Annotated in this window: 96 protein-coding genes and 2 pseudogenes (1 of these 98 running past the window's edge); 34 read left to right on the forward strand and 64 right to left on the reverse strand. The window is 34.4% G+C overall.

Annotated elements, in window-relative coordinates; genetic code table 11:
• Positions 1–490 precede the first annotated feature (490 nt).
• Positions 491–2107: an alkaline phosphatase PafA gene (gene pafA / locus ACNQGJ_RS13610; protein WP_417974100.1), complete on the forward strand. Its 1617-nt coding sequence runs from the start codon at positions 491–493 to the stop codon at positions 2105–2107.
• Positions 2108–2176: 69 nt separating this feature from the next.
• Here pafA and lysA read toward each other — a convergent pair whose 3' ends face one another.
• The 3 genes from lysA to gltB form a co-directional block, all read right to left on the reverse strand.
• A complete protein-coding gene (lysA, locus tag ACNQGJ_RS13615; protein ID WP_417974098.1) occupies positions 2177–3397 on the reverse strand; it encodes a diaminopimelate decarboxylase in 1221 nt (406 codons plus the stop codon).
• A 168-nt stretch (positions 3398–3565) separates the two neighbouring features.
• Positions 3566–5020, reverse strand: coding sequence for a glutamate synthase subunit beta (locus tag ACNQGJ_RS13620; RefSeq protein ID WP_417974096.1), 1455 nt, complete (start codon positions 5018–5020; stop codon positions 3566–3568).
• 2 nt (positions 5021–5022) lie between these two features.
• On the reverse strand, positions 5023–9540 hold the full coding sequence (gltB, locus tag ACNQGJ_RS13625; RefSeq protein ID WP_417974094.1) for a glutamate synthase large subunit: 4518 nt from the start codon (positions 9538–9540) through the stop codon (positions 5023–5025).
• A 406-nt stretch (positions 9541–9946) separates the two neighbouring features.
• Here gltB and sucC point away from each other — a divergent pair, with 406 nt between their 5' ends.
• The gene (gene sucC / locus ACNQGJ_RS13630) at positions 9947–11140 is read left to right on the forward strand and encodes an ADP-forming succinate--CoA ligase subunit beta (RefSeq protein WP_417974092.1); all 1194 of its coding nucleotides are present in this window, start codon (positions 9947–9949) and stop codon (positions 11138–11140) included.
• Between the two features lie 162 nt (positions 11141–11302).
• Positions 11303–12871 carry a protein adenylyltransferase SelO gene (locus ACNQGJ_RS13635; RefSeq protein WP_417974112.1) on the forward strand — a complete coding sequence of 523 codons (1569 nt, stop codon included), beginning with the start codon at positions 11303–11305 and terminating at the stop codon, positions 12869–12871.
• A gap of 30 nt (positions 12872–12901) precedes the next feature.
• On the opposite strand, the gene ACNQGJ_RS13640 is transcribed toward ACNQGJ_RS13635, so the two are convergent.
• The 7 genes from ACNQGJ_RS13640 to ACNQGJ_RS13670 form a co-directional block, all read right to left on the reverse strand.
• Positions 12902–13423, reverse strand: coding sequence for a hypothetical protein (locus ACNQGJ_RS13640; RefSeq protein ID WP_417974090.1), 522 nt, complete (start codon positions 13421–13423; stop codon positions 12902–12904).
• A gap of 2 nt (positions 13424–13425) precedes the next feature.
• A complete protein-coding gene (locus ACNQGJ_RS13645; RefSeq protein WP_417974088.1) occupies positions 13426–13797 on the reverse strand; it encodes a helix-turn-helix domain-containing protein in 372 nt (123 codons plus the stop codon).
• Between the two features lie 12 nt (positions 13798–13809).
• Positions 13810–14106 (reverse strand): type II toxin-antitoxin system HigB family toxin, encoded by a 297-nt coding sequence (locus ACNQGJ_RS13650; protein ID WP_417974086.1) that lies wholly within the window; start codon positions 14104–14106, stop codon positions 13810–13812.
• Between the two features lie 138 nt (positions 14107–14244).
• Positions 14245–14712, reverse strand: a complete 468-nt coding sequence (locus tag ACNQGJ_RS13655) for a DUF1456 family protein (protein ID WP_417974110.1) — start codon at positions 14710–14712, stop codon at positions 14245–14247.
• 58 nt (positions 14713–14770) lie between these two features.
• Positions 14771–15805, reverse strand: coding sequence for an aminotransferase class I/II-fold pyridoxal phosphate-dependent enzyme (locus ACNQGJ_RS13660; RefSeq protein ID WP_417974084.1), 1035 nt, complete (start codon positions 15803–15805; stop codon positions 14771–14773).
• Between the two features lie 6 nt (positions 15806–15811).
• Complete coding sequence (locus ACNQGJ_RS13665; protein WP_417974082.1) at positions 15812–16822, reverse strand: dipeptide epimerase; 1011 nt, start codon at positions 16820–16822, stop codon at positions 15812–15814.
• Between the two features lie 52 nt (positions 16823–16874).
• Positions 16875–17678 (reverse strand): alpha/beta hydrolase, encoded by an 804-nt coding sequence (locus tag ACNQGJ_RS13670; protein ID WP_417974080.1) that lies wholly within the window; start codon positions 17676–17678, stop codon positions 16875–16877.
• A gap of 51 nt (positions 17679–17729) precedes the next feature.
• On the opposite strand from ACNQGJ_RS13670, the gene ACNQGJ_RS13675 reads away from it, so the two are divergent.
• Positions 17730–18131: an excinuclease ABC subunit B gene (locus tag ACNQGJ_RS13675; protein ID WP_417974078.1), complete on the forward strand. Its 402-nt coding sequence runs from the start codon at positions 17730–17732 to the stop codon at positions 18129–18131.
• Here the strand turns inward: ACNQGJ_RS13675 and uvrB are convergent.
• The 4 genes from uvrB to rlmF form a co-directional block, all read right to left on the reverse strand.
• A complete protein-coding gene (uvrB, locus tag ACNQGJ_RS13680; RefSeq protein WP_417974076.1) occupies positions 18128–20119 on the reverse strand; it encodes an excinuclease ABC subunit UvrB in 1992 nt (663 codons plus the stop codon). The two genes, ACNQGJ_RS13675 and uvrB, sit on opposite strands and share 4 nt — an antisense overlap.
• A gap of 14 nt (positions 20120–20133) precedes the next feature.
• Positions 20134–20433 carry a type II toxin-antitoxin system RelE/ParE family toxin gene (locus ACNQGJ_RS13685; protein ID WP_417974074.1) on the reverse strand — a complete coding sequence of 100 codons (300 nt, stop codon included), beginning with the start codon at positions 20431–20433 and terminating at the stop codon, positions 20134–20136.
• Positions 20415–20648: a hypothetical protein gene (locus ACNQGJ_RS13690; protein WP_417974072.1), complete on the reverse strand. Its 234-nt coding sequence runs from the start codon at positions 20646–20648 to the stop codon at positions 20415–20417. The genes ACNQGJ_RS13685 and ACNQGJ_RS13690 overlap by 19 nt, the downstream gene beginning before the upstream one ends.
• A gap of 464 nt (positions 20649–21112) precedes the next feature.
• Positions 21113–22090: a 23S rRNA (adenine(1618)-N(6))-methyltransferase RlmF gene (gene rlmF, locus ACNQGJ_RS13695; RefSeq protein WP_417974070.1), complete on the reverse strand. Its 978-nt coding sequence runs from the start codon at positions 22088–22090 to the stop codon at positions 21113–21115.
• Between the two features lie 345 nt (positions 22091–22435).
• On the opposite strand from rlmF, the gene ACNQGJ_RS13700 reads away from it, so the two are divergent.
• Positions 22436–23302, forward strand: a complete 867-nt coding sequence (locus tag ACNQGJ_RS13700) for an alpha/beta fold hydrolase (protein WP_417974068.1) — start codon at positions 22436–22438, stop codon at positions 23300–23302.
• A gap of 3 nt (positions 23303–23305) precedes the next feature.
• On the opposite strand, the gene ACNQGJ_RS13705 is transcribed toward ACNQGJ_RS13700, so the two are convergent.
• The 7 genes from ACNQGJ_RS13705 to trmD all read right to left on the reverse strand — a co-directional run bounded on the left by ACNQGJ_RS13705 (position 23306) and on the right by trmD (position 31866).
• Positions 23306–23968 (reverse strand): thiamine diphosphokinase, encoded by a 663-nt coding sequence (locus ACNQGJ_RS13705; RefSeq protein WP_417974066.1) that lies wholly within the window; start codon positions 23966–23968, stop codon positions 23306–23308.
• Positions 23969–24181: 213 nt separating this feature from the next.
• Positions 24182–25003 (reverse strand): DUF4249 domain-containing protein, encoded by an 822-nt coding sequence (locus ACNQGJ_RS13710; RefSeq protein WP_417974064.1) that lies wholly within the window; start codon positions 25001–25003, stop codon positions 24182–24184.
• Positions 25004–25042: 39 nt separating this feature from the next.
• Positions 25043–27424, reverse strand: coding sequence for a TonB-dependent receptor (locus tag ACNQGJ_RS13715; protein ID WP_417974062.1), 2382 nt, complete (start codon positions 27422–27424; stop codon positions 25043–25045).
• Between the two features lie 142 nt (positions 27425–27566).
• Positions 27567–29789: an NADP-dependent isocitrate dehydrogenase gene (locus ACNQGJ_RS13720; protein ID WP_417974060.1), complete on the reverse strand. Its 2223-nt coding sequence runs from the start codon at positions 29787–29789 to the stop codon at positions 27567–27569.
• Between the two features lie 264 nt (positions 29790–30053).
• Positions 30054–30404, reverse strand: coding sequence for a 50S ribosomal protein L19 (gene rplS / locus ACNQGJ_RS13725; protein WP_073354306.1), 351 nt, complete (start codon positions 30402–30404; stop codon positions 30054–30056).
• A gap of 172 nt (positions 30405–30576) precedes the next feature.
• Positions 30577–30945 (reverse strand): four helix bundle protein, encoded by a 369-nt coding sequence (locus ACNQGJ_RS13730; protein WP_417974058.1) that lies wholly within the window; start codon positions 30943–30945, stop codon positions 30577–30579.
• A gap of 243 nt (positions 30946–31188) precedes the next feature.
• Positions 31189–31866 (reverse strand): tRNA (guanosine(37)-N1)-methyltransferase TrmD, encoded by a 678-nt coding sequence (gene trmD, locus ACNQGJ_RS13735; protein WP_417974108.1) that lies wholly within the window; start codon positions 31864–31866, stop codon positions 31189–31191.
• A 218-nt stretch (positions 31867–32084) separates the two neighbouring features.
• Between trmD and ACNQGJ_RS13740 the strand changes: the two genes are divergently transcribed.
• Positions 32085–34211 (forward strand): M3 family metallopeptidase, encoded by a 2127-nt coding sequence (locus ACNQGJ_RS13740; RefSeq protein WP_417974055.1) that lies wholly within the window; start codon positions 32085–32087, stop codon positions 34209–34211.
• A gap of 274 nt (positions 34212–34485) precedes the next feature.
• Positions 34486–35418, forward strand: a complete 933-nt coding sequence (locus ACNQGJ_RS13745; protein ID WP_417974053.1) for a peptidylprolyl isomerase — start codon at positions 34486–34488, stop codon at positions 35416–35418.
• Positions 35419–35523: 105 nt separating this feature from the next.
• Here the strand turns inward: ACNQGJ_RS13745 and ACNQGJ_RS13750 are convergent, their stop codons facing one another.
• Positions 35524–36402 carry an alpha/beta fold hydrolase gene (locus ACNQGJ_RS13750; protein ID WP_417974051.1) on the reverse strand — a complete coding sequence of 293 codons (879 nt, stop codon included), beginning with the start codon at positions 36400–36402 and terminating at the stop codon, positions 35524–35526.
• Positions 36403–36545: 143 nt separating this feature from the next.
• Here ACNQGJ_RS13750 and ACNQGJ_RS13755 point away from each other — a divergent pair, with 143 nt between their 5' ends.
• The gene (locus ACNQGJ_RS13755; RefSeq protein WP_417974049.1) at positions 36546–36884 is read left to right on the forward strand and encodes a tRNA-binding protein; all 339 of its coding nucleotides are present in this window, start codon (positions 36546–36548) and stop codon (positions 36882–36884) included.
• A gap of 4 nt (positions 36885–36888) precedes the next feature.
• Here the strand turns inward: ACNQGJ_RS13755 and ACNQGJ_RS13760 are convergent, their stop codons facing one another.
• From ACNQGJ_RS13760 to ACNQGJ_RS13780, 5 genes are all read right to left on the reverse strand, one after another.
• A complete protein-coding gene (locus tag ACNQGJ_RS13760; protein ID WP_417974047.1) occupies positions 36889–37437 on the reverse strand; it encodes an RBBP9/YdeN family alpha/beta hydrolase in 549 nt (182 codons plus the stop codon).
• 14 nt (positions 37438–37451) lie between these two features.
• Positions 37452–38276: a sulfurtransferase gene (locus ACNQGJ_RS13765; RefSeq protein ID WP_417974044.1), complete on the reverse strand. Its 825-nt coding sequence runs from the start codon at positions 38274–38276 to the stop codon at positions 37452–37454.
• Between the two features lie 5 nt (positions 38277–38281).
• Positions 38282–39106 (reverse strand): alpha/beta hydrolase, encoded by an 825-nt coding sequence (locus ACNQGJ_RS13770; RefSeq protein WP_417974042.1) that lies wholly within the window; start codon positions 39104–39106, stop codon positions 38282–38284.
• 90 nt (positions 39107–39196) lie between these two features.
• Positions 39197–39577, reverse strand: a complete 381-nt coding sequence (locus ACNQGJ_RS13775) for a PUR family DNA/RNA-binding protein (protein ID WP_131996108.1) — start codon at positions 39575–39577, stop codon at positions 39197–39199.
• Positions 39578–39648: 71 nt separating this feature from the next.
• Positions 39649–41409, reverse strand: coding sequence for an ABC transporter ATP-binding protein (locus tag ACNQGJ_RS13780; RefSeq protein WP_417974039.1), 1761 nt, complete (start codon positions 41407–41409; stop codon positions 39649–39651).
• A gap of 199 nt (positions 41410–41608) precedes the next feature.
• Here ACNQGJ_RS13780 and ACNQGJ_RS13785 point away from each other — a divergent pair, with 199 nt between their 5' ends.
• From ACNQGJ_RS13785 to yajC, 3 genes are all read left to right on the forward strand, one after another.
• The gene (locus tag ACNQGJ_RS13785; RefSeq protein ID WP_417974037.1) at positions 41609–42715 is read left to right on the forward strand and encodes a Glu/Leu/Phe/Val family dehydrogenase; all 1107 of its coding nucleotides are present in this window, start codon (positions 41609–41611) and stop codon (positions 42713–42715) included.
• Positions 42716–42900: 185 nt separating this feature from the next.
• Positions 42901–43812: a transcription antitermination factor NusB gene (gene nusB, locus ACNQGJ_RS13790; protein ID WP_417974106.1), complete on the forward strand. Its 912-nt coding sequence runs from the start codon at positions 42901–42903 to the stop codon at positions 43810–43812.
• Between the two features lie 28 nt (positions 43813–43840).
• Positions 43841–44113: a preprotein translocase subunit YajC gene (gene yajC, locus ACNQGJ_RS13795; RefSeq protein WP_099715973.1), complete on the forward strand. Its 273-nt coding sequence runs from the start codon at positions 43841–43843 to the stop codon at positions 44111–44113.
• Between the two features lie 75 nt (positions 44114–44188).
• On the opposite strand, the gene ACNQGJ_RS13800 is transcribed toward yajC, so the two are convergent.
• Together ACNQGJ_RS13800 and pepT are read right to left on the reverse strand one after the other, a co-directional pair.
• Positions 44189–44632: a hypothetical protein gene (locus ACNQGJ_RS13800; protein WP_417974035.1), complete on the reverse strand. Its 444-nt coding sequence runs from the start codon at positions 44630–44632 to the stop codon at positions 44189–44191.
• Positions 44633–45122: 490 nt separating this feature from the next.
• A complete protein-coding gene (gene pepT / locus ACNQGJ_RS13805) occupies positions 45123–46376 on the reverse strand; it encodes a peptidase T (RefSeq protein ID WP_417974033.1) in 1254 nt (417 codons plus the stop codon).
• A 495-nt stretch (positions 46377–46871) separates the two neighbouring features.
• Here pepT and ACNQGJ_RS13810 point away from each other — a divergent pair, with 495 nt between their 5' ends.
• Both ACNQGJ_RS13810 and ACNQGJ_RS13815 read left to right on the forward strand, forming a co-directional pair.
• Positions 46872–47426, forward strand: coding sequence for a DUF6799 domain-containing protein (locus ACNQGJ_RS13810; RefSeq protein WP_417974031.1), 555 nt, complete (start codon positions 46872–46874; stop codon positions 47424–47426).
• Between the two features lie 272 nt (positions 47427–47698).
• Entirely contained in the window at positions 47699–47866 is a 168-nt protein-coding gene (locus ACNQGJ_RS13815; RefSeq protein WP_417974104.1) for a glycoside hydrolase family 125 protein, read from the forward strand.
• A 255-nt stretch (positions 47867–48121) separates the two neighbouring features.
• On the opposite strand, the gene ACNQGJ_RS13820 is transcribed toward ACNQGJ_RS13815, so the two are convergent.
• From ACNQGJ_RS13820 to ACNQGJ_RS13835, 4 genes are all read right to left on the reverse strand, one after another.
• Positions 48122–50599: a TonB-dependent receptor domain-containing protein gene (locus tag ACNQGJ_RS13820; RefSeq protein WP_417974029.1), complete on the reverse strand. Its 2478-nt coding sequence runs from the start codon at positions 50597–50599 to the stop codon at positions 48122–48124.
• Positions 50538–51905 (reverse strand): HTTM domain-containing protein, encoded by a 1368-nt coding sequence (locus ACNQGJ_RS13825; protein ID WP_417974027.1) that lies wholly within the window; start codon positions 51903–51905, stop codon positions 50538–50540. The genes ACNQGJ_RS13820 and ACNQGJ_RS13825 overlap by 62 nt, the downstream gene beginning before the upstream one ends.
• A gap of 2 nt (positions 51906–51907) precedes the next feature.
• The gene (locus ACNQGJ_RS13830; RefSeq protein WP_417974025.1) at positions 51908–53023 is read right to left on the reverse strand and encodes an imelysin family protein; all 1116 of its coding nucleotides are present in this window, start codon (positions 53021–53023) and stop codon (positions 51908–51910) included.
• A gap of 68 nt (positions 53024–53091) precedes the next feature.
• On the reverse strand, positions 53092–54324 hold the full coding sequence (locus ACNQGJ_RS13835; protein WP_417974023.1) for a DUF4856 domain-containing protein: 1233 nt from the start codon (positions 54322–54324) through the stop codon (positions 53092–53094).
• A gap of 497 nt (positions 54325–54821) precedes the next feature.
• On the opposite strand from ACNQGJ_RS13835, the gene ACNQGJ_RS13840 reads away from it, so the two are divergent.
• The 6 genes from ACNQGJ_RS13840 to ACNQGJ_RS13865 all read left to right on the forward strand — a co-directional run bounded on the left by ACNQGJ_RS13840 (position 54822) and on the right by ACNQGJ_RS13865 (position 64936).
• Positions 54822–55790: a FecR family protein gene (locus tag ACNQGJ_RS13840; protein WP_417974021.1), complete on the forward strand. Its 969-nt coding sequence runs from the start codon at positions 54822–54824 to the stop codon at positions 55788–55790.
• The gene (locus ACNQGJ_RS13845; RefSeq protein WP_417974019.1) at positions 55780–56388 is read left to right on the forward strand and encodes an RNA polymerase sigma factor; all 609 of its coding nucleotides are present in this window, start codon (positions 55780–55782) and stop codon (positions 56386–56388) included. Before ACNQGJ_RS13840 ends, ACNQGJ_RS13845 begins: the two co-directional genes overlap by 11 nt.
• Before the next feature lie 75 nt (positions 56389–56463).
• The gene (locus ACNQGJ_RS13850; RefSeq protein WP_417974017.1) at positions 56464–59865 is read left to right on the forward strand and encodes a SusC/RagA family TonB-linked outer membrane protein; all 3402 of its coding nucleotides are present in this window, start codon (positions 56464–56466) and stop codon (positions 59863–59865) included.
• An 11-nt stretch (positions 59866–59876) separates the two neighbouring features.
• The gene (locus ACNQGJ_RS13855; protein ID WP_417974102.1) at positions 59877–61541 is read left to right on the forward strand and encodes a RagB/SusD family nutrient uptake outer membrane protein; all 1665 of its coding nucleotides are present in this window, start codon (positions 59877–59879) and stop codon (positions 61539–61541) included.
• 56 nt (positions 61542–61597) lie between these two features.
• A complete protein-coding gene (locus tag ACNQGJ_RS13860; RefSeq protein ID WP_417974015.1) occupies positions 61598–62860 on the forward strand; it encodes a YdcF family protein in 1263 nt (420 codons plus the stop codon).
• Positions 62861–62869: 9 nt separating this feature from the next.
• The gene (locus ACNQGJ_RS13865; RefSeq protein WP_417974014.1) at positions 62870–64936 is read left to right on the forward strand and encodes a glycoside hydrolase domain-containing protein; all 2067 of its coding nucleotides are present in this window, start codon (positions 62870–62872) and stop codon (positions 64934–64936) included.
• A gap of 69 nt (positions 64937–65005) precedes the next feature.
• Here the strand turns inward: ACNQGJ_RS13865 and ACNQGJ_RS13870 are convergent, their stop codons facing one another.
• From ACNQGJ_RS13870 to ACNQGJ_RS13960, 19 genes and pseudogenes are all read right to left on the reverse strand, one after another.
• Positions 65006–66133, reverse strand: a complete 1128-nt coding sequence (locus ACNQGJ_RS13870) for an efflux RND transporter periplasmic adaptor subunit (protein WP_417974012.1) — start codon at positions 66131–66133, stop codon at positions 65006–65008.
• A gap of 203 nt (positions 66134–66336) precedes the next feature.
• Positions 66337–70677 (reverse strand): CusA/CzcA family heavy metal efflux RND transporter, encoded by a 4341-nt coding sequence (locus ACNQGJ_RS13875; RefSeq protein WP_417974010.1) that lies wholly within the window; start codon positions 70675–70677, stop codon positions 66337–66339.
• 841 nt (positions 70678–71518) lie between these two features.
• A pseudogene (locus ACNQGJ_RS13880) lies at positions 71519–71608 on the reverse strand (heavy metal-binding domain-containing protein); the annotation flags it as partial.
• 293 nt (positions 71609–71901) lie between these two features.
• On the reverse strand, positions 71902–72237 hold the full coding sequence (locus tag ACNQGJ_RS13885) for a four-helix bundle copper-binding protein (protein ID WP_417974008.1): 336 nt from the start codon (positions 72235–72237) through the stop codon (positions 71902–71904).
• A gap of 356 nt (positions 72238–72593) precedes the next feature.
• A complete protein-coding gene (locus ACNQGJ_RS13890) occupies positions 72594–73808 on the reverse strand; it encodes an efflux RND transporter periplasmic adaptor subunit (RefSeq protein ID WP_417974006.1) in 1215 nt (404 codons plus the stop codon).
• Complete coding sequence (locus ACNQGJ_RS13895; RefSeq protein WP_417974004.1) at positions 73805–75058, reverse strand: heavy metal-binding domain-containing protein; 1254 nt, start codon at positions 75056–75058, stop codon at positions 73805–73807. The genes ACNQGJ_RS13890 and ACNQGJ_RS13895 overlap by 4 nt, the downstream gene beginning before the upstream one ends.
• 2 nt (positions 75059–75060) lie before the next feature.
• A complete protein-coding gene (locus ACNQGJ_RS13900) occupies positions 75061–76314 on the reverse strand; it encodes a TolC family protein (RefSeq protein WP_417974002.1) in 1254 nt (417 codons plus the stop codon).
• Positions 76301–78238: an efflux RND transporter permease subunit gene (locus ACNQGJ_RS13905; protein WP_417974000.1), complete on the reverse strand. Its 1938-nt coding sequence runs from the start codon at positions 78236–78238 to the stop codon at positions 76301–76303. The genes ACNQGJ_RS13900 and ACNQGJ_RS13905 overlap by 14 nt, the downstream gene beginning before the upstream one ends.
• A complete protein-coding gene (locus tag ACNQGJ_RS13910) occupies positions 78235–79533 on the reverse strand; it encodes an efflux RND transporter permease subunit (RefSeq protein WP_417973998.1) in 1299 nt (432 codons plus the stop codon). Before ACNQGJ_RS13910 ends, ACNQGJ_RS13905 begins: the two co-directional genes overlap by 4 nt.
• Positions 79534–79541: 8 nt before the next feature.
• Complete coding sequence (locus ACNQGJ_RS13915; RefSeq protein ID WP_417973996.1) at positions 79542–80012, reverse strand: heme-binding domain-containing protein; 471 nt, start codon at positions 80010–80012, stop codon at positions 79542–79544.
• A gap of 1 nt (position 80013) precedes the next feature.
• Positions 80014–80748, reverse strand: coding sequence for a DUF3347 domain-containing protein (locus ACNQGJ_RS13920; protein WP_417973994.1), 735 nt, complete (start codon positions 80746–80748; stop codon positions 80014–80016).
• Positions 80749–80936: 188 nt separating this feature from the next.
• Positions 80937–81146: pseudogene (locus ACNQGJ_RS13925) on the reverse strand (DUF3347 domain-containing protein); the annotation flags it as partial.
• A 153-nt stretch (positions 81147–81299) separates the two neighbouring features.
• Positions 81300–81668 (reverse strand): hypothetical protein, encoded by a 369-nt coding sequence (locus ACNQGJ_RS13930; protein WP_417973992.1) that lies wholly within the window; start codon positions 81666–81668, stop codon positions 81300–81302.
• A gap of 231 nt (positions 81669–81899) precedes the next feature.
• Complete coding sequence (gene trxA, locus ACNQGJ_RS13935; protein WP_417973990.1) at positions 81900–82202, reverse strand: thioredoxin; 303 nt, start codon at positions 82200–82202, stop codon at positions 81900–81902.
• Complete coding sequence (locus ACNQGJ_RS13940) at positions 82195–82401, reverse strand: hypothetical protein (protein WP_417973988.1); 207 nt, start codon at positions 82399–82401, stop codon at positions 82195–82197. The genes trxA and ACNQGJ_RS13940 overlap by 8 nt, the downstream gene beginning before the upstream one ends.
• Before the next feature lie 26 nt (positions 82402–82427).
• Entirely contained in the window at positions 82428–83264 is an 837-nt protein-coding gene (locus ACNQGJ_RS13945) for a methyltransferase (RefSeq protein WP_417973986.1), read from the reverse strand.
• A gap of 48 nt (positions 83265–83312) precedes the next feature.
• On the reverse strand, positions 83313–84728 hold the full coding sequence (locus ACNQGJ_RS13950) for an MBL fold metallo-hydrolase (protein ID WP_417973984.1): 1416 nt from the start codon (positions 84726–84728) through the stop codon (positions 83313–83315).
• 79 nt (positions 84729–84807) lie between these two features.
• Entirely contained in the window at positions 84808–85596 is a 789-nt protein-coding gene (locus tag ACNQGJ_RS13955; RefSeq protein ID WP_417973982.1) for a sulfite exporter TauE/SafE family protein, read from the reverse strand.
• Positions 85597–85663: 67 nt separating this feature from the next.
• Positions 85664–86290 (reverse strand): Crp/Fnr family transcriptional regulator, encoded by a 627-nt coding sequence (locus tag ACNQGJ_RS13960; RefSeq protein WP_417973980.1) that lies wholly within the window; start codon positions 86288–86290, stop codon positions 85664–85666.
• Between the two features lie 284 nt (positions 86291–86574).
• Here ACNQGJ_RS13960 and ACNQGJ_RS13965 point away from each other — a divergent pair, with 284 nt between their 5' ends.
• Together ACNQGJ_RS13965 and ACNQGJ_RS13970 are read left to right on the forward strand one after the other, a co-directional pair.
• Complete coding sequence (locus ACNQGJ_RS13965) at positions 86575–86886, forward strand: rhodanese-like domain-containing protein (RefSeq protein WP_417973978.1); 312 nt, start codon at positions 86575–86577, stop codon at positions 86884–86886.
• A gap of 66 nt (positions 86887–86952) precedes the next feature.
• Entirely contained in the window at positions 86953–88533 is a 1581-nt protein-coding gene (locus ACNQGJ_RS13970; protein WP_417973976.1) for an NADP-dependent glyceraldehyde-3-phosphate dehydrogenase, read from the forward strand.
• A gap of 636 nt (positions 88534–89169) precedes the next feature.
• Here the strand turns inward: ACNQGJ_RS13970 and katG are convergent.
• On the reverse strand, positions 89170–91422 hold the full coding sequence (gene katG / locus ACNQGJ_RS13975; protein ID WP_417973974.1) for a catalase/peroxidase HPI: 2253 nt from the start codon (positions 91420–91422) through the stop codon (positions 89170–89172).
• 367 nt (positions 91423–91789) lie between these two features.
• Between katG and ACNQGJ_RS13980 the strand changes: the two genes are divergently transcribed.
• The gene (locus tag ACNQGJ_RS13980) at positions 91790–92236 is read left to right on the forward strand and encodes a tellurite resistance TerB family protein (RefSeq protein ID WP_417973972.1); all 447 of its coding nucleotides are present in this window, start codon (positions 91790–91792) and stop codon (positions 92234–92236) included.
• Positions 92237–92781: 545 nt separating this feature from the next.
• Here the strand turns inward: ACNQGJ_RS13980 and ACNQGJ_RS13985 are convergent.
• The 7 genes from ACNQGJ_RS13985 to ACNQGJ_RS14015 all read right to left on the reverse strand — a co-directional run bounded on the left by ACNQGJ_RS13985 (position 92782) and on the right by ACNQGJ_RS14015 (position 99060).
• Positions 92782–93351 carry a TlpA family protein disulfide reductase gene (locus ACNQGJ_RS13985; protein ID WP_417973970.1) on the reverse strand — a complete coding sequence of 190 codons (570 nt, stop codon included), beginning with the start codon at positions 93349–93351 and terminating at the stop codon, positions 92782–92784.
• Positions 93352–93489: 138 nt separating this feature from the next.
• Positions 93490–93819, reverse strand: coding sequence for a DUF202 domain-containing protein (locus ACNQGJ_RS13990; protein WP_417973969.1), 330 nt, complete (start codon positions 93817–93819; stop codon positions 93490–93492).
• 92 nt (positions 93820–93911) lie between these two features.
• Positions 93912–94763 (reverse strand): EamA family transporter, encoded by an 852-nt coding sequence (locus ACNQGJ_RS13995; protein WP_417973967.1) that lies wholly within the window; start codon positions 94761–94763, stop codon positions 93912–93914.
• Between the two features lie 257 nt (positions 94764–95020).
• Positions 95021–96082: an NAD(P)-dependent alcohol dehydrogenase gene (locus tag ACNQGJ_RS14000; protein WP_417973965.1), complete on the reverse strand. Its 1062-nt coding sequence runs from the start codon at positions 96080–96082 to the stop codon at positions 95021–95023.
• Between the two features lie 490 nt (positions 96083–96572).
• A complete protein-coding gene (locus ACNQGJ_RS14005) occupies positions 96573–97472 on the reverse strand; it encodes a helix-turn-helix domain-containing protein (RefSeq protein WP_417973963.1) in 900 nt (299 codons plus the stop codon).
• Between the two features lie 175 nt (positions 97473–97647).
• Entirely contained in the window at positions 97648–98754 is a 1107-nt protein-coding gene (locus ACNQGJ_RS14010) for an NADH:flavin oxidoreductase (RefSeq protein WP_417973962.1), read from the reverse strand.
• A 6-nt stretch (positions 98755–98760) separates the two neighbouring features.
• Complete coding sequence (locus ACNQGJ_RS14015) at positions 98761–99060, reverse strand: ArsR/SmtB family transcription factor (RefSeq protein WP_417973960.1); 300 nt, start codon at positions 99058–99060, stop codon at positions 98761–98763.
• Between the two features lie 317 nt (positions 99061–99377).
• On the opposite strand from ACNQGJ_RS14015, the gene ACNQGJ_RS14020 reads away from it, so the two are divergent.
• Complete coding sequence (locus tag ACNQGJ_RS14020; protein ID WP_417973958.1) at positions 99378–100640, forward strand: YeiH family protein; 1263 nt, start codon at positions 99378–99380, stop codon at positions 100638–100640.
• A gap of 767 nt (positions 100641–101407) precedes the next feature.
• Here ACNQGJ_RS14020 and ACNQGJ_RS14025 read toward each other — a convergent pair.
• Positions 101408–101860, reverse strand: a complete 453-nt coding sequence (locus ACNQGJ_RS14025) for a PA2169 family four-helix-bundle protein (protein WP_417973956.1) — start codon at positions 101858–101860, stop codon at positions 101408–101410.
• A 210-nt stretch (positions 101861–102070) separates the two neighbouring features.
• Positions 102071–103672, reverse strand: a complete 1602-nt coding sequence (locus ACNQGJ_RS14030) for an FAD-dependent oxidoreductase (RefSeq protein ID WP_417973954.1) — start codon at positions 103670–103672, stop codon at positions 102071–102073.
• A 795-nt stretch (positions 103673–104467) separates the two neighbouring features.
• Here ACNQGJ_RS14030 and ACNQGJ_RS14035 point away from each other — a divergent pair.
• Positions 104468–104635: a hypothetical protein gene (locus tag ACNQGJ_RS14035; RefSeq protein WP_417973952.1), complete on the forward strand. Its 168-nt coding sequence runs from the start codon at positions 104468–104470 to the stop codon at positions 104633–104635.
• A 271-nt stretch (positions 104636–104906) separates the two neighbouring features.
• Here ACNQGJ_RS14035 and ACNQGJ_RS14040 read toward each other — a convergent pair whose 3' ends face one another.
• Together ACNQGJ_RS14040 and ACNQGJ_RS14045 are read right to left on the reverse strand one after the other, a co-directional pair.
• Positions 104907–105215, reverse strand: a complete 309-nt coding sequence (locus ACNQGJ_RS14040; protein WP_417973950.1) for a transposase — start codon at positions 105213–105215, stop codon at positions 104907–104909.
• 320 nt (positions 105216–105535) lie between these two features.
• Positions 105536–105670, reverse strand: coding sequence for a hypothetical protein (locus tag ACNQGJ_RS14045; RefSeq protein WP_417973949.1), 135 nt, complete (start codon positions 105668–105670; stop codon positions 105536–105538).
• A 442-nt stretch (positions 105671–106112) separates the two neighbouring features.
• Here ACNQGJ_RS14045 and ACNQGJ_RS14050 point away from each other — a divergent pair, with 442 nt between their 5' ends.
• The 10 genes from ACNQGJ_RS14050 to ACNQGJ_RS14095 form a co-directional block, all read left to right on the forward strand.
• Positions 106113–107558: an MFS transporter gene (locus ACNQGJ_RS14050; protein WP_417973947.1), complete on the forward strand. Its 1446-nt coding sequence runs from the start codon at positions 106113–106115 to the stop codon at positions 107556–107558.
• 108 nt (positions 107559–107666) lie between these two features.
• Positions 107667–108503, forward strand: a complete 837-nt coding sequence (gene kduI, locus ACNQGJ_RS14055) for a 5-dehydro-4-deoxy-D-glucuronate isomerase (RefSeq protein ID WP_417973945.1) — start codon at positions 107667–107669, stop codon at positions 108501–108503.
• Between the two features lie 6 nt (positions 108504–108509).
• Entirely contained in the window at positions 108510–109295 is a 786-nt protein-coding gene (locus ACNQGJ_RS14060; protein ID WP_417973943.1) for a gluconate 5-dehydrogenase, read from the forward strand.
• 17 nt (positions 109296–109312) lie between these two features.
• The gene (gene uxaC / locus ACNQGJ_RS14065) at positions 109313–110713 is read left to right on the forward strand and encodes a glucuronate isomerase (RefSeq protein WP_417973941.1); all 1401 of its coding nucleotides are present in this window, start codon (positions 109313–109315) and stop codon (positions 110711–110713) included.
• Between the two features lie 18 nt (positions 110714–110731).
• A complete protein-coding gene (locus ACNQGJ_RS14070; protein ID WP_417973939.1) occupies positions 110732–111079 on the forward strand; it encodes a cupin domain-containing protein in 348 nt (115 codons plus the stop codon).
• A 23-nt stretch (positions 111080–111102) separates the two neighbouring features.
• Positions 111103–112125 carry a PfkB family carbohydrate kinase gene (locus tag ACNQGJ_RS14075; RefSeq protein ID WP_417973937.1) on the forward strand — a complete coding sequence of 341 codons (1023 nt, stop codon included), beginning with the start codon at positions 111103–111105 and terminating at the stop codon, positions 112123–112125.
• A gap of 10 nt (positions 112126–112135) precedes the next feature.
• A complete protein-coding gene (locus ACNQGJ_RS14080) occupies positions 112136–112804 on the forward strand; it encodes a bifunctional 4-hydroxy-2-oxoglutarate aldolase/2-dehydro-3-deoxy-phosphogluconate aldolase (RefSeq protein ID WP_417973935.1) in 669 nt (222 codons plus the stop codon).
• Between the two features lie 13 nt (positions 112805–112817).
• Positions 112818–113633: an SDR family oxidoreductase gene (locus ACNQGJ_RS14085; protein ID WP_417973933.1), complete on the forward strand. Its 816-nt coding sequence runs from the start codon at positions 112818–112820 to the stop codon at positions 113631–113633.
• 217 nt (positions 113634–113850) lie between these two features.
• Entirely contained in the window at positions 113851–115314 is a 1464-nt protein-coding gene (locus ACNQGJ_RS14090) for a tagaturonate reductase (RefSeq protein WP_417973931.1), read from the forward strand.
• 8 nt (positions 115315–115322) lie between these two features.
• Positions 115323–115343, forward strand: the 5' portion of a protein-coding gene (locus ACNQGJ_RS14095) for a UxaA family hydrolase (protein ID WP_417973929.1). The gene runs 1596 nt beyond the window's last position; only the first 21 of its 1617 coding nucleotides appear in the window; the start codon lies at positions 115323–115325; the stop codon falls past the right edge of the window.

Genomic DNA, 115343 nt, shown 5'->3' on the forward strand with positions numbered 1-115343 from the left:
ACTCAATTGAACGGCTTTCTCTTTAAAAGCTCGGTCATAAATTTTACGCACTTGTTTCATAAGTTAAAATTAAGGTTTTATTCTTAACTTTTTATGCAGGTAAAGTTAGCAAGTCCATTGTCAATATTTGATTTCTAATTTCTAGGTATAAGATGCTAACATGACTTCTTTATTAAAGTATATTTCTGCAATTATTTTCTTTGGGTCTATAAATTTCACCCATTGATTTTGAAGTAAGTGTTGTGATAAAAAATTTTTATAAGTGGTTTTTTATTGTTTCATATTTCCATAATTATCGTAATTATAAAGTGTTCAAAAATATTTTTTTCGGTATTAAATAGGTTTAAAACATCTACAAAGAAATTATTATTTAAGTTTTAAGTAAATATTTTAATAGAGTTAAGAATAGATTAATTTATTACCCTTCAGGATTTGTTCAGAGGCTGATTAAACTTTATGTTGTATTTTTGCTGTAAATATAAATTATATTATGAAAAGAATTATTTTGTTTTTAGCCTTTATTATCTCTTTAAACTCACAAGCTCAGCAACGACCTAAATTAGTAGTTGGTATAGTGGTAGACCAAATGAAAATGGAATATTTATATCGTTTTTCAGGTGATTTTTCTGAGGATGGTTTCAAAAGATTAATGAATAAGGGTTACACATTTCATAATATGCATTACAATTATGTGCCCACTTATACTGCTCCGGGTCATGCAAGTATCTATACTGGAACTACGCCGTCTACACATGGTATAGTTGGGAACGAGTGGTTTAATAAAGCAATAGGAAAAGATATGTATTGTACGGATGATGCATCTGTTTCAATATTAGGTAACGGTACAGAAAAGGAGGGGGCAATGTCTCCCAAAAACTTGCTCAGTACTACCATTACTGATGAGTTGCGCATGGCTACAAATTTTAAAGGAAAGGTAATTGGGATGAGTATTAAAGACCGTGGAGCTATTTTACCGGCGGGTCATTTTGCTAATTGGGCATTTTGGTACAGTAAAACGGGTGCTTTTATCTCAAGTACTTTTTATGGTTCGAAATTGCCTAACTGGGTAACGGAATTCAACGATGAAAAACGATACATGAATTACATTAATCAAGGTTGGGATTTATTAAAGCCTATTGCTACTTATAATGAAAGTCTACCTGATGATAATCCGTATGAAGGGAAATTAGACAAAGCGAGAGCACCAATTTTCCCATATGATTTAAATAAGATATTTAAAGAAAAAGGAGCTGATGTTTTGCGATCAACTCCTTTTGGTAATGATCTTTTGGCCGAATTAGCGATGAAAGCTATAGAAAAAGAAGAATTAGGTAAAGATGATATTACGGATTTTTTGGCAGTTAGTTTTTCATCAACGGATTATGTAGGGCATACTTTTGGACCGCGTTCTATGGAGTTACAAGATACTTATTTGCGTTTAGACAGAACAATGGCCCAGTTATTAAACTATTTAGACAAAACTGTCGGGAAAGATAATTATTTACTTTTTTTAACGGCGGATCACGCCGGAGCTGAAAATCCAAATTATTTAAAAGATAATAAATACAATGTTAAAAATATTCCTTCGCAAGATATTGTAGAGGCATTAAAAAAACATTCTAATGAAACTTTTGGCGCAGATTTAATATTGGATTATTCTAATTCAAATCTTTTTTTTAATAAAGAAATTATTAAACAAAAAGGTTTAGAACTGATGAAAGTTAAGCAAAGTTTTAAAAACTTTTTGATGTCGCAAGAACAAGTGAAAAGAGTGTATACCGAAGAAGAAGTTTTAGCTTCAACCGGGGACGATTATTTTTTAAGTTTTATTTCGAAGGGGTATGATCCTAAGCAAAACGGGGAAATTGTTATACTTGACAAAACAGGTTATATGCAGTATCAAGCCACAGGGACTACACATGGTTCACCTAACAGTTATGATACACATGTGCCTTTACTTTTTTATGGATGGCAAGTTCCAAAAGGAGAATTGCACACTAAAAAAGTCATAACTCAAATTGCACCCACGCTTTCGCAAATGTTAAAAATCCCATTTACTAATGGTACAGAGTCTGAAGTGCTGGAAACTCTTTTTGATAAAAAGTAACGATTGCTTCTTATTTATTTTTGATCAAAAAAAATCCCGTTTCATTAAAATTGAGACGGGATTTGTATTTTAAACTGTTGCCATTGCTACGGGTAACGGAATTTGATTTTTAAGTAAATCTTCAAAGGTTTCATGTGCTCTGATTAGATGTCCTTCACCGTTCATCCATAATACTTCGGCTGGTTTGTATCTGGAGTTGTAGTTTGAAGCCATAGAGAAACAATACGCTCCTGCATTTCTAAATGATAAAATATCACCTTCTTTTATTTCTGCAATTTTTCTGTTATTGGCAAAAGTATCTGTCTCACAAATATATCCGACTACGGAGTAGAAACGTTCTTTTCCTTTTGGGTGTGAAATATTTTCAATATGATGTTGTGAACCATAAAACATTGGTCTTATTAGGTGATTAAATCCACTGTCTATTCCAGCAAAAACAGTTGAAGTAGTTTGTTTTACGACATTGACTTTTGCCAAAAAGAATCCAGCTTCACTCACTAAAAATTTCCCTGGTTCAAATATCAAAGTTAATTCTTTACCATATTCGACACAAAAAGCATTGAATCTTTTTGAAAGTTTTTTACCTAATTCTTCAATGTCAGTTTCAATATCATCTTTTTTATAAGGTACTTTAAATCCACTTCCAAAGTCTAAAAATTCTAGATTTTTAAAGTTTTTTGCTGCGTCGAACAATATTTCTGCGGCATATAAAAACACTTCAATGTCAAGAATATCAGATCCTGTATGCATATGAATTCCCACAATATTCATTTTTGTATTTTCTACAATTCGAACTAAATGAGGTAATTGGTGAACAGAAATACCAAATTTACTATCAATATGACCTACAGATATATTTGCATTCCCGCCAGCCATCACGTGCGGATTTATTCTGATACATACAGGAACGTTTGGATATTTTGTTCCGAACTGCTCTAATATGGATAAGTTGTCAATATTTATTTGAACTCCCATGGCTGAAACTTCTTCAATTTCTTCAAGAGAGACACCATTTGGGGTATAAAATATTTTTTCTGGATCATACCCGGCATGAAGTCCTAATAATACTTCTTGAATGGAAACGGTATCTAATCCTGAGCCCATTTCTTTTAATAACTGAAGTATAGCAACATTAGACAAAGCCTTCATAGCATAATTGATACGCAAATTATCTACCTTTGAAAAAGCTTTCGTTAATCTATTATATTGAGATTGTATTTTTTCGGCATCGTAAACGTATAATGGACTGCCAAATTGTTCTGCTAATTGTACTAAGTCTTTTGATTGCATGATTATTAATTTTGAGCAAATTTATTACTCTTTATTTAGTCCCACAAGCTAATATTTGAATTCTAACAAATTATAACAATAAGTTATAAATTAAACATTTGTTTGAAATTTTAAAAAAAATAACCCTTGACAATTTTTTTATCAAGGGTTATTAGATATCGTTCATAACTATAAGCTGGGTAAATCTCCATTTCCTTTGGTTGGTAGATTGGTATAACCCATCAAGTATTTATCGACTTCTCTGGCAGCTTCACGCCCTTCAGATATTGCCCAAACAATTAATGATTGTCCTCTTCGCATATCACCCGCAGTAAATATATGAGGAACATTCGTTTGATAATTGGTCGCTTTATAATTGCTTCTCATATCAATTGCTAATCCTAATTGATCACTTAATGTTTTTTCAGGACCAGTAAATCCAAGAGCTAATAAAGCTAAATCACAAGGCCATATTTTTTCGGATCCTTCTTTTTCAACCAGTTCAGGTCTTTGTCCAGCTGTCATTTTCCAGGCTACTTCAACCGTTTTTAATCCTGTTAATTCCCCTTTTTCATTTGAAATGAATTCTTTGGTGTTAATCAACCAATTTCTATTACAACCTTCCTCATGAGAGGAGGAAGTTTTTAATTGTAATGGCCAAAAAGGCCAAGGTGTGGTTTCGCTTCTTCCGACTGGTGGTTTTGGTAAAATCTCAAAATTAGTTACCGATTTTGCACCGTGTCTGTTTGAGGTCCCAACACAATCAGAACCAGTATCACCACCACCAATAACGATAACATCTTTACCAGTTGCTTTGATTTGATCAGCAATTAGCTCACCATATAGCGTTTTAGTTTGTTGTGTCAAGAAAGTCATTGCTTGAACAACTCCTTTGCTTTCTATTCCTTTGGTGGGTAAACTTCTTTTTTCGGTGGCACCACCACATAATACGATAGTATCAAAAGATTTTAATTCTTTAACATTATAGTTTACGCCAACATTTACATTCGTTTTAAAAGTAATTCCTTCAGCTTCTAAAACAGCAACTCGTCTGTCAATAATTCCTTTTTCTAATTTAAAATTTGGAATTCCATAACGTAATAACCCACCAATGGCATTGTCTCTTTCAAAAACAGTTACTGTATGACCAGCACGATTTAATTGTTGTGCAGCGGCTAATCCAGCAGGACCGGAACCTATTACAGCAACAGTTTTCCCTGTTCTAATTTCTGGGGGTTGTGGTTTTATCCATCCTTCTGCGAAACCTCTTTCAATGATGTTTTTTTCAATATTTTCGATTGCTACGGGCTCACTTATAATTCCTAATACACATGACTTTTCACATGGAGCAGGGCACAAACGACCTGTAAATTCAGGAAAATTATTTGTTGATTGTAAAATCTCCAATGCACTTTCCCATTCTTCTTGATGCACCATGTCATTAAAATCAGGTATCAAATTTCCTAAGGGACAGGCACTGTGACAAAATGGAATACCACAATCCATACATCTTGACCCTTGTTCTTTGATTTTATCTTTGGCTAACGGAATTGTAAACTCCTTATAATTCGATACTCTTTCTGGAACTGCAACATTACTTTCGTCGGTTCTACTATATTCTTTAAATCCACCTATCTTTCCCATGACTACACTGCTATTAGTTCTTCAATTTTTTTTTCTTCTGCTATTCTCTGTAATGCTTTTTTGTAATCAGTAGGCATTACTTTGACAAAAAGGTTGCGTTGGTTTTCCCAATCTTCTAAAATCCTTTTTGCCAAAGGGCTATTGGTATACATAGAATGATTTTTTATCAGGCGTCTCAGTTTAACAAAGTCATCCTCTTCGAATGTTTCAAAAGCGACCATTTCCATATTACATAAGGTAGCGTCGAATTTTTTATTTGGATCAAAAACATAAGCAATACCGCCGCTCATACCTGCCGCAAAATTCCTTCCTGTTTTTCCTAGAACTACCACAGTTCCACCTGTCATATATTCGCATCCGTGATCTCCAATTCCTTCTACAACTGCTATCGCTCCAGAATTTCTAACACAAAAACGTTCTCCAGCCATACCATTAATATACGCTTCACCTGTGATTGCTCCATAAAGTGCAACGTTACCAATGATAATATTTTCTTCTGGCTTGAAAGTGGCAGTTGGTGGGACTTTAATAATTAATTTAGCTCCGGAAAGTCCTTTTCCTAAATAATCATTACAGTTCCCATGTATTTTAAAGGATAAACCATTGGTTGCAAAAGCACCAAAACTTTGTCCAGCTGAGCCTTCAAAATCAACTAATATTGTGTCGTCAGGCAAGCCTTGTGCGCCATATATTTTAGAAATCTCATTACTCAATATAGCTCCAACGGAACGATCCGTATTTTTAATTTTAAAAGTAACTCTGGTTCTTTCTTTTCGATAAATAGAAGGAATCGCCGCTTTTATAATGTCAAAGTCAAGTACATGTTCTAATGCGTGATCTTGCGTAGTTGTATTATGGTTTGGAACTGTTTTTGCTTTTTCTGGTTTGTATAAAATGGTAGATAAATCTAATCCACTCGCTTTATAATGCTTAATGGCTTTATTGACATTCAATTTTTGCGATTGTCCCACCATTTCTTTTAATGTTCTGAATCCTAATTGTGCCATGATTTCTCTCAACTCCTCAGCAATAAAATACATGAAGTTAATGATGTGTTCTGGCGTTCCTTTGAAGTTTTTTCTCAGTTCCGGATCTTGTGTAGCAATACCAACTGGACAGGTGTTCAAGTGACACGCTCTCATCATAATACAACCCGATGCAACTAAAGGAGCAGTTGCAAAACCAAATTCTTCCGCACCAAGTAATGCAGCGATCGCGACATCACGTCCAGTTTTTAATTGTCCGTCACATTCTAAAACTACGCGACTTCTTAAATCATTTAAGATTAAGGTTTGTTGTGCTTCGGCAAGTCCAAGTTCCCAAGGAATACCGGTGTGTTGTAATGAAGTTAATGGTGCGGCTCCTGTTCCTCCATCGTATCCTGAAATTAAAATCACATCGGCTTTTGCTTTAGCAACACCGGCAGCAATTGTTCCAACACCGACTTCCGAAACTAATTTCACATTAATTCTAGCTTCACGATTGGCATTTTTTAAATCAAAAATCAACTGTGATAAATCTTCAATAGAATAAATATCGTGATGTGGCGGCGGAGAAATTAATCCAACATAAGGCGTTGAATTTCTAACTTCAGCAATCCAAGGCACTACTTTTTCACCTGGTAACTGTCCACCTTCTCCCGGTTTTGCACCTTGCGCCATTTTTATCTGAATCTCTTTGGCATTTGTCAAATAATTGATAGAAACCCCAAATCTGCCAGATGCTACTTGCTTGATAGCACTATTTCTAGAATCTCCATTTAAGTCTTTTTGGAAACGTTTTGAATCTTCTCCACCTTCTCCCGAATTGCTTTTCCCGCCAATTCTATTCATGGCAATCGCTAAATTTTCATGCGCCTCCTGACTGATTGATCCATAAGACATGGCGCCAGTTTTGAATTTTTTTACAATTTCGGTCCAAGGTTCCACTTCGTCAATTGAAATAGGATCTAAGTTGTTGAATTCAAATAAACCTCTAATAGTCATTAAGTTTTTACTTTGGTCATTAACCATATTGGCGTATTCCTTATAGCTTTCAGGACTGTTTAAACGAACTGCTTGTTGCAATTTAGAAATCGTCGTTGGATTAAACATGTGTTTCTCTCCTGACCTTCTCCATCTGTAAATACCTCCAATTTCAAGAGGTAATAGATTGGCTACTTTCGAATTTGGAAAAGCTTTCTGATATCTTTTTTTGATTTCTTTTTCGACTTCCATTAGACCAATTCCTTCAATCCTGGAAGGAGTATAGGGGAAATATTTAGAAGTAAATGTTTTATTTAATCCTAAAATTTCAAAAATCTGTGCAGCTCTGTACGAATGTAAAGTAGAGATACCGATCTTATTCATGATTTTCAGAATCCCTTTTGCAATGGCTTTATTATAATTTTTAATGGCATAATCCGCTTTTATACCACTAATAAAACCTTGGTTAACTTGGTTATGAATGATTTCATTTACCATGTAAGGGTTTATTGCGCTGGCACCATAACCAAATAATAAGGCAAAATGATGCGGTTCGCGAGGTTCAGCAGATTCGATTATAATTCCAAATTTTGAACGTACTTTTAGAATATTTAACGAGTGGTGAATATAAGAACAAGCCAATAGCATTGGTATTGGAGCCATTTTTTCGCTTACGCCTCTATCAGAAATGATTACGATATTACATCCTTCTGAAACCGCTTTAAAAGTAGCTTGCACCGCTCTTTCGAGAGCACGTTCCAGTCCATTTACTCCTTTTTCGATGTCATATAACGTGGAAATAGTCACCGATTTGAAATCGACATGATCTATATTTCGTACTTTATCCAAATCCTCATTTGAAATAACCGGATTTTGAATTTTTAGTTTTTTGCAATGTTTTGGAACAATATCGAAGATGTTATAATCGCCACCAATCGCTAAACTGATATCCGTAATAATTTCTTCACGAATACCGTCCAACGGAGGATTAGTAACTTGAGCAAATAACTGTTTAAAATAGTTGTATAAAAGTTGTGGATGATCAGATAAAACCGCTAGTGGCGTATCATTGCCCATAGAACTTAATGCTTCTGCACCTTGCGTTCCCATTGGGTTTATGATTGTTTTTAAATCCTCTATGGTGTAACCAAACAAACGTTGTCTCGTTTCAAAATCAACATTTTCGGTAGGGATTGGATTGTCAGTGTACGGAATTTGTGCTAATTGCAATAAATTTTCATCCAACCATTGCTTGTAAGGACGTTTGGTAGCAATTGCATTTTTGATCTCATCATCTTCAATGATCCGGCCTTCGTTCATGTCAACCAAAAACATTTTTCCGGGTTCTAAACGTCCGTGCTGAATCACATCTTCCGGTTTGATGTCAAGAACACCAATCTCTGAAGACATAATGACAAAGCCACTTTTAGTCAATGTATAACGAGATGGACGTAATCCATTTCTATCTAATAAAGCACCAATAACGTCACCATCTGTAAACGGAATAGAAGCTGGACCATCCCAAGGTTCCATAATACAAGCGTTGTACTCGTAAAATGCTTTTTTGTCTGCTGACATCGTCTGGTGTTTTTCCCAAGCTTCTGGAACAACCATCATCATGGCTTCTGGCAAAGAACGACCTGTCATCAATAACAGTTCGATTACCATATCCATTGATGCGGAATCAGATTTTCCTTCTAAAATAATTGGGAATAATTTTTTGATATCTTCGCCAAAAACATCACTTTTCATCAATTCTTCTCGAGCACGCATCCGGCTAATATTACCACGAAGTGTATTGATTTCGCCATTGTGACACATGTAACGGAAAGGTTGTGCTAATTCCCAAGATGGAAAAGTATTGGTAGAAAAACGTTGGTGAACCAAGGCTAATCGGGTTACCAAATCATCGTCTAACAAATCAGTATAGTATCTGCTGATATCTTCTGGCATCAACAACCCTTTATATATAATAGTTGTCGTGGAGAAACTTGAAAAATAGAACATATGGCTTTCTGAAATCCTTGAATTTCGGATTGTATGTTCAGCAATTTTTCTAGCAGCAAACATTTTGGCGTTAAATTGTTGTTCGGTAAGATCCAATCCGTTTTTATCAACAAATACTTGTTTTACAGTTGGTTCTTTTTCGGCTGCAATTTGGCCTAGATTTGAAACATCTACAGGAACATCTCTCCAACCTACTATTTTTAAATTTTGATCTTTTACAGCAGACTCAAAAGTCGTTTTGCAAAAAAGTACTTGATTTGGACTTTTAGGCATAAAAACCATTCCCACAGCATATTGTCGAGCATCTGGAATTTCAAAATTACATACTTTCTTAAAAAAATCATGAGGAATATCAAATAGGATCCCTGCTCCATCTCCAGTTCTTCCATCAGCACTTACGGCACCACGATGTTCTAATTTTATTAAGATATCGAGTGCTTTATGGATAATATCGTTAGACTTAATTCCATTCAAATTACAAATAAATCCTGCGCCACAGTTGTCGTGTTCAAATTCGGGCAAATAAAGGCCTTGTTCTTTAACTTTCATGCTTAATATTTTTTTACAAAATTAAAGATTTAGTAACATATATCAGGCTTAAAAGTTAAAAACACCTTGTTTTTACAGTTCTAATAGAAAAAGGGTAATTAAATCACAATAATACCATTTAAGGACTTCCGATTTGACTTTTCGACAAAAACAAAATGAAATTTGACCCGTAAAGTATGAAATTTTGCCAGAAATGTTTTACTGATGGTTTTCGTTCACTATTTATAACAAATTAGTAACTAATTTTTATATTTTTTATATTTTGTTGCTATTGATCTCCGGGTTTAAAATATCCGTCTTTAGTCACCATTTAAATTGAAAAAAAAATAACAGTTACGTTTAATTTTGCTATTTTTGTGGCACTTTTATTCTGAAATAAATTCAGAATCCAGACAAATTCTATATTATGAACATACACGAATATCAAGGAAAAGAGATTTTAGCTAGCTACGGCGTTCGCATTCAGCGCGGAATCGTGGCTAATAGCCCAGTAGAAGCGGTTGCTGCTGCAAAACAATTAACTGCCGAAACGGGTACAAGTTGGTATGTTGTAAAAGCCCAAGTTCATGCCGGTGGACGTGGTAAAGGTGGTGGAGTAAAACTTGCCAAAAATTTACAACAAGTTGAAGAGATTTCTGAGCAAATCATCGGAATGCAATTGATTACACCTCAAACTTCTGCTGAAGGTAAGAAAGTACACAAAGTTTTAATTGCTGAAGATGTTTATTATCCTGGTGAAAGTGAAACTTCTGAATTTTATGTTTCTGTTTTATTAAATAGAGCTACAGGTCGTAACATGATTATGTACTCTACTGAAGGTGGAATGGATATTGAAGAAGTTGCGGAACACACTCCACATTTGATTTTTACGGAGGAAATTGATCCTTCTGTTGGATTGCAAGGTTTTCAAGCAAGAAGAATTGCTTTTAACTTAGGTCTTTCAGGAAATGCTTTCAAAGAAATGGTGAAATTCATCGATTCTTTATACAATGCTTATATTGGATCTGACGCTTCGATGTTTGAAATCAACCCAGTTTTGAAAACATCTGACAATAAAATTATGGCTGTAGATGCTAAAGTAAATATCGATGATAATGCTTTATACAGACAAAAGAAATATGCTGATATGCGTGACGTTCGAGAGGAAAACCCAATCGAAGTTGAAGCAAAAGAAGTAGGATTAAATTATGTAGATCTTGACGGTACAGTAGGATGCATGGTAAACGGAGCTGGTTTAGCGATGGCAACTATGGATTTAATCAAGTATGCTGGTTTTGAGCCTGCTAACTTCCTTGACGTAGGTGGAACTGCTGATGCAAAACGTGTTGAAACTGCTTTCCGTATTATCTTAAAAGATCAAAACGTAAAAGCAATTTTAATTAATATTTTTGGAGGTATCGTTCGTTGTGACCGTGTGGCGCAAGGAGTTGTTGATGCTTACAAAAATATGGGTGATGCAATTAAAGTACCAATCATTGTTCGTTTACAAGGAACGAATGCAGCTATTGCAAAAGAATTAATTGATAATTCAGGAATGCCAATTTTATCTGCTGTAGAATTTCAAGAAGCAGCGGATCAAGTAAAAGCAGCACTTTCTTAATTAGAAAATAGTTATATATTGAAAATCCTGTTTGCCGCGGCGAACAGGATTTTTTTGTTTTTTGGCAACTGCGTTTTTAGATAAAACAAATCATAATATTAATTGAAAGTGCAAAGTTTTCTGGCTTACAACAATTATCTTTGTTTTTAATATTTTTTAGTTATTATGAAACTCCATATAAAAAATAATTTCACTGCCGAATTGCCTGCTGATCCCAATCAAATTAATGTGCCCAGACAGGTTCAGCAAGCTTGTTACTCATACGTATTTCCCGAAAAACCTTCAAATCCTTCGCTAATTCATGCTTCAAATGAAGTGGCAAATACGATCGGTCTTTCTAGTGAAGATGTACTTTCCGCTGATTTTTTAAATACTTTTTCAGGAAGTACGCTTTATCCAGAAACAAAACCTTTTGCATTGTGTTATGCCGGACATCAATTTGGAAACTGGGCTGGGCAATTAGGGGATGGTCGTGCCATTAATCTTACTGAGGTTGTTCGTGACAATAATACATACACTTTACAACTGAAAGGAGCAGGCCCTACGCCATATTCCAGAACTGCTGATGGTTTTGCCGTTTTGCGTTCTTCGATACGAGAACATTTGTGTGCCGAAGCAATGCATTATTTGGGTGTTCCCTCAACACGGTCGCTTTCGCTAATGCTTTCTGGCGATCAAGTATTGCGTGATGTTTTATATAATGGAAATCCTGCTTACGAAAAGGGTGCTATCGTTTGCAGAGTGGCTCCATCATTTATTCGTTTTGGTAGTTTTGAATTATTTGCTTCTAGAGAAGACCACGTTAATCTCAAATTATTAGCCGATTTCACTATCAGACATCATTTTCCTAATATTAAAGGAGAAGGGATAGAAAAATATCTGGCCTTTTTTCAAGAAGTTACCCAGACTACGCTAAACATGATTGTACACTGGCAACGCGTAGGTTTTGTTCACGGAGTTATGAATACCGATAATATGTCTATTCATGGAATTACCATTGATTACGGACCTTATGGTTGGTTGGAAGATTACAATTCCGGTTGGACACCTAATACAACCGATAATCAGCATAAACGATACCGCTTTGGCAATCAACCTGAAATTGCCTTATGGAATTTGTATCAATTAGCGAATGCTTTGTATCCTTTAATTCAGGATGCAAAAGCGCTTGAGACTATTTTGGACGCTTTTAGTACTGATTACGAAAAGGAGTATTTGAATATGATGCGAAATAAGCTCGGTTTCCAAATCAAAAAAAAACAAGATGTAGTTTTGATTCAACATTTGACCCAATTGTTGGAAAAGGTAGAAACTGATATGACTATTTTCTTTAGAAATCTAAGTACTGTTACCAAAGAGGATAGTACAGTAACTGCTTTTAATACTATAATAGAGGCTTTTTATAATGAAAAGGACTTAGAGGAAACAATCATGAAAGAATGGCACGATTGGTTTGAGAAGTACAGCATTCGCATCAATGAAGAAACACTGTCAGATTCTGAAAGGAAAGAGCAAATGAATACAGTGAATCCAAAATATGTACTGCGAAATTATATGGCACAATTGTGTATTGATGACGCAGACAAGGGTGATTATGCTTTGCTAAACGAATTATTTGAAATGCTTAAAAATCCATACGATGAACAACCAAATTTTCAAAAATGGTTTGCCAAAAGACCGGATTGGGCTAGAGATAAAGTGGGATGTTCTATGCTAAGCTGTAGCTCCTAAATTAGATTTAAACAGTATTAAAAACAGAATCTATTTAATACCAATAACTTCATGACCTCTTAGTAGCGTCTTATTTTTAGCATCTAAATTTTCTTTGGTTTTACCTAAAATGTTTATGATGTCAAATTTGGTATCACTTTTTCTTAAATTGTAAAAGGCTTCTGAGTTAGTGACTTCAACTTCTAAAATATAGTTTCGGTCTAATTTGAAAGTAGCAATATTGTCTTTTATAAATGCTCCATTTACCATATATATGACATCGTTACTTTTGATTTTGGTAAATTCAGATTTAATTTGTTCCAAACTTATGAAATCATATTTTTTAGGGTCTTTGGAAGTAATGTAAATTTGACCACGATATATAACCCCATTTATTGTGGTGTCCTTTTTGATAACATTTAAAGATTCAAATGCATTTGGGTCGATATGTCGCATCGTTGTTGAAGCAACTAAAGTTGAATCCAAAAACATTGCGGGTTCTTCCGTTTTATTGGTTTGTCCAAAAAATAAGGTATTGAAAAATAATATCGAAAAGGTTAAAATATATTTCATAATTATTTTAAATTTAACTGATAGTCTGAAATCAATACATTTGGAGAAAGGTTTAAGCGGATTGTTAAATTGCGAATCATTTCAATAGTAAGTTTTCGCTTGCGATTCAAGATTTCTGAAACTCTACTTTTTCCACCAATAGCATCAACTAAATCAATCTGCTTCAATTGCATTTCTTCCATTCTTATTTTTATGGCTTCTATTGGGTCGGGGGCTTCTATTGGATACTGTTTTTTTTCATATTCGTCAATCAATACCGCAAGAATTTCAGCTTCATCACCTTCAGGAGTTCCGCTTTTAGCGTCAAAAAGAAGTTCGAATCTTTTTAATGCAATTCGATAATCAGATTCGGTTTTTATTGGAGTAATGTTCATTTTTTTTGTTTTTTAAATTGTATCGGCATCTATTTTATCATACTCGGAATGAGTTCCTATGAATCGTATAAATATCCATTGATTTTCAAAATTAAATTTTGCCACCAATCGATATGAATTGCCTTTTATGTTGAAAACAATTCTACCATCTTTAAGAATACTTGCATTGGCATAATTTTGTTTTACATCATTTGGAGTCTTCCAATTGGCATGTAAAGCGGTATCGTACCAAGTTTTTAAGTATTGTTCGGTATCAGGATGTATTTTCCAATAATCTCTCAAAGCTCCTTTTACAAATATTCTTGTCATATTCAATTGAAATTCTTAGGCAAAGATATAAATAAATTCTCGATTTGGGAACTTTGTTGCTGAACAAAAAAAATCCTGAACTCTCATTCAGGATTTTTTGGTTTAATTTATTCCAAGTGCAGAAATCTGCTTCTTAACTTATGATTTTTTATTCTTTCCAAAATTAAATTTTACTTTCTCCACTACTTGCACCTTTGGAGCTCCTTTTGAAAATTGTTTTTTGAACGGTTTCTTAGCAGCAGGCTTCGATTTTGAAGGACTTTCGTCACCTCTTGATTTCTCCTCGTCTCTTGGCTTTGCTTTAAATTCAGCTCTTTCAGAAGTTCCTTCCTTTACAGGAATTTGTGCTTTATGTTTGGCTAAAACATCATTTGGATTCTTTGGATTTTCCTTCGTTCCACGCAAGTGTATTACCAATGCGTTCAGGAAGTTGCGCAACACTTGGTCGCCACATTCCATATAATTTTCGTGTTTTTCATCACGAAAAAAAGCACCTAATTCTGATTTAGTGATTCTAAAATCTACTAATTCTAATATTTCAACTATTTGATCGTCACGCAGCATTAAAGCTACACGAAGTTTTTTAAAGATATCGTTATTTGTCATCATATTCTAATTTTTTACAAAGGTACGTTTAAAAAGCAATTGCATCACAATTTTAGATTTAGAATTGAATTTGGTTCAAAATGTGAATTAGTTTATCCAAATCTTCTCTTTTGTGATTGGCAGTAACGACAATTCGGTTTAAATCCTTGAAGTCTAAGGTTGGATATTTAAAATTAGTTACTATGATTTTATTGGCAATAAAAATTTTATTTATTCCTTCAATTTCTGGATAGATTAGCGGATAATTGGGATCAAAATGAACAGCTTTATTTTTATTTAAATGTGCATCAAGGTAGTTCAAATTATTTTTTAATTTTTGATGTTGGTGGATGTAGAGTGCTGATGCGTCAGCCATTGTTTGTACAAACGCGGCATTCATTCCGGCACTGGAAACAAGTGTATCATGAATTGCCATCTGATTTATAAATTCAGAATCGCTGGCAATTACACCTCCAGTCAATCCAAAGGCTTTCCCTAAGGACGCCATCATAATTTTTCGTTTAATATCAGGAAGATTGATTGTCGAAAAAATTCCGCAGCCATTTGTACCCAAAATTCCTAACGAATGCGATTCATCAATAACCAAAGTGATTTCTTTATTGGACGGAATCGACTTCAGAACAGAAAGATCGATTGGTCGTACATGAAAAGAGGGAACCGAATCCGTTAAAACTGTAATTTTTTCAATTGTGTCATCCAATAAACGGGGATTTAATTTTTCTCCAATAAAAAAAGGAAGACTGTTTGGCACTTTTATCGCAGGATGCGTATTCGGAAAATGAAAAAAGCAATCGGTTTGCGATATCAGTGCTTCAACAACTAATTTCCCTGCCAGCATACCGGAAGAAATCGTAAGTGCAGCTTCTGCTTTAATGAAATCGGCTAAAAATTGTTCTCCGTTTTCGTAAGCGGTAAGTTGAACATTGGCACTTCTGGAGCTCCCGTAAGCCGTTCCCCACTGTAAAATATTCTTGATAATCAGTTTTTGAAAATCAGGATGCGTGGGCAAACCCAAATAGGCCGTTCCTCCAAAATACAAATAGTCTTCATTGTTTATTTCAATTATTCGATCCGGAAATTGGCTGACTTTCATTTAAAATTACATTAAAGTTACACCGGTTCCATTAATATCAGAATAGCTTATTTTTCCAAAATCAATTGTTACGCCGGTTGCTATGTCTTCAGCCAAAAGCAATGCACCGTCCATATCTACATAATCCAATTGCGGCAATAAATGCGCAATAGCAGAAATTCCTACAGTGGATTCGGTCATGCAGCCTACCATTGTTTTCAATCCTAATTTTTTGGCATCCTCAATCATTCGTCTTCCTGGAGTCAGTCCGCCACATTTTACTAATTTGACATTGACACCATGAAAATGCTGGTGACATTTGGCCACGTCTTCCTCAATGATACAACTTTCGTCAGCTATTATTGGTAAAACAGAATGTTTGAAAACTTCTTTATGTCCTTCCCAATTGTCCGCTTTCATGGGCTGTTCCAGAAATTCTACCCCTAGCTTTTTTAACTCGATTGCATTATTAATGGTCTCTTCGACGCCCCAACCACAGTTGGCATCAATTCTAAAAATGGCATTGGTATGTTTCCGAAGTTCGGTGACAATGGCAATATCTTCTTTCGTACCCAATTTTATTTTATAAATGGGCCAAGGCAATTCCTTCATTTTAGCAACCATTTTTTCGATGGAAGCAATTCCAATCGTGTAATCTGTCAATGGATTTGTATCGCTAGTATAATTCCATAATTCGTATAATTTCTTTCCTTTTCTACGTGCGTACAAATCATTGTATGCCATGTCCAAAGCGCATAACGCAAACATGTCGTGTTTTAGAAAAGGATGAATCTTTGCCCAAAATTCTTCGGGAGTTTCATTTGCAGTAGCTTCAATTACTGTGCGAATTTTTTCTAAATCCTGCATCATTACCGGAACTGTAGTCTTATAATAGGGATTAGAAGTTGCTTCTCCAAAACCGGAAAATCCTTCACACTGCAGTTCCACGATCAAAGAAGGTTGAAAGTCAATCGATTCTCTTGAAATCGTAAAGGTATGTTTTAATTTGAGGTTGTATTCTCTTAAAATTAATTCCATTTGAATCTGATTTTATACACTAAAAATTAATGAGTTTCTTTAAAGATGCCATTTAATAGCCAAGCCATAAAATGGCTTTTACAAAACCATCTCGCCATAACTTTTCATTGTGTTGTCCGGCTTTTACGATTTTCTTTTCATTCAAGTTAAGACAGTAACATCGATTTGAATTTAATAAAAATTCCATTTTGTTTACATTTGAAACCATATCGTCACTTTCATTATCGCCACATAAGAAATAAATTTTAGATTTTATTTTTTTAGATTTTTCAGTTAAATTATAAATGTCTTTACTGAACCAAAACGAAGGAGAAAATACACCTGCTTTTCCAAAAATTTTTGGATATTTTAAAACAGCATAATAAGAAGTGAGTCCGCCAAGGGAACTTCCCATGATAATAGTATTTTTACTTTTAGTTTTAGTTCGATACGTTTTGTCAATTTGTGGTTTGAGTGTTTTCACAATAAATTCTAAATATCTATCCGCTTTTCCGCCACCATATTTCTCGTTTTTAAAAGGCGTCAGTTCATCGATTCTTTTGTCATTTCCATGTTCGATCCCTACAACAATAACTTGTGCTTTTAGGCTGTCCAGTTTTTCGTCCACATTCCATTCACCGTTGTACGATGTTTTGGTATCGAATAGATTCTGTGCATCGTGCATGTAGATTACAGAATATTTCTTTTTTGAAGCAGAATAATTTATAGGTAAATAGACCCAGATTTTCTTTGTTGTTTGAAGTTGTGGCGCCTCAACAAAATAAGTAGAAACTTGCTTTGAAGCGGTACTTTCCTGAGCGATTACTGCTGTCGTTATTAAAAAGAAGAGGGATAATAATGTAAGTATTCGAATCATTAAGTTGTGATTTAATTTAAATGCAATATTTTAGCTAAAAATAATAATTTCATGGATACATACGAGGAAAAAAGGAGCTTACTTTTAGAGATGATTGCTTTTTCTGCTGTTGATGGACAATTGCATAAGAGAGAATACGATTTTTTGTTTATTGTTGCCAATGAATTAAATATAGAAAAAGGAGGATTCAATGATTTGTTTCATCAGGAATTACCGAAATTACCAATCAAATCCGAGTTTCAGCGGATTCAACAATTTTATAGATTGGCTTTGTTAATGCATAGTGATGGTGTGCTGCACAAAAAAGAAGCTGTTGCTATCCAACAAATTGCAATTGACATGGGACTCAATCCAGAGGCCACGAAACGCATTTTAAAGCTAATGAAGGAAGCACCAAATGCGATTATTGATGCCGAAGTTTTGCTGACTGTTTTTAAGGAGCAACAGAATTAAGTTAATTGTCCTTGTAATGCTTTAATTTCATCTCGTAATTTTGCAGCTTGCATAAAGTCCAAATCTTTGGCTGCTTTTTCCATTGATTTCCGTTTTTCGCGTATACGTTTTTCAATCTCAGCTTTGGAGAGATATAAGTTTTCGGGTTCGGCAGCGGTATTTACTGCGTAGCCTAATTCATAATCAGCTAAAGGGTTTTTAGTAAATGCGCTCTCAATTTTTTTATTTAAAGCTTGCGGTACGATATTATTTAAAGTATTGTGATTGATTTGTTTGGTTCTGCGATAATTAGTCTCGTCAATGGTTTTTTGCATGCTGTTGGTGATTTTATCAGCATACATAATTGCTTTTCCATTCAAGTTTCTCGCCGCACGACCAATTGTTTGCGTAAGCGAACGATGACTTCGTAAAAAACCTTCTTTGTCTGCATCTAAAATTGCCACCAAAGAAACTTCAGGTAAATCCAAACCTTCACGAAGTAAATTCACACCAATTAATACATCAAAAATTCCTTTTCGCAAATCTTGCATGATTTCTATTCGTTCCAAAGTGTCTACTTCGGAGTGAATATAACGGCAACGAATATTGACTTTAGTTAAGTATTTAGCTAATTCTTCCGCCATTCTTTTGGTTAAAGTCGTCACCAAAACACGTTCGTCAATTTCGGCACGAAGCTGAATTTCTTCAATTAAATCATCAATTTGGTTTAAACTCGGTCGGATTTCGATAACTGGATCTAATAGTCCTGTAGGACGAATTACTTGTTCTACAACGACGCCTTCTGTTTTTTGCAATTCATAATCAGCCGGCGTTGCCGAAACGTAAATTACTTGATTTTGCATCGCTTCAAACTCTTCAAATTTTAAAGGGCGATTGTCCATTGCTGCGGGAAGTCTAAAACCATATTCCACTAAATTTTCTTTTCGGCTTCTGTCTCCGCCATACATTGCGCTGACCTGTGAAAGTGTGACATGGCTTTCGTCCACCACCATTAAGTAATCTTTTGGAAAATAATCCAATAAACAAAAAGGTCTGGTTCCTGGTAAACGTCCATCAAGGTACCGGGAATAATTTTCAATTCCGGAGCAATAACCGAGTTCCCGAATCATTTCTAAATCAAAATTGGTGCGTTCTTCTAATCGTTTTGCTTCGAGATGTTTGCCAATTTCCTTGAAATAATCAACCTGTTTTACTAAATCCTGTTGAATTTCCCAAATTGCATTTTGCAAAACATCTGGAGACGTCACAAACATGTTAGCGGGATAAATCGTCAGTTTTTCAAATTTCTCGATTACTTGAGAATTCTTAGTATCGAAACTTTCAATTTCCTCGATTTCATCACCAAAGAAATGAATGCGATAGGCGTCATCCGCATAACTAGGATAAACATCGACGGTATCTCCTTTTATTCTGAAACTTCCCGGATTAAAATCGGCTTCTGTTCTGGAATATAAACTTTGCACCAGTTGATGCAATAATTTGGTTCTAGAAATAATTTGTCCTTTCTCAATTGGAATCAAGTTTTTTTGAAATTCGATGGGATTTCCAATACCGTATAAACACGAAACCGATGCGACGACCAAAATATCTCTTCGTCCGGAAAGCAACGAAGCCGTGGTTGACATTCGCATTTTTTCTAGTTCTTCATTGATAGATAAGTCCTTCTCAATAAAAACGCCCGTTACAGGCATAAAAGCTTCTGGCTGGTAATAATCGTAGTAAGAAACGAAATATTCTACAGCGTTATTCGGGAAAAATTGCTTGAATTCCGAATATAATTGTGCTGCTAAAGTTTTGTTGTGTGCTAAAACTAATGTCGGTCTTTGTACTTCCTGAATGACATTGGCAACGGTAAATGTTTTTCCGGATCCGGTAACTCCTAAAAGTGTTTGGAATTTATCACCTTCAATAATCCCTTGAGTCAATTTTTCAATCGCTTGAGGTTGGTCGCCCTTAGGCTGGTAATCAGATACTACTTGGAAATTCATTCGGGATTTTAGATTCAAATAATTTTTAAATTTTCGGGATCTTGACGACTATCCCAAACAGTAATTACATTGATTTGTGTTAATTCAATTTCATAAAATAACACATAATCGCCCACAATTAACCCGTGGACATTTTCAAAATTGGTTTTGACTCCTATGTAAGGTTGCTTTTTTAAAGTCGAGAGTTCGTGTCTAAAACTTTTATATAGTTTTTTAGAATAAATAGTATTTCGATTTCTGTGATTGAAAAACTCTAAGATTTGATATAATCTTTCTTTTGACTTAGGAGACCAAATTATTCTTCTTGAAGCCATTTTGTAATTTCTAAATCTAAATCATCATTATCAATTCCTAATCCATTTTTAATTTCAATTCTCGAAATTAAAATATCATCAATTTGATTTTGAGTTAAAGCTATTATTCTTTCCGATTTACTATCTAAAACAGCATTTATTTCTAACAAAAATACTTCGTCATCAATTTCCGCAATTTTAGAAATCAGTAATTTTTTTAATTCGATTGCGCTCATAAGAAAAGAGTTTATACAAAATTAATCAAAAGAGTGTTACCAATGGTAAAACTTCTGGTTTTTCTGTTTGGCTGTTGATTGGAAAGGCCGAACCGAGATGGGCAGCGGTGTTTTTGGTTTCCTAGTGGAATGGTCATCGAAATAATTTCTGAGCTATCCAAACAGATATTTATTGTATAGCCGAAATGTCTGGGTCCGTTCAATACGAGTTTCATTTCCATGTTGTGTACGCAACGAAACTCTAATGCTTTTTACATCTCCGCCCCATTCGACACATTTGTCATCAAGGGCAAGAAATTCAAGTTTCTTCACATGATTTACATAAAGTAAAGGATTTTGCTTCGATTGCGTTTGACACGAAATGAATAAAACAAATGTTCCGATTGTAAAAATCCGGTTTTTCAGGGCTAATTGCTGCTGTCTTGCATATTGTAGGCAAAAGGAACTAAAAAAAGGAGTCGTTTTTAGTCAAATTTCCACGCTTTTTGTTGTGCCTCACTCAAAAATGTCCAAGCAACAATTCGGCTAGTTTTTTGGCCTTGAGCCATGTCAATTGTTTTAATTTGAACCGCACTTACCTTGTTTAATGCTTTGTAAAGACTGGAAAGATTCTCTTTTTTAGAGACTAAAGTCGTAAACCATAAACATTGCATGGGATATTTCGCACTTTCGTAAATCATTTGAGTAGTAAAGCCTAATTCACCGCCTTCACACCATAATTCAGCATTATGGCCACCAAAATTTAAAACAGGTTTAGCTTCGCTCCGTTCGGCGGCGCCTCGGGTTGTAGTTTTGGTATTTTCTAAATTATTGATTTTTCGAACCGTACTTTTTGTGGCTTCATCTTGCGAAGCATGGAAAGGAGGATTGCAAATGGTAAATGTAAATTTATCTTCGGGAGTAATTATATTTTTAAAAATGAAGCGTGATTCTGTTTGTTGCTGTAAACTTATGGCATCAATTAGTTTTGGATTTTCTTCAATGATGGCACTGCAATTTTCAATTGCTTTTAAGTCAATATCAGTTCCTACAAAACTCCAGCCGTAAGCGGAATTACCTATTATAGGATAGATGCAATTCGCCCCCACACCAATATCTAAACCTTGAACAGTTTCTCCTTCTGGAATAATTCCGTTGTTGGTTGAAGCTAATAAATCAGCGAGGTAATGTATATAATCTGCTCTTCCGGGAATCGGAGGGCAAAGATAATTTTTAGGGATATCCCAGTTTTGAATGTCGTAATGTGATACTAGCAACGCTTTGTTAAGTGCCTTTACGGCATCAGGATTGCTAAAATCAATGGTCTCAATTTTATGCTCATTGACAGAAACAAAAGTCTTTAATTCAGGAGATTTCGCTATTAATTGCTCAAAATTATATCCAAATCTGTCAAGATTTCTAGGATGTAAATTAATCTTTTCGGTACTTGTTTTCGCTTTCATTTTCTATTTTTCGATGCAAAGATAGGTATAACTATTTTGGTAATAACTACTAAGGGCTGCGTAAATGTAGGAATTATTTTGCTACATCGTAGCGGATAACAGTACCTATATCTTTTTAAAACCGAAAATTTTGAGCAGACTTGTTCGGCATAATTTTCTCTAAATTTGCAAAAAGAATAAAATTTCCAGTAGTACATCTGCGAATCTTTGATTATTTTGAAGTATGCTTTTGCCTTGACACAGCCGTTGTAAATAGATAAAAAAAGAAATTATTAAATTAGATTGGGCAAGTATTTTTGAAACCTAAAAACGGTTACTTTTATAAAAAATACAAATACAAATACAATGACCTATACGCGCACCTCCTTCCATTTCAAAAAGAGATACATAATTTACAGTTTAATTTTTTTGTATATCGTAATGTGTCAGTCTTGTATGACGATGCGATTTTCGAATAAGGAAACAACAAAATTTTTTGGTGCCTCCCAGACAAGATTTCAGGATAAAACAATAGTTTTTGACGGTTATAAAATTCATTATGTAGAAACTGGTATGATGCAAAATCCAACTTTGTTTTTTATACACGGTTCACCCGGAAGTTGGAATGCCTTTAAAGAATATCTTGCAGACACTTTATTACTAAAAAAATACCGAATGATTGCTATTGACCGACCCGGTTTTGGTTACAGTGATTTTGGAGATGCTCAAAACTTAGGTGTACAATCGAAGAGAATAGCAGCCTTTATACGTAAAATTGATAATAAGAAGCCGATAATTTTGGTCGGACATTCCTATGGTGGGCCCGTCGTAGCTCAGTTAGCAGTGGATAATCCAGCTTGGTATAAACGATTGGTGATATTGTCAGGCTCATTGGACCCAAAAGCTGAAAACTCAGAGAAATGGAGAACTGTTGTCAAAGCTTTGCCTTTACGGTATTTGATTCCCGGAGCATTACGGCCTGCTAATGATGAGTTGTGGTGGCTGAAACAGGATTTGATAGCTTTAAAACCAGAGTTGAAAAAGATTACTTGCGATGTTACCATTATTCATGGAACAAAAGATGCTTTGGTACCGTATAGTAATGTTGCCTTTATGAAAAAAATGTTGGTCAATGCAAAATCAATTGATACAATAACGATCGAAAAAGCGAATCATTTTATACCCTGGAGCCATTATGATATTGTGAGAAATGAATTGTTGAATTTACACTAAAAACTAATCTAAACATTCCATCATCAATAAATCGCCTTGGTCATGAATTATTGTAACAATGCCGTCTTTAATGACATGATTACTGCTTCCGGTTTTATAACCAATGGTCAAACTATCATCTTTCAATGGGTAAAATAAATTATCCGAATGAATTCCAGTCACATGACCGATGGGAATTAATGAAATAGGAGTACTGGCCGTGTACCATTTTTCGAATTTTTTAGGCAACAGAAACACTTTTGAATGATCGTCGAGAATAACAATTTTTAATAAATTTCTATAACGCGTGATGTTGGTAAGATTGGTAATGGTATGATCTGCTCTTCTTCCGGTGGCCCAGACAACGTTTACTGCAGGAATTTTTCGTTCGATTAAATAGTCAAAAGCTTTTTCTAAATCGGTTTTATTCTGGTCCGGCGTGTGAACGATTTCGATGGGGTACTGCGAGGTTTTATATATTTCAGGATCGAATCCTCTGTCGAAATCCCCTAAAAGCACATCGACTTTGATGTCTAATTCCATGACACGAACCATGGCCGAATCTAGTACAATCACAAGCGGCGACCATTCCAGTAACTGACCCAATAATTCGGGATTACAGGAAGCCCCATTTGCAATGATTAAAGCAGGTTCTTGGTCGTCGCGAACGATATGGTGTGAAGACATACTTAATTATGAATTATAAATTATGATGTAAAAGTAAATAAAAGTTCTCGTTTTATCTCTCACGTACTAGCCCGGATGGCAATGAAAACCAAAACTGGTTGTAAACTTTAGTTTTCCGGCAGTAGAAGAGCGACCAAAGGAAGCTCCTTATACGGACTGGAAAACTGTTTAGAACCTTTTTTGGTTGTAATGAACAGCTGGATTAGCTCCTAATTATTCAATAGTGTAATTTCTAATAGTGACTTCGCTAAGGGAGAAATAGCCCAAGGGATAATTAGTCGTATCAGTGGTGTTAATAATGTTTCCTCTCACAGTTGCAGGAGGAGATTGAAACGGTCCGCCGCCATTATTTCCTGCGATACTCACCAAAACACTCATGTAATTGTAATAGGCTTTAGAAATTCCGAAGTGGCTTATTTCAATTTTATCCTCTTTTTTTAAATCATCATTTTGCGAAATACTGAAGAATTCGTTTCCGTTAAAAAACTCATCTTGGTCTACATAAAAGTTTGATTTTACTTGGTTCGAATACACATATTTGTAGAGGTAATAATTGCTTTCACCCATTGGATCTTGATAAAAGGTTTTAATTTCTATATCAGTTCCAGTAAATCCACCTTGGTTATTTTGCACAATTTTAGTGATTGGCGTAACGGGTTTCAACGTTTCTACAGCAGTGTAGGTATTGCCGTTACTGATAATATGGAGCGTGTAAGTTTCGTTGATTACAGGAACAAAAGTAGTACACGTGTACTCGCCTGTATTTGCAATTTCTGAAAAACTAAAAACGATATTAGTACTGTTTTTTATAAAAACGGTTGCGCCGGAAACTTTGGGAATTTCAGTGCTATAAAAACCGGTTGTAGTGCTTAGTTTTATTTTCTGTTGATTTCCGGTCGTTCCTTTTTTCCAATAGATTGCAGCCTCGATAACCAATCTTGGTGACGCATTGTCTAAATCTACTTCGACAACATCTTCACAACTTACTGATAAAACCCCGATGATCAGTATCAAATAAAGTGTTATTTTTTTCATGATTTTATTTTTATTTTGTTGTCATATTCAAGTCTAAGCTTAAAATTTGAAATTATAACTCACTGCAGGAACAACACCAAAGATTGAAGTTTTTACCGCTTCATTGGTTCCAGTATCTGAGTTTTGTTTGAAATTAATTGACGCGGCATTTTTTCGATTGTATAAATTGTAAATGCTAAAAACCCATTCTCCTTTCCACTGGCGATCTTTATTACTTTTTGGAGTCAAAGTAGCAGCAATGTCAAGATGATGGTATGCCGGAAGTCGATTATCGTTTCTCAGTCCATAACTAGGGACGTTTATATCTAAGTAATCATATTGTCCAATGGGATAGGTTACCGGTTGCCCTGTTTGCAGGGCAAAATTAGCTCCAAAAGACCATTTTTCATTCCAATTATAGGAAGTGGTTATTGCAATATTATGCAATTTATCATATACTGAATTGTACCATTGGCCGTTGTTGATTCCAGTTTCTTTTGGCGTTCTGCCCGGAGTTTGTTGCTCTGATTTGGATAAGGTATACGAAATCCAACCAGTAAATTTCCCTTCATTTTTCCGAAACATGATTTCTAAACCATACGATCTTAATTGACCGTTCAGGATAATTTGTTCAATGGCTTTATTAGCAATCAAATTAGCGCCGTCAATGTAATCCAATCGGTTTTGAACTTCTTTATAATACGTTTCTATTTCAAGGGAATAGAGGTCTTCATTGAAATTTTTAAAATAACCCAAAGCCACCTGATCGGTAATTTGAGGTTTAATGAAACTGTCGCTTGGCGTCCATACATCAAGTGGAGTAGGCGATGTGGTGTTCGAAATCAATTGTAAATACTGCACCATTCTGTTGTAGCTTGCTTTGACAGCTTGGTCATCGTTGAGTTGATATGCTAGTGAAAAACGTGGTTCCAAATAATTATATCTTTTAATGACTTTGTTTTTGTCATAGAATTGGGCGCTAATTGGAGTTGCTTTTTCATAAATCTGTAAATCTGAATTGAAAATCACCGGATTGTCATTTTCATAAATATTTACGGTAGATTGTCCTAAACGGTAAAACATACTATAACGAAGCCCATAGGAAAGTGCTATTTTATTGGTTATTTTGTGATCAGCATTGATATAAAGTGCGGGCTCAAAAGCATATTTTTTATCCAATTGATCAAAATTAATTCCGGAGTTAGCATCAGATGGTTTGATAGTTCCCGGATTAAACTCGTAATAAATTCCGTTTACACCGTAATTCAATTTGAATTTATCCGAAATATAATTCTTGAAATCGTATTTAATATTATAATTCTTGATGCCGGAATCCCATTTGAAACCTACAAAATCCAAATCCAAACCGTAATAGTAATCGCTGTAAATGAGCGATAAATTAGAAAATAATTTTTCAGAAAACAAATGGTTCCAGCGAAGGTTTACGGTTGTATTTCCGTAAATGTTAGTAAAACTTTTATTCAGACTAAAAACATCCCGGCCAAAATAACCCGATAGATAAAGGCTGTTGTTTGAATCTAATTTGTAGCTTAACTTAGTGTTCAAATCATAAAAATAAGCCGAGTTGTTTTTTTGTTCTTTGGATAGTTTCAGGAATAAATGTGCATAGGAGCTTCGGCCGCCAATAAGAAAGGAACCTTTGTCTTTAACCAATGGTCCTTCGGCCAAAATCCTGCTGGAAATTAATCCGATTCCTCCATTGACATGAAATCCTTTGCTGTTGCCGTCTTTTTGATAAATATCCAAAACAGAAGAAGCTCTTCCTCCAAAACGTGCTGGAATTCCACCTTTGTACAGCTTTAAATCTTTGATAGCATCCGGATTAAAAACAGAGAAGAAACCAAAAACATGGGATGAATTAAATATGGTTGCTTCATCCAAGAGAATTAAATTTTGGTCGGCACCACCGCCGCGAACATTAAAGCCGGATGCGCCTTCGCCAGCATTAGTAACTCCGGGCAGCAATAAAATAGATTTTAAAACATCGACTTCACCTAGAACAACTGGCATTTTTTTAATAGCTGATATTGAGAGCTTGTTGACGCTCATTTCCGGTTTTTGGATGTCTGTTTTGGTTTTGTTATCGGTAATTATAACTTCTTGTAGCGCGGTTTCAGTACTATATAAATTAAAATTATTTTTTATGTTTTGGTTCAGATGTATTGATTGTTCAAGGGTCTGATAGCCCAAATAACGTATTTGTACGCTGTATGTCCCTTGTGGTAAAGTGATGGAATAAAAACCATATTCATTAGTTGTTACTCCGGTTTTAAGTTGTGGAATTACAACATTGACACCTATTAAAGTTTCGTTACTGTTCGCGTCAATAATAGTTCCGCTTAGCGTAAATTTCTCTTGAGCGAAAGAGGACAATGAGGATAATAATACAACTAAAAAGGTAATAATTTTCTTTGGAGTCATTGGTCAGATTTTATCGAAATGAAAAATACAAATTACATAAAATAGAATTTTAATAGCATTATAACAGATGTTAAGGTATTGCTAATATAAAAAAAGGACGACTGTCTCCAGCCGTCCTTTTTTACTATATGAAATGACTTCATTAAGCGATTTTTGCCAATATTGTATTGAAAGTTTCACTTGGACGCATTGCTTTTTCTGTTAATTCAGGATTTGGTTGGTAATGACCACCAATGTCTTGGGGTTTTCCTTGCGCTGCAATTAACTCGGCATTGATTTTAGTTTCATTTTCTGCAAATTCTACTGCAATAGGAGAGAAGATAGCTTTCAAAGCAGGTTCTTTATCCTGCGCTGCCAAGGCTTCTGCCCAATACATAGCCAAGTAAAAATGAGAACCACGGTTGTCAATTTCGCCTAATCTACGTGCTGGTGATTTATCAGTTGCTAAGAATTTTTCGGTAGCGACATCAAGAGTTTCCGCTAAAACAATAGCTTTAGAATTATTCACTGTCTGTCCTAAATGTTCCAGTGAAGCACCTAAGGCCAAGAATTCACCAAGAGAATCCCAACGTAAATATCCTTCGGACGTAAATTGCGTTACGTGTTTTGGAGCTGATCCACCGGCACCAGTTTCAAACAATCCACCACCATTCATTAATGGAACAATTGATAGCATTTTTGCTGATGTTCCCACTTCTAAAATGGGGAATAAATCTGTTAAATAATCTCGTAATACGTTTCCAGTTACAGAAATAGTATCTAATCCTTTGATGATTCTTTCCAATGTAAAGTTTGTTGCTTCAATAGGATTCAGGATTTGAATATCTAAACCGGTAGTGTCGTGATCTTTTAAATATTTGGTAACTTTTTCAATTAGTGCTCTATCGTGTGCTCTATTATTATCCAACCAGAAAATGGCCGGGGTGTTAGATAAACGTGCTCTGTTTACAGCTAATTTGACCCAGTCTTGAATCGGGGCATCTTTTGCCTGACACATTCTGAAAATATCTTTATCTTCAACGACTTGTTCCATTAAAACATTTCCGTTCACATCTACAACACGGACAACTCCGTCAGCTGTCACTTGAAATGTTTTGTCATGAGAACCATATTCTTCTGCTTTTTGTGCCATCAGACCTACGTTTGGTACACTTCCCATTGTAGTTGGGTCAAATGCACCATTTTTTTTACAAAAAGCAATAGTTGCTGTATAAACACCGGCGTAACACCTGTCAGGAATAATGGCTACGATATCTTGTTGCTTACCGTCCTTATTAAACATCTGTCCTGAAGTACGAATCATAGCTGGCATCGAAGCATCGACAATCACGTCCGACGGAACGTGAAGATTGGTAATTCCTTTATCAGAATTTACCATGGCCAATGCTGGTCCTGTAGCTATTGCTTGGTTCAGTGCCGCTTCTACTTCAGCCTGCATCGGTTGTCCTGCAATTTTTGCGTATACATCACCCAAACCGTTTCTAGTATCAATATTCAATTCAGTAAACAAAGCGGCATATTTTTCGAAAACAGCTGCAAAATATACTTCTACAATAGCGCCAAAAATAATTGGATCAGAAACTTTCATCATTGTAGCTTTCAGGTGAACCGAAAGTAAAACGTTTAATTTTTTTGCCTCTACAATTGTTTTGGCAACAAAAGTTTTTAAAGCGTTCAGGTTCATTACTGAACTGTCGATTATTTCACCTGCTTTTAGTGGAGTACTTGCTTTCAGGACAGTAGTTGCACCATCTTTAGCAACGAATTCGATTTTTACATCAGTAGCATCAGCAAGAGTGACTGATTTTTCACTTCCGTAAAAATCACCGCTTTCCATAGAAGCTACGTGCGTTTTTGAATCGGCAGACCACGCGCCCATAGAATGCGGGTTTGCTTTAGCGTAGTTTTTAACTGCTTTTGGTGCTCTGCGGTCAGAATTTCCTTCACGTAAAATGGGGTTTACAGCCGAACCTAATATTTTAGAATATTTTGCTTTAACGGTTGTCTCCGCTTCATTTTGAGGTTCTTCGGGGAAGTTTGGCAAATTATAACCATGAGATTGTAATTCAGTTATAGCCGCTTTTAACTGCGGAACAGAAGCTGAAACATTTGGTAATTTTATAATGTTAGCTTCTGGAGTTGTAGCTAATTGTCCAAGTTCTATTAATGCATCTCCTGTTTTTTGATCTTCTTTCAAAAACTCCGGGAAGTTTGCTAAAATTCTTGCGGCTAAAGAAATGTCTCTAGTTTCAATTTCAATGTCAGAAGTTGATGTAAATGCTTGTACAATAGGTAAAAATGAATACGTTGCCAATAAAGGCGCTTCATCAGTAAGGGTGTAAAAAATTTTTGATTTCTGTGTCATTTTTTTATTTTTATAATCATCACGTTAAATGTAGCTTAGATAAGTGTATTTTACTTAAAATAAGGCGAACAAATATATGAAAATCAGACGTAATAGAACGTGGATTTTATGTAGAAAAACATGAATTTTTTGATTATGAACTTGTTATTCTTATATTGTTAGTTTTATGGGCTCATAACTCCTAAATTAGGAATTTATAAGGGAAATAGTAAACAAAAAAAAGTCCCAACACTGTTGAGACTTTTATAATAAAGAGATAGTAAACTATCTTCTTTTATCTTTAATTTTAGCTTTTTTACCAGTAAGTTCTCTGAAGTAGAAAATTCTAGCTCTACGTACAGCACCTTTCTTATTGATTTCAATTTTTTGTAATGCAGGTAGATTTACCGGGAAGATACGCTCTACTCCAATTGCACCTGACATTTTACGAATAGTAAAAGTTTCGGTATTAGCAGAACCTCTTCTTTGGATTACAACTCCTTTGAAAAACTGAGTTCTAGTTTTTTCACCCTCTCTAATTTCGTAGTAAACGGTAATAGTGTCTCCAGCTGCAAAAACTGGGAATTCTTTTCTTGTTACGAATTCGTCTTGAACGAATTTCATTAAATCTGCCATGATAATTTTTTTAATTATGGATTGTATTAAATCAACATTCACGGATCTCGCCAGAGGTTGAACTAATGTGGGCGCAAAAGTACAATTTTTGTTTTAATTTACAACTTTTATTTTAAGTGTTCAGTCTCAGTCTCAGTTTTCAGTCATAATATACTTTGATTGGATTAAAAACCTAAATTTTACATCCAAATTTATCAGGATTATTGATCATGAAATTTATTAATCGACCAATTTCAATAGTTTTGTTATTCAAATCATTATAAGTTTCAATATCTATATATTCACATTTCAGAGAAAATTCTAACCAGACATTTGTTTCTGAATTTTCAGCATCACTATCTGTTAATTTACTGATGAAATGATTAATGTAGCGTCTTTTTCTGTATGCTTCCGCGATGTTAGCAGAAACGCTTCTCGAAGAACGTCTGATTTGATCTGTGAGAGAATACTTTTCTTCTTTTGGAAATGATTTCGACAACTTAAAGATATCCATTGCTAACTGAAACGACTTCTGAAATGCTAATAATTCTTTGAAATCCATCGTTGATTTTATTTGGGTTTTTTAGTTTTCCGTCCCGGTTTCAGTCTCAGTCTCAGTCTCAGTTTTCAGTCTCAGTTTTCAGTCTTAGTTAATGGGGAATGCAAACTACAATTTTTTATTCAATTTCAAACTGAAAACTGCGACTGGAAACTATTTTATTAAATTCCGCACTGAAAACTGCGACTGGGACTGAAAACTTTTTTATTGAATTCCGCACTGAAAACTGCGACTGAAAACTGAAAACTATTCCTCCAATAAATCGGGTCTTCTGTTCTTGGTGTGCTCATAGGCCATATCTTCGCGCCATTTATCTATTTTGGCAAAATTTCCGCTGGTCAAAACTTCCGGAACTTTCCAGCCGTTATAATCTGCCGGACGAGTATATATTGGTCCTGATAATAAACCATCCTGAAAACTGTCTGTCAATGCTGAGGTTTCGTCACTCAAAACGCCAGGAATCAATCGGATTAATGCATCCGATAATACCAAAGCTCCTAATTCTCCTCCGCTCAATACATAATCGCCAATTGATATTTCTTTGGTAATGAAATGATCACGCACCCGTTGATCCACACCTTTATAATGCCCGCAAAGGATAATAATGTTTTCGTACATCGACATGGTATTCGCCATTTTCTGGTTTAAGGTTTCCCCGTCAGGCGACATATAAATGATTTCATCGTAGGACCTTTCGCTTTTCAAATGTGTAATGCATGCATCAATAGGCTGTACCGTCATTACCATTCCAGCACCACCGCCATAGGGATAATCATCAACACTTTTCTGTCTGTTGGTGGTGTAATCCCGTAAATTGTGAAAATAAACTTCCACCAATCCTTTGTCAATAGCACGTTTCATGATCGAAGCCTCAAACGGACTTCGCAATAATTCTGGGAGAACGGTAACAATATCGATGCGCATAATTTCTTTTATAAGTTTCAATCCTGAGGATTTGGGAGCAAAGGTACAAAGTTGCAGAGGTTTTTATATAACCATACCAACGATTAAAATTCTTTTAAGAATTGTGTTAGCTTTTAATGTAATACTGGCGATTTTAGTAGGAATTAATTCTTCACTGCAGTATTTCATACTATACTTTTTTCAACTACTTTTAGATCTTAAAAATAAACTACATATTTATGCAAATTTTTTCGAAAATAATCGTTGCAAGTTCCCTGTTTTTAGTAGCTTCTTTCCAAACTGAAACACTCTATGCACAAAACAAATCAGTTAAGATGACCAATCCTCTTTTACAAAAAAGTACGTTGCAGTATCAAGCACCGACTTTTGATTTAATTAAAAACGATCATTTTAAACCTGCTTTTGAATACGGTTTAAAAATTCATGATCAAGAAATCGAAAAGATTGCAAACAATCCAGCGAAGTCAACGTTTCAAAATACTGTACTGGCTTTAGAAACAAGCGGCGTGGACTTGAGCAGGGCAGCAGGTATTTTCTATAATTTAACGGGCTCTAATACCAACCCGACATTGCAAGCGATTGATGAGGAGTACGCTCCAATTTTTTCAGCTCATAATGATAAAATCTATTTGAATAGTAAATTATACAGTCGTTTTAAGGCATTGAATATTGCTGCTTTAAAAGGAGAAGATAAAAAATTGACACAATATTATTTACAACAATTTGAATTAGCGGGAGCAAATTTGTCTCTTGCCGATAAAGATAAAATGAAAAAAATTAATGAAGAGTTGGCCACTTTGAGCACACTCTTTGGAAATAAATTATTGATTGCCCGAAAAAACGGAGCCGTTTTGTTTGACAATGTAAATGATTTAGCGGGATTAAGCGCTAATGAAATTGCCGCTGCAAAGGTTAAAGCTACTGAAGCAGGTCAAGATGGGAAGTATTTAATAGGATTGTTAAACACCACTCAGCAACCATTGTTGCAAAGTCTTACTAATCGAGCTACGAGAGAAAAAATATTCAAAGCATCATGGAATCGTGCCGAAAAAAATGATGATGGCGATACCCGTGAAGTAATAGAACGAATGGTACGATTGCGTTTGCAAAAAGCAAATTTAATGGGTAAGAAAAGTTTCGCCGAATGGAAACTACAAGATCAAATGGCGCAATCACCTGCACCTGCGATGGATTTATTAGCAAAAATTGCAGGTCCGGCAGTAACTAAAGCGAAAGTAGAAACCAAAGAAATTCAAGACCTGATCGATTCACAAAACGGAGGATTTAAATTAGAACCTTGGGATTGGAACTTTTATTCAGAGCAAGTGCGTAAAGCAAAATATGATTTAGATGAAAATCAAATAAAACCGTATTTCGAAATTGGTACTGTTTTAGAAAAAGGCGTGTTTTTTGCTGCACAACAAATGTATGGCATCACATTCAAAGAAAGGAATGATTTGCCGGTTTATCATCCAGATGTAAAAGTGTATGAAGTATATGATAATGACGGAAAGTCAATTGCGATATACTACTTAGACTTTTATACTCGAGACAATAAAAATGGCGGTGCCTGGATGAGTAATTTTGTGAATCAGTCGCATTATTTAAAGCAAAAACCAGTTATTGTCAATGTTTATAATTTTTCAAAACCAGCTGGTGGAAATCCATCTTTAATCAGCTTTGATGATGTTACCACGATGTTTCATGAATTCGGACATACCTTGCACGGATTGTTTGCTAATCAGCAATACACAACGCTCTCCGGGACATCTGTCCCGCGTGATTATGTGGAGTTTCCTTCCCAAATCAATGAACATGCAGCATTGGATCCTTTAGTGCTGAAAAATTATGCAATACATTATCAAACCAAACAAGCCATTCCTCAGGAATTAATAGATAAAATTAAAAAAGCGGATACCTTTAATAAAGGATACGTAGTTACAGAGCTTTTAGCAGCGGCAACGCTAGATATGGCTTGGCATAGTGTAGAAAAGGAATCCGATTTCAAACCCACTTTAGTTTTCGAAGAAGAGGCGCTAGAAAAATACGGATTGTTGGTTAATGAAGTACCAACAAGATACCACACGCCTTATTTTGCCCACATTTGGGGTGGGGGGTATTCCGCAGGATATTATGCGTACACGTGGTCAAAAACATTGGACTATAATGCATTCGACTGGATGCAGGCCAATGGTGGTATGACAAGAGCCAACTGTGAACGTTTCAGGAAATACATTTTATCAGTAGGGAATAGTGTTGATTTAAACAAAGCCTTTAAAGATTTTATTGGACATGACATGCAAATAGAACCGTACTTGAGAAATGCTGGTTTATTAGTGAAATGATAAAATTTTGATGTTCGTACTTAAAATGACATTCGTAAGGATGTCATTTTTTTTGGAGCTCTTTCCAGCTTTACACGCTATCTTTTCTTGCCTAAAGAAAGCAAGAAAAGGATGTTGTTTCAATCTGGGCTAGGGTGTAATGGAAGTACAATGTATTTTAATGATCTAAATATCCATATTATCCCCAAACTTTCAAATTCCCAAATCAACGAATCTCCCAATTCCTTTTTAAAATTAATTTCGTAAATTTGCCTTTCAATAAAAATTAAAAAAAATGGAAAACGGAATATATGCTAAATTCAACACTACCAAAGGTGCTATTTTAGTGAAACTAGCACACGATTTAACTCCAGGCACAGTGGGGAATTTCGTAGGATTGGCGGAAGGAAACTTAGAAAATAAAGTAAAACCACAAGGGGTTAAATTTTATGACGGATTAAAATTCCACAGAGTAATTCCTGATTTCATGATTCAAGGTGGTTGTCCACAAGGAACAGGAACTGGAGATCCAGGGTATAAATTTGATGATGAATTTCACCCAAGTTTGAAACACGATCGTCCGGGAGTTTTGGCAATGGCTAATTCAGGACCTGGAACAAACGGCTCGCAATTCTATATTACCCATATCCCTACAGATTGGTTGGATAACAAACATACCGTTTTTGGTCATGTTGTAGAAGGTCAAGATATTGTTGATGCTGTGGAGCAAGGTGATGTGTTAGAATCTTTAGAAATTATCAGAGAAGGTGAAGAAGCTAAAAATTGGAATGCAATTGAAGCTTTTATCACATTCAAGGGGTCTCGCAACAAGCGTGATGCAACTCTAAAAGCAGAAGTTGAAGCAGCTATGGAAAAGCTAGCGGCTGGTTTTGAAAAAACTGAAAGCGGTTTGCGTTACCAGTTCATCCAAAGAGGTGACGGTAAAAAAGCAGAAAGTGGAAAAACAGTTGCGGTTCATTATGAAGGTTCATTAGAGAATGGAAAAGTTTTTGATTCTTCGTATCCAAGAAAAAAACCAATCGAATTTAAATTGGGTCAAGGTCAAGTTATTGAAGGTTGGGATGAAGGAATTGCGTTGTTGCGTGTAGGTGACAAAGCCCGTTTCGTTATTCCATCGGACTTAGGATATGGATCTCGTGGTGCTGGAGGAGCAATTCCGCCAAATGCTACTTTGATTTTTGACGTGGAATTAATGGAAGTGAAATAGTTTAAACTATTTATTTTAAATATGAAATGTAAAAATCCCAAAGTAAATTTTGGGATTTTTTTTGTACTAAATAATGATAAATTTTCAATTCTATTGAATTTTAATTTATGAGTTTAAAAATTCAATTAAATCTTTATTTAATTTATCTTTTTCGATATAAAATAAACCGTGTGGCGCTCCTTCATAAACAATAAATTTATTGTCGGGTATTAATTTTGATGCAATCTCAGAAGTAATTTCAATAGGAACTGTTTTGTCTTCATCGCCATGAATGATTAAGGTAGGAACATTTACAGAAGCCATTTCCAAGCGAAAATCGGTCGACGAAAATGATTTGGCACATTGTAAAGTAGCACGTGGTGAAGCAAAAGCACATAGCATTCTATAATAATCCAATAACGGAGTGCTGATAGGTTTGCTGATAAAGCTCACGCCAAAAAACGTTTTCCCAAAATTATCCAGAAAACCAATTCGGTCTTCTTTCATTTGTGCTCCCATCGCGTCATACTTCTCTTGCGGAACGCCGTTTGGATTCGAATCTGTTTGCAATAGAAACGGTGTAACTGATGAGATGAATACAGCTTTTGAAACTCCTTTTCCGCCATGACGACTAAAATACCGAACTACTTCTCCGCCACCCATTGAAAATCCCACCAGAGTGACTTCCTTTAAATCCAATTGCTCAATGATAGCCTTCAAATCGTCAGCCAAAGTATCATAATCGTACCCATCCCAGGGTTGTGAAGATTTACCAAAACCACGACGGTCATAGGCAATAACTCGAAAATTATTTTGAATTAAGGCATCAATTTGGTATTCCCACATTTCATTAGATAATGGCCAACCATGAATAAGAATTACGGGTTTTCCTTGTCCGTAATCTTTTACATATAATTTTACATTGGTAGCAGTTTCAATGTACATGTCTAATCCGGGATCATTTTCTTTTCTCAGTTCGCTTTTGTTTACTTGACTCATTTCCATAATGTTACTATTTAAAAATTGAATTTAATTTTCCTCTATTGTAAAATTAGTTGCATAAACTGAAAATAGTATTATAGAATTAGTGTAAATACTTGTAAAATTTATAGGTTTGTTATTCAATACTTTATATAATAAAACTAACTATGGAAAATCTTACTTGGCCAGAATTTGAAAGAGTAGAAATGCGTGTAGGAACTATTCTGGAAGTTAATAATTTTCCTGAAGCCCGAAAACCAGCGTATCAATTGACGATTGATTTTGGTTCTGAAATCGGAATTCTAAAAACTTCCGCACAAATAACGAAACGATACCAAAAAGAAGATTTGCGCAGCCGACAAATTCTTGCCGTAGTTAATTTTCCTAAAAAACAAATTGGAAAATTCATGAGTGAGTGCTTGGTACTGGGTGCGGTAGGAGAGGAAGGCGATGTGATTTTACTGGCTCCCGATTTTAAAATAGCAAACGGATTGCGAATTGGCTAAATAATCACCGATGACTTTTATTTATTAATTGTTGCAAAATTAACTGTCCTTCTTCCCAATATTTTAAATTGGACTCCGAATTAATGTGTCCTTTTTGGCCTATATTGATAAAATCACTGCCCCATTTTTGGGCTAAATACTCGGCTCTTTCAATTGTAATGTAAGGATCGTTTTCGCTGCTTATAACTATAGAAGGAAAGTTCAATTTTGCTTTTGGCATAGGGGAAAAGTTCCAAGTTAATTCAGGTGTGTGTTCAACCGAATCAACGTCGGCAGGAGCTACTAGAAAAGCGCCAATGATATTTTGATTACTATGGGCGGAAGCCCAATGCACAACCAATGAAACCGCTAGACTATGCGCTACTAAAATAGTTGGCGTGTCTAATTTTAGGATTGTTTCATTAAGAGTAGCAAGCCAGTTCTTAAGTTGAGGTTCGTCCCAATTGTCTTGTATAAGCTTGGTTGAATTTTTAAATTTTTGTAGCCAATAACTTTGCCAATGATTCTCTCCCGAATCTCCAAGTCCTGTTAGAATTAATAATTTTGGTTCCATTTTAAAAAATTTGGTTATTTCTCTATTGGAAGGTTTTCCAGCTGTCCCCATTCTGTCCAAGAACCATCGTAGATTGATTTTACATTTTTAGCAATCAATTCGTAAGCAATTAAGTCAATACAGGCGGTAACTCCGGAACCGCATGTGAATATTAGTGGTTTGTCATCATTTTTTAAGATGTTGACTAATGCTTCTTTTGGTAAAAATTTTCCGTTTTGCAAAACGTGTGTGTAAGGAATGTTTATGGATCCCGGAATATGACCGCTTCTTAATCCGGTTCTGGGTTCATTGCCAATTCCTTGAAATCGGCTTTCTGCACGAGCATCAACCAAAACGGCATCTTCGGTGTGAATGTTTTCTAAAATTTGTTCTTTACTTTTTACTAATTCTGAGTTAAATTTGGCTTCAAAATTACCTACAGCATAGATTGGATTTTCTGGTGTTTCTTCAACATAATAGTTTTTAATAATCCATTCCGGTAGTCCACCATCCAAAACAGCTACATTTTGATGCCCCATGATTTTAAACAACCACCATGCTCTTGGACTGGAATAAATACCCAAGTTATCATAGACTACAATTATACTATTTTTGTTTATGCCTAGTTTTTTGGCTTCGAATTCAAACTGTTGAGGACTGGGCATGGAGTTGGGTAAAGGATTCGTCGTATCGCTAAAGGTATTTTTTATGTCAAAAAACCGAGTGCCTTTAATTTGAAGGCTTTCTAGGTCAGTTTTTATATTGGATTGATTCTCTTTGAAACTGGCATCGAGAATTATTAAATTTGGATCTTTTAGATTGGTTTGAAGCCAAGCTACACTTACAATTGGTTCTTTCATTTGTTTTAGTGTTTCTTTTCCTTAGTAATTCTGCGGATTTCATTGAGCATTAACGGAAAAGCGGGTTCAGTCATGTTGTGTCCAAATCCATCTAATTCATATAGTGTCGTGTTTTTGTGTCCTGCAATTTTCATCATACGCATTAGATACGCGTTTTCCTCATATCGCCCTAACATTTCTAATTCTCGGTCTCCTGTTATTAATAATAGAGGAGGGGCATCTGCGCGAACGTGAAATAGTGGTGCTAATTCATCTATTACGGGCTGTGTATCTGCAATACCGCGTTCTTTTCGAACAAGAAAATGGGTGATCGCCTGTCCGCTAAGAGGGATTAGACCCGCAATTTTATTGGCATCGATTCCGTGAGTGTTCAGCCATTTTTTATCTAAACCCACCATGCTTGCCAGATAGCCGCCTGCGGAATGACCGGATACAAAAATTAAAGATTTATCTCCGCCAAATGCTACGATGTTTTCAAAAACCCAAGCTACAGCAGCAGCTGCATCTTCAATATATTTTGGAGAAATAACTTTTGGACCCAAGCGATAATTGACTGAAATAACTGCAATTCCCTGGTTTTTTAGTCCTTCAGGAAGCTCCTTGTTACCGTTGGTTAATCCACCGCCATGAAACCAAATCACGGTTGCAAACGTGGGATTGTTTTTTGGGTAATAGACATCAAGTACGCAGCGTTCTTTTATATATGCATCTGATTTTCTGATTGATTCAGAGTAGTAAGGAATGTTGGTTTGTGTTGCATATTCTAATTTTTGAGCTGAAACAGTGACCCCAAAAAAGAATAGGAAAACTAAAAGGGAAATGTTTTTCATTTGAAATATTTTATTTTTTAAATGTACAAAAAAAGTCCAAAAATCAATTGATTTTTGGACTTTTTACTTTTGTAAGCAGGTATTTATAATTTAAATATCATCAAATTCAATATCAGTAAAAGTTGATGTTTGTGGTATGATTTCATCATCTGATTTCTCAGACGGATATTCTTTTTTGAAATCTTTCTGGTGTCTTTCTGAGATAACTTCCTCGCCTTTGTGGTTCAAAACATAAGAAGTCATTTCTCCTAAAATTTCTGCAAAAGCAGCAAAATCTTCTTTGTATAAATAGATTTTATGTTTTTTGAAATGGAAAGACCCATCTTCTTCCGTAAATTTTTTGCTTTCGGTAATAGTAATGTAATAATCATCAGCTTTTGTCGCTCTCACATCAAAGAAATAGGTTCTTCTTCCGGCTCTTAAAACTTTCGAAAATATCTCTTCTTTTTCTAACATGTCATGTTCTCTCATAATCCTTTCTATCAATTTATGGTTGTTAAGTAGTATCCAAAAATCTACAAAATATATGTATTATCCAACAATTATAGCATTTCTTTTTCTGAAAGTTGTTTTGTATACAAAGCGGCGTAATAACCTTCTTGATTTATCAATTGATTATGAGAGCCTTGTTGTATAATTTGACCCTTTTCTATGATGATAATTCTATCCGCATTTTTAGCAGATGAGACACGATGGCTTACAATTATAGTGGTTTTATCTTTACAAATTTCATACAAGTTGTTTAAAATGGTTTCTTCGGTTTCTGTATCCACTGCGGATAAACAATCGTCAAAAAGTAAAATTGGGGGATTCTTAATAATTGCTCTGGCAATAGAAACCCTTTGTTTTTGACCACCGGAAAGTGTAATTCCTCTTTCGCCAAGAATGGTTTCATATTGTTTATTAAAGCCCATGATGTTATCATGAACAACGGCACTTTTAGCCGCTGATTTCACTTCTTGAGTGGTTGCATTCTCTTTGCCAAACATAATATTATTCTTGATACTATCAGAAAATAAGAACGCATCTTGAGGAACGATACCAATGCTGTTTCGCAGGTCAAAAAGATTGACAGTACTTATTTCGCTTCCGTCAATGGTGATTTTTCCTTCTGTAACATCGTACATTCTGGAAATCAAGGATAATATAGTTGATTTTCCAGATCCTGTTTTTCCTAAAATAGCTAACGTTTCTCCTTTTTTTACTGTGAAAGAGATGTTTTGTAAAGCTCTGATATTAGTATCTTCGTACGTGTAGCTAACATTTTCGAAAGAAATAGAACCTTCAATCACTGATTTATTCAAATTTTTATTTTTTATTTCCGGCTCAATTTTAAGGAATTCATTGAGTCGTTTTTGAGAGGCTTCGGCCTCTTGAACCATAGATGAAACCCAGCCTAAAGAAGCAACCGGCCAAGTAAGCATATTCACATACAAAATAAATTCGGCTATAGTTCCAATGCTTTTTATAGATCCGTTGATATACATTAGTCCACCAAAATAAATTACCACTAAATTGCTGATTCCGATCAGCGCAAGCATTAATGGGCCAAATAAAGATTGCACTTTGGCTAAGTTCAAGCTTTTGCTTTTGCTTTCATTGGCTAAATCAATCATGTTATGTTGATGTTGGTTTTCCAATGAATAGGCTTTGATCACTCGAATTCCTGAAAATATTTCTTGTGAAAAACTGGAAACTTTGGATAAATATTGTTGAAAAATTGTACTTCTCACATTGATTTCAGAGCTCAGTTTGAAAATAGCAAACGATAAAATTGGTAAAGGCAGCAATGTGTATAAAGTTAATTTTGGCGATACATTATACATGTAGACAATTACTATTGCGAAACGAATGGCGGTATTGATGGTGTACATCACCGCTGGTCCTACATACATTCTTACTTTTGAAACATCCTCGCTAATTCGATTCATTAGATCTCCAGTACGATTTTGTTTGTAGAAATTCTGTGAAAGGTGTTCGTATTGACGGAACACTTCATTTTTTAAATCAAATTCTATGTGTCGTGACATCACAATTAATGTTTGTCGCATCAAGAAAGTAAGGAACCCGGCAATAATTGTAGTGGCAATAATCAACAGGATATTCGAAATTAATTCCTCGTGAATAAGTGATTTGGCTACGGTTTTATCTTTGGCGAAAGCCTCAATGACCTTGAATGATTTGCTAATCAATTTAGGTGTGAAAAGCATGAATATTTGCGCAATAATGGTGAAAATAATTCCCAGTAAGAAACTGTATTTATATTTGACGAAATATTTATTTAAATAAAGTAATTCTTTCATTTTTTATGATATTCTATGTTGAATTGATTTAATATTTTAAAATTATTTGATTTTTTAAAATAAAGTGGTAAAATTAGTAGTGAGTTAAATTATTGATTTGATAATTTTTATACAAATAATCAATACATATTTATTTTTTGTTTAAATTTGGATTGTCTTTTTGACAAATTCGTAATTTATCACTATAAAAATTTACACTATGAATGCAGCCTTCACAACTGGAAAGGAACTTCAAAAAATGGATCCTGTTTTTGGTCAATTATCATTTGATGATCACGAACAAATTGTATTTTGCAACGACAAAGATACAGGTTTAAAAGCAATTATTGGTATTCATAATTCAGTTATGGGACCTGCTTTGGGTGGTACAAGAATGTATAATTACGCAAATGAGTGGGAAGCATTAAATGATGTATTGCGTCTTTCTCGCGGTATGACTTATAAGGCAGCGATTACGGGATTGAATATTGGTGGCGGAAAAGCAGTTATTATTGGTGATGCTAAAACGCAAAAAACTCCCGAGCTGATGCGCAAGTTTGGTGAATTTGTACATTCGTTAAGCGGAAGATATATCACTGCTGAAGATGTGGGAATGGAAACTAAAGACATGGATATTGTAAGAGATGTTACTCCTTACGTAACAGGAATTTCTGAAGAGCGTGGTGGTGCTGGAAATCCTTCACCTGTCACGGCTTATGGTGTTTATTTAGGTATGAAAGCGGCGGCAAAACAACAATTTGGTTCTGATGTTTTGAGTGGTAAAAAAGTTATGGTTCAAGGAATTGGTCACGTTGGTGAAACTTTAGTTGATTATTTGACAAAAGAAGGAGCGATTGTAACAATTTCTGACATCAATGAAGATAAATTGTATGAAGTGGGAGCGAAGTACAATGCAGAAATTTTTAGAGGAGACGATTTGTATAGTGCAGATGTTGATATTTATGCACCTTGTGCGATGGGAGCGACATTAAATGACAATACGGTTTATAAAATTAAAGCTAAAGTAATTGCTGGTGCAGCCAATAATCAATTAGCCGATGAGAATGTTCACGGCGCAATTTTACAAGAAAGAGGAATTCTTTATGCTCCGGATTTTTTGATCAATGCGGGTGGAATTATTAATGTTTATGCTGAATTAGCACATTATGACAAAGCTGAAATTATGCGTAAAACCGAAAATATTTATAACACTACATTAGAAATATTTGATTTTGCCATTGCAAACAAGATGACAACACATCATGCTGCTTTGACAATTGCTCAAAATCGCATCAATCAAAGGAAAATAGAAAACAGTAAAAAATAATAAATAGTTCTCAGTTATCAGTATTCAGTGAACAATTTATTACCATTCACTGAATGCTGCTGATTGAAAACTTTAAAATAAGCAATTATATATTTTATTTTAAAAAATGAAATACTTATTTTTGCAGACTAATTAATAAAAGTTCTTACAAGGTGGTAAATAGAAGACACATTCGCGTTAAGGTAATGCAATCCATTTATGCGATGCATCAAAGCGGCTCAGATAATCTGGAAAAAGAAGAAAAATTCCTTTTTTACAGTATCGACAATATTCAAGATTTATACCTTATAATGCTTTCTTCGCTGATTGAAATTTGTAAAACGGAGACTGTCTTTTTGCATAAATCAAGTTTGAAACATCTTGCAACTCCTGAGGAACGTAAACCGAACGAAAAGTTCGTCAAAAACAAAATTTTTCAAATTCTTGCCGAAAATAATTCACTAAGTATTGCGTTAGAAAATCGTAAAATCAATAATTGGTCTTTAAATGACGATTATATTTTACTGCTTCTTAATGACATAAAAGCAAGTAAATTGTATGCGGATTACATGAGTAATGCAGTGGATACTTTTGAGGAAGACAGACAATTTATTGTTGATTTATTCATGGATGTTATTGTTCCAAACGAAAAATTATATGAATATTTAGAGGATGATAAGTTAACGTGGGTTGATGATATTCCATTAGTGAATACGCATATTATCAAGCAACTGAAAACTATTAAATCTGGTGAAGACGATAATTTTAGAGTTCCAAAATTGTACAAAGACAATGAGGATAAAGATTTTGTTAAGGATTTGTTCCGAAAAACAGTTTTAAACGAAACGGAATTAGCCAAAGAATATCTTGATAAAACCCCAAACTGGGATACCGAAAGAATTGCCGAGATTGATACCATTATTCTTAAAATGGCAATCTGTGAATTTTTGAAATTTCCATCTATTCCGGTAAAAGTGACTCTTAACGAATATTTAGAAGTTGCCAAAGAATATTCTACGCCAAAAAGTAGTATTTTTATCAACGGAATTTTAGACAATTTAGTAAAAGAACTAGATGCCAGTAAAAGAATTATCAAGGCTGGTCGTGGTTTAATGTAATAATTAATTAAAAAAAAGAATTTAAATTATGGAACAATTAACTCAATTTGCACCGTTTCTATTAATGTTTGTGGTGATCTATTTCTTCATGATCAGACCACAACAAAAAAGAGCGAAAAATGAAAAAGAATTTGAGAGCAGCTTAAAAGTGGGTGATAAAATCATCACAAAAAGTGGTCTTCACGGAAAAGTTTCGGAATTAGCGGATACAACTGTTGTTGTTGAAACAATGTCAGGAAAATTAAAAATGGAGCGTTCTGCTATTTCTATGGAAATGAGTGCAGTATTGAACAAAAAATAATTTCATTATAATAAACTAAAAAAGTCCCAACTGATTATTCAGATTGGGACTTTTTTTTTATAAAAAATAATATGCTTATTTTTTATTCTTTTTATTCTTCTTTGCTTTTTTTGATTTTGCTTTGGCCTTTTTAGCTTTTATCTTGGCTTTAACTTTTTCTTTCTTAGCTTTGTCCTTTTTGGCTTTTTTTGCCTTTTTAACTTTTGCTTTCGCCTTTTGCTTTGCTTTCTCTTTCGCGTCGGCTTTTTTAGCCTTTTTCTTGTCTTTATCTTTCATTTTTACTTTATTTTTAATCTCGTTTTTACTTTTTTTAGTATTTGAAACGTCGCTATTCTCGTCTAGACTAAAAGTCGAAATCTCAATGGTTTCGGTTATGATTTCTTTAAATGCCGGCGCTGTAATTTCAACGGGTTCTGCTGTATGATTAACGGCTTTTGTTCTGCTAGCTCGTATTGGTTTATCAATTTCAGGTTTTACTTGTGGTACTGAATCAGTTTCGATTTCTTTCTTTGGTATCATAATTTAGAGTATTAGTTTTTATGTAATTAAATCAGTAGTTGTTTCAATGTTAATAAATCATTAAGGTATTGTAAGTAAATGTAGTGATTTAATGGACTAGTCAATGTTAAGTTTTTCAAAACGATTCAGGTATTTTATTTTGATCACAATAAAATGCAAGCAAGGCGGGAAGTACTTTTTCTTTTTTAAGAAAGTGATTGTGTGAATGATTAGTAAAGTCTAATCTATTGTTATAGAGTAATTTATGATAAATAAGTCCCAACTCTTAAGATCAGAATTGGGACTTATTATTAACTGTATTTATCATTTAAACCAATTTTTTGTCGACCATCAGTTTAATTTTTTCAATCCGAGAACGTTTAGATTTTCTTCTTTTACAGTTTCACTATATGCTACGAATTCATCTTGCTTGCAAGAAGAGAATTGTAGAAAAATAGGTCATCTGTTATATTTATCTCAAACAGGAGTCGATTTTGATGACTTCAATAGATTATTTTTTAGGTAAATCTTCTGTTGCGGTCAGTTCCGCTATTTTTACAATTACTTCAACGGCTTTTTGCATACTCTCGACAGGAACATATTCATATTTTCCATGAAAATTGTGTCCACCGGCAAAAATGTTTGGGCACGGCAATCCTTTATATGATAATTGAGAACCATCAGTTCCACCACGAATAGGTTTAATGAGTGGTTTGATACCTATTTCTTTCATGGCTTTTTCGGCAATATCCACAATATGTTTCACAGGCACCACCTTTTCTTTCATATTGTAATATTGATCTTTAATCTCCGTAATGACTATATCTTCGCCAAATTGTTTTGCGAATTTTTTATTGATTTTTCTAGCAATTTTCTCGATTAATTCTTTGCGTTTTTCAAACTTTTTCTTGTTATGATCGCGGATAATTAATTCCAAAACCGTTTCTTCAATACTACCATTCAAATGATGTACGTGAAAAAAACCTTCATATCCTTTAGTTTCTTCTGGAGTTTCTCCCAAGGGTAGTTTGTTAATAAATGTATTGGCAATCAGCATCGAATTGATCATTTTCCCTTTGGCATAGCCAGGATGCACACTTTTTCCTTTAAAGGTGATTTTGGCGCCAGCAGCATTAAAATTTTCATATTCCAATTCGCCTATTTGACTACCATCCATTGTGTACGCCCATTCGGCACCAAATTTTTCTACATCAAAATGATGTGCTCCACGGCCTATTTCTTCATCAGGGGTAAAACCAACTCTTATTTTTCCGTGTTTAATTTCAGGATTGTTAATAAGGAATTCCATTGCTGTGACAATCTCGGTAATTCCGGCTTTGTCATCGGCACCTAGGAGTGTTGTTCCGTCAGTAGTTATCAAGGTTTGTCCCTTGTACAGCAACAGATCTTTAAAATAGCTGGGAGATAATATAATATTTTTATCTGCATTTAGTACTATGTCTTTCCCATCATAGTTCGTTATAATCTGAGGTTTTACATTGGCTCCGGAAAAATCAGGGGAAGTATCAAAGTGAGAAATAAATCCAATCACAGGGACTTCATGCGTTACATTACTTGGTAAAGTAGCCATGATATATGCTTTTTTATCAATGGTCACCTCCTGCATTCCGATAGCTTTTAGTTCTTCAACCAGCTTATTGGCTAAATCCCATTGTTTTGTTGTACTTGGCGTGGATTCTGAGCTGTTGTCTGACTCAGTATCAATAGTTACGTAACTAATAAAACGATCTATAATATGTTGCATTTTTTTGTTTGTTTTATGCAAATATAATCATTTTTTCAGGAGCGTATTTAAGAAGTTCTGTAACTGAATTTTGTTCTTTTAATATTGTTTTAAAGTGTGTTAGTGAAGTAATTTTAATTGAAGCATTCCTTTTTAATTTATAAAAAAATCTGAATAAGGTGGTGATGCTGCGATGCAAATTTTATTTTTATTTTGCAATTTTCTTTTTAGTTTAGTAAGTACGCTTGTTTTTGCTACGAACTATTGGAACAACTAATTTAAAATGCCTGCTTAGAATATTTTTATAAATCGCAATATTAGTTTGATACTTTATAGCATAATTTTTAAGAATTAATAAATAGGATTTTATTTCTTTTATTTTGAGTGCCTCTTCTTTGTTTTACTGCAATTTTATATATTTTTTTAATTTTTGTTGGATAAACAAAATAAATAATCATCCTAGTAATTATATTTTTTGTAATTTTAGAGATGTAAAAATCTAAAAATCAAAAAGTTATGAAAAATTTATTTATTTTATTAGCAATGGTTACTTGCTCTTTAGGAGCTATGGCGACGAATACTAAAATGTATAACGTCAAAACACATAATCATGAAATGGTCCAAATGGAAGATCATATCATGATGAAAAATGGTAAAATGATGGTGATGAGAGACGATAAAATGATGATACTTTCAAAAGAAATGACCATGTCAAATGGTTCAATTGTGTATCCAAACGGCATGGTGAAAATGAAAGATAGCAAAACTATGATGATGAAAAACGGAGACATGATAGATATGGGCGGCATGATGACAATGAAGAATAATATGAAGAAAAACATGAACAATAACATGAAAGAGTATGTTAAGATGAAAGATGGAAAAATGATGATGATGAAAGATGGTAAGATGATGCGGATGGAAAAAGAAATGATGATGGCTAATGGCGCAATGATATCTCCTAACGGAACGATAAAAATGAACAATGGCAAAACCATGATGATGAAAAATGGAGATAAAATGGATATGAATGGAATGATGATGAAAAAAACGAAAATGAAAATGGAATAATAGAATTTTGATATTCAAAATATGTATTTTTGTTACATCTTTTTTAAAATTTAAGAAACCGAAATTATATCGTTATAATTTCGGTTTTTGTATATTAATTAATTAAGTGTCAAATGTCATTTTGTATGATCAAAATAAAATATATTCTTTTTTTAAATAAACTGCTGCTGGAAGAATTGGATGTCCATAAGGAGATGCCGATATGGTTTTGGCCAATTTTGTTTAGTATAAAAGCTTTAAAAAACTAAAAATCTGCAAGAGATAAAAAAGTTATCAAAATGGTTACTATAATTCATAGAGGTACTAATTTTATTACTGGATATTTTCATAACAACAATCGTAAAAATTGCTCAAGATCTTGGTTTGCGTGGCTTAATACATTATTTGGAGAATTGCCATGGGAAACCTATAATAAATATCCTGAAGCACTGAAAATGTAAATAGTAGTTTGATAAAAATATAAAACCCGTAAGCAGTTCATAGCTTACGGGTTTTGTGTTTTACAATAATAGTACTTTTATCTAAAACTTTTTAATCATTTTTACATGAGGCAAATGTGCAGTGCCTCTAACGATATTGTTGAAAGCCCAGCTTCTAATCTGTTCATAAAGTGTTGTTTGTTAAAAAAGAAACTGCAGTAAAACAAGAAATACTATTGAAAAGATTTTGTTTTATATAGACTTGCTTCAAAAATGCTAAAAAACAAACTCAAGAGTAGTATAAAACGTTCTAGCGTCAGAAGGTATTATTCCTGGTCCAGGATAGCCGGTTGCTCTTCTGGTGAAATAACTATTATTTGTAAAATTGGTAATTCCAGCTTCTAACTTCCATTTTCCCCATTTGTAAGAAGTTGAAAAATCAGCTACATAATAGGATGGAATTTGACCAAAAATCCCATAGGTATTGTCATTTAGATCTGTTTTACTGTTGTTTGCTTCTGTAAATTGAGAGGAAACATAGGTGAATTGTACACTTGAAATAAAATTTTTATATCCAATTCCCGTTCCTGTTTTTATGTTGTAAAGTGGAACAAATTCGACCTTATTGCCCTCAATATTTGGAGCATCCGATTTTAAATATTCTGAATTTGTAATCGCAATATTAGAAAATACATTCCAAACAAAGTTATCGTTTTCTTTAAAGTATGTCTTGCTTAAACTCCAGTCGAACATGGTTTCAAAACCATAGGTTACAGCTGTTCCTATATTATCTCGCAATCTGACAATTGCCGCAGAACCATTAGGATTTCGGGTTTCGTATTCTCCTATTTTATCACTGTAATACAAGCCATAAATACTTGCGTCAAAGGTTAGGTTATCTCCTAATTGTCCTCTAATTCCAATGTCAGAAGTGTAGCCCTTTTCATCTGTAATATCTTCAGCAATCACTTGACTTGGTGAAACTGTACGAATATCATTGAAAGTTACCGAGCGATAATTTTGGGAAATATTTCCATACAACTCAATTTTATTTTGTGGTTTATAACTTAATCCAACACCTACTAAAATGAAGTTTCGGTCTTTTGTATTTTTCTCAAACGTATTTTCATCTAAAATCACATTTCCTGCTAAATCCAGATTTATTTTTCGGTATGAACCTTCGGCTTGTGTTTTTATTTTTTCAAATCTAAATCCTGGAGTTATCGAAAAATTAGGGGTTATTTTAAAAATATTCTCCCCAAAAACAGAGATATTCAAGTTGGGAAAAGTATAGTTGGATTGGTTGGCATAAAAAGGGAATTCCGCCTCAGCAACATTAAAATTGGCATCACTACCCGAGCTTCCCGGACCTTGAATTCCTGAATTTTTGGATTGATAATATTTAGCACCAATCAAAAAAGCGCTAGTGTTCTCGTTAATTGTATAACGCTGCAAATAGCGTGCTTCGGCACCCCAATTGACAAATTTACCAATAATTAAATCTCTTTCAGTACCTAGCACATCCGGAGCAGAAACTCTATTAGAACGAAATCCAAGTGCTTTACGACTCGCATCCAGACCAAATAATTGCAGCGAAAAATCAGCATTGTCATTAAATTTATGCTTTAAACGAAGTGCAAATAGATTCCAATTTACAGCAAACCAGTTTCGTGTTCTATTGCTTTGCGTTGGATCCTCTTCAAACATCACGTCAGTTAATCCTCCGGCTTGTTGCGCTAAATAATTGAAATAGGTGTAATCAAAATGCAAGGAAGTTTTATCCGAAAATTGATAATTTAGATTTCCAAAATAGTTTTTACTCTCAAAGTCAGAATTAGGTCTAAAGCCTTTTCCTTGCTTGTAATTGTAAAAAGTGTAGTAACTGAACTTATCTTTTGTACCACTTAATGAAGTGAAATTAGTGAATAATCCATAAGAGCCAACTGTAGTTCTTGTTACAAACTCGAATGGTCTTTTACTTGGTGATTTTAATTTAAAATTGACTAATCCACCAAATTGTGTTCCGTATTGTAAGGATGCCGCGCCCCGTACTACTTGAATTTCTTCTAATGCTTCCGTAGGTGTGGCATAATAACTTTCAGGATATCCCAAAACATCAGCACTTATGTCATAACCGTTTTGACGAGTATTAAAATTTGCTGTTCGATTTGGATCCAATCCCCGACCTCCAATACTTAATTGCAAACCACCATCAGAACTTTCATTTATAGTTAGTCCGACCACCTGCGCAAATATTTGACGGGCATTATTGGTTGCCTTGTTTGCTGTTATTTTATTTAATGAAATAACTTCGGTTTTCTTGCCGGCATAAATGGCCGTTTCTTCAATATCTTTTAATTTATTAAGAGCAAATATTTTCTCTTTCTGTTTATTGATTACCACTTCGGAAAGTTGTGTAACGCTTTCTAAAACAACCACTATGTTTTGATCTGATGCTGACACTGTTTTCTCTAAAACGCCATAGTTTTCTTTGTAAAATACAAGTTGATAATCACCGGATTGGTTGAATTCAATTGAAAATTCTCCTTTAGAATTGGAAAGATATTTAGTCCCGGAACTTTTGTTATAAACTTCGACTAACGCTAATTTATTACCGTTTTCAGCCGTAATTATTCCCGAAACTTTATATTGGGAAAAACTATTTATTGTAACGAACAAAAGTAGAATGCAACTAAAATCCTTTAATTTCAACGTTAAAAGGTAATATCCAAGTTTTGTGTTTGAAAGATTCATTTTCTTTGGCTAGATTTATTTTTGGGTCAATATATAATTTGCTCAATCTTCCGTTGAGAGCGACGTAACTTTCTACTCTAATTACAGGGTTTTGAACACCTTGTTTTTGGTAATAATCGTGTAAAAAATGTGCGTATTCCAAAATAAAATCTGGTTGAAACGACATTTGTTTTTCCTGAAAAGAGGTTAAAAAACGACTATTGTCCACCATTATATTTTCTTTCGTTTTGGCATCGGTAACACTAAATTGGGCATAACCGGCTTTTTCCATAAGCATCACGCGCCACGAAAACCGAAAGCCCTCTTCAGTCCAAAATAATTCATCAGGACACAATAAATATCGAAATGGAAATAGTAATTGGAAAACTATAAAACAACTCACCAAAGCGAGTTTAGCTCTGTAAAGGCTATTGAAATTTTGAATTTTTTCTTTTCCGTTCTCAAAAATAGCGATACTAAAATTAAATAATTTGGAAACAAATTGTAAGCCTTTTTTATGAAAATCACCATTAAAAAATAGTAATGAACTGACAATCATTATATATGGAAAAACGCCAATTGGGAAAAGTATTTTTGTCAGAACATGAAATACCACGACTAAAACAAAAGCGAATAGTCGGGTTCTTTTATATAAAAGTAAAAAAGGGATACTTAAATCATAGATCATTCCTGTCCAGCTAAAGGTGTAATGTACCCAATTCTCGTTCAGTAAGGAGCCAATTAGAGGTAAATTTAAATTACCAGGTAACCAGATTTTGAGTGGCATAGCTTCAAAAAGCCAGTCCGAATTGAGCTTAGCCAACCCTGCATAAAAATATACAATCCCGATAAGCACTTTTAAAACATCAATTGTCCAGCTGGGTATTTTTTGAAAGGCAATTTTAGGATTTCTATACGCATCAATAGAAAAGTAAGCATTTGCAGGTAAAAAAATCAGTATAAAACTCACTACCGTAATAAAGTAATAATGGTTTAGGTAGGTCGTTTTATCCATAAATTCTATGTAAGTAAAACTCAGGAAAAAAATAATAATCGATAGTTTGTATTTGTATCCAATGGCAACAAATAAAGCGGCTAATCCAGAGATGAAAAATAATAAATACGTATAATTACCCAGTGATTTTACCCATTCAAAACCGTAATACGTAAAGTGAAATTGGGGTTGAATGTAAAACGTATCAATCCAGCCATAGCTCACAAATCGCACTAAACTTAAAACCATCATAAAACCAAACGCTAGCCTAAAAAAAGCTAGCGTTGATGCCTCTGTATATTTATTGATATATTTTTTTATACTAAAATTCATAATTAGTCGCCATCGCTATCTACATAATCAATAGTAATGTTTAATGCTTGCATCATATCTAGTTTTGTGTAAATTACGTTTTGCTGTAAAGCATCATACGCAGCAATCATCTTTGAATTATCAGTGTTTATTTGTTGAGAGAAACTGTTGTTAAGGGTATTATTTACGGTATAAATTGTCGTAAATTGATTGTTTATAATATCGCTTAATTTTTGATTATTTCTAATCGCATTTAAAAAATCTAAATATGTTTTTAGACTTTCACCAGTTGTCGCATTATTGAAATGCTTACCATTAAAAAAATCTTGTTGTGCTTTTAGCGAAACATTTAGCAACTCTTTAGAAATATCATTTTTATAATAACCCTCCACTTTTTCGGGAAATTTTACACCACTTGAAAAAACGCCTGACGGAATTCCTAATTTACCGGACCGAATATCTTTTTCAAGATTTTTTACAAATAAATTTGTCGTTTTGTTTACTGAACTGCTTACCGAAGTTCCGTTATTAGCCACATAACTATTTCTAAAACTGGAATTCCAGTCGGTTACAACTGCGTCAATATTCGTTTTTAGTCTGCTCACAACCGCGGTTAAGAACTGTTTATAATTGGTGGCATTTGTATTTGTAGCATAAAAAGCAACAATTGATGCGTCACTTGTACTCAAACCATTTATCAAATAATCCAATGCTGGAAAACCTTGTTTGTCAAGTTGAGATAACAATGCCAGATTGTAAGTTCCGGATGAAATATTTGATTCGATACCGATGGTATTTGTTGGATAAGTATTGGAAGCCATATTAAAATTGATTTCCTCAGCTTTACCTAAATTATACATCGATGTATATTGATACGCTTTATAAGCGTCCAACCAGGAAGTTCTAACCGCTTGAAGATTTGCTTCAGTTGGCGTTGCAACAAAAGTATTTGAGTTCGTTACTAATATTTGAACCTTTGCTTGGTAATTTACATAACTTGGAATAATGATATTATCAGCCCAGTTGGTTAAAAGTACTGTTCGATCGTAATTATTTTCGTCCGTAGTGCCGTCTCCCTCATTTGATGAGCAAGCCGCAATTAAAGCAATAAGACTTAAAATTAATAGGGTCTTTTTCATTTTTAAAAATTTTTACAAAAATACAAAAAGCAAGAGAACTTAAATTCTTGTGCTTTGTTTTTATTTAATTAATTTACTGTTGCAGCTTGAACTACTGTAAAATTGAATTTTGTTGCAATTTGTGATGAGATAGCATCGAGTTTTGCTCCTAAGGCATCGATCGCCCACAAACCATTTGTTCCGCTCACCATAGAAGTCAACATTGCATCTACTTCTGCTTTTGTAAAATAGGGGCTATTTGTTCCTGGTTTATTTGTATAACGCAATGCTATAATAAATCCATAACCTTCAGACAAAGCGTGAAAAGCTTTTGCACCATTATCAGTTGCTAATTTACCTTTTCCTTCCTGCAAATAAAATACAGCTCTAACTGCTGAAACCATTGCTAGTTTTGCTTTAATGATATCAATTTGAGCATCACGAACAGCATAATCATTAGCAACAATTGCTGCTCTACCTTTACGGAAAGCCATATCAATATCAGCTTTTAAAGTATTAAAATCAGTATCGGCATTAACTTGATTGATGTAGCTACTCCAATGTTTGAATACGTTTGGCGTAACCGTTAAATTATCCGAGCCATAAATGTAGCCATAAGCTTCATCCCATGTGTGTTCCATTGTTGTGTAAGACTTTCCTGCAACTAAAATTTTAGCTGTATTGTCTGCTTTATTGGTGCTCTCATCTAATTTATTTAAACTTAAATAATTATTCGCTATTTGATCCATAAAGCAAGCGCCCATCATTCCTTTTAATAACACTTGTTGAGGCTCTAATCCATTTGCGGCAAATAATCGTTTGCTTGTTCCATCGAGATAAACACCTGCAACGCCCGCCGAAGCTGATTTCCCCTGACTGGCAGCATCAGCATTATCGAATTGGGTTTCAAATAAATCACGAACACTTACTTGTTCCGCTATTGAACCGCCACCAAGATATAATGAAAAATAATCTTTTGAAGCAGCCGTTTTATCTTTTAATTGTTTTCCTGAAGTGTTTAAACCTGCACCAGTATAGCGATTGTTTGTATTTAAATACATTTCAGACAAAACAGCATCATCAGCTACTGTTCCGTTTGTTGCGGCTGTACTAAAATATTTCCCCATTTCATCAAGCATCAATAATCGACTTGACTGCCCTGAATAATCTACAGTAGTTACCGCATTTCTTTCAAATGTGTACGTTGTTGGAACTGTGTAGTTAAAAGATTCTTCAGGAGCTGCATTGTCATCGTTTGAACACGAACCAAGTGTTAATACTAAAATTGGTAATGCAGAAAAAGATATTTTTTTAAAGTTCATTTCAGTTAATTTAGATTGAATTAAAATAATTTACTGCAAATATAAAACCTAAAATGAAACAAACAAATTTTTATTTAAATTTATTCTAAATAAAGTTTAGTGCTGTTATAAATAGGAGATATCTTAATTAGTGATCAATACGTTAACTGGTTAATTTCACTCGGTATTACAGCACTTGTGGATGTGCAAACAAATAGGCAGATCTAGTTCAGCTTTATTTTTATAATTAATGTGATTATTGAGCTTCTATCGCACTATAATAATCGAATGTTTTCTTGATAACCGTTTTATATTTATCGGGTCAAGGTTTAAGCTCCCAGTCCCCTTTTAAAAGCAATAACCTTATAAAAAGCACCTTTCAAACGAGTATTTATTTCAGCTAAAATTAGCCGATTAACAATTTATTAACAATTTAGTGTTGATTTGATGGTATTGAAAACTAGGGGTCTTTCTCTTATTTTGACTCCTATAAGCAAAGGGAAATATTTATGTTGAATGTGAGTCAGAAGGAAAAAAAATGTGTGCGGTATCTTGCCTGTGAAATGTCAAAAGCTGAGCGATCTGTATTTGAAATCGAATTGTCTTTAGATGATGATCTTAGTGCTGTTTTTGAAAATTTTAAAACCATTTGGATTAATTATCCCAATAGTGAATTGCCAAAACAAACGATTTCTTTTGAAGAAATACTGAACCAATATAATAAACTAGAAAAACATAAATCTGTAAAAGGTTCCATAAAAAAAAAGGCAGTTCTTTCTATGGCTTTCCTTTTGGTTTTTTGTTTGGGCCTTTATTTCATTGGAATGACAAAATCTGAATATACTAATCATAGAATCGCACCGAAAGGTCAGCGGCTTACTTTTATTTTACCGGATAGCAGTACTGTTATTTTAAATTCGGGCAGTGAAGTTAAATATTCCAACGATTTTAGGGAACAAAGAGCTATTTGGTTAAAAGGAGAAGCATTTTTTAAGGTAACAAAAAATAATGATTTCCCTTTTATTGTCCATACTAATGATTTTAATGTGAAAGTTTTAGGAACGGAGTTTAATATTAATAGCAATACCAGTGATCAAACGGTTTCTTTAGCAAAAGGTAAGGTAAACGTAGTTCTCAAAGAAAGTAGGGATGAAATTAACCTGTTACCAAATGAAGAATTGGTTTGGAATGCCAAAACCAAAGCCGTTATCAAAAGGAACTTTGATGTTAATAAGGTTGCTGCATGGAAAGACAATATACTCTTTCTGGCCGATGAGAAACTTGAAGACGCACTCCCAAAAATTAATCAATTTTATGGAGTAAATTTTATTATAAAGGACACTTTCATTGCAAATCAAAGTATAAAAGGGGCTTTTAAAAACCAAACAGTTGATGAATTTATAACTTCTCTAGAGTTTATTTCAGATGTGAGTATAAAAAAAACCATTCAAAATAATATTGAGATAACTCGGCGTCATGAAAATTAATAAAACAAAAATGGGTAATAGTGATTGTTTTTCAGATGATTATTTATTTCAGCAAATTCAGAATGGACAATATGAGGCGATGCAACTTTTCTTTAATAGGTATTATACTCCTTTGTGTCGTTTTGGATCTAATTATGAATCGAACCATTGTCTTGTCGAAGAAAAAGTCGCTGATATTTTTATTCAATTGTGGACCAACAGAAATATTCTTAATAAAATTAAAAACCCTAAATCTTATATTTATGTAATAGTGAAAAACAGTTTAAAAACAGTTCGGAAATCAGAACAGTTTTACCAACAAATTGATGAAGAAAAAACTATAAATTTTATGTTTTCGCCTAGCAGGGAACAGGAGATTATTGAAAATGAACAAAAAGAAATGAACACCACATTGATACATGAAATATTAGAGATTATTCCTAAAAAATCACGTCAGGCTTTTGAACTCAGCAGAATTGATGGTTTAAAATACAAAGAAATTGCGGAAGTTTTAAACGTCACTCCTAAAACGGTTGAAAATCATATAGCCATTGCACTTAAGCATATTAGTAGGGCTTTAGAATCCTATAGAAAAAAAGGCTTGCTAAAATCCATCTAATAATTAGTTAAAAAAACCGGTTTTTTAAGATCAGTTGTAGTTTGTTAAAAACAATAATAAATAATTATACATAAAATGAAACAAAAAATTATACTAACCTTATCCTTATTACTACTATTTGGTGTTGGGGTCACTTATTCCAAAACTTCGAAAACAAGTATTGTCGAAGAAAATAGAGCTAAAAAAGAAAAAATCAATTTAAACTTAAAAGACGCTTCTGTAAAGCAAATTTTTACTCTTATCGAACAGCAGATAAACAATAAGTTTATTTATATGTCAGACCAGAATTTTCTTCAAAAGAAAATTTCTATCACCATATATAACCAAGATTTAAATCAAGTATTAGCAGTTTTAAAAACCAAAGTAAGTCTAGATTTTAAGATCACTAAAACCGGTGTTTTAGTAAAAGAATTGATTGGGATTACTCCAAAAAGCATTCCAAAAAAAAATCAAGAAAACCGAAAAATTACAGGCGTGGTTTTAGATGAATCTAATTTGCCTATTCCTGGAGCTTCTGTTTTTGTAGCAGGAACTACTATCGCAACAAGTACTGATTTTGACGGAAAATTTACGATTAATGTTCCTGCAAATACAACGATTTTGTCAATTAGTTATATCGGATTTGAGACTAAGGAAATCAATATTGAAAACCAGACAGAAATAAAGGTCATGCTTTTTGAATCAGCTTCTCAATTAGACGAAGTTGTAGTCATGGGTTACGGTACAGAACAACGAAGAAATGTTACCGGTTCAGTTTCTTCGGTAAAAATGAAAGAGATTGTATCACAGCCTAAAGCGAATGTAACTGAAATGCTGGAAGGTCGTTTGCCGGGTGTTCAAATTATGAGTGATAACAGCCCTGGAGGAGGTTCGTCTATACGGGTGCGCGGGTTTAGCACCATTAACAATAATGATCCGTTAGTGATTATCGATGGGGTTCCTGCTTCCAATGGTTTAAATGGGATCAATCCATCCGACATAGAAACGCTTCAAGTATTAAAGGATGCTGCGTCGTCATCGATTTATGGTTCTCGCGCGGCAAATGGAGTTGTCGTTATAACCACAAAAAAAGGAGGGAAAAATGGTGAAACTGAACTGCAATTTGATGGGTATTCCGGTGTTCAATCGGCCTTTAATTTACCTACTATGTTGAATGCACAACAATATGGAGATCTACTTTGGCAAGCCACTAAAAATGATGGTAAAGTTCCAGCTAGCGGTGTTTATGGTAGTAATCCCAGTTCACCAACAATTCCAGCCTTTCTTAACGCTGCCAATACGATTCCTAGTGGTGATGTAAAATGGATTAATGAAATCATGCGACCTGCAGCGGTTCATTCCTATAATTTATCACTGTCAAAAGGAGATGAAAAAAGTCAACATGCTTTTACACTTGGTTATTTTAATCAGGAAGGAATTATAAAGCATACTGGATTTGAGCGTTTTTCGGCACGATTTAATTCTAGTTATAAAGTAAAAGATTTTCTGACTATTGGCGAAAACTTTACGGCTTCGTATTCCGAGCAAGTTGCAACAGGAACTAATAGCTCTTTGGGAAGTATTGTTTACAATGCTCTACAATTTCCTTCAATTGTTCCGGTATATGATATAAACGGAAATTTTGCGGGTAACCCAATTAATGACATTTCGAATCCATTAGGAAGTTTAACGCGGGCCAAAGACAATAACCAAAAGCGAATTCAAGCTTTAGGAAATGTATTTGCCAGCGTAAAAATTAGTGATTTTACTTTTAAAACTTCTTTGGGGCTGGACTTTCAAAGCTTTAATTACAGAGATTTTTCACCTGTTTTTAATGAGATTCTTTCGCAAAATGTCAAAAATGCGTTAACGACGAGTAACAGTTATAATTATCAACTTACGATATCCAATACCTTAAATTACCAAAAACAATTTGGTCAACACAACCTGGATGTTCTTTTAGGACAAGAAGCGATAAAATATTATTATGAAGGTTTTGGTGCTTCCCGCCAAAATTTCCTTTATGAAAATCCAAATTTCAGATATTTAAGTTACGGAACTGAAAATCAATTAAACACGGGAACTGCGAATGAATGGGCTTTGAACTCCTATTTTGGTAGAGTAAATTACAATTTCAATCAAAAATATATTCTAAGTGCAACCGTTAGAAGGGATGGAACTTCAAGATTAGCCAATAACAACTGGGGCACTTTTCCGGCAATTTCTGGGGGATGGAGATTAGACAAAGAAGAATTTTTTGATTTCGGAGATACGTTTACTTCATTTTTACTTCGTGCCAGTTGGGGACAAACCGGGAATCAACAATTACCTTCTTATTCAACGGTTGATAGTTATTCCAACAACAATAATTATTCTGATTATGCCATTGGAGGTCAAAATGTAATTTCAACAGGATTAACACAAACGCGAGTTTCGAATGCGAATTTATCTTGGGAAACTACTACTCAAAAAACAATTGGATTGGATCTTGGTTTTTTTAATAATAAGTTAAATGTTACGGCAGAATATTACAACAAAGAGACCAATGATATTCTGGTTTATAATGTAATCCCTTTAACTTACGGAGGGACTAATGACGGACAATGGATTAATGATGGGCAAATGAAAAATCGCGGTTTTGAATTGGATTTAAACTATGCCGATAAAATTAGTGATTTCTCCTATGATCTTGCTGTGAATTTGACAGGATACAAAAATGAATTGACCACTTTGAATAGTGTTGCCTATTTAGGAATTCCTAGTTCTTCCTTGCATACAGTGAATTTTGGTCAGGAAATATCCAGAAGTGCCGTTGGACAACCTATTGGATCTTTTTATGGATTTGTTTCCGAAGGCTTATTTCGCAGTCAACAAGAAGTTGCCGATTATGGGATGCAACCCAATGCACAAGCTGGAGATCTTAAATTTAAAGATGTTAACGGTGATGGAGTAATTAACAATAATGACAGAGCTTTTATAGGTTCTCCTCATCCGGACATCATGTTAGGTTTTAATATCAATTTAAAATACAAACAGTTTGATTTAGGAATGTTTTTTAACGGAAGTTTTGGAAACGATATTTATAATCTGACAAAATACAAAACTAATTTCTTTAATCAGGCTGCTTACAATAAAGATAGTGCATTATTAGGCGCCTGGACGATTGACAATCCTAACTCTTCTATTCCAAGATTGTCCTTAGATGACAGGAATAACAACATTCGACCTTCTTCGTATTATATAGAAGATGGTTCGTATTTTAAATTAAACAATTTACAAATGGGTTATACTTTTGCTCCAGAAGTTCTAGCCGGAATGAAATTACGTTTGTATGGACAGGTGAGTAATGTATTTACGATTACCAAATATAGTGGTTTGACACCACAAATTGGACTGCAAAGTTATTCTTCAAGCAACCGAAATCTAGATATAGGTATCGACAGAGGAATTTATCCTACTTCACGAACATTTACTTTTGGCTGTAATTTAAACTTTTAAATTTAAAAATGATGCGAATAAAAAACACAATAAAAATAGTAGCTTTTCTAGCTTTAGGACTTCAAATGAGTTCTTGTTCTGATACATTTTTAGAAGAAGTTACCTATGGTGAAGTTGATCCTTCCGAAATGACGAAGCCGGCTAATGTAGAACGCGCCATTATATCTGCGTACAGCGTTTTAAACGGACAAATTGACGGAGCCTCAAACGCACTTAATTCACCAAGTTCGAATTGGAGTTTTGGAGATGTCACTTCGGATGACAGTTACAAAGGCGGCGGCGGAACTGGCGATCAGAATAATATTCACCAAATGGAGATTTACAACGAAAATTCAACTACGCTGGATATAGAACGCAAATGGGTGGCCCTTTACGAAGGGGTGAAACGAGCAAATGAAGCCATGCGTTTATTAAATGCATCGTCTGATTTTGAAGCCAGTTTAAAAGTCAAACGAATGGCAGAATTACGATTCTTAAGAGGTCATTTTTATTTTGAGTTAAAAAAAATATACAATCATATTCCGTATATCGATGAAACGGCAGCTACAGTGGCTGATTACGCCAAATCCAATACGACTTTCAGCTCAGATGAATTGTGGACTAAAATCGAGAATGATTTTCAGTTGGCCTATGCCGATCTGCCCGTTACACAAGCGGAGTATGGTCGACCAACCAAAATTGCGGCCAAAGCTTATTTGGCTAAATGTTATGTTTTCCAAAACAAATGGCAATTGGCTTACGATGCTACTACTGAAATAATGACTAGTAATTATGGCTTACTAGATGATTTTCAGAAAATATTTTTACCTGAAAATGATAATAATAAGGAAGTTATTTTTGCGATACAACTTTCTGTAAAAGATGGACAACCTAGTTCTTATAACGGAAGTATAGGAGATCGTTTATCAGCGCCAGGAGGTCCATTTTATTCTCAATATGGTTTTCACCGTCCTACGCAGAATCTGGTGAATGCTTTTAAAACCGATGCTTCCGGTTTGCCATTAGAGAACAACATTAATGTAGTTTCTACTGATAATGTAGATCCACGTATCGATGTCACAATAGGACGTCCGGGAATTCCTTATAAGGATTTAGGTATTCTATATCAAGACAGCTGGGCAAGAGATTTGGCAACATACGGTGCCTTTGCCCCTAAAAAGCGAATTGTTTCTGCTAAATCTGCTTTTCATGTTACTGTTTGGCCTTATGTAAATGCATTAAATTATTATATTATTCGATATGCGGAGGTTGTTTTATGGAGAGCAGAGGCGGCTGTAGAAATAGGAAAAATTGACGAAGCTCGAATTTTAGTGAATCAAATTCGGAATCGTGCCGCTAACTCTACTTTTGTAAAAACTTTAGATGGAAGTGCAAATGCCGCGAATTACAATATTAAACCGTATGGCACTATCTGGACAGATAAAAGTACAGCTAGAACAGCGGTACATTTAGAAACCCGTTTAGAATTGGCTATGGAAGGCCACCGTTTCTTTAATTTGGTTCGATGGGGAAAAGCGGATACTGTTCTCAATACGTATCTAACCGTAGAGAAAACGAGAAGAACGCATTTGACAAATGCCGTATTTACCAAAGGGAAAAATGAATATTTTCCAATACCACAGCGGTATATTGATGCATTGCCAATAGGTACAGTAACCCAAAATAGTGGCTTTTAAAAAATTAAAATAAATTGGGCAATCAAAAAGGTTGCCCAATTTTTTATTAGAAAAAGATGAAAAAAATAATTTACCTGTTACTTGCGCTTATTTATATTTCAGGCTACAGCCAAAAAGAAAAAGGATTTGAACTGGATCATCCCGCTTCTAAATCGGGTTCGGTGATTCAGGACAAGAATTTTTATTTGTTGACTGCTATTCAAAACGATAAAGCCGTTAGTCAACTGCTAGAAAAGAATAGTTTTTTCAAAACAATTTTTAAGAATAAGCAGCAAGAGATTAGTTCCAAACTAACGTCCTGCAAAGACAGTATTTCCTGCTTGATTAGTGGGTATCAATTTAAAGAAAAAGAACTCAAAAATATTAATGAGGAACTTCAAATTTTGATGAAAAACGAAAAGGTACTTCAAGATTTTGTAAAAAATAATTTGCGTACTTCTGGGAAATACGAGAATTTTAAAAACAGTACCGATACCGAATTATTACTAAAAGCGTGGCAACTTTGTGCTCAGGGGATGAATCGTATCATGAAGGTATATGGTCTTGGGGAAGCCCCGCAATATGCTAAAATGGATTCGGTTTCTTATGACGTACGGTCTGAATTTTACAAAGGATCTGTTTTTATGTGGTCTGATTTTCTTCGCAATAAGAAACCGAAAGGAAATACGTTGTTTTTTCAGGAAAGTCTGGAATTCAGTTTATCGCTTTTGTATATGAACCATCGAGATGAAGTGGCTCGCTATGAACCTTTGGAGGAAAAAGAGAATAAGAAGACAATTGCCCATATAAAAAAAATTGATTTTGATGCTTTTGATTATGCGTCTGTTTTAATTTTGGGTAACGGGCCGGAAAATTATCAAGACCGATTGTCCGCCATTGGAAAACTAAATCTGCAATTGGGTGTGCTGGAATATGAAGCCAAGCAAGCCCCTTTAATTATTGTTTCCGGAGGTCATGCCCATCCATTTAGAGCTACTTTTTGTGAAGCGATCGAAATGAAAAAAGAATTGATGAATGTGCATCACATTCCTGAAGAAAATATTCTTATTGATCCTTTTGCCCGGCATACCACAACTAATTTGCGTAATGCAACCAGGTTGATGATTGCGTATCAAATGCCGCTTGACAAAAAAAGCATCGTCGTTACAAATAGTAGCCATAGCAATTATGTAGGAAACGCAAATTTTAATGCGCGTTGTATGGAAGAACTGGGTTATTTGCCTGCAATTATTTTAAAAAGACTAAATTCGACTGCTTTAGAATTCCTACCCAATGTGGAATCCTTGCATCAAAATCCTATTGATCCATTGGATCCATAAATATATACCATGAAAAAAATACTCGTTTTAGGATTAGCAATCGTTACAGTAGCTTGCCAGTCTTTAAAAAATAGTGCTGAATCAACATCATCGCCAGTAGAAAAAGTAAATGTCTTTTTAGGTAGTTCAGGAGATCATGGACAAATGTCTCCATCTGCTTCTTCTCCCTTCAATATGATGAGTATTGGCCCGCAAACTTATCCACATATTCATTCGGGTTACGAACATCTGGCGAAAGAATTTTTGGGATTTACCCACAGTCGTATGGAAGGAGTGGGTTGTTTAGGAAGTGGAGGGAATTTATTAATCAAACCCATTTTGGATAATGATTCCAATACTTTATTGCTAAAAAAACAAGAATCAGCTTCACCGGGTTTTTATCAGGTAGCATTCGAAAATGGAATTCAGGCTCAAATAAGTGTGAAACATAATTTTGGAATGCATCATTATCAATTTCCGCGGAAGGAAGCGGGGCTGCATATTGATTTATCGCACGCTTTTGTAAATCGATTTGTTGCCGAAGAACATGAAATTGGAACAAAAAACATCAGTGGCTGGATCGATACTCAAACCACTTGTGATAAGGGAATATATCGCATTTATTATGTGCTGGAATTCTCTAATTTGGGAACAATAACAAAAACTGCCGATCATCAGTATCGTGTTGAAGCTAATGCAGATAACAAGGAAATGGTCGTTCGTGTCGGTTTTTCCTCTGTGAGTACGGCTTTCGCCAAAGCAAAAATAGAAACGATGCCCATACAGGATTTAGCTGTGCAAACAACTGCAGAGTGGAACCATCATTTAAACAGAATAGAAATTGATGGCGAAAAAGATCGGGAAGAATTGTTTTATTCACTTTTGTACCGAGGATTACAAGCGCCGTTTTTAGTTTCAGAAACGGACGGTACTTATAAGGCCATTGACGGTTCCATTCAAAAATTCAACAGCCCTACATACAATGGCTGGGCTATTTGGGATAATTATCGCGAGCAATTGCCCATGCTTTCGCTGGCTTATCCTGAACGTTTTGGACCCATAGTAAAATCTATTGCTAATTTGTATCCGTATGGGAAAAATAATTGGGCAACAAAGCACGAATCCTCACCCACAGTGCGCACAGAACATGCGATTGTGGTTTTATTAGACGGGTATAAAAAAGGATATCCGGTAGATTTTAACACCATAAAAGATTCCCTGATCGCAGAAGTGGATCGATTGGAATACAATACACCGGACAAGGCTTTGGAATCCTCTTACGACAGTTGGGCGCTTTCGGAAATCCTGAAAATTACCAAAGATTCCTTATTGAGCGTCAAGTATTTGAATAAATCGTTAGGCTATAAACGCTATTGGGAAAAAGATTTCGCTGATTTGTCCCTAAAAGATATCGATAAAATGCCTGCGCGCGGCATGTATCAAGGTACGGTATGGCAGTATCGCTGGTTTGTTCCTTTTGATGTGTCAGGTCTCAAAAAATTAACAGGCGGAGAAGTTTCTTTTTTAAAGCAATTGGACCAGTTTTTTGCCGAGGACAATTACAACCATGCGAATCAGCCTGATTTACAAGTTCCGGGACTATATAATGCGAGTTCTCAACCTTGGAAATCACAAAAACTGTTTCGGAATATTATGTTGGATACGGTCGTTCAGGCTTATTTTAACGAAAACAGTAAAGGCGTTGATTCTTATATTGGAAGGATCTATAAGAACGAACCTCAAGCCTATGTACGCACTATGGATGATGATGCCGGTACGATGTCCTCCTGGTTTGTTATGCGAAGTATAGGTTTGTCTCCGGCAAATATTGGAAGCCCCATTTACTATTTGACTGCTCCGATTTTTGAGACCGTAAAATTAAATTGGGAAAACGGAAAATCATTTCATATTAAGGTTCATAGTTACAATAAAGATCACTTTTATATTCAATCGGTTCGTTTAAATGGTCAGCCATTATTTAGGAATTGGTTGACTCAGGAAGAGATCACTAATGGAGGAAGCCTAATTATCGAAACAGGAGCATTACCTAATAAAAACTGGGGAATTGAGGATCAGTGGATTTCAAAAACAGAGTAATAGAATTAAATAATAAATTAGGTGTAAAGGATTTTATACTTAAAATTCTTTACACCTTAAGTTTATGTTTTATTCTTCTACATTTTTCATTTTCATCAAAAGTGAATAAGAACCTTTAATCACAATAGTTGCCTCATTCAAATCTTCTGAAATAATTTCAGTAAATTCATTTTCTGTAGTTCCTATTGTAACTTCTTTCATTTCAAATTGTTTGTTTTGTTTGGCAATAAAAATATAATTCTTATTTTCATAATTTACAATAGCATCAGATGGCAGTGCATTTGATTGCAGACTTTTTAATTCTATTTCGGCATTCATATACATTCCCGGTAAAAGTGTTTTATCATAATTTATAAAATGGCAGTGTATTTCAGTGCTTCGGTTTTCTGTAAAATCTTTACCTATCAAAATAATTTTGCAAGGATATTTTTTCTGGGGATTGCTGTTAGTATATGCCAATACCGATTGACCAATAGCCAATTTATTGATGTCTTTTTCAAATACGGTTAATGCCAAATGAATATCAGATGGATTTACAATCTCGAATAAAATATCGCTCGGGTTTACATACTTACCAATATTTACGTTTACCTTAGCTACATAACCACTTATTGGCGAATATATATTGATGCTTTTTGAAATCTTCTTTGTTGAAACATTATTTGGATTTATCCCTGCGAATTTTAATTTCTCGCCGTACGATTGCACCATTACAATTAGTGAGTTGTATTCTGATTGTGCTTGTTGATACACTTTATCACTGCTGGCTTTGCTTCGGTTGAGTTCTTTTTGTCTTTCAAATTCGGCTTTTGCGTACCCTATTTTTGCTTTCGCCAAAAGGTAATCTTCCTGCAGTTGAATGTATTGTTGGTCTTCTACAATGCACAAAACCTGACCTTTGGTCACATACATTCCTTCTAACAATTTGGTGTATTTTAAATAACCGCCCATAGGGACACTAATGGACACTAAGCTTTGAGGCGGCACATCTATTTTACCATTTAATTTTAAGGTAGATGAAATTTGCTTTTGCTCGATTTTTCCAGTTTCAATACCTGCATTTTTTATTTGTGCATCGGTAAGAGTTGTTGTGTTTTCTATAGTTGGATTAGCTTCTGTTTCGCTTTCCGTTTTCTTATCTCCACAGGAAGAAAGGAATACTAGTGCCAGCAGGGTAAGGATTGTGTTTTTACTCATGATTGTATTTTTATTTTGGTATTTGTGACTCTGCGATTTCATTTTATTTATTTTGAATAGTAAGATAGTGGTTGTTCTTTAAAATTTCATTGCCATTGCGATATGTTCTGCAATGAGAATAAATCGGTCATATGTAATTTGCATATCATCATTTGTGCTTGCGACCCCAATTACGGTCATGCTCATTTCATAATTAAACTATTTTAATTAGTTAAAGCATTGATTTCAATAACAGCAGTGTTTAATTTTCTAACTGCTTCGATGTATTTGCTTTGAATTTCGGTACCCTGATTAATAAGCATTACCCATTCCAGATAATTAATGTCACCATTGATAAATTTATCATTAGCCGCTTTAGTTACCAAATCCACATTTTTTAAGGCTTGATTCTCGTAATAGGCGATAGTTTCTTTATCTTTTTTATATTCTTGGACTAATTCCTGAAACTTGCTTTCCAGTTTTAGTTTTTCATTATTTAAATTATTTTCAGCGATTTGCGTATTTATCTCTAAAGCCTTTTTCCTGTTATTTAATGCTGTATTGAATATTGGAAGTGCCACTCCAAATTGTCCATAAACACCATTATTACTGTCTTGAATCTCCGCATTTGTTTTGAAAGTCTGGTAATAAACACCACCGATTAATTCTGGTAATTTTTTAGATTTTTCAAGAGCAATTTCCGCTTTGCTGCTATTTACTTCTTGCTCAAATAATTTTATACTGGGTTGATTGCCGATAGTATTTTTATCTAAATTTTCGGTAAAATCCATTTTGAATTTATCTAAAACTGGGATAAAGTCGTTATCCGAATTAAGTAAATACTTGAATTGTGATTGTATTATTTTGTAATCACTTTGTAATTCCAGCAGTTGAATTTTTATTTGCCCGGATTGGTTTTCTGCGGTTGCTTTTTCTAATATATTACTTTCACCTTTATCAAAACGAAGTACTGATTTCCGTAAAAATTCAGAATATATACTATCGCTTTTTAGCAACAGCTTTTCCTTTTCTTTTAGATACATCATTTCATAAAACACGATTGTTACCTGTCTGGTCAATTCCTTTCTTTGCAAAGCTTCGTTCCATTGCCCTTTTTTGGCTTCTTCTATTAAAAGCTGTTGCTGTCTTTTGTAAACTGTTGGGAATTTTATGCTTTGTGAAATACCAATTTTCACATCATTTACGGTGCTGTTAAACTGACCATATTCGCCAATAATTCCCGTGTTGGAAATATCATAACCTGTTTTGGTCATTTGTTGCAAGTACTCTGAATTTAGTTTTTCGTTTTTAATTTTGATATTATTTGAAAGAGCCGTTTCAATCGCTTTTTCTATTGAAATTTTTTCTTGCGCAGCTGCATTTTGAAAAGACAAAAATAATCCCAATACTAGGATTGTTGTAATTGATTTTATCTTTTTTGGTTTTAATTTAATTCCTTTTTCAAACATGATATATAAAATTGGTAAAACAAATAAGGTTAAGAATGTAGCAATTAATAAACCACCAATTACCACAGTTGCCAATGGTTTTTGAACTTCTGCTCCTGAACCATTGCTTAATGCCATAGGTAAAAAGCCTAATGATGCCACAAATGCAGTCATTAAAACAGGACGTAAACGTATTTTAGTTCCTTGTAAAACAATCGCTTTTAAATCAGTTTCTCCCGATTTTCGAATGCTGTTGAATTCTGCAATTAACACCAATCCATTCAGAACCGCTACGCCAAATAAGGCTATAAAACCAACTCCGGCACTGATGCTAAAGGGCATTCCCCGCAACGCTAAAAAGAAAATACCTCCAATTGCCGAAAGTGGAATTGCGGAATAAATCAATAGCCCTTGTCTTACGGAATTGAATGCAAAATAGAGCAAAATAAATATTAATAGTAATGAAACTGGAACGGCAATCATCAAACGATTTTTGGCCTCGTTTAAGTTTTCAAAAGCACCGCCATACGTTGCATAGTAACCAGCAGGAAATTTTATTTGAGTTTCAACTTTGCTTTGTAATTCTTTTACAATACTTTGCACATCACGTCCCCGAACATTAAAACCAACTACAATTCTTCGTTTGGCGTCTTCTCTTTGTATCTGATTTGGACCTTCAGTAATTTCAACTTTTGCTAATTGAGATAAAGGAATTTGCAAACCAGTTGAGGTTGGGATTAATAAATTTTGAACATCTGCCAAATCCTGACGTTTTTCGCCTTCTAAGCGAACTACTAAATCAAATCGTTTTTCACCTTCGTAAACAACGCCTGTGCTTTGTCCTGCAAATGCGGTGTTTACAATTCGATTAATATCTTCAATATTTAAACCATATTGCGCGATGGAACCTCTGTTGTAATCAATTACTACTTGAGGCATTCCAGTAACGCTTTCTACATAAAGATCGGAAGTTCCTTCTACGGTAGTTACAATTTTACCTAATTTATGGGCGTACAAAGCCAATGTATCTAAGTTTTCTCCAAATATTTTACAGACCACATCTTGCCTAGCACCAGTCATCAATTCATTAAAACGCATTTGTACCGGATATTGGAAACCAAAGGAAACCCCAGGAACAGCTTCCAATTCCTTTGCCATTTTTTCTGATAATTCGTCAAAAGTTGTGGCAGAAGTCCAATCGCTTTTGTTCTTTAAAATGATCATCATATCGCTTGCATCAATTGGCATTGGATCGGTAGGCACTTCGCTACTTCCTGTTTTGCCTACAATTTTCTCCACTTCGGGAAATTTTTCTATTAATATTTTTGCACCCTGTGTAATGGCAGTCATTGAAGTTTGCAAATTACTTCCTGGCAAAACCCTAGTTTCTACTGCAAAATCTCCTTCTTCTAATGAGGGCATAAATTCGCCACCCATAAACGAAAGTGTAATCAGCGCTAAAACAAACAATCCTAATGTTATAGCAATAATTGTTCTTGGAATTCCCAATGCTTTGTTCAAAAGGGGTTGATAGAAATTTTCTAATTTCTCCATCATTCTATCGGAAAAAGTTTTTTTATGCGATATTTTTTTATTTAAAAATAAAGCGGTCATCATCGGGACATAAGTCAACGACAATATAAAAGCACCAAACAGAGCAAATGCAATGGTTTGTGCCATTGGTAAAAACATTTTCCCTTCAATACCGCGCAACGTAAAAATGGGAATGTACACAATCAATATAATTAATTCCCCAAAAACGGAAACATTACGCATTTTTATTGACGTTTTTAGTACGGTGTTGTCCATTTCTTGTTGTGAAATTTGAGCAGTTTTCCTGCTGTGCAAACTAAACAAACACGCTTCAACAATAATAACAGCACCATCCACAATCAATCCAAAATCTAATGCTCCTAAACTCATTAAATTACCGCTTACCCCAAATATGTTCATCAATATGACTGCTATCAACATTGCCAAAGGGATAACTGACGCCACAATTAATCCTGCTCGTATGTTTCCTAAAAAGAAAATAAGAACAAAGAGAACGATTAATGCACCTTCTAATAAATTTTTTTCGACCGTTGAAATCGAATTATTCACCATTTTGGTACGGTCTAGAAAAGGTTCCAGTATAACGCCTTCGGGTAATGTTTTTTCAATTTGGGCAATACGATCCTTAATGTTTTTAATAACCACATTACTATTGGCTCCTTTTAACATCATTACCACTGCGCCCGAAACTTCACCGGATTGCACTCCTTTTTTATTGAAAGTCATTGCTCCGTAACGGATGGCACTACCAATACGAACATCAGCTACATCACGAATGAATAAGGGGCTTCCATTACTGGTGTTTTTAATGGAAATCTCTTTTATGTTTTCGATAGTATTAATTAATCCTTCACTTCGAATGTATAGAACTTTAGGCCCTTTTTCAATATAAGCGCCGCCTGTATTTTGATTGTTTTTTTCTAAAGCAGTAAAAACATCTGTAATCGTGATATTATAGGATTGCAATTTATTTGGGTCAACGGCTATTTCAAATTGTTTCAATTTTCCACCAAAACTGCTCACTTCCGCCACACCTTCAACACTCAATAACTGCCGGCGAACAATCCAATCCTGAATGGTTCTTAACTCAGTTATATCGTATTTTTTTTCGTAACCGGGTTTGGTTCGTACCGCATATTGATAAATTTCGCCTAATCCTGTTGTTACCGGTGCAAGAACTGGATTTCCAATACCGGTGGGAATTTGGTCTTTAACAGCACTTAATCGTTCGGTTACTTGTTGTCTTGCCCAGTACACATCGGTTGCATCATTAAAAACAATGGTAACCACTGATAAACCAAAACGAGAAAAACTACGAATTTCTTTCAGTCCAGGAATATTACTGTTGGCTTGTTCAATTGGAAAAGTAATTAGTCGTTCAATATCGGTCGCACCTAAAGATGGCGCTGAGGTAATGACCTGAACTTGATTATCTGTAATATCAGGAACGGCATCAATCGGTAATTTGGTAAATTGATAACTCCCATATCCGATGAGAGCCACAATAAAAAGACCAATGATAAGCTTATTTTTGATTGAAAATTCTATGATTTTATTCAGCATAATTAATTAGATTAATGAAATTATAACCAAAAGCAGTTTGCAAAAAGCAAATACTATTAGTAAATGATAATGTAGTAATTAGTAAAATTTATAAATTTCTAATTACTGATACTACATTAAAGAATCATTAAAATAATTTGGGCGGTTGCCAGATATTGGCAAAAGCAAAAGAAGAATAAAATTGTTGACAAAAGGGAATTTTAATTTTTGAAGTAATTAAAATTATTTTTCTAAGCGAAAAATAAGTCTGATTTTCAAAAGCAATAATGGTGTTAACCGAATGGCAACAAACTGTTTTAAACGGTAAGTTTTGGTGGTCGTGTTTATTTTTGCCCGAATGATTTGTATTTTTATTGTAATGTATATTCAAAAAATCGACAAAAGAAATACTGTTATTGCTCTCTTCGTGTTCAATATAGTGTTGAATTAAGTTGGGTAATTTCAATAATTGTCCCATCTCTGTGTTAGCACACAAAAAAGCAAAAAGAAATGATATGGCAATTATTTTTTTCAAGATTGTAAAAGTAATAAATTTTGTTGATTACCAATAATGTAAAATAGTAAGTCAACCTTTATTTATTAAAATTTCTTAACTAATTTGTATGACGAACGCATTAATTTTGTTTTCTTTTAGATTGTAATGTTTTATTGTCATCAAATCAACGCATATATTTGATGCGGTATTAAAAACGTAGACGAAATGATGGAACACGAGGAGCAACATCAAATCAGCTTTAAATTTTTCGACTTCGTGAAGTATTACGTTTTTTGGTGAACCTGCAACTACTTTTGGGGTTACTACTATATTTTGAATCGTCGGTTGCTCCTATAAATTTCATTCTTTTTTCTCCACTAAATTCATTCCGCATTTGGGGCATTTTCCGGGTTTATCCGAAATAACTTCTGGATGCATTGGGCAGGTGTACGTTTTTTGAGTTTCCATTTTTTTTATATTTTAATGTTGTTTTTATTTGTATTATTTGGACATATCCATATTTTTATTCATTCCATTCATTTTGTGCGATTGCATTTTTTTTACCTTCGATCATATCCAGAATAAAAGAGTTTGATTTACAGTAGTTTTGGATCGGAAAGAAGTAAATAAAGCAATCGATAAACAATTAATATCCTTTTTTATACTGTTTTTGTAGTACGTAATTTTTATTATTTAAAATCTCTTAGATGATTCCTCTAAACGAAACTTAATTTAAGAGATTTGAATACTTACATTTTACTCATATTACTGCATTCAGCAGCACATTTTCGACAGGCTTCCGCACAATTTTTGCAATGCTCCATGTGTGCATGTTTTTCACATTCTTCGGCGCAGGCAGTACAAATTTCGGCGCATAATTTGCAGATTTTATCCGTAAATTCACTACCGCTAGCCATCGCCTGCATAGCAAATAAACAAATTGCTGCACAATCATGGTCTAATTTTATGCAACGCGCTAACATCTTTACGTCTTGCTCATTCAGGCATTCACTTTCGCAATGCGAACATTCTACTGCACATTCTGAACATGCATCGATACACTCTTTAAATTTTTGATGACTCATCTTTTTTACCTTTAAATTGCAAAATAATTTTCGCAGTTTAAAGGTAGCTTTTTAGCTTGTAAAAACATTGCTAAATTTTAATAAAAGTTGTTTAATTCACACATTATCAAACCTATATATTTTTAATTGTAATCACAATAAAAGATGCTTGTCTTTTAAAACAAGCATCTTTTTTACAAATTTTAGCTGAGTTTTTGATGATGCAAAGTAGCATCAAAACCAATTCCCATCATAATGCATACTTATGCCATTGGGTCTTCCGCCTGCCGCAATTGGATTACTTACTTTTTGAGTCGCTACCTTTATTATTGAAACAGTTGTTAAGTTATTTCTTGGGTTATGGCATTCACCTAATGTTACATTTCCATTCCTGCCATAGGATCATTTCCTTTACGAAATTTGTATTCACTGTTTATGGCGTATGCCCCGGTAATCACCACTTTTTTGGTTGGATCGATTTCCGATTTAATTTCAATCATCCCATTAATTTCTGCTCCTGTTTCCACCATTAGGCTTTCAAATACTCCCGGTCTTTTTTCAATCCAAATGTACGAAGCCTTTTCTTCTCTTATGACCGCATCACTGGGTATAAATACGCCTTTTATATTGGATTGTGTCAATCTGGCAATAGCTTGCATTCCTGGTTTTAACAGCAAATTTTGATTAGGTATTTCCATTCGAATTAAAAGCAGTCTGGTATCTGGATTTATTTCAGGATTGACGAAGGAGATTTTTGCACTAAAAGATTTATCAGGAAAATCAGTAAATGAAACTGTGGCGTTTTGTCCAATTTGCATGCTTTTTGCATAATTTATATTTACCTGTGTTTCGAGCCAAAGACTATTTAAATTTGCCAATTTAATTATACCAGCACCCTCCATTGCATAACTGCCTTCTGTTGCTATTATCTCAGAGATAGTTCCACTGCTATTACTATAAAAGATAGTGTACGGAGAAATTTCTTTACTCGATTTTATAGTTTCAATTTGCGCATTGGATAAACCAAAGAATACTAATTTTTGTTTGGCAGCAATAAGCATCGTACGTGCATTTTTTCCAAAATCACCCGGCATGGTGAGTTGTTTGTATGCTGTGAAGTAATCTTGTTTAGCAATAGCAATATCTTCGCTGTACAATTGATATACTGGTTCGTTTTTAGCAACGTAATCTCCCACTGTTTTGAAGTATAATTTTTCAATTCGCCCCATTGCTCTGGCAGAAATGGTATTAATTTTCTCTTGATTAATTGTTAAAACTCCGGTATAGTTTTGCTCTAAACTGCTTTGAGTTGTTGCAATAGTTTGCATGGTGATGTTCCCCAATTGCAGCTGCTGTTTACTCAAGCTTATCTCATTTGCAGCTGTGGCGTCACTTTTCATAGGCGTTAAATCCATATGACAAATGGGACATTTCCCTGGTTTATCTTCCTTTACTTGAGGATCCATAGAACACGTGTAAAAAATTGTTTCTTTATTTTTATGGGCACTATGGTCTTCTTTATTTTTGTTATTGCAAGCTATAAATACGGTAAGTAGCAGTGATAGCATGCCTATTATTTTTATCGTTTTCATAATTTTTCGGTTTTAATAAAGCTTTCGCTATCAATTAAATATTGTGCATTTTTAGCAAGGGTATCTTCAACGGAAATTCCACTGATAATTTGAATAAAATCATCTATTTCAATTCCTGCTTTTATGGCAGTCGCTTTAAAGCCGTTATCCATTTTTAAAAAAACTATTTTCTTGCTGCCAATACTTACCAATGCTTGTTTTTCTAACCATATGGCTTTCGTCGGATTTGTTTTTATAATACCCTGCAATCGCAGACCTATGGGAAATTTTAGTTTATTGTTGTTGAGGTATACCCTAATTCTATTGGATTTATCTGCTGGATTAAATTGAGTTTCAATAAAATTTATTTGTGCATCGATGAATTCGTTTTTGTCTAATTCTGTCGTAATTTTAATAGATTGATTGGTTTTAATTAGACTATTGTATCCCTGGCTAACATTAAAAATACCCCATACTTTATCGGTATTTACTAATTTAAAAATGACTTCTCCCTTTTTTATGTAGTTACCTTCCTTTATGTTCAATATTTCGGTATTGTTACTTGCACTTTGCATTGTCGAATTGCTTGTATTATCCATTTTTTCTGTTCCTTGAACAATTCCAGAAGCTGGACTGTAAATTGAAACTTGAGGATTTACTTTTTTGGAAGAAGACAATGTGTTTATTTGCTTATTTGTCATTCCATAAAGCAATAATTTTTGCTTTGAGGCTTTAATTATTGCGGTGTTTTCGGAATCATTGGAAACTAAATAAATAAAATTTTGCTGTTCTGTCAATAATTCAGGACTGTATAAATCAAATAACTTCTGGCCTTTAGTTACTTTTTGGTACTTATAATTGACATACATTTTTTCTATTCTTCCACTTATTCGAGCAGCAATATTTACGGAGGAATTTGGATCATATGACACTATTCCGGGTAAGTTTATCTCACTGCTTAATGTCGTGTCTTTGGCCTTTGTAGTTTGATAATCCCCGACGATAAAATTATCAGTAGGTTTCAAAAAATTGTCAATAGAATTGTCTTCCTCAGCCTGGCTTTCTGTTATTTTTTTTACCAAAGTCATTCCGCAAATAGGGCAGTTTCCTGGTTTATCTCTAATGATTTGGGGATGCATCGAACAAGTATAAACCTCGTTTTGATGTTCCATTTCCGAATGACTGTCTGATTTTATTGTAAAGAAATAGACAGCAAATCCTATACTAGAAATTACGATTAAAATTAAACTATATTTTAAATATTTATTCATAATTATTTGATTTCTAGTTGTTTTTCGATTTCTACTTGTGTGCTTAAAATATTTTGTAATTTATCCAGAAGATCAATTTGGGCCATATTTAATGCTTCCCAAGCATCCAAAACTACAAACAAATCTCCCGTATTATTCTGCCACGCCAATATTGCCGTATCATAATTTCGTTTTAAGGCAGGAATGATATTTTTTTCAGCAATATCATATTGTTTTTTTAGGTTTATCAGTTCGGTATTCATACCCGAAATCATACCTGCCGCTTCATTCAAAATCATTTGCTTTTGCCAGTTGAGACCTTCATTTTTGATTTTAAAACTGTTGATATTGGCTTTATTCATTTTTGTTGACCAAGGCATTGGAATGGTAATCATTCCCATTAAAGAAAATTGTTTTGGCTGTTCTCCAAAGGCAAACATATGGTCATATTTGACGCCAAATTCCGGTAATAATTTAGCTTTTTCGGTTTCAATTTTTAATTGATTTAATACCATTGTTTTTTCAATAGCTTTTACATCACTTCGGTTTTGAGAAAGGGAAGTTGTATCTGATTTTATGACGTCAAAATCATTTAATTTATAGGTTTCATCTATTTTAAACAACGTGTTTTTATCTCTAGCCATCAAAGTATTCAGCATAATTCGTTTCTGGGAAATATCGTTTTGTAACATGACCACCATACTTTCTAAAGCGCTGTATTGCGATTTTGCTTTGTAATAGGTTGGCAATTTATCCATATTGTACTGGTAGCGTATTTCCATACTTTTTATCATATAGCCTAAGAGCAATAAATTATCATCCGCTATTTTTATTTTTTTATTTAAAACCAACCACTGGTAATAATTTGCTTTTGCCAGTGCCTTTAATTGATTAATTGTATACTCTTTATTTTCTTTTTCAACTGATGACATTGCGTTCATGTAATTGAAATCAGACTTAAGTTTTCTGGCATTCGGTATCATTTGTGTAACGCCCACCATGTAAGATCCCATACCTGGAGACATTTCACTTGCTTTCCACATTTTAGTATTGTAAGGCGCCATAAAAAAACCCGTTTCCACTTGTGGTGCCATCCAGCTTTTGGCGCCTTTTGCAGCAGCATCCATACTTTGAATATCAGCATCATACATTTTTAGTTGTGGATTATTTGTTTCAATATTCGTCAAAACAGCATCCAACGAAAGTGTTTGCGCCACCATATTAGCAGTACTTAAAATCAAACAGCTTATTGCGATATAATAGTTATTCTTTAACATCTATAAGTTCTATTTTGCCTTTTGTTTTTAATTCTCGGAGTTTCACCATCTCAAAAACTATAGGGGTTACTAATAATACATAAATTGTTGAGGTAATTGTACCCCCAATGAGTGGAACCGTAATTGGCAGCATCACATCGGCACCGGTTCCTGTTGCCCAAAGAATAGGGATTAATCCAAATAAGGAAACGGAAATGGTCATTAATTTTGGTCGCAACCTTTTAGCAGAACCGTCAATAATGTACTGTTTCAAAATTGCTTCTGTAATTGTTGCGGCACTGTTCCCGTGTTTTTCTACCATTTTATTCATTGCTTCATTTAAATAAATAGTCATTAACATAGCGGTTTCGATTGCCATTCCAAACAATGCTATAAAACCAACTGCAACGGCTACAGATAAATTTATTCCATAAAAATAGACCATAAAAATCCCACCAATCAAAGCAAACGGTACGGTTATCATTGTAATCAGTGCTTCTTTCATGGAACGATAGGTGAAGTAAAGAATAAGGAAAATAATGATGACAACTACAGGTAAAATCAGGCGTAATGTTTTATTGGCTCTGATTTGGTTTTCCCACTGTCCGCTCCACTCCACATAATAGCCTTTTGGCATTTTTGTGATCATTGCATTCAATTTTTCTTGCGCTTCTTTTACTGTACTTCCTAGATCACGATCTCGCACATTAAACAGTACACTACCTCGTAGCATTGCATTTTCGCTATTTATCATGGGAGGACCATCGCTTATTTTTACATCGGCGACGGCTTCTAATGGAATAGGACCAAACTCCATTGTTTGCACTTGGAGTTTTTTTAATGCCTCAATACTATTTCTGTATTCTTGAGCATATCTTGCATTTACAGAAAATCGTTGTCTTCCCTCGATGGTTGTAGTAAGTTTCATGCCACCAATAGAAGCTTCTACTACGTTATTTATATCATCTATTGTAAGTCCGTATCTGCCGATAGCCTCTCTTTTCGCCTCAATATCGATGTATTTTCCGCCAGTAATTGGTTCCGCATATAAATCTTTTACGCCAGAAGTACCTTCAAGGGCTTTTTTTATTTTTTGAGATAAAACATTAATAGTGTCTAAACTTGCTCCGTAAATCTTTATTCCTACATCGGTTCTAATACCAGTAGCTAGCATATTAATCCGGTTAATGATGGGCTGTGTAAAACCATTCGTAACTCCTGGAATTTGAAGTTTATTATTTATTTCATTAACAATATCGGATTTCGTTTTGTCTTCTCTCCATTCGTGTTGGGGTTTTAGTAAAACAATCGTTTCAATCATGCTTATGGGACTGTTATCGGTTGCTGTGTTAGCGCGTCCGGCTTTACCTAAAACATGAGCCACTTCGGGTATCGATTTTATCAATTTGTCCTGCACTTGTAAAATTCTTTTTACCTCAGAATTGGATACATCTGGTAATGTTACAGGCATAAAAAGCACGGAACCTTCATCTAAAGGGGGCATAAATTCGGTCCCTAAACGGGTAAACATCAAAACGCCAATCAAGAGTGCAATTATATTAATACCCAATACTGTTTTCCTCCATTTTAAACAAAAAATTAAAATAGGAGTATAAATGCTTTCCAGTTTTTTGTTAATTGGATTTTTGTTTTCTGGACGAAGTTTGCCTTTAAGAAGAAAACTAATTAGAACAGGAGTAAGGGTAATCGCTAAAAAAGCATCGACTATTAGTATAAATGATTTTGTCCAAGCCAATGGGCTGAACAATTTACCTTCCATACCCGTGAGAAGAAATACTGGTAAAAAGGAAGCGATCACAATTAGTGTTGAATAAAAGACACCTGGACCAACTAATTTTGAAGATTTTTCTATAAGTTGTAACTTTTCTTCAGAAGATAAGGGGTCGTGTTCTTTCTTGAATATATTTTTTATTTTATCTATCATTTTATTTCCGAATTATTCTGATTGCTCTCCATTTCTTCCTGTTTCTCCGAAATTGTTCGATACGCATTTTCCACCATAACAATTCCGTCATCGACGACAACACCAATAGCTAATGCAATCCCAGTTAATGACATAATATTAGAGGATATCCCAAAGGCTTCAAGCAAAATAAAGCCAATAGCCACCGATATAGGCAATTGTATTAAGATAATTAAGGCACTTCGCCAATGAAAAAGAAAAAGGAGTATAACAATTGAAACAACAATCATTTCTTCTATTAAAGTTCCTTTAACCGATGCGATAGCTTTTTCAATCAATTCACTTCGGTCATAAGACGTTTTAAAAGAAACGCCTTCAGGTAATCCTTTTTCGACTTCTTTCATTTTTAATTTAACCGCTTTTATCACTTCATCTGCATTTTCACCATAACGCATCACTACAATTCCTCCTACAACTTCACCTGTTCCATTTTCGTCAAAAATTCCCAAGCGCAAATCGCCACCCATTTGTATCGAGCCAATGTCTTTTACTTTCACTGGAACAGAATTATAATTTTTTACAGCAATGTCTTCTACATCTTTTATGTTTTTTATGTAACCCAAACCTCTAACTATATAAGACATATTGCTCATCTCAAATTTTCGTCCGCCAACATCATTGTTATTTGCTTTCACTGCATTCATCACTTCCATCATACTCACCTTGTAGTACTGCATTTTCAGTGGATCTAACACTAATTGGTACTGTTTTTCAAACCCACCAAATGATGCTACTTCAGCCACGCCGGGAACAGTTTGTAATGCAAATTTTACGTACCAATCTTGCAAGGCTCTTTGTTCTCCCAAGTCCATACCGTTAGTCTCTAAATGATACCAAAAAATATGTCCTACTCCAGTTCCATCGGGGCCTAATGTGGGCACTACATTTTGAGGCAACAATCGTTGGGCATAATTTAATCTTTCTAAAACCCGAGTTCTTGCCCAATAGATATCGACATCATCTTCAAAGATGATGTATACGAAACTCATCCCAAACATAGAGGAGGCACGAATATTTTTGATTTTTGGAATTCCTTGTAAGTTGGAGACCAATGGATAAGTGACTTGATCCTCGATGACCTGTGGACTTCTTCCCATCCATTCTGTAAATACAATAACTTGATTCTCCGATAAATCAGGAATGGCATCAATAGGGTTTTGTTGCACGCTATAAATACCCCAAGCGAGCAAGCAAGCTGAGACGAGTAAGACTACAAATCTGTTTTTTAGTGAAAAGGATATTAATTTTTCTACCATAATATTTATTATTCTTCTGAAAGGCTATCTTTCGTTTTTTCAATCCAATTGATTATTTCCTCTTTTTGAGTTGACGTCAAAATGGCATTTTTATGAATTAATGTGTAAGATGCCAAAGGCATTTCATCTGATTTTATTTGTTTGACAATAGCTTCTAATTTGTTTCCTTGTTTTCGTTTGGAATATCTACCAAACTCATTAAAGTTCAAATCTTTCTTACCATCTTTAATGTGTTCTTCCATAAAAAACCGTGCTGGCTGCATGTAAGAATATAATGGATAGTTGGTATTGTTACTGTGACAATCGTAGCAAGATGTACGTAAGGTAGTTTCAACGTTTTTAGGAACATCGTACATTGTTGTGAAATTTGCAGTTATATCCGCCTGTTCATAACTTTCATTACGAGCAGGCTGATATAATTGCATCAACAAAAAAATGACAAACCCAATTATGAGTATTTTCTTGATGATTTTTTTCACTTTATAATTGTTTTTTTATAGAACCACAAGTAAGCATTTTCGAACCGTAATAAGGATTTTTTATTTCTTTGCTTTCACTTATCCAAACCGCCCCTTTTCCTTCATCATACATAGGACAAACGTCTTGATATAATTTTTGTTTTGCTCCAAATGTTTTTATCAAATCATTCACATCTTTACTTAACATTGCAAAATGTTCTCTTTGGTGGTCAATTTTACCTGAATTAGCACCAATATGTTCTGCGTGTTCTTTGGCATCATCGGCGATATCAATAAATTCTGTTTTCAATTTTGGATCTATTGAATTAGTATTGACTTTATTAAAAGTGGCATATAATGCTTTACCCGCATTGGCTGCTTCTTTTGTATCGTCTTTTGTGAGTGCGTTTTTTACTTTTAAATAATTAAAAATTATTTCATCTGTGGAAAATGTTGTTTGGGTAACCGCTGTAGCTTTAGTATTTACTTCAACTGCTGTCGCATCATCGTGACTGTGATTACCATCAGTATGATCATGAGCTGCTTCGTTTTGTGCAACTGGTTCGGTTAATTCCATACCGCATTTTGAACATTTTTCTCCTTTTTTTCCTGTTACTTCAGGGTGCATGGGACACGAGTACAACTGTGTAGTACTTTCTGTTTTTTGTGAATCAGTTGTTACAGCTTCTTTATTTTTTTGGTTACAAGAAACTAGTACAAATGCCATTGCTATGGCTGAAAGGATTAGATTTTTCATTTTTTTGAAATTTATTAATTGTTATTTTTAGCTATTTTAAAGGTTACATTTTTAGTACAACACCATTTGGTTTTTTTGGTGTAGTAAAAAATATATTCTTCATTATTTAAAGTTTTAATTTATTATTTTATTGCTTCCACTGTTTTACCACAACTCAACATTTGAGATCCATAGTACGGATTTTTAGCATCATAAGTCGTAGCCATTTTAGTGTCTTTATTCCAATCAACATTGGCGATTTTTTTGAGACTTCCTGCTTTTTCTATGGTAGTTTCACACATTGCGCAATTCCCGAATATTTTTACGGTTTCGGCTTTATCGTTTTTGATTTGCGCGTTAAACACCTCGAATGACAGCAATAGCGTTATTGCCATCACTGTTTTTATTAGTGATTTCATTGTAAAAAGATTCTAAATTGGATGAAGTAAACAATAACAAATGACAGCACATCAAAGTTACCCTTTTGAATATGACATTATCTGATAAAATAAATGATTGTAAAGCAAAAATTGCTTTTGATTTGACACAATTAGGGCTGTCAAAATTGGAATTTAGCTTATTTTTGGTATAAGCCAAAGAGAACAGAAACCAGAAGAAATAAAGGTTTCTGAATTATAGAAATTTTGTTTTTCGTATAAAAAATTAAAAACATTGTTATTTAAATTCCAACCACTAATCGAAAATGAACTATTGCATGAAGAAGCACAGCCGCATTTAGAATGGCTGCATTTACCGTCGCAACCTTCATGATTTTTATTTTTTGAATGAGTATCGTCTTTACAGCAATCATCTTTATCCATCTTTGAGGAAATCTCTTTAGAAGTAGCTTGTTTCGACGAATTATTTTCACAAGCAAAAGCTACTGCTGGCATCAAAAAGAAACCAAGAGCAACAATTAACAAAAAGTAAAACTTTTTCATTTGTGGTATATAATAAAGCAAAATTAGCTAAATTATAGTAATACATCGCTAAATATTTGTTAAAAACTTTTGATCAACATGTGTTGGTTTTATTTTGTACAGAAGAAAACCAAAATAAATGCTAATTGACTCAATTATAATTTTGTATAATCGTTACTGTATTAAAGTTGTTTTTTTCTGATATTCAATAATTTTTACCAAAATTAAAATCTATGGTGCACAAATTTTTGGTTATTTATTACTTTTTTCCAAGATAGTTTTAATAATTTCCTCTTTGCTTACGACACCGGATTGTCTCCATAATTGCTTTCCGTTTTGAAATAAAATCATCGTCGGAACTCCACGAACTTTATACTGACTAGAAATTTGTTGGTTTTTGTCTACATCGATTTTGATGATGGAAACGGCATCACCTAAATTGTCTTTTACTTCTTTCAAAATGGGATTTAGCATTTTGCAAGGTCCGCACCAAGTGGCAAAAAAGTCTATTAAAACTGGTATGTCGGAATTGATAATCGTTTCAAATTTACTCATCTTTATTGAATTTAGTATTAGCAATAGTACAACCATTAGAACCACAACCTAAATTAAAAACGACCTGAATCCAGAAAAATAGTCCAAAACCAATGAACATCCATTCTTTTAAAATGTATGCTTGAGCAAATAAAAATAAGGCAAACACCAGACGAAGCCAGCGCATAAGATGCCAATTAGTAAATAATAATGCTTTCATTTTTTTTCTAAAAAAGGAATTAGGTTTTACGGGTTTATTTTTTTAATTTTATACTTGGCATCGTAAGAAATCACCTGTTGCAATGCTTTGATTGCAATTTCATTTGTACTGACAATTAATACTTCAGCAAAATTACTACTCATGCTTACATTTATAATTCCGTCAATTGCAATTAATTTTTCTGAGGCGGTTTCCATACAATTGTTGCACGTAATGCCTTCAAATTCATATAAATTCACCACAACCTGATTATTCTTCTTCAGCTCGATAAACAACTCTGAGTTTGCTCTTGGTGCAATTGAATTTTTAGACACATCCATTTTTAAAAAGTCAAACGCGCCTTGGAAAAGTAGTTTGTAGTCATCTTTGCTGCCGCCAAAAGGAGGGCCGGATTCATACGTTCTATTGAACAGTAATCCTGCTAGAATTCCTTCTTCTGCTAGAAGTTGGTGCATTTTCCACACGTATTTTTGGCGCATTGTAGGAGGCAAAGCACAGAAAAACGTTTGCTCAATAATCAAATCATATTTCCCTTGATGTTGAAAGAAATCGCCCACTATAATTTGAATGTTAGAATTGTTTCTAAACTTTTCTTTTAAAACGGCAATTAGTGTTGGAGCAATATCAATTACAGTACTATTTGTAAAATTCTGCTCCAGCAGATATTCAGCTTCATAGCTATTCCCACAACCAGGAATTAAAATACTACAGTTTTTATCAGCAATCGTATCTACATACGTTTGTATGGGCGGCGCTACTTTGCCTAAATCCCATGCGGTAGTTTTGGCTTCGTATTGCAATTCCCAATAGGATGCATCTAGCGGTTTATCGCAGGAAACTACACAACATTTTATATCTTCCATAATTTGATTTTTTTGAAATTGCCATTGCCATTGTCATCGAAATTGCTTTTATTTCAAAACTTTACTTTGGCAAACGAAATCTGTTTTTGGAACATCCGTTTTTGCAACAGCATTAAAACCGCCTTCAATTTCAGTAAAATTTCTAAAACCACGAGCTTCCAGTATCGAAGCGGCAATCATGCTGCGATAACCGCCTGCGCAGTGGAGGTAGAAATGTTCTTTGGGATTGATATCTTTTATCCAATCATTTATTGCGGCTAATGGCCTGCTGTAGGCTTCGCTAACATGTTCTGAGCAATATTCACTTTCTTTACGAATATCAATTACTTTGCTTTCACCAATTTTCACTGCTGCAGCAAATTGTTCGGCTGTAATTCTATTGACAGTATCAATTTGTTTCCCTGCTTTTGCCCAAGCATCATAGCCGCCATCAAGATGACCAATCAAGTTGTCAAATCCCACACGGCTCAAACGTGTAACGGTTTCTTCCTCATGTCCCCGTTCACAAACAATTAAAATAGGTTGTCTTACATCGGCAATTAATGCACCTACCCAAGGCGCAAAATCACCATTAATCCCTATGTTTACCGATTGGGGAATAAATCCTTTGGCAAATTCTTCGTTTTTTCGGGTATCCAAAATTAGGGCTCCGGTTTCTTCGGCAGCCAGTTCAAATTCTTCTATCGATAATGCGTGCATTCCTAAGTGCAATACGTTTTCAAAACTGTTATAACCTTTTTTGTTCATCGCCACATTCATTCCAAAATAGGCTGGAGGAGGCAATAAACCTTCGGTAACTTCTTTTATGAACTCGGCTTCTGTCATATCGCCGCGTAACGCATAATTAGTAGCTTTTTGATCGCCAATAGTTGATATTGTTTCCTTACTCATATTTTTTCCACAGGCACTTCCGGAACCGTGAGCTGGATAGACAATAACGTCATCTGCCAACGTCATCACTTTATCTCTTAAAGAATGAAATAAAATACCGGCTAATTGTTCTTGTGTCATGTGTGCCGCTTTTTGGGCTAAATCTGGTCTTCCTACATCTCCAATAAACAAGGTGTCTCCGGAGAAAATGGCATGGTCTTTACTGTTTTCGTCAATCAATAAAAAAGTGGAGCTTTCCATGGTATGTCCCGGTGTGTGCAATACTTTTATTTTGATGTTTCCAATGGTGAATTCCTGTCCGTCTTTGGCAGAAATACATTCAAATTCACAAGTTGCATTTGGACCATACACAATTGGAGCAGCAGTTTGACGGCTTAAATCGACGTGACCAGAAACAAAATCAGCATGAAAATGGGTTTCAAAAATGTATTTCAATTTTACGCCATCTCTATCCAATCTGTCCAGATAAGGTTGGGTTTCCCGTAACGGATCTATAATTGCCGCTTCGCCATTCGAGGTTATATAGTAAGCACCTTGGGCTAAACATCCGGTATATATTTGTTCTATTTGCATGATTGCATTTTTTAGTTTTACAGTACAAATGTACTTCTGTTTTTTAGGACAAACAGTGACAATTGTTACATTCCATTTTTTAATTTAAGAAAAATTCTTTGATAACAATAAAAATTCCCATTATCAATACAAACCATCCAAAGATTGGTTTAAGTTTAGCAGCATCTATTTTTTTTGAAAGCTTGATACCAATGATCATTCCTATAAAGGCCATACTTGAAATCATCAGTAAAAACGAATAATCGATAGGTGTACCAATATATAAATCGCCTCCAAAACCGATGCTGGAGTTTATAAAGATAATCAATAATGAAGTGCCAACGGCTTGCTTCATTGGTAAATTAGCAAAAAATAATAATGCTGGGATGATTAAAAAACCACCTCCAGCACCTAAGAATCCAGTGACAATTCCAACCAAAAATCCAATAATTCCCAGTTGTATGTAATTTGTTTTTGCTGTATTTGGTACTGTTTTAGTTTTGCGTATCATAGCGATAGCGGCTGTTATCATAAGCACTGAAAAAACAATCATTATCAAAAAACTTTTTGATACTTGGTAGGAAGCAATGGAGAAAATTGTTGCCGCAATTTTGGGAAAAATAACTTCTCTAATTATCAGGATAGAAAAAACGGATGGTATTGCAAAATACAATGCCGATTTAATTTTAAGATTTCCCAATTTATAGTGACTGATACATCCAAATAAAGAAGTAATTCCCACTATAAATAGAGAATAACTGGTGGCATTTTCAGGGTTTATTTTAAAGAGATAAACTAGAATTGGGATCGTAAGGATAGAACCTCCGCCGCCAATTAATCCTAATGAAAGTCCAATAATTATTGAAGCAAAATAGCCTAAATATTCCATTTTAATTTTTTTTAAAGCAACAGTTCGGAGAATATGGTGTACCAGAAATGGACTTCATTGCGTTGATTTATTTTAAAAGTTCAATGTTATTGCGATGTAAGGAAACGATACCGCGTTGTTCCATTTTTTTCAACAAACGTGAAATTACTTCTCTTGAAGTACTCAATTCAGATGCGATTTCCTGATGAGACAGTTTCAATTCTTTACAGCCACATGCATCGGCATGGCGCTTTAAATAAAACAGTAAGCGCTCATCCATTGCCTTGAAAGCAATACTGTCTATAACTAGCAATACTTCTTCAAATCGACTGCCGTAAGAATTAATTACAAATTCATACCAACTGCGGTGCTGCATCATCCATTTATCCATTATAAGAAGTGGAACCAGTATCAATTCAGCGTCCTCAACCACTTTAGCCATTATTTGGCTTTTTTCGTTTTTGGTGGCACAAATCATAGAAATAGCACAAGCTTGTCCGGGTTGTAAATAATACATAAAAAATTCACCTCCATTTTCATCTTCGCGGTAAATTTTAATTTTCCCACTAATTACTAAAACGGTATTTTTGATGTATTGTCCTGTTCGTATAATTACATCACCAGTCTGGTAGGAATGAATAGTTGCATTAGATTCAATTTCTTTCACTAATTCATTAGAAAATGAAGGAAAAAAATTCTTTATAGGATTGTGCATTTGCAGACTTTTTTCGGGCGTTAGTAGTGTAAAAGTAATCTAAAAAGCGCAAAAAAAGGGAGTAATTTTCAGTGTTATAATAAATGACAAGTAGTTGATTCAGCGCTTATTTTTTCCTCATTCCTATGGATTTAATAGACTGTTTTCGTAAAAAGATATGTCAATTTTATAGTTTGTTGATCGTTAATGTTTTGCGAAAACGTTTTCTTATGAATATTATCCAATTAACAGATCGGGCGTTTATTGTTAGCTAAAATATTTGTATTTTTACAAAAAAAAGCACCATGAATTTAACACAAGAAGATTGGGTTTCTCAATTTGAAACTGACGACAACGCCGTAATTTTAGACGTGCGAACCGAAGCCGAATTTAATGAAGGAATTATAGCCAATGCCATTAATATTGATATTCATTTGGGACAAGGTTTTATAACTGAAATTGAAGCATTGGACAAAACAAAAAACTATTACGTGTATTGCCGTTCCGGAATGCGAAGTGCAAAAGCCTGTGAAATAATGAAGGAGCAGGGTTTTGAAAACGCGTATAACTTAGTAGGAGGCATTACAGAATGGGATGGAGAGGTAGTTGCTCCATAGAACGTACAGAGTCTAGTATCGTTTTGGCTATTTAAAATTTAAATTAAAAACATAAAATAAATGAGTATGAATGTAATACCAGAAGAATTTCAAATTAATACTTTATTAAATCAAGATACGTATTTAATTAATGGAGAATTAAAAAAATGGACCGGTCAGACAACTCCTGTTTTTTCAACAATTTCATCTACCGAAGAATACGGCCCAACAATTTTGGGTTCAATCCCATTTATGGGAGAGGCTGAAGCGATGGAAGCTGTTAATGCGGCTAGTGTAGCTTATAATAACGGTCAAGGATTATGGCCTACTATGAAAGTGGCAGATCGCATAAAATGCATGGAAAATTTTGTTACTCAAATGAAAACGACCCGCAGGGAAGTTGTCAAATTATTGATGTGGGAAATTGGAAAATCATTGGGTGATTCTGAAAAAGAATTTGACAGAACCGTAGAATATATTTATGATACCATTGACAGCTTAAAAGAATTAAACAGTCGTAGTGCTCATTTTTCTAAAGTGCAAGGAATAAATGCGATGGTTCGCAGAGGACCGCTCGGTGTTGTTTTATGTCTCGGACCTTATAATTATCCGCTGAATGAGACTTTTTCGTTACTGATTCCTGCCTTAATTATGGGGAACCCGGTTATTTTTAAACCAGCAAAACATGGCGTTTTATTGATTTCACATTTATTAGAAGCTTTCAGAAGTAGTTTTCCAAAAGGAGCCATTAATATAGTGTATGGTCGCGGACGTGAAGTGGCTTCGCCAATAATGAAATCTGGAAAAGTTGATATTTTGGCTTTGATAGGAAATAGTAAATCAGCGATTGCATTACAAGACCAACATCCTAATAAAAACAGATTGCGTTTAATATTAGGTTTAGAGGCAAAAAATCCTGCGATAATCCTACCGGATGCTGATTTAGATTTGGCAATCCAAGAATGTATCGCTGGCACTTTATCATTTAATGGACAGCGTTGTACGGCTTTAAAAATACTGTATGTGCATGAATCTGTTGCAGATGAATTTAACAAACGTTTTGCTGCCAAAGTTGATGCGCTTGTTTTTGGAAATCCGTGGGATACATCTGTGTTTCTGACGCCTTTACCAGAAAAAGACAAACCGGCATATATTCAGGAATTGATTGATGATGCGACCAGTAAAGGTGCTACAATACTCAATGAAAAAGGGGGTCAGCATTCGTCTAATTATATATTTCCGGCGGTTTTATTTCCTGTAAATAAAGAAATGCGTGTGTATCACGAAGAGCAATTTGGCCCGGTTGTACCTATTATTTCTTTCAAAGACATTCAAGAACCTTTGAACGATATGGCCGAATCAAATTACGGGCAACAAGTGAGTTTGTTTGGAAAAGACATTAAAACGATTGCGCCGCTTATTGATGCTTTGGTAAATTTAGTGTGTAGAGTAAACTTGAATAGTTCTTGCCAAAGAGGACCGGATGTTTTCCCTTTTACAGGACGAAAAGATTCAGCTGTAGGAACACTGAGTATTCACGATGCCTTGCGTTCGTTCTCGATTAGGACCTTCGTTGCGTCTAAAGACAATGATTATAACAATGCTATTTTGCATGAATTATTGAGCAGTAAAGAATCTAATTTTATTAATACGGATTATATTTTGTAATCTTTTTTGATTAAAAAACTTAAGCCGTCCCGTTTTTACGTCCAGTATGGTGGGAAGATTTTATTTTATTAAAAAAACTGTAATCGAATATTATTATCATGGTTTTACGGGAAACCGTAATGTAGTAAAAATGAATACTTTTAGATTTGTAGCGATAGATTAATTTTTGGTTAATTATCTATAGATTAACAAAAGCTGTATAATGGCACGAAGCTATTCAAATTGGATGGATGAGTGCCAGTTTACGGCTGAAACAAAGATGTTGTGCGGTTTTTTTTTTACGCGAAATGAAACCAAAAAAAATTAAAAAAAATAAAAAAAGAAGTAACAGAAAAACTTTAAACTTTAACCGATGAATACGTTGCGTGTAATATTTGTTTAAAAATAGTTTTGAAAACTTAAATAAGGATCTAAAATTGAAAAGGCAAGATAAGCGTGACACACTGAATTATGCGGAATAGGGACCGAGCGAAAATGATTTAGTTTGGTGTGCAATACGAGCTATACAACTCATGTTGAATTAAACGTATTAAAGGTGCATCAGAGTATTATAAGTCAAAATCAACCGTAAATTATAAACAAAAAAAGATGATCCGTTGCCAGACCACCTTTTTAAACAAATTAAAAATACTAAAATTAAACCAGATCGAAACGGTCAAGATTCATCACCTTGGTCCACGCTGCAACAAAGTCTTTTACAAATTTTTCTTGCGCATCGACACAGCCATAAACTTCAGCAATAGCTCTCAGTTCAGAGTTTGATCCAAAAATAAGATCCACACGAGTACCAATCCATTTAATTGTACCAGTTTTACGATCAGTACCTACAAACGCATCATCAGATTCGGAAACCGCTTTCCAAGTTGTACCTAAATCAAGTAAGTTTACAAAGAAATCATTCGTTAAAGCCTCTGGACGTTTTGTAAAAATTCCAGTTTGAGAGTGATCAACATTCGTATTCAACACACGCATACCACCAACTAGAGCTGTCATTTCTGGCACTGTCAAGGTCAATAATTGCGCTTTGTCAATAAGCATTTCCTCAGCTGAAACCGTATATTTTGTCTTAACGTAATTACGGAAACCATCTGCTTGAGGCTCAAGAACTGCAAATGATTCGACATCAGTTTGTTCTTGTAAAGCATCTGTTCTTCCCGAAGTAAACGGAACTTTAACATCATGATTAGCATTTTTTGCTGCTTTTTCAATTCCTGCATTACCACCTAAAACTATTAAATCAGCAATTGAAACTTGCTTACCACCAGTATTAGCACTGTTAAACTCTTTTTGAATTTCTTCCAATGTCTCGATTACTTGTTCTAATTGAGAAGGATTATTTACTTTCCAATCTTTTTGAGGTTCTAAACGAATACGAGCCCCGTTTGCACCACCACGTTTATCAGAACCACGAAAAGTCGATGCTGAAGCCCATGCAGTTGATACCAGTTGAGAAACTGATAATCCTGAAGCCAATATTGTTGCTTTTAGAAAATCAATATCTTGATCGTCTATTAATTCATGATTAAGAGCTGGAATAGGATCTTGCCAAATCAGATCTTCAGCAGGAATTTCAGGTCCTAAATAACGGTTTTTTGGACCCAAATCACGGTGGGTAAGCTTAAACCAAGCTCGAGCAAACGCATCATTGAATTCTGCTGGATTCGCTAAAAAACGTCTTGATATTTTTTCATAAGCAGGGTCAAATCGCAAAGATAAATCGGTAGTCAACATAAAAGGTTGGTGACTTATTGATGGATTGTGAGCATCTGGCACTAAACCAGCTCCGGCTCCATCTTTTGGTTTCCACTGGTGCGCACCTGCTGGACTTTTAGTTAATTCCCATTCATAGCCAAATAAATTTTCGAAATAATTATTACTCCATTTCGATGGTGTGGTAGTCCATGCTCCTTCTAAACCACTTGTAATTGTATCTCCACCATTACCAGTACCGTAGCTGTTTTTCCAACCTTTACTTTGTTCTTCAATACTTGCTCCTGCAGGTTCTGCACTAACATATTTCTCTGGATTTGCAGCGCCATGAGTTTTACCTAAAGTGTGTCCACCGGCACTTAATGCAACAGTCTCTTCGTCATTCATTGCCATTCGGGCAAACGTTTCACGAATATCATGTGCTGCCAATACTGGATCTGGGTTTCCGTTAGGTCCTTCTGGATTCACATAAATTAATCCCATTTGAACAGCAGCAAGAGGTTGTTCTAGTTCGCGTTCCGTATTGTAACGACCGTCGCCTAACCACTCATTTTCAGAACCCCAATATATATCTTCGTTTGGTTCCCATACATCTTCGCGGCCACCAGCGAAACCAAAAGTTTCAAAACCAGCCGATTCTAAGGCACAATTACCAGTTAATATTAATAAATCGGCCCAAGAAATTTTTCTGCCATATTTTTGTTTTATTGGCCACAGTAATAGACGTGCCTTATCTAAGTTAGCATTGTCTGGCCAGCTGTTTAGAGGGGCAAAACGTTGTGTTCCAGCTCCAGAACCGCCGCGTCCGTCTGCGATACGATATGTACCGGCACTGTGCCAAGCCATTCTGATGAATAGTCCGCCGTAGGAACCATAATCGGCTGGCCACCAGTCTTGTGAAGTTGTCATTAAATCCTTGATGTCCTGTTTTAACGCAGCAAAATCTAACAATTTAAATTCTTCTGCATAATTGAAAGTTTCTCCCATTGGGTTCGACGCTGCAGAGTGTTGACGCAAAATATTCAATTTCAATTGATTTGGCCACCAGTCACGGTTTGCCGGAGCAGAACCAGCGCCTTGCTTTGCCGGAGTTCCAGTACTGGCACCATGGTTAAATGGGCATTTGCTTTCGCTGTTCACATTATAAGACGATGTGGTTGGATTTAAATTATTTTCCATAGTTTAAATGATTTTTATTTACTTGAAGGCGAATTTACTACAAAGCGTCCTTAGCTAATTTTGTTTTCAATAGATAAAAACTATGGCTATTTATGGTATTAGCGATGCATATATGTGATGAAAACGTTTAATCAATTGGTTATGAGTAGTTAAGGCGGTAGTTTTGTCAAATTTAGTTTATGAAATCGTAACAATTTTACGGATGACTTTTATTGTTTTTCTAAAATAGTTATAAAACGTTGAATTATTTTAAAACAATAGAGGTCTTGTTTTCGAAAGTTTCTGAAAACTAAAAAATAAATCATAATTTAGTTCTAAATTCTAGTAATCCATTACCCTGTTATCAGTAACTTTAAGCAAAAAAAATATGAGTTTATTTGAAGCTAAAAATAGTAGTGACCAAAATCCCATAAGTTCTGAAATCGAAGCTTGGTTTGGAATTTTGTATTCTTGTGTTTCTGCGGATAATCAAATTGCAGATTCGGAAACGGCATCATTATCGAGAATATTGCATTCTAAACAAAAATTTATTGGAATTGATATTGCGCCTCTTTATATAAAATCATTTGATTTAAGAACAGAACTAGGACAATTAAAATACATTTCTGCTTGTTGTGAACTGATTAACGAAGAAGATAAAGAGACGGTCTTTGCTCTGGCTTTGGAGGTATTGCTTGCTGATGGGGCCTTGGAAAAAGAAGAAAAAAACGTGATTGAAATTTTATCAAATCGGTTAAAAATCACTGCTGGAATGACTAGTAAAATTATAGAAGTCATTTTCTTAAAAAATAAAGGGAATATCAAAGGGATATAAACTGTTACTTGCTACATAACCTTTAAAATTTATGATACATTAAAAAGAGGAGTTTCATCGCGGAATGTTCTTTTTATTTGGAGAACTTCTCCATCTTAAAAATATTACGTAATTTAGAGTAGTCGTAGTAGGGCCAATTAATTACCGTATTTTTTAAAACGTAAGACTATCAAAAAGAAACTTAAAATAGCAAGAGAAATCCTTCATGAAAGACTGCATCGAGAGCCTTTAATCACACATCCTCGATTGAAGTTTATTCCTAATATTGTGGTCAACCTGATTAGCTGTGCCATTACGCTTGCTGTGGTTGGAACCCTGTTGTATTTACTTTTAAATTATTTAATAATGAATTTTTATCATTTGGAATAAGAAAGAGTTTTTTTTTAAATAAAATGGACTGTAAAATGGATAGTCCCCCTTTTGTTTAGTGGGCCTGCTAGCTATAATTCCGGATTTGTTACTTTAAAACTGCAACGATTATATTCAGAAAGGAGTTGTTATTTTCCTTTTGTCACACAACAAAAAAAGTAAAAATAACATAGATTTTATTTTTTAATATAATGATCTAACTTCTCTCTAAACGAATCACTGTTCCATTTTGCAGTTCCAATTTTAGCTACAATTATATTACCGTTTTTGTCAACAAGATACGTGGCGGGAATTGTAGACGATTCCATTTCTACAGGAGGATTTGTAATGGATTGATAGATAGGAAGAGTTAAGTTTTCTTTGAATAAAAATGCATTTGCTTTTTCAAATGAATCCGTTGTCACAAATAGAAACACAATTTTATCCTGATAGTCCGTATATAATTTTTGCATACTTGGCATTTCGGCAATACATGGCGGACACCAGGTGGCCCAGAAATTAATAAATATCATTTTCCCTTTGTATTTCTCCAGATTCACACTCTTTCCGGTTGCATCAACTAATTGCCATTGGTAACTGTAAAGCATTTTTTGATCTGTTACAGCAATTGTTTTGGGTGAAAAAGTCGTTAGGCGGTTTAATTGAATTTTTACAAAAGTGCCCAAAGGACTAAACAATAGCAGTACGATAAATAATATAAAAGCAATATTTTGTAACGTAGATTTTTTTGGTACTTTCCAGTTCATTTTTTAAATTTTTAGAGCAATACTTTCTTAAAAGATATGATTTTAGGGGTTTATTATTTTATAAATTGTCTTTCGGCATGGGGACTTTGATTTATGGTCGTAATTTCTTTAAAGAAATAAAAAAGATAGACACTGGAATCACTTATAGTATTCTAATTGATAATCACCAATATGCTTTTTGTTTTCGGAAATAGATTTTTTGTGCTTAAAAAAGTTTAAAGTTCCAAGTAAAATTATCACAAATGATGTAACAAAAAGGCCTATTTCAATCAGGACACTATTTTCAACTTTTAATAAGTTTTGCAAACTTAATCCTGCAATTAAAAAATACATTGCCGTTCTCAGGAAAGCAAGAAATGTAGATTGATTCGCAAGCACTGTTCTTTGTATGGCTAATCGTTCTCTTAAAATTAAGTCTTTGTTCATTACTTTTGTGTCTTTGATGTTAGTTTTTTGAATTAATTTCAAAAGAAAGTTATTTTCTTAAATTTTATTACAAAGATATAGCATGAATTAAAAGAAGAGCGTGACAAATGTTACATTTGCCGTTTTTATTATAATTAATGTTTTATTTTGGATGTAATTGTGGATCCGGCAGAAGCTGTTACAACAAAAATCACTGCTATAATTTCATTATAAGTAAGGTATTCTTGTAAAAATATAAAAGCACAAAGTGATGCAGCGGCAGGTTCTAAACTCATTAAAATACTGAAGGTGCGTGCAGGAAGTTGACCAAGTGCTTTCATTTCCAATGTGAAAGGAATTGCACTGGATAATAGCGCGAGAGCAACTCCTAAGCCTAAAAGTTGCGGAGTAAGGTTGCTTAACCCATTTCCTAGAATTCCAAAAGGGACAATTAACATCGCAGCAAAGAACATTCCCACAGTAACTGCGTCTCCACCTTTCATTATTTTTGAAATTTTGCCCCCTAATACGATATAAGCCGCCCAAAGAGTACCAGCCAGCAGCGCAAAAAGTACACCTAAAATATCTATTCCATTATTTGACCATGGGGCAATTAATACAATTCCGGCCCCAGCAAGAAGTACCCAGAAAAAATCTATAACGCGCTTTGAACCCAAAACCGCTACTAATAACGGACCAATGAATTCAAGCGTGACAGCAAGTCCAATTGGGATTCTCTCTATTGAAAGATAAAAAATCAAGTTCATAGCACCTAACGATAAACCATAAGGAATTACCAATTTCCATTGGGCATCAGTTATTTTTTTTAGGTTTGGCCTGTAGACGGCAAATAATATCAATGCCGAAATGCCGATTCTCAATGAAGCAGTTCCTGCGGCGCCAATAACAGGAAAAAGACCTTTCGCGATAGCTGCCCCAGATTGCACGCTTATTATCGCTAAAAGTACGGCGGGTATGGGAGGAATGTTGATCGGTTTAAGTTTCATGAGGGTTTGAAGATAGCGCGGGTAAAACTACAAAATTTATGATTTAAAGTAAGTGGTGATGCTATTTATCATAGGATAATAAAATACACAAGGATGTTTTTTCTGAATTTGGTTGATTGAGGGACATAAAGTATTTAGCTTCCAATGTAAGGAATCACCGTTAAATAGTTTTTTATTATTCGTTTTTTTTAAAATAAAAGAGGACGATATTACTATCGTCCTCTTTATAAATTTACTGCTAAAAAGTATTTTAAGTTTTAGCTTTTAAGTGATGCCATATCAATTACAAAACGATACCGAACATCGCTTTTAAGCATTCTTTCGTAGGCTTCATTAATATCCTGAATTTTAATGATTTCAATTTCGGATACAATATTATGCTCACCACAGAAATCAAGCATCTCCTGAGTTTCTGCAATTCCGCCAATTAAAGAACCAGCTACGGATTTTCTTCCCATAATCATTGGAACAGTATTTAAAATTGGTTCCAAACCACCTAAATAGCCTACTAAAACCAAAGTCCCATTAGTATTTAAAGTTCCTACATATGGATTTACATCATGAACATAAGGAACGGTATCAATGATTACATCGAATTTTCCACTTACAGCTGTCATTTGATTTTCGTCAGTTGATATAACAACCGCGTCTGCGCCTAGTTCCAAAGCATCTTTTTCCTTATTTGGTGTTCTTGAAAACAGGGTTACTTCGGCACCTAAACCTTTAGCTAATTTTATCGCCATATGTCCCAATCCGCCTAATCCTACAACAGCAACTTTACTCCCTTTTCCAACTTTCCAGTGGCGAAGTGGGGACCAAGTAGTTATTCCAGCACATAATAAAGGCGCTGTAGCAGCTAAGTCAAGATTAGCGGGTACTTTCAAAACGTAAGCTTCATCTACCACAATTTTTTCAGAATAACCTCCAAAAGTCATTCCGCCTAAATGCTTGTCTTCACCATTATAGGTACCAACCCAACCGTTAGAGCAGTATTGTTCTAAATCTTGCTTGCAATTATCACAGGTCTTGCACGAATCTACCAAACAACCTACGGCAGCAAAATCTCCTACTTTTAGTTTTGTAACTTCATTTCCTACTTTGATCACTTTTCCCACAATTTCATGTCCGGGAACTGCAGGATAAATGGTGTTTCCCCAATCATTTTTTGCCGTGTGTAAATCAGAGTGACAAACACCACAATACATAATTTCGATTTCAATATCTTTTTCAGTAGTGTCTCTGCGTGGGATATCCATTTGTTTTAAAGGTGCATCGGCTGCTACTGTACCGTAAGCTTTTACATTTGTTGTTGCGCTCATTTTTGAAGTGTTTAATTAAAAATTATATTTATAGATTTATGTTTTCTCGGATTATTTATAATTAAATAAATTTAGTGAATAGTTTGATTATTAGCGTACTAAAAAAAATATTTTTGCGTAAAAATCAAAAATTACTAAATTTGACAGGATTTATTTGAACGTATTTTAAAGAAAGTAATGAAGTGTGTTACTTCATTAAAACTTAAATAAAAACCAGTGTGTCTCGTACACAGGTATCGGTCTTTTCAATATTTCTAAAAAAAAAGTTAACATCCTTTGCTTGCGAAGTGTTGAACTTTTGCTTGTTAATTATTACAGCAGGGAGTATTTTCATTTCGTATTCTTGGCTGAATAAATGCGCTATGAATTGCAACCTTGTTCCTTTTTTATGCATTTCCTAATCTTAAATTTTTAAGTAGGTAATTAGAATACAAAGGTAGCGAGGGTCTGGAGGATAGAATAACGAAAAAGAAACGATAAATTACGAAAATCAAACATTCCGAAACTTCAGAGGACTTAGTTGAACGTGTTTTTTGAAAAAATTATTAAAGTGGGTGACTTCAGTAAAACTTAAAGCGTAAGCAATTTCCGAGATTGACCATGCTGTTTGTCTCAACAATATTTTTGATTCTTGTAGGACACGTTCGGCTATAATTTGAGAAGTGGTTTTGTCGGTAGATTCTTTTATTGCTCTGTTCAGGTGATTCACATGCACGTTTAACTTTTCGGCATAATCAGAAGCGGATCGAAAGCGTAATATTTGATGCGTATCATCAATAGGAAATTGACGTTCTAACAATTCTAAAAACAAGGTCGAAATGCGTTGGGCAGCATTAATTGGATGTTTGGTCAAATTATCTGTGGGAGCCATCTTCAAAGCAAAGTGTACAATTTCAAAAACTATAGTTCTAAGTACATCGTATTTGTGGATATAGTCAGAATTAATTTCCGCGAACATGCGATCATAAATTGTACCTAAAAGTTTTAATTGCTCATCAGTAATTTCAAAAACGTGGTTGCCATCCGGTTGAAAAAGGGAATATTGATTCAGGTTTCCGTACTGATGGAAGAAAGCTTGGTCAAAAATACAAAAATACCCGTGATTAATTTTGTCAGTATGTTCCCAACTATAGGGTATTTGAGGATTTGAAAACACCAATGCTTGCTTTTGTATTTGAACAGCTTTATCTGCATATTGAATAGTGCTTTCGCCTACTAACAAAGTTATTTTGAAATAGTCTCTTTTTTTATAGGGAACCGGTTTAGTGATATTTCCAATAAAAGGTTCTAATTTAAATACATTAAAATGCCCAATTTCTTTGCGCAGGTTGTCTGGCATGAAATCATAATTTCTATGGTAAAACGCTTCAATTGTTTCGACTTTGTTCATTTTATTAAATTACGAATTTCAAATACAACGGCACTGAATATTAAGTAAGAAAAAGCTGTAGTACTTGTTGGATGGTTTGTAAAGCATAAAAAAGAGAGAAATTATTAAAATTTCTCTCTTTTTTATGCAATCAATGAAATTATTAGAATAATTTTTTCTAAATATTATTTTAAATTTATTCTAATATCAATTCACTCAATGCGGCTTTGCTGAAGCCTTTTAATTGATCGTTTTTCCCTGTTTTTATTTTGCTAACCCAATTTGGGTCTGATAAAAGCGGTCTTCCTACGGCTACAAGATCAAAATCACCTCTATCCAAACGTCTTGTTAATTCTTCCAATGAAGTAGGCTGTGAACTTTCTCCTGCAAATGCTCCGAAGAAATCGCCAGAAAGTCCCACGGAACCTACTGTAATAGTTGGTTTTCCAGTGATTTTTTTTGCCCATCCTGCAAAATTAAGGTCATTATCTTCAAATTCCGGTTCCCAAAAACGGCGCTGTGAACAATGTAAAATATCAACACCAGCATCAATCAACGGACGAAGCCAAGCTTCCATTTCTTGAGGTGTTTTTGCCAGTTTATAATTGTAATCCGATGGTTTAAATTGAGAAAGTCTCATGATTATGGCGAAATCTTCACCTACTTGTTTTCTAATTTCTGTAATTACAGCTACGGCAAAACGAGTACGTTCCGCTAAGGTTTTACCACCGTAATCATCGGTACGTTGATTTGTGGCATCCCAGAAAAATTGATCGATCAAATAATCGTGAGCACCATGTATTTCGATACAGTCAAAACCTAATTTTTTGGCATCAGCAGCCGCTTTTCCAAAAGCTATAATGGTATTTTCGATATCATTTATTGTCATCGTAGTTCCGTTGCTAAAACCGGGTCGGTTCAATCCTGACGGTCCTTCAAATGGTACAGGAGGAACCCAACCGGACTGGTGGTTGTCCATAATTCCCATATGCCAAAGCTGTGGCCCCATTTGTCCGCCTGCGGAATGCACCTTATCAATTACTTGTTTCCATCCTTCTAAAGATTGCTCTCCGTGGAAGTGAGGAACATTTTCGTCATTTGACGCAGAAGGTCTATTAATCACAGTTCCTTCAGATAATAGTAAACCTACTTGGCCTTCCGCTCTTTTTTGATAATAAGCAGCGACGGCATCTGTAGGTACCCCATTTGGAGAAAAAGAGCGCGTCATAGGCGCCATTACAATTCTATTTTTAAGGTTTAGTGTCTTTATCTTGAAAGGCGTGAACAAACTATTTGTATTCATATTTTATTATAGATTAGATTCGATTATTTTACTTAGTGCTGTAAATGCTTTTTCGTTGCGTTTGTAATAGGTCCATTGTCCAACTCGAGTAGATTCTATAAATCCAGCGCGCTGTAGGATTGATAAATATTCTGAAACTGTTGATTGGGTGAGTCGAGCTTTGGTTTGTATTTGTCCCACGCATACACCGTGCTCAAAACCGGCAGCCAGCTGTTCGGGAAAGTTAATTTCAGGTTCTTTTAACCATTCCAGCATTTGCAATCTGGATTTGTTTGATAATGCCTTAAATAGTTCTATATTATCCATAATGCAAATATATCGACTTTTCCCGATATACCAATTTAATATAAATGTTTTGGGATATATTTAAGAGATGTAGTCGCTGAATATTTCGATACACGTATTATTTTTTTGAAAAAAAAATTATCATTTTAATGCTATTTTAACGAATAGAATATTCAAAACGCTTGAAATTTTTGACGGCGTAGTCTTTAGAAAGGTTTGTGAAATTAAAACTGGAAATGAGGCAGTTGCTTAATTACTTAACAAAAATTAACAAAGATGTAGTATCCACAGATAAATAAATTGTATTTTGACCCACAAAAAAATAACTATTTATTAGAATGTCACAAAAAACAAAACAATTTACAATTCATGAAGATTGGACTGTAGTACTCTTAGGTTTCCTGATTATCGGATTATCGCTTTTTATTTTTATTCCTTCAGTTCCTGTATTTAAGTGGTCAAATGGAGCAAGTTTACTGAGTGATGTATTCTCTTATGGGAACATACAAAACATTGCATTGCAATTTATCTACTTTATTTCGATTGGTAGTATCGGTGCTTTTTTGACTGGAAAGTCAGTAAAAGATTTTTTATTGGGTTTTCCGGTCGTGTATTTATTAACCATTGTTGCATTGATTATTGCAGGGAACAGTCATGTAAAAGGACTTAATTTAGAGGCTGTAATTTTTAGTTTGATCCTCGGTTTGTCCATAGGTAATTTTTTTACACTTCCAGAATGGTTCCGGACAGCCCTTTCTACAGAAATTTTTGTAAAAATTGGATTGGTGTTATTAGGTACGAGTGTCATATTTTCAGATATTCTAAAAGCAGGTTCTTTGGGACTTATACAAGCTCTAATAATAGTGTTATCGGTTTGGTATTTTGCTTTTTGGTTGTGTAAAAAACTAAAAGTTGATGACGAGTTGACCATGATGATTTCCAGTGCGGTTTCTATTTGTGGAGTTTCGGCTGCTATTGCCACCTCGGGCGCCATCAAAGGAGATTCAAAAAAGCTTTCATATGTAATTTCGATGGTCTTGGTAACCGCCATTCCAATGATGATTTTTATGCCCATTATTGCCAAATACTTTAATTTTCCGGAAGAAGTTACTGGGGCATGGCTAGGAGGTAGTATTGATACCTCGGGAGCGGTTGTCGCTTCGGGTTCATTGGTGGGTGAAACCGCTTTAAAAATAAGTACCATAGTTAAATTCTCTCAGAATGTGTTATTGGGTTTAGCCGCTTTTGCTATTTCAGTGTATTGGACGTACAAACAAAACGCATCGGATGGAGATACAGTAACAAAACCAACGTTAAAAGTGATTTGGGATCGTTTTCCAAAATTTGTTATCGGCTTTATTGCAGCTTCGTTACTTTTTTCTTTTTTGCTTACAACTGATGTCCGGGATCAGGTCAAAGATGGATTAAAGAATGTACAAGGGATTTGGTTTGCTTTAGCTTTTACCAGTATTGGTTTAGAAACCAATTTTAAAGATTTGTTCAGCAAAAACAGTAAAAAACCATTATATGCGTTCCTAATTGCACAGTTATTCAACATCATTATTACATTGATTATTGCCTTTATTTTGTTTGGTGAATGATGCTTTTGCCACTACCTTAATAAAATCCATTTTACAGTTTGTAAAATGGATTTTATGTTTTGCCCGATGTTTTATATACCAGATCGATATTTTTTGAGAAGAATGTACTACGTTAAAAACATGAAAAATATAATAGTTGTTCGATTGCCAGTTTAGCTCTACAATGGAAATTCATATGGCAATATTGCATAGTAGCACCTATTTTTTTATCTTAAATTAAAGAAAATTTAAAAAATAAAAATATTCAAATCTCGGTAAAATTTGTCGAAATTCAGATGGTTGTAACTCTAATACCTAATTCTGTAATGTTAAGTATTACATTACTAAGTTCAACACCTTTTTTTTAAAGAAGCATCAAAATTTTACGGAGTGTTTAAATATGATAAACTAAAGTTTTTCTCTGGAATTTATTTCCAATCTAAAGTAGCGTATCCAATTATAATAATAAATATTTTTCCGGATATGGAGTTTGATGTTGTGGATTATCAAAATTACAGAATGGACTAAATGAGTTTTACGCGATTTGTGAATTTAAGCATAGCGCAGATACTTTTTTATAGTTACAAAAATGAAAACAAAAAATAATTTTAAAAAATTAAAATAAAAGTTTAAAAAATCAATAAAATTTACATATTTAAGAATATGTAGTTTTAAAGATTCCCTGACTGTCAAATGATACAGTTAATTATAAAAATAAGCATAAATAGAGGGGTAAAATAAAGTTTTTTCTTTCCATTATTTATGCTTGTTTTAAAATTTTTATAATGCTACGACGCCATATCTCGTAAATTTTTTACTTTGTCATGGTCCGCTTTTATTGCTGTGTAATGTGATTCTAGCATTTCACGTTGTTCGTAACTTAAATCTTCAACATCATCTTTTAGTGCTTTAGCATAGGTATCCACTGCTACATCTTCACCATACTCACACGAATTGAGTATTGCTTTACGATTTTTACCGGTTAAAGCGGCTTTAACATCCATCCAAACTCTAAAGAATTTACCAGTTGTTCTGGTTCGTTCAATTGGTTCTCCTCCCAATTTTTGAACCTCGCTGACGAGTTCCATTTTACATTTTTGACTGGTTTTCATTAATTCGGAGAATAACATTTTCAAATCTGACTCTTCAGTCTCTTCTGAAGCAGTTTCGTACCCTTCGATTCTGTCATTGTTAATTTCGATGAGTGTATTTAACACGTCAATTGATTTTTCCTGATTCATTTTAATTGTTTTTTAATGGTTAAGAATAATTTTTATTTACTGTTAATTTTGCAATTAATTTTCAAACTTTAAATTCAGTGTTATTATACTATTCAAATTGTTTGACCCGAAAGAATTGAAATAGTTCAGATATTTTACCTCTTTATATATCTCCGTAATGTCTACAATAAATTCGCCTACTTTTAAACTGAACATCTCAGATCTTAATTTTTAGACTTTAGACTCATTGAGCATAATTTTTTTTAAATCTGATGATGCAGGTCCATTTATCACACTACCCAATTTTGTAAAACGGGAGCCGTGCATCGGACAATCGAATGTTTTTTCATCGGCATTCCATTGCAGTATCGCACCCAAGTGAGGGCAAACCGCAGAACAGGTGTGAAGATTATTTTGTTCATCACGATAGGCTGTTATTTTCTTTAAGCCTACTGAAATGATTCCACCTTCGCCTGGTTTTAAATCGCTTACCTCTTTTAAATCTTCCGGAACAACCCAGTCAGCATATTGAACTACCATGTTTCCAACCTCGTGCAGGTAATCACCAGTGTTTTTTAAACTAATGCGAGAGGGGCTGTATATTTTAATCCAAGGATTCTCTTTTCCGGTAATTATATCGTTAATAATCATTCCCCCAAGTGTTCCATGTGTCATACCGTTACCGGAATCGCCTGTGATAATGTAAATGTTATCTTCCCCAGGATTTTTGCCAATGTATGCCAAGGAATCAAGAGGTTCCATCACCTGACCTGACCATTTGAATTCAATAGCTCCAGTTGCTGGGAAATGTTTTTTTGTCCATTTTTCCAATTTTACATAGCGGTCTTCTTCGTTAATATTTTCGTCATCTGCCTGCCCTGTGCGATGGTCTTCACCACCCGCAATCAACAAGTCATACTGTTCATCATATTCTTCTAGACGGACATAATGATACGGCTTCACGATCCATTTTGAATTCATATCGCCAGTGTCCCACCATAATGCGTAAGGGAGTTTTCCTTTAAGAATTTTGACACCTATAACATAGGACCGATACGGCCATTGCTTAGTATGCATCGTTACCCAATCATTAATCGGGGTGTTGGTTGCAACTACAATGTGATTTGCTTTTACTTTAAAACCGTTTGCAGTAGCGCCCTGAGTAGTTATATTTTCGGCTTTTGTTTGTGTATATATTTTTCCTCCTAGCGTTATCAAAGCCTCTGCCAATCCTTTCATATAAAGCAGTATGTGGAATTGTGCTTGATTTGAAAACTTAAGACATAAATTGCTGTCCTCCGAAGCTACCGAAGGTATATAACGCAACATCTCTGTGATAAGGCCTACACGTTTTGTAGCTTCGTATTCTTTTTCCAAAGTTTCTACTGTGTCAGATGAACTTAAAAACAAATAGCCATCCACTCTTTTAAAATGACAATCGATATTATGATGTTCTACAGTATTGGCTATCCAATCAATTGCAGCCATATGACTATTAGCTATTAGTTTTGCAGCTTGTTCGTCGAATTTTTTTTCCAATTCAAAATACCTATCGTCAAGCGCACAAGTAAGATGAGCGGTAGTCCTACCAGTTTCACCGCTTCCTATATATCCATCTTCCACCAAAATTACTGTACGGCCTGACTTTGCGAGACAATAAGCAGTAGTAAGTCCCGCAATACCGCCTCCTATAACTAAAATATCTGTATCAACATTTTGGTTTAATTTCTCAAATGCTAGCGATTCAATTTTCGATGAAAACCAATATGAAAGATTAGTTCCAGAAGTTACAGTGCCATTTTCGAATTCGGATGTATGATTAGACGTTTTCATTTGAATTTATTTTAATGAGTTTTTACATTAAGTAAAGATATTAATAACTGACAATTAGAGTGTTATAAAATTTAATAAATAAATTACATCATTCACAGTCTTGTTCCTACTTAAATTATTTATTACACTACTTAAAATGATTTAGAGAAATGGAATTAAAGCGTTGGATTGATACTTTAAAAAAAATGGTAAGTTTGCTACATCTAAAGCTTTTTTTAATAGAAATAAAAATGCTTCCAATATTGTAATTAACCTGTTGGGTTTAATTAATAAAAATTTCAGGTAATCTTAAATAAAAAAATTGAACCACATAGAAACAAAGAAAAAAAAGTCGGATCCAAACCTTGAGTTCATAAAGCTATTTTTTTTCTGTAAATAAGTGAAACGCCTTCCATAATTTTAAAATTTATAATTCTATGTGGTAAAAAGTAAACAAATTGAATTACACTTAACGGGTTATAATTAATGAAGTTATTTGGAACCCTTAAGATAAATTGTAACCAAAAAAATAAGATTATCAATCGAAAACTGTTGGATTTTAATAAAATTGTGACTAAAAAAGTACCAAAACACTAAAATTTTGTACCTACTTATTTTGTAAAATCAGAATAGTACTCAAAAAAAGTTTTTTTAAAATTAATTTCTGAGACAAGAGTAAGTTAAGTATTATTAACTTTTATTTCTGGGAAATAAACGATATTTAATATGTTAAAAATATATAATATTTTTCATAACTCATTGTTTGTTATGCATTTATGTTTTAAATTTACTATTATTAATCTAAAAATTTTTATTATGAAATCTTCAAATTCCAATGATGACAAAGCTAAAGATGGTAAACAATCTTCAAAAATGGAAGATAAAAAAGCAACTGGTCCAAATGCATCTGCTAAATCAGATACAAAAAAAATGGCGGAAAAGAAACCTGATTCCTCATCTTCTAAAAATCATGATAAAAAATGAGATTGAGATTGGGAAGTGATGATACAAAACTAGGAAAATAAATTTCCAAAAAATCTCTTTAAACAGTTTTTTTATGTCGTAATCAATAAAAGAATATTTTAAAAACTGACTTAATTAAAATTGTTTAAAAAAAAGAAATAGAATTATTGATACTAATTCTATTTCTTTTTTTATTTAGTAATAGGATCGTGAAATATGCAAATAAAAACTGCACATTTAGTTAAGCTCCATTTTTGTATTTAATTGTTAAATTCGTCAATAGTTGCATAAATCAAAGTAGAGGTCTTCTTTTTCTGTTGGACCAAATTTCAATGTATTCAAAGATTTCTAATTGCATTTGTTCTTTCGAAATCAGTTTGTTTCCATAAATCAATTCAGTTTTCAAGGATTTAAAAAAGCTTTCAGCTGCCTCGTTGTCGCAACAATTTCCTTTGCGGCTCATACTGCGGGTTATTTTTTTATAGGAATCAAGAACATTTACAATCTTTTTGCTTGTATATTGAACACCTCCGCCTGAATGAAAAATCAAACCTTCCTCATTATTTCGGCTTTTAATCGCCATTTTCCAAGCTCTAAGCATAGTTGGCTTCGCTCAAATTCCAAGTTATAATTTTTCGGTCGAATAAAATCCATAATAGTTGTCAATTATACAAATCCCTCCTTTGGTTTGGATAAAGGTGATATCAGAAACCCAAGCTTTTGAAGGCATTTTTACAATAAATCCTCTGTTTAATATATTTTCAACGTTTAAATAATTATGATTTGAGTTGGTATCACTTTGAATTTCTTGCTTAATTTACTTCGTAAGCCTAACTGTTTCATATATTTTGCTACAGTAATTGCTTCGCCTCTTCGAGCAAAGCTCTCGGGTCTTGAGATTTTATGACCAAAACTATGAAGTTATAATGTTATTCTAAGACTTCCATAGCGCTGCTTGCTTTCAAAATAAATCAATGTTATCTGTTTTTTTATGGCAATTTTTAGTTGCTTTCTTGCGGTGATTATTTGTTTTTTCCATCCGGAATAATTGTTCATTTTATGAGACGATAAATCATCGATCGCTCTTGTTTCATAGGTTAAAATTAAGATTATTTGGTAACTTTCTGTGCTTGCGAAGTTGACATCTCCACTTTATGTATTCCTCAAAGTTGTACTTAGTATCTTCTTAATTTTAACATCTATTTTGTGTAATATGTAATTTAAAATTGTTTTTTTTATTTTATGTATTTATTTAAGTTATTAATTTAAAATAATATTTAATCTATTTGGATAATGAATATTAAAAAGTATATTTGTGTAATCGATTACATTTATTAAAAATTGATTTAATTGTTCAAACGAAAAACTTTTTTGAATAAAAAAACGAGCTAGTTAGCTTTTATCTTGAAAGTGATAAATGTTTTCAATAAACTTTTTTAGTCGATAAGCAGGTGTTTTTTACATCTAAAAATTTAACTTTTTTATACTTAAACAAATTATGAAGCAGACTAGTAAATCTATTGGAAATTACCGCTGGTCAATTTGTGGCTTACTTTTTTTTGCAACAACAATTAACTACTTGGACAGGCAAGTGCTTTCATTGACCTGGAGTGATTTTATTGCGCCGGAATTCCATTGGGCCAACAATGATTATGGAAATATTACGGCTTTATTCTCTATTTTTTATGCAGTCTCGTTATTGTTTGCAGGAAGATTCGTGGATTGGTTAGATACTAAAAAGGGATTTCTTTGGGCTATTGGAATTTGGTCTTTTGGTGCTTGTTTGCATGCGTTTTGTGGTATTGCAACAGCAGGGATTATAACTGGGGATTGGTTTGTTGGTTTTGAAGGAGCTAAAGAAGCACTGACTAAAGTGAATGATACAGGGTTGATTATTAATGTAAGTGTAACTTTATTTATTTTTGCACGTTTTGTTTTGGCCGTGGGTGAGGCCGGAAATTTCCCTGCAGCTATTAAAACAACTGCGGAATATTTTCCTAAAAAAGATCGAGCGTTCTCTACAAGTATCTTTAATGCAGGTGCCACTGTGGGAGCATTGGCTGCTCCAATATCAATTCCCTTCATTGCAAAAGCTTTTGGTTGGGAAATGGCTTTTATAATTATAGGAGCTTTAGGTTTTATTTGGATGGGTTTTTGGGTTTTTATGTATGATAAACCGGAAAAGCATCTAAAAGTAAGTCCTGCTGAATTAGAATATATCCAGCAAGACGATATTGCCGATAGTAAACTCGCAGGATATGTACCAGAAACAACTACCAAGGTAACTTTAATGGATTGTTTTAAGTACAAGCAAACGTGGGCTTTTGCTTTTGGTAAGTTTATGACAGATGGTGTGTGGTGGTTCTTTTTGTTTTGGACTCCTGCGTATTTAAGCTCGGTTTACGGTATGGATTCAACCGAAGCAGCCCTGCCGTTATTTGTTTTATACATGATTACCTTGCTTTCTATTATTGGAGGTTGGTTGCCCACTTATTTTGTTGAAAAGAAAGGAATGAATCCTTATGAAGGACGAATGAGAGCCATGCTGATTTTTGCTTTTTTCCCATTATTAGCTTTGGTAGCACAGCCTTTGGGGCATATTAGCTATTGGCTACCCGTAATAATAATTGGTATTTCCGGAGCGGCTCACCAATCTTGGTCGGCAAATATCTTTACAACAGTTGGAGATATGTTTCCTAAAAAGGCAATTGCTACCATCACAGGTATTGGTGGTTTGGCTGGCGGTATTGGGTCTACCATTATCAATAAAGGTTCTGGGGTGTTATTTGATTATAGTAAAGAAACCAATATGGCTTTCATGGGCTTTCAAGGGATTGAAGCTGGTTACTTTATCATTTTCTCCATTTGTGCAATTTGTTACTTGACCGGTTGGTCGGTCATGAAAACTTTAGTGCCGAAATACAGTCCTATAACCGATTTGTAAATAAGAATTTAATAATAAATTAAATTAACAGCCTTTTAGATATTAAAAAATAGTACTTAAAAGAATATAAAGTATCTTTGTGTAATCGATTACATTAAATATAACAACATGACAAATTTTTCATTTAGATACGCCTCGAATCCTACAGACGTAAAAAAATATAATACTAACGAATTGAGAGAAAATTTTTTAATTGAAAATCTTTTCGTTGAAAATGAAATACAACTGACCTATTCAATGTACGACAGATATATTGTAGGAGGAATAATGCCAGTTGACAAAGAATTAAAACTAGAAACCATTCCGTATTTGAAATCGGAAAATTTTCTGGACAGACGAGAATTGGGAATCATAAACGTTGGAGGTAGCGGAACCGTTACAGTTGACGGCGTGCCATACGAATTGCAAAAAAAAGAAGCGCTTTATGTAGGTCAAGGATGTAAGGAAGTTGTTTTTTCTAGTTCAAACGGAGAACAAGCGTTATTTTATATTAATTCGGCGCCGGCACATCAGAAATTTCCAAACAAAAAGGTGGGCAAAGAAGAGGCGGAAGTCATTCAATTGGGCGATGCGAAAACGGCCAATAAACGAATTTTAAACAAACTCATCGTCAACAGCATTGTTGAAACTTGTCAATTGCAAATGGGACTAACGGAATTATTACCCGGAAATGTTTGGAACACTATGCCAGCCCACACGCACAACCGCCGTATGGAAGCCTATTTCTATTTTGATATAGAAGCACCGCAAACGATTTGTCATTTTATGGGAGAACCTCAAAATACCAGACATATTTTCATGCAAAATCACCAAGCCGTTTTGTCTCCTGAATGGTCTATACATTCCGGTGCAGGAACGTCAAACTATTCTTTTATATGGGGAATGGCCGGAGAGAATTTAGATTATGGCGACATGGATATCGTTGCTCCAAATGAATTAAGATAAGAAACTATGAATTTATTTGATTTAAAAGGAAAAAGAGCACTGATAACCGGAGGAACTCATGGTTTAGGTTTGGCAATGGCGGAAGGTTTGGCAATTGCAGGTGCTGAACTTGTAATAACAGGTACAACACCCTCTAAAATGGAAGAAGCGCTCGCGTATTATTCGGGCAAAGGATATATAGTTTCCGGCTATTTATTTGATGTTACCGATGAAAAAGCGGCGGCAGACAACATAGCACTAATGACGAAAGAATTAGGCGATATTGATATTTTAGTGAACAACGCCGGAATTATAAAAAGAGAATTGGCCATCACAATGCAGGTTTCTGATTTTAGAAAAGTGATTGATGTAGATTTAGTAGGACCCTTTATTATGTCACAATTGGTTGCTAAGCAAATGATTGAAAGGCAAGAAGGTAAAATAATAAATATCTGTTCCATGATGAGTGAATTAGGACGAAACAGTGTTTCGGCTTATGCTGCTGCAAAAGGAGGTTTGAAAATGCTGACCCGAAATCTGGCTACTGAATGGGCAAAATACAATATTCAAGTCAACGGAATTGGTCCGGGCTATTTTGCAACAACACAAACAGAACCTATTCGCGTGGATGGGCATCCGTTTAATGAATTTATAATCAACAGAACTCCGGCTGCACGTTGGGGAAATCCAGAAGATTTAGCAGGAACCGCAGTCTTTTTAGCTTCGAAAGCAAGTGATTTTGTAAACGGACAAATTGTATATGTCGATGGTGGAATATTGGCTACCATTGGAAAACCATCAAATGAAAATTAATATTTAAGAAATTTATAATGAGTACACCATTTATAAACGACAACTTTTTATTAGAAAATAAATTTGCGGAAGAATTATATCATAATTATTCTAAAAAACAGCCTATAATAGATTATCACAACCACTTGTCTCCACAGTTTATTTCTGAAGATAAAATTTTCGACAATATCACTCAGGTTTGGATCAATGGCGATCATTACAAGTGGCGTGCGATGCGTACGTTAGGTATCAACGAGCAATTTATTACGGGGAACGGTTCGGATAAAGATAAATTCATGAATTGGGCAAAAACGGTTCCGTATACCATGCGTAACCCTTTGTATCATTGGACACATTTAGAACTGGCACGTTATTTTGATATTCATGATTTATTGAATGAGAAATCCGCAGAGAAAATATATCTTGAAGCTTCCTCCAAAATAAATTTGGCAGAATACAGCACTCAAAATTTACTTCGAAAAGTAAATGCGGAATTTGTATGTACCACCGAAGATCCAATTGATACTTTAGAATACCATCAACAATTAGCCAAGAATCCCTTTGGAACTAAGGTTAGTACTGCCTTCAGACCAGATAAAGCCATTCTAATTTTAAATGACGGATACAATTCTTACCTTGATACTTTGGGTGAAGTTGCAGGAATTTCGATTAGTTCTTATTCTGATTTGTGTTTTGCGCTTACCAACAGAATTGACTTTTTTGATAAAAATGGTTGCAAACTTTGTGATCATGGTTTAGACCAAATTTATTTCGAAAATTTTACTGAAAGTGAAGTGAATGCAATTTTCAAAAAGAAAAGAGAGAGCAAGGAAATCAGTAATGAAGAAGCATTAAAATTTCAAACAGCGATTTTATTGTTTTTATCTGAAACCTATCACCAATACGGTTGGGTACAGCAATTTCACTTGGGAGCACTACGAAATAATAATGAACGCATGCACCGAATTTTAGGCCCTGATACCGGATGGGATTCCATTGGAGATTTTCCGCAGGCTCAAAAATTATCTCGTTTTTTAAATGCTTTAGACAGTAAAGACAAATTGACAAAAACCATTATTTACAATCTTAATCCTGCGGATAATGAAGTTATGGCAACCATGATTGGAAATTTTAATGATGGAAGTATAAAGGGGAAAGTACAATTTGGATCCGGATGGTGGTTTTTAGACCAAAAAGACGGAATGACAAAACAATTGAATGCCCTTTCTAATATGGGATTGATTAGTTGTTTTATAGGAATGTTAACCGATTCCAGAAGCTTTTTGTCATTTCCAAGACACGAATATTTCAGACGTGTTCTTTGTAATCTTTTAGGGGATGAAATTAAAAGAGGCGAACTTCCAAATGATATGGAATGGATTGGTAAAATGGTTTCGGACATTAGTTATAATAATGCCAAAGAATATTTTAAATTTTAATAATCAGATTCGGATAGTATGACGGTATTGGCAAATAATACGCGCTTTTTTAAAGAAGAAGAAAACCAATGGGAAGTTGTGGGGGAAGGTGTGCAACGTCAAATTGTGGGATTTGATGATCGGGTTATGATGGTCAATGTGAAGTTTGAGAAGGGAGCAATTGGCCCTTTGCATAATCACCAACATTCACAAGTTACCCACATTGCCGCTGGTACATTTGAAGTGACTATTGAAGAGGAAACTAGAATACTAAAAAAAGGAGATTCCTTTTATATACCTTCCAATAAAATACATGGAGTTGTTTGTTTGGAAGAAGGAATTCTGATCGACGTTTTTAGCCCTATGAGAGAAGATTTTATAAAATAGAGAACATTTAATTCAAGTATAAAATGAATAAAGTAGTCACTTTTGGCGAAATAATGTTGCGACTTTCAACAGAAAGGCATTTGCGTTTTGAGCAAGCAAAAGCATTTACAGCTTCCTATGGTGGAGGTGAATTTAATGTGGCCGTTTCTTTGGCCAATTATGGTGGAAATGCAGAATTTGTAACGCGAATTCCTAATAACGAAATTGGTATTTGTGCGCTAAAAGAAATGCGAAAAATGAATGTTGAATCCAAAAATGTAATTTTTGGAGGCGATCGTTTAGGGATTTATTATCTTGAAACGGGTGCTGGAACACGCGGCAGCAACGTAGTGTATGACCGTGCGCATAGTTCGATGGCAACCATTGAAAAAGGAGCAGTTGATTGGGAAAAAGTACTGGAAGGTGCTACCTGGTTTCATTGGAGCGGGATTACACCAGCGATTTCTGAGAGCGCTGCCGAAGCCTGTTTAGAAGCCGTAAAAGTGGCGCATAAATTAGGTTTAACAATCTCATGCGATTTGAATTACAGGTCAAAATTGTGGCAATATGGCAAAACTCCGAGCGAGGTTATGCCTGAAATATTACACTATAGCAACGTAATTCTAGGAGATATTGATACCGCTTATTTTATGTTAGCAATCCCTAAAGTGAATCCTAATTATCAGGACACAAAAGCACTACCTGCTTTGTATAGTCAGTTATTTGAATTATGTCCAAACTTAAAAATAGTAGCTACTACATTACGCTATTCTGTGAGTGCATCGCACCAACGAATTGGAGGTATTTTATTTGATGGGAAAAGCATTTATGATGCTGCTTTAAAAGAAGTAACTCCTGTAGTAGACCGCGTAGGAAGCGGTGATGCTTTTATGGGCGGATTGATTTATGGTTTGTTACAATTTAAAAATAACAATCAAAGAGCGTTAGATTTTGCAGTTGCGGCCTGTTGTTTAAAACATACCATTGCAGGTGATTATAATTTAGTGACCTTAAAAGAAGTTGAAAATATGCTAGACGGTGATGGCGCCGGATTAGTTTCAAGATAAAAACAGAAGTATGGCAAAATATTCAAGATTAGAAGTAGCAAATGTAATGGCGGAAACAGGAATGGTTCCCTTGTTTTTCCATACCGATGTTGAACTGGGAAAAAAAGTGATCAAAGCCTGTTATGACGGTGGAGCACGTTTGATGGAATTCACCAGTAGAGGTGATTTTGCCTTTGAAGTTTTTGGTGCATTAAATAAATTCGCATTAGCTGAATTACCGGGAATGATCTTGGGAGTTGGTTCAATAACGGATGCTGCGGCAGCTTCATTGTATATGCAATTAGGAGCGAATTTTATAGTAACTCCGGTTTTGAGAGAAGATATTGCAATCGTTTGTAACCGTCGAAAAGTATTGTGGTCACCAGGTTGCGCTTCACTTACCGAAATTGCACGCGCCGAAGAATTGGGTTGTGAAATAGTAAAATTATTTCCGGGAGATGTTTACGGACCACAATTTGTCAAAGGAATCAAAGGCCCTTGTCCATGGACGAGTATTATGCCAACGGGAGGTGTTTCAACCGATAGAGACAATCTAAAAAGTTGGTTTGACGCCGGTGTGACTTGTGTCGGCATTGGTTCACAGCTTATTTCAAATGAAGTTTTAAAAAGTCAGGATTTCGCAGCTTTAGAGGCAACTGTCAGAGCAACTTTAGCCACAATTAAAGAAATTAGAAGCTAAAAAACAAAAATCGATGGAAAATAATTTTTCATTAAAAGGGAAAGTAATAGTGATAACCGGCGGAACCGGAATACTCGGTGAAGCCTTTATAAATGGTATTATTCAAGCAGGAGGGGCAGTTGGTATTTTGGGCAGAAATGAGAAAATAGCCAATGAAAGAGTTCAAAATGTAATTGCCAAAGGTGGACGAGCCATTGCTCTGATTGCCGATGTGACTGATGAATTACAACTCTTAGCTGCAAGAGAAAAAATGCTTGCTGAATTTGGAAAAATTGATGGTTTGGTCAATGCAGCCGGAGGAAACCTTCCGGAAGCAGTTGTACAGGCGGAACAGGATATTTTCAAGTTGAATGTTACTGCATTGGAAGATGTAATGCGATTAAACCTGGTTGGCACTATTTTACCAACACAAGTTTTTGGGGAAGCTATAAAAAATGCAGGCTCAGGAAGTATCGTAAATATTTCATCGGTAGTGTCACAATTAGCGGTTACCAAAGTATTGGGCTACAGCCTGGCCAAATCTTCCATAGATTCTTACACGCAATGGTTTGCGGTGGAATTAGCCAAGCGATATGGCGATGCAATACGCATGAATTCTATTGCGCCAGGGTTTTTCCTTACGGAACAAAACAGAACGTTACTGACGAACGCCGATGGGAGCTTAACGGATAGAGGGAATTTGGTACTTCAAAACACACCATTTAAACGTTTTGGAAATCCGAAGGAACTCGCAGGAGCCTTAGTTTGGTTGTTATGTGATGCCTCAAAATTTGTTACAGGATCAAAAATTACTGTTGACGGAGGATTCACGATTTTCAGTGGCGTTTAAGAAAATTCAATTTAACATTATAAAATAAGAATACAATAAGCGACTTAAAGAAATGCGTTTTAAAGAATCATTCCTAATTCCTCTAATGGACTGAAATGTTGAATCGCAACGAAGATAAGTCGTTTATTGTAGCCTTAATTAAGCGCATTTCCGGCTTAAATAAATTAAACGTTTTACTGTTAAAAAATAAGATTTTGCCTTATTAAAGATATAAAAAATGAAAAAATTAAACAGAATTAATACAGGATTAGAAAAATTACAACCAATTAAAGTAATTCAATTTGGAGAAGGTAATTTCTTGAGAGCATTTGTAGATTACGCTTTTCAAAAACTAAATAAAGAAGTTGATTTCAATGCTGGTATAGCAATAGTTCAGCCATTGAAAGAGGGTATGATAAACACGATTAACGATCAAGATGGTCTTTACACATTGTTTATGAATGGAATTAAGAAAGGGGAGAAAATACAGGATATTGAGTTAATTGATAATATTGTAAAAGCTATAAATCCTTATAATGATTTTGCAGATTATCTAGCGTTAGCCAGAGAAGAAGAACTTCAATTTATCGTTTCAAACACCACTGAAGCTGGAATTGAATTTATTGAAAGTGATACTCCAGATATGCAACCACCAGTTTCCTTTCCTGCAAAGTTGACTGTTTTATTATATGAAAGATTCAAACATTGCAATGGAGATGCTTCTAAAGGATTGACTATCATTCCATGTGAATTGATTGATTATAACTCGGAGACTTTAAAAAAGTATATTTTGCAATATTGTGATTTATGGAAGTTAGAAGATGCATTCAAAACTTGGGCATCAGATTCTTGTACCTATCATAGTACTTTGGTGGACAGAATTGTACCTGGATATCCAGGAGCCGAAATTGAAGAATACAATAACAAATTAGATTATCAAGACAATTTAATTGTTGCTGCTGAACCATTTTTCCTTTGGGCTATCGAAGGCGGTGATGCTTTAAAACAAAAGCTACCTTTTCATAAAACGAATTTGAATGTGAAGATTGTTGACGATATACGACCTTTTAAAATGATAAAAGTTCGTATTTTAAATGGTGCGCATACTGCAATGGTCCCTTTTTCACTTTTGCACGGTAACAAATTAGTTATGGAAACCGTTAACGGAGATTTTACGGGGAAATTCGTAAACGGCGTTATTGGTGAAATTAGTGAAACCCTTGATATGGACAAAAATGAAATCCTTGCCTATACCGAAGAGGTAATGGACCGATTTAAAAATCCATTTATCAAACACGCATTGGCTGATATCGCCTTAAATTCTATCTCAAAATTCAAAGTAAGAGTTTTACCTAGTTTATTAGGATATTATAATGCGAATAAAAAATTGCCAACTAATTTGACTTTTTCATTAGCTTGTTTAATCCAATTCTACAAAGGAACTTGGAATAACGAAGCATTACCTGTAAAAGATTCTTCAGAGATAGTTGAAGCATTTAAAAATGCTTGGCAATTAGGAACTTTAGATTTGGTTGTAACTAAAATTTTAGCAAATAACGAATTCTGGGGTGAAGATTTAACTACAGTTAAAGGATTATCAGAAGCTTTGGTATTGGCTTTGAACGAAATTGAAGCAAATGGTATTGAAAGAGGGTTTGCCACTTTTAGTAAACAATTTGAAAATAAGTCAATCATTATATAATTATAATCATGCAAAAAAAAATAATAAAA

Origin of the sequence: Flavobacterium cryophilum, assembly GCF_048286555.1 — a bacterium.
In the GTDB taxonomy this organism is placed as follows: Bacteria; Bacteroidota; Bacteroidia; order Flavobacteriales; family Flavobacteriaceae; genus Flavobacterium.

Coding starts and splice junctions, on each gene's coding strand:
- ACNQGJ_RS13910 (WP_417973998.1), bottom strand. CDS start 79,533: ATGGTAGAAAAATTAATATCCTTTTCACTAAAAAACAGATTTGTAGTC.
- ACNQGJ_RS13850 (WP_417974017.1), top strand. CDS start 56,464: ATGAAACAAAAAATTATACTAACCTTATCCTTATTACTACTATTTGGT.
- ACNQGJ_RS14040 (WP_417973950.1), bottom strand. CDS start 105,215: ATGCTTAGAGCTTGGAAAATGGCGATTAAAAGCCGAAATAATGAGGAA.
- ACNQGJ_RS13660 (WP_417974084.1), bottom strand. CDS start 15,805: ATGAAAGTCAGCCAATTTCCGGATCGAATAATTGAAATAAACAATGAA.
- ACNQGJ_RS13690 (WP_417974072.1), bottom strand. CDS start 20,648: ATGAGCGCAATCGAATTAAAAAAATTACTGATTTCTAAAATTGCGGAA.
- ACNQGJ_RS14010 (WP_417973962.1), bottom strand. CDS start 98,754: ATGAATACAAATAGTTTGTTCACGCCTTTCAAGATAAAGACACTAAAC.
- pepT (WP_417974033.1), bottom strand. CDS start 46,376: ATGCAACATATTATAGATCGTTTTATTAGTTACGTAACTATTGATACT.
- ACNQGJ_RS13860 (WP_417974015.1), top strand. CDS start 61,598: ATGAAAAAAATAATTTACCTGTTACTTGCGCTTATTTATATTTCAGGC.
- ACNQGJ_RS14020 (WP_417973958.1), top strand. CDS start 99,378: ATGTCACAAAAAACAAAACAATTTACAATTCATGAAGATTGGACTGTA.
- ACNQGJ_RS13950 (WP_417973984.1), bottom strand. CDS start 84,728: ATGCAAATAGAACAAATATATACCGGATGTTTAGCCCAAGGTGCTTAC.
- ACNQGJ_RS13875 (WP_417974010.1), bottom strand. CDS start 70,677: ATGCTGAATAAAATCATAGAATTTTCAATCAAAAATAAGCTTATCATT.
- ACNQGJ_RS14025 (WP_417973956.1), bottom strand. CDS start 101,860: ATGAATCAGGAAAAATCAATTGACGTGTTAAATACACTCATCGAAATT.
- ACNQGJ_RS14015 (WP_417973960.1), bottom strand. CDS start 99,060: ATGGATAATATAGAACTATTTAAGGCATTATCAAACAAATCCAGATTG.
- ACNQGJ_RS13675 (WP_417974078.1), top strand. CDS start 17,730: ATGGATACATACGAGGAAAAAAGGAGCTTACTTTTAGAGATGATTGCT.
- ACNQGJ_RS13775 (WP_131996108.1), bottom strand. CDS start 39,577: ATGAGAGAACATGACATGTTAGAAAAAGAAGAGATATTTTCGAAAGTT.
- ACNQGJ_RS13900 (WP_417974002.1), bottom strand. CDS start 76,314: ATGTTAAAGAATAACTATTATATCGCAATAAGCTGTTTGATTTTAAGT.
- ACNQGJ_RS13820 (WP_417974029.1), bottom strand. CDS start 50,599: ATGAATCTTTCAAACACAAAACTTGGATATTACCTTTTAACGTTGAAA.
- ACNQGJ_RS13955 (WP_417973982.1), bottom strand. CDS start 85,596: ATGGAATATTTAGGCTATTTTGCTTCAATAATTATTGGACTTTCATTA.
- ACNQGJ_RS13980 (WP_417973972.1), top strand. CDS start 91,790: ATGAGTTTATTTGAAGCTAAAAATAGTAGTGACCAAAATCCCATAAGT.
- ACNQGJ_RS14050 (WP_417973947.1), top strand. CDS start 106,113: ATGAAGCAGACTAGTAAATCTATTGGAAATTACCGCTGGTCAATTTGT.
- ACNQGJ_RS13715 (WP_417974062.1), bottom strand. CDS start 27,424: ATGACTCCAAAGAAAATTATTACCTTTTTAGTTGTATTATTATCCTCA.
- ACNQGJ_RS13870 (WP_417974012.1), bottom strand. CDS start 66,133: ATGAGTAAAAACACAATCCTTACCCTGCTGGCACTAGTATTCCTTTCT.
- pafA (WP_417974100.1), top strand. CDS start 491: ATGAAAAGAATTATTTTGTTTTTAGCCTTTATTATCTCTTTAAACTCA.
- ACNQGJ_RS13755 (WP_417974049.1), top strand. CDS start 36,546: ATGGAAAATCTTACTTGGCCAGAATTTGAAAGAGTAGAAATGCGTGTA.
- ACNQGJ_RS13710 (WP_417974064.1), bottom strand. CDS start 25,003: ATGAAAAAAATAACACTTTATTTGATACTGATCATCGGGGTTTTATCA.
- rplS (WP_073354306.1), bottom strand. CDS start 30,404: ATGGCAGATTTAATGAAATTCGTTCAAGACGAATTCGTAACAAGAAAA.
- ACNQGJ_RS14045 (WP_417973949.1), bottom strand. CDS start 105,670: ATGAACAATTATTCCGGATGGAAAAAACAAATAATCACCGCAAGAAAG.
- ACNQGJ_RS13720 (WP_417974060.1), bottom strand. CDS start 29,789: ATGACACAGAAATCAAAAATTTTTTACACCCTTACTGATGAAGCGCCT.
- ACNQGJ_RS13650 (WP_417974086.1), bottom strand. CDS start 14,106: ATGACAAGAATATTTGTAAAAGGAGCTTTGAGAGATTATTGGAAAATA.
- rlmF (WP_417974070.1), bottom strand. CDS start 22,090: ATGAAAGCGAAAACAAGTACCGAAAAGATTAATTTACATCCTAGAAAT.
- nusB (WP_417974106.1), top strand. CDS start 42,901: ATGCAATCCATTTATGCGATGCATCAAAGCGGCTCAGATAATCTGGAA.
- trmD (WP_417974108.1), bottom strand. CDS start 31,866: ATGCGCATCGATATTGTTACCGTTCTCCCAGAATTATTGCGAAGTCCG.
- uxaC (WP_417973941.1), top strand. CDS start 109,313: ATGAGTACACCATTTATAAACGACAACTTTTTATTAGAAAATAAATTT.
- ACNQGJ_RS13940 (WP_417973988.1), bottom strand. CDS start 82,401: ATGAAAGCATTATTATTTACTAATTGGCATCTTATGCGCTGGCTTCGT.
- ACNQGJ_RS13970 (WP_417973976.1), top strand. CDS start 86,953: ATGAATGTAATACCAGAAGAATTTCAAATTAATACTTTATTAAATCAA.
- ACNQGJ_RS13655 (WP_417974110.1), bottom strand. CDS start 14,712: ATGACAAATAACGATATCTTTAAAAAACTTCGTGTAGCTTTAATGCTG.
- ACNQGJ_RS13780 (WP_417974039.1), bottom strand. CDS start 41,409: ATGAAAGAATTACTTTATTTAAATAAATATTTCGTCAAATATAAATAC.
- sucC (WP_417974092.1), top strand. CDS start 9,947: ATGAACATACACGAATATCAAGGAAAAGAGATTTTAGCTAGCTACGGC.
- ACNQGJ_RS13830 (WP_417974025.1), bottom strand. CDS start 53,023: ATGAAAAAGACCCTATTAATTTTAAGTCTTATTGCTTTAATTGCGGCT.
- ACNQGJ_RS13700 (WP_417974068.1), top strand. CDS start 22,436: ATGACCTATACGCGCACCTCCTTCCATTTCAAAAAGAGATACATAATT.
- ACNQGJ_RS13745 (WP_417974053.1), top strand. CDS start 34,486: ATGGAAAACGGAATATATGCTAAATTCAACACTACCAAAGGTGCTATT.
- ACNQGJ_RS13620 (WP_417974096.1), bottom strand. CDS start 5,020: ATGGGAAAGATAGGTGGATTTAAAGAATATAGTAGAACCGACGAAAGT.
- ACNQGJ_RS13705 (WP_417974066.1), bottom strand. CDS start 23,968: ATGTCTTCACACCATATCGTTCGCGACGACCAAGAACCTGCTTTAATC.
- ACNQGJ_RS13920 (WP_417973994.1), bottom strand. CDS start 80,748: ATGAAAAATCTAATCCTTTCAGCCATAGCAATGGCATTTGTACTAGTT.
- yajC (WP_099715973.1), top strand. CDS start 43,841: ATGGAACAATTAACTCAATTTGCACCGTTTCTATTAATGTTTGTGGTG.
- ACNQGJ_RS13640 (WP_417974090.1), bottom strand. CDS start 13,423: ATGAAATATATTTTAACCTTTTCGATATTATTTTTCAATACCTTATTT.
- ACNQGJ_RS13665 (WP_417974082.1), bottom strand. CDS start 16,822: ATGGAATTAATTTTAAGAGAATACAACCTCAAATTAAAACATACCTTT.
- ACNQGJ_RS14000 (WP_417973965.1), bottom strand. CDS start 96,082: ATGAGCGCAACAACAAATGTAAAAGCTTACGGTACAGTAGCAGCCGAT.
- ACNQGJ_RS13770 (WP_417974042.1), bottom strand. CDS start 39,106: ATGAAAAACATTTCCCTTTTAGTTTTCCTATTCTTTTTTGGGGTCACT.
- ACNQGJ_RS13865 (WP_417974014.1), top strand. CDS start 62,870: ATGAAAAAAATACTCGTTTTAGGATTAGCAATCGTTACAGTAGCTTGC.
- ACNQGJ_RS13855 (WP_417974102.1), top strand. CDS start 59,877: ATGCGAATAAAAAACACAATAAAAATAGTAGCTTTTCTAGCTTTAGGA.
- ACNQGJ_RS13825 (WP_417974027.1), bottom strand. CDS start 51,905: ATGAATTTTAGTATAAAAAAATATATCAATAAATATACAGAGGCATCA.
- trxA (WP_417973990.1), bottom strand. CDS start 82,202: ATGAGTAAATTTGAAACGATTATCAATTCCGACATACCAGTTTTAATA.
- ACNQGJ_RS13740 (WP_417974055.1), top strand. CDS start 32,085: ATGCAAATTTTTTCGAAAATAATCGTTGCAAGTTCCCTGTTTTTAGTA.
- ACNQGJ_RS13885 (WP_417974008.1), bottom strand. CDS start 72,237: ATGAGTCATCAAAAATTTAAAGAGTGTATCGATGCATGTTCAGAATGT.
- lysA (WP_417974098.1), bottom strand. CDS start 3,397: ATGCAATCAAAAGACTTAGTACAATTAGCAGAACAATTTGGCAGTCCA.
- ACNQGJ_RS13905 (WP_417974000.1), bottom strand. CDS start 78,238: ATGATAGATAAAATAAAAAATATATTCAAGAAAGAACACGACCCCTTA.
- ACNQGJ_RS14070 (WP_417973939.1), top strand. CDS start 110,732: ATGACGGTATTGGCAAATAATACGCGCTTTTTTAAAGAAGAAGAAAAC.
- ACNQGJ_RS13965 (WP_417973978.1), top strand. CDS start 86,575: ATGAATTTAACACAAGAAGATTGGGTTTCTCAATTTGAAACTGACGAC.
- ACNQGJ_RS13760 (WP_417974047.1), bottom strand. CDS start 37,437: ATGGAACCAAAATTATTAATTCTAACAGGACTTGGAGATTCGGGAGAG.
- gltB (WP_417974094.1), bottom strand. CDS start 9,540: ATGAAAGTTAAAGAACAAGGCCTTTATTTGCCCGAATTTGAACACGAC.
- ACNQGJ_RS14090 (WP_417973931.1), top strand. CDS start 113,851: ATGAAAAAATTAAACAGAATTAATACAGGATTAGAAAAATTACAACCA.
- katG (WP_417973974.1), bottom strand. CDS start 91,422: ATGGAAAATAATTTAAATCCAACCACATCGTCTTATAATGTGAACAGC.
- ACNQGJ_RS13945 (WP_417973986.1), bottom strand. CDS start 83,264: ATGGAAGATATAAAATGTTGTGTAGTTTCCTGCGATAAACCGCTAGAT.
- kduI (WP_417973945.1), top strand. CDS start 107,667: ATGACAAATTTTTCATTTAGATACGCCTCGAATCCTACAGACGTAAAA.
- ACNQGJ_RS14030 (WP_417973954.1), bottom strand. CDS start 103,672: ATGAAAACGTCTAATCATACATCCGAATTCGAAAATGGCACTGTAACT.
- ACNQGJ_RS13685 (WP_417974074.1), bottom strand. CDS start 20,433: ATGGCTTCAAGAAGAATAATTTGGTCTCCTAAGTCAAAAGAAAGATTA.
- ACNQGJ_RS14075 (WP_417973937.1), top strand. CDS start 111,103: ATGAATAAAGTAGTCACTTTTGGCGAAATAATGTTGCGACTTTCAACA.
- ACNQGJ_RS13895 (WP_417974004.1), bottom strand. CDS start 75,058: ATGAATAAATATTTAAAATATAGTTTAATTTTAATCGTAATTTCTAGT.
- ACNQGJ_RS14005 (WP_417973963.1), bottom strand. CDS start 97,472: ATGAACAAAGTCGAAACAATTGAAGCGTTTTACCATAGAAATTATGAT.
- ACNQGJ_RS14060 (WP_417973943.1), top strand. CDS start 108,510: ATGAATTTATTTGATTTAAAAGGAAAAAGAGCACTGATAACCGGAGGA.
- ACNQGJ_RS13930 (WP_417973992.1), bottom strand. CDS start 81,668: ATGAAAAAGTTTTACTTTTTGTTAATTGTTGCTCTTGGTTTCTTTTTG.
- ACNQGJ_RS13890 (WP_417974006.1), bottom strand. CDS start 73,808: ATGAAAACGATAAAAATAATAGGCATGCTATCACTGCTACTTACCGTA.
- ACNQGJ_RS14080 (WP_417973935.1), top strand. CDS start 112,136: ATGGCAAAATATTCAAGATTAGAAGTAGCAAATGTAATGGCGGAAACA.
- ACNQGJ_RS13765 (WP_417974044.1), bottom strand. CDS start 38,276: ATGAAAGAACCAATTGTAAGTGTAGCTTGGCTTCAAACCAATCTAAAA.
- ACNQGJ_RS13750 (WP_417974051.1), bottom strand. CDS start 36,402: ATGGAAATGAGTCAAGTAAACAAAAGCGAACTGAGAAAAGAAAATGAT.
- ACNQGJ_RS13800 (WP_417974035.1), bottom strand. CDS start 44,632: ATGATACCAAAGAAAGAAATCGAAACTGATTCAGTACCACAAGTAAAA.
- ACNQGJ_RS14035 (WP_417973952.1), top strand. CDS start 104,468: ATGAAATCTTCAAATTCCAATGATGACAAAGCTAAAGATGGTAAACAA.
- ACNQGJ_RS14085 (WP_417973933.1), top strand. CDS start 112,818: ATGGAAAATAATTTTTCATTAAAAGGGAAAGTAATAGTGATAACCGGC.
- ACNQGJ_RS13845 (WP_417974019.1), top strand. CDS start 55,780: ATGAAAATTAATAAAACAAAAATGGGTAATAGTGATTGTTTTTCAGAT.
- ACNQGJ_RS13670 (WP_417974080.1), bottom strand. CDS start 17,678: ATGATTCGAATACTTACATTATTATCCCTCTTCTTTTTAATAACGACA.
- ACNQGJ_RS13835 (WP_417974023.1), bottom strand. CDS start 54,324: ATGAACTTTAAAAAAATATCTTTTTCTGCATTACCAATTTTAGTATTA.
- ACNQGJ_RS13785 (WP_417974037.1), top strand. CDS start 41,609: ATGAATGCAGCCTTCACAACTGGAAAGGAACTTCAAAAAATGGATCCT.
- ACNQGJ_RS13645 (WP_417974088.1), bottom strand. CDS start 13,797: ATGAACATTACTCCAATAAAAACCGAATCTGATTATCGAATTGCATTA.
- ACNQGJ_RS13985 (WP_417973970.1), bottom strand. CDS start 93,351: ATGAACTGGAAAGTACCAAAAAAATCTACGTTACAAAATATTGCTTTT.
- ACNQGJ_RS13730 (WP_417974058.1), bottom strand. CDS start 30,945: ATGGATTTCAAAGAATTATTAGCATTTCAGAAGTCGTTTCAGTTAGCA.
- uvrB (WP_417974076.1), bottom strand. CDS start 20,119: ATGAATTTCCAAGTAGTATCTGATTACCAGCCTAAGGGCGACCAACCT.
- ACNQGJ_RS13810 (WP_417974031.1), top strand. CDS start 46,872: ATGAAAAATTTATTTATTTTATTAGCAATGGTTACTTGCTCTTTAGGA.
- ACNQGJ_RS13960 (WP_417973980.1), bottom strand. CDS start 86,290: ATGCACAATCCTATAAAGAATTTTTTTCCTTCATTTTCTAATGAATTA.
- ACNQGJ_RS13995 (WP_417973967.1), bottom strand. CDS start 94,763: ATGAAACTTAAACCGATCAACATTCCTCCCATACCCGCCGTACTTTTA.